Consider the following 115,343-nt stretch of genomic DNA (forward strand, 5'->3'; position numbering starts at 1 on the left):
GATAGCATTCTATGAAGTTTTCTGGTGCCCAGTCGCTTTTGTGAAGCTCTGATTTGCTCCACTTTGTCAAGAACAATGGCCATTTCCAGCCCCAATTGATGATCATTATTTTTTCGCTTATAAAAAGCTTGTCTGGTTTTACCAAACAGTCCGCAAACATTACCCAAATCCTTGTCAGGATAATGTTCTTTTACTCTGCAGACGGCTTGGTACCAGGCTTTTTTTGGATCTCAATATTAAATTGTTCTTCAGCAACTTCAATCATTGTCTGAAAAGCAAATGCCTTTAAATTGGCATGTTCTAGCTTTTTACGGAGTTCTTCATTTTGCTTCTTCAATGCATCAAACTCCTTTTTTTCCTGTTCTGTCATGGCCGTAGATATTATGGGTTTTTCCAAAGTCGTTTGCCTAAGTTCGGAAGAAAAAAGAGAGTACCAATAAGCCACTTGGGTTTTAGTGATCCTATAACGAGCTGCGACCTGGCTCATGCTTTGGTCTCCGGCCATGTAATCGGCCACTACTTTGTCCATGAACGACTGCTCATATTGGAACTGCGGGCCCAGACGTCCCTTGCGTCCCTGATTGTTTGAATTTTGCATGTTTTACACTTTTTAAAGTGTAAACCTATTTCAGGACCTGACAATACCGCTTTGATACCTCTAATCCTACGTTAATCCTACGTTTATAAACGTAGGATTAACGTAGGATTAGAGGTATCAAAGCGGTATCAAAGCGGTAATTGAAGGGCAAAAAATCAGTATTTCCCGCACGTCTTTTTCACTTAGCTTTGTGATTAATCATAACCCTTCCTGCCACTCTTTTTGAGTTATTTTTTGACATCGCTTAGAAAATTTCGCGCTATCAGCGCGTCCAGATATATGTCTATTTCGTTACTGTATGAAGGTGATTCGCAACACCTGTATCACTGAATGGAATGACTGATTTTTTGGCTACAGTAGCCAGAGAACTTTAGCTATTAGTGAGTAAAATTCAATGGTCTGAATGATAGTGCTCTCACTATTCCCACCAGTCTCGATTTCCCGCATTCTGTTTTTAACAGCAATTGCAGGTCTTCCGCCCTTCTGGCCAGGTCATTAAACGTCCATTGAATAGGGGACCCGGTTGGTCTGCCAGCTGGGTCAGTAACCCGGAACAAGCCATCTACCTGAGAGGGATCGCCGGTCAGGAAGGCAGACAGCGTGGGCTTGGTGCCAAAAGGTTGTGGCGCTATCTGTAGGAAAGATGCATGAGGAACACCTGCAGGATCATTAATGAGGTTTCCTACGGAGGTCCTGGCTTCCCCGGCGTGACAGCCGCTGCAGGTATTGATCGAGAGGATATGACGTACCGTATCGTTGGTGATAAAGCCAGATCCTGCAACATTCGAGGCGTCCCAGAAATGAACGGGTGCGGGCATTTGTGACTTGCCTCCCAGGAAGTTTACACCAGAAGCAGCTTCAATTTCCGGCACCTGGTAGGTTTGTGCGAGTATAGCGGCCGTGCTGTCGTTGGCATATTTTGCCAGTATTTGCTGGTCGGCAGCTGTAGCCCCAGATAACCTGTTGAATTTCAATGCAGGTTCCTGTTTGACGGTCACTTCGTCGAAGATGCCTTTCTTGTTGATCATAAACTCTCTCAGTTCCCAGGGACGGGCAAGTGCAATTTCGTTCGTTCTAAGCTGATTTAAGCTACTTCCGTTAGGTTTGGATGGACTGGTCCCCGCGGCCGTAAACTGGTCTGTAATCTTCTGTAAAGCGTCATTATAAGCAGCCGTACCTGGTACCAGTGCCTTCAGGTCCCACCATTGTTGTGCAAATTCATGCAGCTCTTTACAGGTACTTTTAGGAATGCCATATTCCAGGATGGTAGTAAAACGCAGAAGGGTACAATTGGGAGTTAACACGCAGAATACAAAACGGCCTTCTCCCGCATTACTGATCTTATAACCGCTGTTGCCACGCAGGTCAAGACGGTTGACTATCGCCAGCAGGCGGAAAGGCGCCAGCGACAGATCGAAATTGAATGTTTTCCAGTTGCCGGTGTTGATGATGGCGCCCGGATTACTTGCCTGTAACCAGGGAAGGATCACTATATTGAAGATATTGGTACGGGCAGGTACGTTATCCGCATTGATAGTCTGCGCCGCCATCCATTTTTCCAGCCAGGACTGAAGGAACGTGTTTACGCTGATACCGGAGGCCGGGGTATTGGCCATTTGAGAGATCAGGTAACTGAAAGTCCAGACACCTTTAGGATTACCTTTCTTTGTACAGGGGTTAAAAGTACGGGTCGGATCTTCAATAACACCCAGGTCCGTGATCATGAGGGAGCGCTCTCTTAACTCCGGATCAGGGATCAGCTTGAAGAGGTCGGGGTTGATGTCAGCACCCTTGTCAAAGTCCAGGTTTCTGACGTTACTTTCTCTCACCTGGTTGTCGATCACTGTAGCAGACCTTCCGCTCCATCTGAACAGGTGTTCTTTCTTGTTCAGCTTATCCACGTTAGCATTCTGGATAGCGATCAGGTCTTCTTTGAGTGCAGAGAGATCTTCGTTGATGGCAACAGAAAAGATCCCATCGTCTGCTTTCTCATCGCCCTCACTGCCATCATCCCGGAGTGTGAGTGTTTCGTCGTTTACAACAATGGAATGAACGTTATCCCTGATCACGGCACGTGGAAAGGTGGCGGTAAGGAGGACATTGTTGCCATTGACCGTTTCTTTAAGTGCTTTTACCTTAATGCTGGTGGCAATGGGAGGGTTGCGTTCAAATGCTGTGTTGACAGTTGCTGTGCTGGCCGCAGTCTGCGCGGGCATCTTTTTCTTACTTTCCCCGCATGCATGGAGGAAAAGAGAGGCGAGGATTAAACCTGCCGGTAACAGTCTGGTTGACATGCCTTGTTTGATTTTGGGGTTTATAAAATATATCGTGTTATATCGCTGAAAATGTTGTGGACATCATTGGTAAGGCATTGTGGTATGAGGCCAGTATAAATTGAGTTTACATGATAAAGATAGGAGGTATCAGGTGTAGAAACACCGCAGTCGCAGCTGCCTTGAAATAGAAAAGCCGGACCTGGACAGGTCCGGCTTGTTATTGCTGCTTTTTTTATAGCGGTATAGATGGCTATACGAGAATTGTTACTGCTTGTCCCACCATACAGGGGTGGTTAAAGCATTAGTACCTTGTCTTTTAATGGCTTCCTGGTAATTAGTCGGGTTAGAGGCAAGCTCTGAGGAAGGATACAGCATTCTGCGTGGTATCTTTCCACCGGTGGCGTTTCCTACATAGTTCACCGGTGTCAGTTGCGGATAACCGCTTCTGCGCCAGTTTGCCCATGCTTCATACCAGTCCAGCACACAGGCTGCCCAATATTGCGTATTGATCTGGTCGTAACCTTTAGCATCATCATATGGGTGAGCTGTCAGGTAGGCCTGCACTTCAGTGCCACTGATCGAAGCAGTGGAATTGTATTGCGCGAGTTGTTCCATGGCAGCTTTCACGCCATTGTTATAGTGAGTGGCGGCATCAGCACCAACGCTCCATCCTCTCTTCGCTGCTTCTGCCAGCAGAAGTTCCACCTGTGCATAGGTTACCAGGAAAGTAGGTCCGTTGAGCTTCAGTAATACGTTTTTATTCAGCACAGAATATTTTTTCGTGTCGTTGGGATAACCGGGAGCCTTGCTGATATCTGTAGCACCTCCATTGGTGTCATAACCATTCGGCATACCCAGTTGATCTGCCGGTATTTCACTGTTGCTGGCGGGTACCACGGCAATGTATTGCAGGCGCGGATCATTGTTGTTCTTCAGGAAATCCATGAAGGTTTTGCTGATACATACTTCACCTACGTTATTGATGGCATTCCACTCACCGGAAAGGATGTTGCTTACCCTGTTCACGGTGGTCCTGCCGCCTGATGCATCGTGTAGAATAAAGGCATTGTCTGCATTGGAGGCGATCAGACCGCCGGCATATGCTTTTTCTACCCATGTTTTGGCAACTGCATCATCCCTTTTTGACAGACGCATACCTAAACGCAACATCAGGGAATAAGCCAGTTTCTTCCAGCTGGCCACTACCTGCGCCGCAGGAACAGCACCGCCTTTGTTGTAGATCAGGTCTCCCTGACCAGGAACAGCTTTGCCGGCATCCAGTGCCTTCGCTGCTTCATCCAGTTCCTTCAGCATATCCATGTAGATCTCCTGCTGTGCATCATATTTCGGAGTGAAGTTGCGGTCGCTGTAACCCTTACCTGCTTCAGAGTAAGGAACGTCTCCGTAAATGTCTGTCAGACGATGGAAGATCATTACTTTGGCGATACGGGCGATGTTATACTGGTTAGACAGGTATGCATTGTCTTTGGTTACCCTTATCACGTCAGTGATGTACTTGATCTGATCAGGATAGGCGCGTTCAAAATAAGCGGCGGCCCAGCCATCATTCTGTATGTATTTATCACCTGCATACCAGCTCACGTTAGCCAGCTGCTGCATCATCATGGAACAGTAGATGATGTTCACACGCCATGTGTCATAGCTGAAGTCACTGTTGCCTGTATATTCCAGAAGAGCACGGGTGAAGTTGAATTCAGGAACGCCACTGGATTCGCCGGATTTGCTCTTGTCTGTATTCAGATCTTCGAAGTCCTTTGTACATGCCGGCATCATCAGCATCGCGGGCAGGCATAGTACGAGTAATAATTTATGAAGAGATTTCATGATACCAGTTTTTAGAATTTAACATTCAGGTTAACACCGAAGGAACGGGTAGTAGGCAGACCTGCATACTCCAGTCCCTGCGCATTGCTGTTGCTGTAGTTGGACTCAGGATCGATGTTGGGCGTAGATTTCTTGATGTAGAAAAGATTACGGCCTACCAGTGATACGCTGATACCATTCAGCCTGTTACCCAATGCTTTTTTGGTGAAATCATAAGTCAGGCTCAGGGAGCGGAACTTGATGAAATCTGATTTATAAACATGCAGTGCAGAGACAGTAAACAGCTTGCCGTAATAGTCATCTGCGGCAACCGTAGTGGTTTTCGCTTCGCCTGTTTCTGAAACACCTGTTACTACCACACCACTTTCACGTCCTTCAAGTGTTTCTTTCTGTAAGCCATACTTATAGGCATTAGCATTGGTACCTGAATAAATCTTACCGCCAGCTTTGAAGTCGATCAGGAAGTTCAGATGGAACCTGCCATAAGAGATGTCGTTGCTCCATCCACCGGTATAAGGCGCTACGCCGGTACCCTGTGCAATCAGCGCATCTGTGTGTTGTGGCAGGCCCGATGCATCGACAACCAGTTCTCCTTTACTGTTACGTTTGAAATCATACACCATGATCTGGGAGTAAGGCAACCCTACTACATGATTGATGAAACCTTGCTCTGTACGGGACTCACCACCTTCCACCAACATGGAGTTCTGTCCTTCTGCCAGTGCGATCACTTTATTCTTGTTATGTGCAAAGTTGAAAGCAGTGGTCCATGCAAAGTGAGCTGTTTTCACAGGCGTACCACCTACCATCAGCTCTATACCTTTGTTCTCCAGTTTACCTACATTCACCAGTGCGCTGTTGTAACCGGATCCTGCAGATACTGTAGCTGTTACGATATCGTTGGATGCCTGTTTATTATACCAGCTGAAGTCACCGAATAAGCGATTGTTGAACAGTTTCAGTTCCGTACCGATCTCCAGTTCTGTTACTTTCAGTGGTTTCAGTGCCTTGTTAGGGATCTTATTGTCGATATCACCTATTGGCACGCCGTTAATGCTGTTTCCCATTGTGCTGTAGTAAAGAGCAGTTTTATACTCTTCAGCATCACCGCCTACTTCGGCATAACCAGCCCTGATCTTACCGAAACTCAGCCAGTTGCTTTTCAGATTTTCTGAGAACACATAGGAACCGCTCACAGAAGGATAATTGTATGAATTGTTCTGCTTCGGCAGTGTGCTGCTCCAATCATTACGGTCAGTCACAGTCAGGTATAAAGTGCTGTTCCAGGATAGTTCCAATGAACCATAGACAGATTGCACTTCTTTATTATACTCTGTGATCTTACTGTCTTTGGTAGCTGCAGTAGTTGGATTGTAAACGAATGGGAAAGAGAAGTTGGAAGCAGTTACATCGTTCACTTTATCTTTTTTCTTCAACAGGTTGGCGCCGGCGGTGAAGTTAAGATTCAGTTTGCTGGCAAGCTCCCGGTTGATACCCAGTAACGCGTCTATGTTCGTTTCATTGAACTGACGGTTGCGTTCCACATCCAGGCGACCCTTTTCAAAGTAAGCAGTGCCGGTTGGTGTGATAGAAGTTCCATTGAAACCAAAGTAGTCATTGGCTACGCGGGCCTGGATGAACAACCATGGCAAAGGCGTATAACGCAGGCTTGTTACGCCCAGTACGCGATCTTTCTTTGTGTTGTTGATGAAGCGGTTGGCAGCAAAGAATGGGTTCGTACTGTACTTATCAGCGCTGTACCTTAGTTCGTTCATCTGTGCGTCGTAACCCGGAGCGAGGGTGGCGGCAGCCACGTTGGCAGGCAGGAAGGCGATAGCATAGTTACCGTTACCGGGAGCATCACTCAGGTTGGTACGGTTGTTAGTTACTTCCTTCGCATAGATAACGTTTGTCTGTCCGCTGAATTTATCTGATAATTTATAATTGAGATCAATGTTTACGTTGTCGCGGATGTATTCTGTATTAGGATATACACCGTTGCTGCGCAGATCACCCAGTGCAATACGGTAAGTTGTTTTATCACTACCGCCTGCTACTGATAGTGTATTGCTGAATGTGGATCCTGTTTTGTAGAAATCCTTGAGGTGATTACCCTGTTTGGAATAAGGGCGGGATACACCATCGAACTGAATGGTAGGTGATCCATCCAGTTTACTGCCCCAGCTTGACAGACCTGCGTTCATAGCAGCATCTACTGTAGTAGGTTTCGCGCCTTTGATCCCCTGTCCGTATACCTCCTGGAAGTCCAGGAAATCATTTACCTTATCAATGGTGACGTTGCTGTTCAGCTCTACCTGCATCTGCCCTGCTTTACCTGACTTGGTGGTGATGAGGATCACACCGTTAACACCACGTTGTCCGTAGAGGGCAGAAGCAGCAGCACCTTTAAGGATGGTCATATCTTCGATATCGTCCGGGTTAATGCTGGAGATACCATCACCAAAATCTGTACCGCCATATTTACCGGCAGATCCGAGGTTGGAGTTGTTCATGGGAATACCATTCACCACATACAATGGCTGATTGGCGCCGCTCAGGGAAGAGTTACCCCTGATAGTTACACGGGAGGAACCGCCGGGACCCGTAGATGGAGGTGCGCTGTTCACACCGGCCACGCGGCCTTCCAGGGCGTTGGCTACACTGATCTCCCTGGCTTTGGTCATGTCTGCACCCTGTACTTTTGATACAGCATAACCATTACTGCGGGCTTCTTTACGTATGCCCAGTGCCGTTACCACTACTTCATTGATATTAGCTACATCGTCCTGAAGAGTTACATCGATGGATGACTGATCTCCTGCTACCACTTCCTGGGTAAGGAAACCGATGAATCTGAATACCAGAATGTCTGAAGGGGATTTAACAGTAATAACAAACTTGCCATCTGTGCCGGTTGTGGTACCTACATTGCTGTTTTTGATTAATACGTTAACACCAGGAATGGGATTGCCGCTTTTGTCCCTAACGACTCCCCTGACCTGTTTCTGCTGCCTCATACTGGATAAAGGCGTGGGAGCAGCAAAGGCCATCTGCGTGCCGTCGGCAAGCATAAGACCCAACATTACTCCTGCAGTAATGCATGCTTTGTTAAAGCGTAGTTTACTTGTCATAGATACTCCTTTTGGATGATTAGAATAGTTTAAACCCATGGTGACATAGCAAGGGCAGCTGGGTGCGGATGCATCCATTGCGATCTTTCTCAGAAGCCATCTATACTATGTCTACGTGATACTTATTCCCTTTTAGTTGATGAACGGCATAACAATGCATACCGGTGCGCTCTTCACGCACGTGAAATGTTGCGATTCGTTTTAGTTGATATTTATACTGACATGTTCAATACGTGTTACGCAGCCGTGTCCCTTTGTGTCTCAACAAGTACCATGAGCGCGTAAAAAGGTGTCGTATGGAAAATAAAATAGTACCATGTACTACGAAAAAAAAATTATGGCTTGTCCCACCACAATCTTGTACCGCCATTATCTTCCCCTTTCAGGGTTGTGATGGCTCTTTGTACACCGGCCAGATTAGTAGCGTATTCGAATTGAATAAAGGGAATGCGGCGGATGAATGTGGAAGAAGGTATCTTACCGCCACTGTTGTTGACTACAACGGGGAATAGTTTAGGGTACCCGGTACGGCGGAACTCAGACCAGGCTTCCTGTCCGTCGGGATACATAGCAATCCATTTCTGTGTAATAATGCGTTCCAGCTTTTCATGTGCCGATGCATTGTGTACCCACTTAATAGTACACTTGCTCAGATACGGACTACCAGAAGGAACATTGTTTATTGGATTGATTGGATCACTATAGGGTCTTGGAGTCGATGTATCATTATTGATATAACTATTGTAGGCAGCTGTAAGATTATACTGTTGAAAGGAAGTATAGACTCCTTTTTCATAATTATCTTCTGCGTCGCCGGCGCCTTTCCATGAATAGAGTGCCGCTTCTGCTTTAAGGAACCATGCTTCTGCCGCTGTACACAGCTGAATACGTGATGGTTGCAGGGCCAGCTTTGAAAAACCGGAATACGCATCTTTACTGGTGATAGTAATGCCGTTCCTGATACCACGGTAAAGGTCATTCCTGTCGTCTGACGGAATGAAGTAACGGGCGATGCGGGGATCATGATAACCACAAAGGATGGATTCCATAGAGGCCCCCATCCTGATATCATTCCATGAATTGCAGATCACATTCAGTGGATGTGTGAGCGGCGCAATATTGATCGTAAAGTCTTCTGACGGATTGCTAAGGATACCATATTCCTGGTTTAGTGCAGCTTCTGCTTCTTTCCTGCCTCTTGCAGGAGAAACATTGGATATGCGTAAAGCCAGTCGTAAACGTAAGGTATTTGCCAGTTTTATCCATTTTATATAGTCGCCATTGTAGGAGAGATCAAAGTTTTTAAATCTGTCAGATGGCGCTGTCGGTACATAATTACTTAGCGTGGTAACAGCTGAATCAAGATCTTTGAAAAATGCATCGTAGGCTGCTTCCTGTGAATCATAATCAATACTGCGGTCGGCATTGATAATGGCATAGCGCGTATAAATAATGGGACCATAAATATCGCTTACCCTGTGCATGGCCAATACCCTGATGATCTGTGCCCAGGCATAGAAGTCGGGATATTTTCCCCTGCATTTATCCATGACAAATTTGCAATTGGGCATCACATTGCCATAAGCTGTCAGCCAGGCGTCGTCATTCCAGTTATCGAGGAGATCGTAGGTAACATTGTTACGATTGTCCTGGAAGGGGCTGGGCGTCATCATATAACCGGAAAACACGTCACCCATCAGGTTCTGCTGCAGCTGTGTAACCGATACATCACTGCTCACATAGATGTTCAGCATAGATTGTACCAGCGGATCGCCGATCAGCTTGAAGTTTCCCTGCAGGTCGTTATCATACACATCGTAGGGATTGGTGTTGATACTCTCAAAGTTGCGGGTACAGGCTACCGGAAGAGACAACCCTGAGAGTAAAACAATGATTACGTTAATTACAGATCTTCCTTTATTCATTATTCATAAGCTCTTTTTACAAGACGAGTTTAATATTAGCGCCTATGCTTCTTAACGCCGATACGCCGAATACGTCTATTCCCTGCAGTCCGTTACCACTACTCATGGATACTTCAGGATCAAATGGGGCATCCAGTTTGAAAAAGCAGAGATTCCTGCCAATGAGCCCTACCTGCATCGTGTGGATCCATTTGCTCTTTAACGGTAATTTACAGGTAAGTGATATTTCCCTGAGCCGGATATTTGTGGCATCGTACATATACATTTCCCCGATGCCGGCCCTGCTGCCGATAGTGGCAAAATACTTACGTTCATCGTATGTGCCTGTAAGCGGAGTCCCGTTTTCATATACCGCATTGATTGTCACGCCTCCTGCATCTCTGGCTTTGGCGCTGGCCTCACTAACGCCATAGCTGTCCAGCACAGAGTTGGTCACACTCATGACCTTACCGCCGAAGCGACCATCTACCAGGAAGCTGAGTGCGTAATTTTTGTACGTGACGGAGTTATTCCAGCCTAACATAAAACGTGGATTGGGATTACCTACTTTCTTTAGTACGTTCCGTGTTACCAGATTGCCCTGATTATCAATAACAAGCTGTCCTTTTTCATTCCTGTATAATTCCTTATTGGTATAAATATCTCCCCAGGAGCCTCCTTCCTTGATAAAAGACCCGTACATGTTGGTCAGGAAGTCAGTGAGAATGTAATAGTTATCTGGTCCTGCCCCGGGGATGCTGTTGTTGCTGAGTTTTACTACTTTATTACTATTGATCGTCAGATTGAAATTAGTATTCCATCTCCATTGTGTTTTCTGGACAGGTACGATATTCAGTGTTGCTTCCCATCCTTTGTTCTGGATATTACCCAGGTTCAGATAATAGAACAGGTATCCGGAACCGGAAGGCGCCCGCACTTCCATGTATTGCTGATAGTTATTGTTCTTGTACCAGGTAACGTCGATGCCAACACGGTCTTTCAGGAAGCGGAACTCGAGGCCTGTTTCCAGTGAGCGGTTGTCTTCCGGCTTCAGGTAGATGCCGGGATAAGGCGTCCGGGTATTGAAATTGACGCGGGGAACGCCCGCTGTGGTCATAATAAGGAACCGGGCTGGCCTGGAAGCATAAGGTGCAATGTCATTACCGGCTTTGGCATATGACACACGGACCTTTGCAAAGCTGATAGCAGCTGGTAAATTGAACCATTCACTCAGTACGGAACTGATACCCGCAGAATAATAGAAATATCCTTTGTCTTTGATGGGGGTAAACGCAAAAGTGCTGGACCAGTCGTTACGCCCTGTCAGGTCAAGGAATAAGCGCTGTTTCCAGTTCAGCTGTGCACTGCCGAAAAGCGCCTGTAACTGCTTTTTGTCAATACTTTTTTGTGCGTCCAGTGCCTTGGCAGAGATATTCTCTATAGAAAATACATTCGGCACAATGAGGCCGTCAGCCGCCGTAGGATTGGTGCTGGTCAATGTTCTGTCATGTGCTTTTACATCGGTAATGCTGACACCGAGCATTGCCTGTACTTTTATCTGGGGACACAGTTGCCTGCTACCGGTCAGCATCATATCTGCATAGAGCTGTGTGTTGGTTTCCACTTCGCGTGTATACCGGCCATTTGGCGGACTTAACACCTGTTGTGTGCCTGCATAGGCAGACATCTCATACCGGTCAGCACTTTTATCAATATTACCCCTTGCCTGCAGCCATAACCAGCTGGCCAGTTTATATTTCAGGGAGAGAGAGGCCATCCCCCGATACCGGGCATCTCTGCGCTGGTCACGGTATTGCACCCAGTAAGGATTCTGCTGATCGTCTAATCCTGTCCAGTCGCGGTCCCTGCGGATATTCCACCAGTTCTGTAATGACAGGTTACTGGCAGGATCATGATATTCAAATTGCTTGTAAGTGTTGAAATCCAGTCCCCGGGGCATGTTATACAATCCCGTGAGGGCGTTATAATACAGACCGGAGGACGGGCGGTTCAGCACATCCTGTATCACGTAGGAAATATTGGCATCTATGGTCAGTTTCTTCTTCAGCATATTGCCGGTGATACGTGTATTGAAGGTATGCCGCTGGAAATGATTGGCAGGAAGAATCCCCCTGCTCATGGTGTTGGCATACGAGAGATAGTATTGCGTGTTCTCTGCTCCGCCGCTGTAGGAAAGGCCGTTGGTAGAAGTAAGGCCGGTACGGAAGAAATCCCTGATATGGTCACGTACCTGAATCTTATCGCCCCAGCTGTCTGCGGAACCAGGCTGCAGTTTGTCCTTATCATCCTTATAAGGCCTGGTGGTTTGTCCGTAGCGAAATTGCAGTTTCGGCAACAGCATGGGCGCGTCTATCATCAGGTCGGAGGCCACGTTGATCCGTCCTTTACCGGCATTGCCTTTTTTAGTCGTGATCATAATCACGCCATTAGCTGCCTGGCTACCGTATAAAGCCGCGGAGGAAGCACTTTTCAGTACACTGATGCTTGCAATATCATCGGGATTGATGTTGGAGATACCATCGCCACCATCCCTGCCACCAGTGCCTACAATGCCGGATGACTGGCCCCAGATATCTGTAGGTTGTGAAGGCGTGAAATTGGCCATAGGCACGCCGTCAATGATGTACAGCGGCTGGTTTTCACGGGTGGATTTATTTCCCCGCAGTATCACCCTGGCAGATCCTCCAATGCCTGAAGCGCTTCTGTTGATCATTACACCAGCTACTTTGCCTGAAAGGCTGTTGATCACGTTAGCGTCTTTTACAGTGGAGATATCGTCGTTAACGAGGTAACCGGTGGAGTAGGGGAGTTCTTTGTTGCTCTTGGGGATACCTAATGCAGTGACTACCTGTTCATTCAGTCCGGATACGCTTTCCGTCAACGTTACATCCAGGGAATGTTGTTCCCCCGGAATGATCTCTTTAATGAGGAAACCTACAGAGCGGAAAATGAGTATATCGTCGGGCGTTACCAGGATAGCGTAATAGCCTTCATCATCGGTATTCACACCTTTGTGTGTGCCTTTGACGAGGATAGTAGCACCGGGCAGTGGACGGCCACGGGTATCCTGCACACGGCCTGTTATCTGCAACAGGTTGTCGGCGCCGCTGGTCTCCATGTTCCCGCTGATGCTTTCTATTGCAGCAGGTGATACAATGATTTTATCCTGTTTTATAAGGAAAGAAAGTCCTGTACGGATGGAGAGTTTATCAAGTACTTCCCTGATGGGGAGGTCTTTGCAATGCAGGGAGATCTTTTTATTAAGATCAATAGCTGTTTTATCGTAGTGGAAATTAAGATGGCTTTGTTTCGCTATTTCGGCCATGACATCAGACAGGCTTCTGTTACCAGCGGCAATGGTGATGCATCCGCTGCAGGGTGATGGCTGCTGTTGGGCATGCAGCATCCTGCTACCCGTCAATGAAGGCATTAACAGGAAGCCGGCAATAATACATACTTTACAGAAGTATGATTTTCCCCTCATATAGCCTCATTTACATTTACGTTCAAAAGCAGCTTCAATGAAAAAGTGTCTGTCTGTTGACAGCCAAAAGATAATCCAGCATTATTCTTTGTTCTTTAGTATCACGGTGTCCTTTCCAATGGTGTAGGAAAGTGATTCTGTCAGGCATATGGTCTCAATAACGTTTGCCAGGGTTTCCTCTCTGAAGTTTCCGGTATAGGTCCAGTCTTTTTTATCGCTTTGGTTGATGATTGTCACGCCGTATCTGTTCTCAATACCTCTGCGTACCTGTTCATAGGAAGCATCCTTGAATATCAGGTAGCCTTTCTGCCAGCCTGTAACTACTTCGGTATCGAAAGCGGTTTTTACAAGCTGCAGGGAGCGAAGGTCATAGCTGGCCTGTTCGCTTGGCTGTAAGATAACTGATGGCTGTGATCCGGTGGTCACTTTTACCTTGCCGGTGAGCAGGGCAACAGTGATCCGTTGTTCATGTGTGTAAGCGCGTATATTAAAAGTTGTGCCTAATGCGACTGTAGTGACATTGCCGGCGTGTACGGCGAAGGAGTTCTCTGCACCCGGAGCTGCTTCAAACCAGGCTTCTCCTTCCTCCAGGTAAATATCGCGGTGATTGCCGCTGAAGTGTTGTGGATAGCGGATCCTGCTGGCGGCATTCAATATTATCCTGCTGCCGTCTTCCAGTACGATGTTTTCCCTGCTGCCTTTGGGTGTATTGACCGTAACAACGCCATCATTGACGGTGCTGGTAGGTTTGGCCAGATTGCCGGCAAGCGGCTGCTGTCCCGGAAGATCGGGTGTAGCCGGCTGGTGCCGTTGCTGGAAGAACCATGCACCGGCAGCTACCAGTACGGTAATAGCGGCCGCTGCGTAGTACCACGAGCGGCGCATGAGGCGTCTGGGCGCCGGTTGTATCTGTTTCATGAGCGCACGCTGTACTGCGTTGAGGTCTGCCTGAACCTCGTGCTCACTTTTAGGCGATGTATATTGATCGCCAATGCTGTCAAACCACTCTTCGATGATAGCTGCTTCTTCCGGGGTGCATTGGCCTTCGTTATAACGCTCAAGTAATTTCCTTATCGTTTCTTGCTCCACTGATTGCAAATTTGAAATGTCCCAATGATAAAGCTATGTCGTACCAGTGAGGTACAGGTACCATTAATTGGCGAAAAATGAGTACATGGCCTGTGTGGTGAGCAGGAACAGCACGAGATCTGTCCTGGCATGGTTCGCACGTAATATCTTAAGGGCTTTAGTTATCTGGTTTTTAACTGTTTGCTGGGAAAGTCCGAGCCGGAGGGCGATCTGCTCAACTGTCTGATGCTCAACGCGGCTTAGCATAAAGATCTCCTTCATTCTTTCCGGCAGGTGATTGATGGTCTCAAAAACGTCCTGTGTCCTGGTTTTGCTGTCTACCAGCTCTGCAATACCACCGGGTTGTACATCAAAGTGCTCTATCAGCTGTTGCAGGTACTTCCGGTAAGTGGAATTCTTGCGGTAAATGTCTATAATCTTATGCCTGGCGGATTGGTACAGGTAAGATTTGAGGGATTCATTTACGTTGATAGACTGCCTTCTTTCCCACAGTGAGGTGAAGAGGTCCTGGAGGACGTCTTTACCGGCATCAGCACCGTCTATCTTGCTGAGAATGAAAAGGTATAAAGGGTGACTGTAACGCTCGTAGATAACGTTAAAAGCATTTACACTGTCTTCTTGCAGCAGCGATAGTAATTCTTGATCAGTATAATTACTATACATGGATTACAGAAATAGAGTTTGGTTGACAAATGGTTTATTATCAGTAAATAATCCCATTTATGCTGGCATCTTTCATCATCAGCCGAAAGAAAATTAATACATTTTGATCAATTACCAAACTATTTACAATACGGGTGCGCAGCCACAGTGCTTACATGGCTGAAGATCAGTACATAGCCCCGCCAATTCAATGACAGGGCTATTTATTGCTTAAATAAGCGTAGTTATCACGCTTCTTTCAGTCTTAATTCGTTTTTATATTCCTTGGGAGTTTTACCTACGATCTCTTTAAAGAATCGATTGAAGTTAGAAAGGTTCTTAAAGCCGCAGGAGTAAGCTATTTCCGCAATAGACCAGTCTTCTTCCGTCAGTCGTTTGCAGGCATGACCAATACGTACTTCATTAAGGAATTGTACAAATGATTTCTTTGTACGGTTCTTAAAAAAGCGGCAGAAAGACTGGGGAGAAAGATTGGTGATGCTGGCTACATCCTGGAGGGAAATCTCCTTGGAGAAGTTGCCCATTACATATTTGAACACCTCATCGATCTTGTGGTTATCCTTTGCATTGAAAGCATGCGAATATCCTGTACTGGCCAGGTATTGCACGTCTTTTGTTTCTGCCAGTACCTTCAGGATACTTAGCAGGGAAATGATCCTTTCCAGTCCATCTTTCTTAGGCAGGGACAATATCTGTTCTTTCAGAATGTCGTAGGTTGGTCCGAGGATCTTCATGCCTCGCTGCGCCCTGTGGAAAAGATCTGTCAATGATTTTGTTTCCGGTAGTCCGTAGAACTTATCCCCGAAAATATCTTTCGGAAAGTAGATCACAACTGACCGGGCTTTTAACTGGTCATTGTTTTTATGGTAACTTTCATCATTGTACCATACGTGGGGAATATGCGGCCCCAGAAAAACCATGTCGCCAACATCAAAACTCTCGATGCTGTCTCCCACAATTCTTTTACCATTGCTTTCCATTACAAATACAAGCTCACACTCCGGATGAAAGTGAAACGGTGTATTAAAATAAGGATCACATCGCTCTATTATGGTGATCTGATTGTCGGCAAATGCCCCCACTTTAATAAGAATGGGTTTCATGTAATTATAATTTAAACTTCCCTTTAACCCTGTGTGACTCTCGAAACAGTGTGTATGCAAACTATCCTGGTATACGGTTCCTGCTGCATTTCGATGCAGCAATTATTGCAGCTATTGCAAATCCCCCTGACAGAACTTTTTCTTATAAAATGCCAAATTAGAGAATTTTGGTTAAAAAAACATCATTTATTCGTAATAATCAAGCCCGGAAAACAGAAGGAGAATATTATTATATTTGGCTATGTGCAGTTAAGGTTCTAATTTTCTAATGAATATCAAACCAAATCTGAATTTCGTGAAAGGAATATCCATTAAAGATATTGCCCAAGAGGCAGGTGTTTCTCCTACAACAGTTTCTTTTGTATTAAATGGTAAAGGAAAAGAAAAAAGGATCAGCGAACAGGTCAGCAAGAGGATACTCAAAATAGCCGGTAAGTTGAAATATAAGCCAAACCAGCTCGCAAGAGGCTTACGTACCGGCAAAACCAAGACAATCGGACTAATCGTAGAAGATATTGCAAACAGTTTTTTTGCCAATGTGGCCAAAGTTGTAGAGGATGAAGCGGACAAATTTGGTTATAAAGTGCTTTTCGGAAGTACAGAAGATAACGAGGAGAAAGCAAAGGGATTGCTGGAAGTATTGCGTTACCGCCAGGTAGACGGGTATATCATCACACCAACAGTAAATCTTGACAAGGAAATCGTATCTCTTCAGAAGCCGGTAGTGCTGATGGACCGCTATTTTCCCAATATCGCAGATTCCAATTATGTAGTGGTAGATAACTTCCAGGGCGCCTATGTGGCTGTCAGCCACCTGGTGGAACAGGGATATAAAAAGATCGGTATTATCACTACTACTTCCTCACAGATACAAATGCAGCAACGTCTGGATGGTTTTGTTGATGCGCTCAAGAAACACGGTCTGCCGGCAGGTAAGAACGTTATCAAACGCCTGCCGTTTGATCTTGATAGGGCAGGATTCATCCAGGAGATCACACAATACCTGCAGGCCAATAAAGACCTTGATGCACTCTTCTTCGCTACGAACTACCTTGGCATCTGTGGTATTGAAAGTATCCGCGCTATCGGTTTACATATTGGCACCGATATAGGGATGGTAAGTTTTGATGATCATGATATTTTCCGTCTGCATAGCCCTTCTATTACCTGTGTAGCACAGCCAGTGGAGGAAATAGGGCGGAGGCTTATTCATTTGCTGATAGCAGAACTGGAACATAATAGTTCCACTACACCTCAACAGATAGTACTTTCTCTTGAACTGCGTAAAAGGGAATCATCTATGCCATCGGTATCACATGCGAATGCATAAAAAAAGGATGGTAGATAATTATAGCAGGAAATCCCGTGTAAGTCACTTGTAGTCAGTAATACAACGAAGATGTTATAATTCAGTGAAGGGCGTTTGATAAACGTTGAGATTGTTAAATTATTGCGAAAATTATTTGCACGGGATTAAAAGTTTATCTAAGTTTGAGACAAGTACAATCATAGTCATAGGGGAACAATAGAGTAAAATCAGAGCATTCAATTTTTTTTTGAGTAAAAGGCTAAAACGTTTAAGAACTGTAGCCTTCGGTGTAAATGAGTATTAAGACAGTAATTAAATTTCAGGCATTGTGAAGGACGTAACGAACGAACACGTGATGAGGGATAACAGGAATAATGAATTCAACCAAATTTTAGATCGTAGGAGGCAAGAAAAAGAGTAGCAGATTTTTCACGGTTTCTAATTTTTTAACAAAAGAAGATTAAGCAGCTTCTTCAAGGTATTTCGTTGTCCAAACGATTTCGACCGTGAACGGACGTTGCTCAAAACGTAACTTTTTCCACATATTAATCTCAATCAATGATCGGATTTACACAATAACGTATTTCGAAACAGTATACCTATGTCTATGACGACATAATCTGAACGTTTTCGGCGATGATCATAAGTTAATGATGCCATGATAGATGGCAACCAGGGAAACTATGCCTGTTAACCAGGCTCACGACGACAATAGCTAAACTTTATACCTAAACTACCACTAGTATCAATCAAAAAGAATAAACAATGAAGAGATCGCTTTTTTTATTTGCGGTTCTTTCTGTTTTATGCATCCAGTTTGCCTGGGCGCAACAGAAGGTAACAGTAACCGGCGTTGTTAAAGATCCGAAGGGCTACCCGATCCCCGGCGTTAGTGTTTCAGAGAAAGGAACTACCAATGGCGGTGTGACAGACATGAATGGAAGTTATAAGCTGAATGTCAACCCTTCCGGCACGCTTGTATTTTCGTTCATAGGCTATTTGAAAAAGGAAGCGCCTGTTGGTAACAGCGGTAACCTGAATATCTCTCTGGAAGAAGACCAGAAAGGATTACAGGAAGTTGTGGTAACAGCGTTGAACGTAAAGAGATCCACCAAAGCGCTGGGTTACTCAATGACAGAAGTAAAAGGTGAGGACGTAGCCCTCTCCGGTCAGGTAAACCCTGTTACATCACTGCAAGGTAAAGTAGCAGGTGTAAACATCTCCTTAGGTGGCGGTGGACCACAGTCCAGTGCACGTATCCTGATCAGGGGTAACAACTCACTCAGTGCAAATAACCAGCCGCTCTTTGTAGTGGATGGTGTGTATTTTGAGAATGGTATCACCGGTGGTGACCAGTGGGGTAACTCTCAGGACTTCGGTAACTATATGAAGAACCTGAACCCAGACGACTTCGAAAGCGTTTCTGTACTGAAAGGTGGTGCTGCTACTGCATTGTATGGCTCCCGTGGCCAGAATGGTGTGATCATCATTACTACCAAGAAAGGTCTTTCACGTAAAGGTTTAGGCGTGACTGTTACACATGCAGAGATGTATGATAAAGCATACAAATCAATCGACTTCCAGAACGTATATGGTGTTGGTAACGTAGCAGGAGATTTTCCGAAGGATAACAACGGCGATCCTTACGCTGACGAAAACAACTGGGCAGGTCTGAGCTTTGGTCCTAAAATGCTGGGCCAGCGCGTAAAAGACTGGCAGGGTAACTGGACTACTTTCTCTCCGCATCCAAACAACCTGCTGGACCTCTATCGCACAGGTAAGTACTACAATACTAACGCAGCAGTAGAAGGTGGTAACGATAAAACAACTTTCCGTTTATCTTACTCAAACAACTATACAAATGGTATTGCGCCAAACAACAATTTCAAGCGTAATAACTTTAACCTGCGTGCAACACACAAACTGTCTTCAAGAGTATCTGCAGACGTATCTGCTAACTATGGCAAGACAAACGTAGAAAACCCTGCTATCAACGGTGGTAACGAAAACCTCGTATTCAGCAGTGTGTACAAAATGTCACGTAACTACGATACCAAATACTGGAAAGACAGATATATTGATCCTAAAGGAGGCGTACTGCAGAATGATCCTTATGGCATGTCCGGTACTTTCTTCGCCCTGAATAAATACAATACCACACAGGATGAAGATAACTTCCAGGGTCGTTTAGGTCTGAAAGTAGACATCCTCAGCTGGTTAAACCTGGCACTGAATGGCGATGTGCAGACCAACGTTCAGCAGTATGAGCGTAAAGAACTGGGTCAGGGCGAAGGTTTCACCGGTGGTTATTATAACCTGACTTCCACTACCCAGAACCAGCGTAAACTGCAGGCTATATTATCAGGACACCGTAAACTGGCCAGCAGCCTGGAAATGGACCTGTCCGTTGGTGCTGAGACTTACAGATGGGGTTATGGTAAATACAACAAGGCAGAAACACGCGGTGGTCTGAAAGCGCCAGGTCAGTTCTACATCAGCAACTCTGTACAGGACCCACTAGCTACTGCAAGAATCGTCAAAGGTGTTAGAACAGACGCTATCTTCGCTTTTGCGAACTTCTCCTATAAAGATCAGTTATACCTTGACCTGACAGGTAGGAATGACTGGAACTCTACCCTGATGTATTCTGATGGTCATGGTGTGAACAATTACTTCTATCCATCAGCGAGCCTTTCCTGGTTGTTCTCTGAAACTTTCCACCTGCCAGCGTTCTTCACTTTCGGTAAACTGAGAGCTTCCTATGCTGGTACCGGTGCTGGTACTGCTGCTTATCAGACAGGTATAGGAACTTACTCTTTCATTAGTAACTACATTAGTGCTAGTGGTGGAAGTATCCCACGTTATGGCTTTGATGGTAACACATTGGGTAATAACGATCTGAAAAATGAATATACCCGCAACTATGAAGTAGGTGCTGATATCCGTTTCCTGGATAACAGACTGGGTGTTGATATCGCTGCCTACAGAAAAAATACCTTCAACCAGATCATACCTATCGGCATGCCGCAGGAAAGTGGTGTGACCAGTCGTCTGATCAACGCAGGTAACGTACAGAACACAGGTATTGAAGTATTGCTGAACACTGTTCCTGTTAAGACTAAGAACTTTGACTGGAACTCTACTCTCTCTTTCACCCGCAACAAGAACATCGTAAAAGAAATTGCAGAAGGTGTAAATGCAATGGAACTGCCTAACGGTTATTCTCAGGGGAGCGATGTACTGGTAATTGCCCGTAAAGGTGCAGAGTATGGTGTAATGCAGACTAAATATGCGTACACATATTACAACGATCCGGCAAAACCTGCTGCTAATGGTAAGAAAGTACTGAATTCTGTCGGTCGCTTTATGCGTTCCAGCGATGCAGGTCTTGGTTATGTTGATATCGGTACTATCCAGCCTAAATTCCTGACTTCCTGGACCAACGGTTTCAGATATAAAAACTTTAATCTGAATGTGCTGTTAGATGCTAAAGTAGGTGGTAAATACTCTTCTGCTACTTACAACTATGCTTATGCAGATGGTACACTGAAAAATACACTGCCAGGACGTGATAAAGAAAGTGGTGGTCTCGCATGGACTGATGCTGCCGGTACAGCGTATAATGATGGTATGATCCCGGACGGTGTGTTTGCAAAAGGTGTATCTCTGACCCCGATCAATGGTGGTGCGGCAGTTGATGCAAGTGGTATGACCTACCAGCAGGCTTACGAGCAGGGCCTGGTAAGACCAAAACATGCATGGGAATATTATTATCGCCTCGGTTCATGGGGACAGGGTATCCGTGAAAATGCCATCTTCACAAATTCATGGGTAGCAGTGCGTGAGGTAACTGTAGGTTACAATGTTCCTTCTTCTGTTTACTCTAAACTGAAGCTGAACAACCTGCGTATAAACCTGGTGGGAAGAAACCTCTTTTATATCTACAACAGCCTGCCAGCTGGTCTGAACCCGGAAGGTCTGTACAACAACTCATCTGCTTCAGCAGCTGACTATGGTGGTATTCCTTTCGTAAGAAGCATGGGCTTCAACCTGCAGGCTTCCTTCTAATAAGAGAGACAAATAATTCAAGAAGAAAAAAGAAAACAGATGACAACTATATATAGCAAGTTTAAAAAGTATGGCATTTATGCGATGATGCTGAGCACATTCGCAGCTTGTCAGAAAAGCAAGTTTGCAGAAATCAATACAGATCCCGAGAAACTGCCTACAGTGACCCCTGAAGGGCAATTCGTGAATGCTGTTGTACAGATACACAGTGGTGACTTCGAATACTATTACGACTTCTACCGCACTATCATGCCGTTCACAGAAATGACAACATTGAACGGAGGTAACACTGCAAACTTCATTAGCGATAATACCGGTAACGCTAACAACCGTTATGGATATTATTACACCAGGGTAGGTAATAACCTGGTGAACGTAGTGAAGCTGATTGAGGCTATGCCTGCAGAGGATCAGGCGAAGAGAGCGCACGAAAAGGCGATCGCAAAGCTGATGAATATTTACTACGCATGGTATGTATCTGACATCAACGGTAGCATTCCTTACTCAGAGGCTTTCCAGGCACGTTACGGTGGTACTATTACTCCTAAATACGATACACAGGCAGCACTGTATGACCTGTGGGATACAGAGCTGAAAGCAATTGCAGCTACACTGGCTGACAATTCTGTAGCGCAGACTACTTACGGATCAAATGATCCCTACTATGGAGGTGTATCTGCAAAATGGCTGAAATGTGCTAATTCCCTGCGTCTGAAGATAGCTTCACGTCTGTCTAAAGTAGCGCCCGAAAAACTGAAGAGCATTGCTACTGAAGTACTGGCTGCAGGTGGTTTGTTTGAAGATAATTCAGATGATCTGGAACTGGTCGCAGGTGATAAATTCACAGAGGGTGGTAACTGGAATCCGCTTGGTTTCCATTCATCCAAATCCCTGGTAGATTTCATGCTGGCGAATGCAGATCCACGTCTGAGGGTCTTCTATCAGAAGAATGATTATTCAGCGGAAAACTTTAATCTTGCTGTGGCGCAGGGTGCATTACCTGCTGGCTCGGTACAGCCGACCAACCGTTATGTAGGTGCGTTTTCCAGCCCTGACGCCGTGAGTGCTAATCCTGGTTATTTCAGGACAAGAAAGATCATAAATGCGAAGGGGCTCGAGCAAAATCTGGATACTGTTTCCCTCATCCAGTACCGTCTGTTCCAGCCTGAATATACATACGACAATTTGCCGGGTACTGGTCACGTTACTTTCCCGCTCTTGTCTTATGCTGACATCTGCTTTCTGCGTGCCGAGCTTGCTGCGAAAGGTATAGCTGGTTCTGATGCGGAAGGCTGGTACTACAAAGGGGTAGAAGCTTCCATCAGGAACTATGATGCAATGGCGGCTACTGCTAAACTGCCTGACTATGTTCCGGTAACAGATGCTGAGATCGCAAACTATAAGAACAGTCCAGGTGTGAAGTATGTTGCTGGTAATGGAGAAGCGCTGATCGCTTCTCAGGCATTCCTGAACTATTACAAGAATCCGAACGAAGCATGGGCTATCCTTAAAAGGTTAGGTATGCCTAACGCTTCTACACCATTGGCGCTTGAAGTAATGAAAGCAAGTGGTGTTGTACAGGTGATCCCAAGAAGGGCGTCTCTGAACGTTGCGGATGAAACCAATCTGAACATTGCCAACAACAAGGCTGCATTAGCAGAAATGGCCCAGAATCCGGATTTCGGAGAAGGTCCTTCTGATATCTTCGGCCGTGTTTGGTGGGATAAGAAATAGAAAAGTGAAAATAATAAAGAGCCCTATCATTTGATGGGGCTCTTTTTATGTAAACCAAATATATTATCCTGAATGATATGTTGTTGGCAGACTGAGTAGAGTAGTTGGATATAAAAAAGTGACCTTCTTTATACGATATTTTTATTTATTTGTATATCTTACAGTCGTAAGTAGACAGAAAAGAAACAACAGCTGGTTTGCGATGTAACATACAGGCAAATCAGAAAGAAGAAGCAAGAGATTTTATCAACCGAAACGTGTTAGAAGTTATGAAGAAACTAAGGTAGACACACCACTGCCTTAATATCAACCAGATCGGATATAACTGTTATGATAAACTAAATTCGTTATGTCGAGACTATTTTTTTGTGCCCTGTTGTCGGGGATCTTGTCGGTACATACGTTGAGCGCACAATTGATTGCCAGCGCCAATGTGATGTCTGCCGGCCGTTTAAAAGATTATAAAGGAAAAACATTTACTGTAAAACCTGCAGGCAAGCCTGTGGTATATATCTTTCTTTCACCTGAATGTCCTTTGTGTAAGAACTATGCACCTGTGTTACAGGAGATGCAGCGTAAGTATAAGGATGTGCAGTTCTATGGTATCATCAGTGGCCGTACATTCACACAAAGTGAAGTAGCCGAATATGCAAAAGATTACAACATCACTTTCCCGATATTAATGGACACCGATAAAAAGGTGGCTACTTATCTTAATGCAACAGTAACCCCGGAAGCCCTGCTCATTGGCAACAACGGAAAAGAGTATTACAGGGGCCTGATAGATGATTGGGTAACAGGACTGGGTACCAAAAGGGTGAAAGCTACGAGGAAGTATCTGGAGCAGGCGATTAACAATTTTTTGACAGGAAATGAACTGGTATCGCAAACAACGCCAATTGGTTGTCTGATCAGTAATTATTGAGTTTTATATTAAGTGGCGCGTATGCGATACAGCATTGCAGTATCTGTAGTATTCTTTTTTATCTTCAATATATCACGTGTAACAGCACAGCGTATTACATGGAGTGAGCATATCGCTCCGCTGATACATCGTAACTGTACACCTTGTCACCAGAATGGAGATGCTGCGCCATTTCCATTAGTGACCTATGAAGATGTTGCTAAAAGAGCTGCATTTGTGAAGAAAGTAACGCAGAGCAGGTATATGCCACCATGGAAACCTGATACGCATTATTCTACTTTTGCAAACGAGCGGAAACTGACAGACGAAGAGATTGCGATGCTCGCGGAATGGGCTGATGGTGGTATGCCGAAAGGAAAGAAGACTGCAGTAAAAGATGAAGAGCTGGTTGTTGCAGGTACACATACACATCATAACCGCAAGCCAGACCTGGTGCTGAAGATGAACAAGCCCTTTCATGTGAAAGGAGATAACCTGGAAAGATTTATTGTATACAAGATACCGTTTGAGCTGCCTGATTCTGCTAATGTGGAAGCCATCCAGTTCACAACAACAAATCATAAGATCATACACCACGCCAATTATGAAGTGGATGCAGTGCCCGATCTGGATATTTACAATACAGACGACTACATCAACCTCACCGAAGATAACCGCTTCAAGTACGATCAGTATGTACCTTTCAGGAAACACATGATCTACTACGGTGGATGGATACCTGGTTCTTTCGGAGAATCTTATCCTGAAAACATCGGTTGGGTAATGCCGAAGAGAGGAGTGATACTGCTGACCATGCACTATGCACCGGTGGCAAAGGAAGAGGATAACGTGAGTGGCGTGGAAATTTATTTTACAAAGACACCTGTAAAACGTCAGATAAGGGCGATAAGCCTGGGTTCCGGCGGCGTTGGTGAAAAAGAGATTGACCCTTTCTTTTACATCCCGGCCAATGCTGTCAAGACCTTCAAAGTAAAAGTGACTACTCCTGAAGATCAGTCTTTGTTGTATGTGTGGCCACACATGCATTACATAGGTAAAGTCTTTAAGGCTTACGGTGTAACACCAGAAAAAGACACAATCAAACTGGTACGTATTCCTGACTGGAACTTCAACTGGCAGGAGATATACTGGTTCCCGACATTGAAAAAAATCCCTAAAGGTACTATCCTCACCATAGAGGGTACTTACGACAACACTGCTAACAACCCGAATAACCCAGCTAACCCACCGCAATTAGTTTACTCTAACGGAGACATGAAATCGACTGATGAAATGTTAACCTTGGTTATGGTTTATTTACCTTATGAGAATGGCGATGAAAGCGTCATTTTGAAGAAAAACGAAAGATTTTGAAAGAAGACACATGGTAGTATTTTGTTGATTAAACATGTAATCTTCTCATTTTTAATGCATTGTTAACAAAAAGGCAAAAAACTGTTAAATGTTTTTTGTTCTTCATTTTATTTTTTATAGTTTGGCATCCACGAACAAAAAGTAAAATTTTGTTTAATGTGTGAAAGAGATTTGCGTAATTACGGGACATGCATTAGAGTAAACAAGCGTAAGGAGTAACTATTAATACAAGAAAAGAGTAACTATTTAATAAAATTTTGTGCGGACTGGATGAAGACGCCTATGCCTTTAATTGTTTTTTAAAGAAAAACGGAAATCGAGAAAGACGATTCAAACGGGCTATGCTTAGCGGTATACTATAACCTGCTTTTACATCTGAGTTTAAAACTTTGAAAGTCCCCTATTTCGTTGCCGACCAGGCGACCAGGGATATCTATGTCACTTTGAGACTAAACAACAAATAATAATTAAAACCTAAAGAAAGCTATGCGAAGATCATTTCTTGTGTGTACATTGCTTTTCTTATGCTGCTGCCTGACCGCACTGGCACAAAATAAGATAGTAGTTACCGGAGCTGTCAAAGACGCCAAGGGTACACCTCTCCCTGGTGTAACCGTTAAAGAAAAGGGTGCTTCCAATGGTGCCATGTCCAATCCGGACGGAAGTTTCAAGCTGTCAGTTCCAGCAGAAGCTACATTGGTAATTTCATATGTAGGATTTGTCGCTCAGGAAATTCCGGTAGGAGGTAAGACGAGCTTTGACGTGACTCTTCAGGAAGATAACAAAAACCTGAACGAAGTGGTGGTAACTGCAATGGGTATCAAAAGAGAAACCCGTGCATTAGGTTATGCGGTAAGTACAGTTAGTTCTAAAGAATTAACACAGACTGCGAGCCCTACCATCGGATCTGCATTGTATGGTAAAGCAGCAGGTGTGAAGATCATCACTGCTCCTGGTGGTGCTTCCAGCGCTGTTACTATCCAGGTGAGAGGTGTGTCTTCCATCGGTCAGAACACACAGCCTTTATATGTAATTGACGGTGTGCCTATCAGAAACTTCAGCAACCCTTCTACCAACTCCTTCGGTACTGCCAATGGAAGAATTGAAGGTAACGGTGCTGCTGATATCAACCCACAGGACATTGAAACCCTGACAATTCTGAAAGGTGCAAGTGCAACTGCACTGTATGGTTCTGAAGCAACTAACGGTGTTGTTGTGATCACTACCAAGAAAGGTGCTAAAGGCAGAGGTATGGGTGTAGAATTTAACTATTCTTACAACCAGGAAAAAATAGCAAATTCTCCGGATTATCAGAATGAGTATGGCCCAGGTTACAATCCTGCTCTTAACTTGTCTGCTACTCAAAACTTTGGTAAAAGCGCTGAAGGTTGGTTTACTGAGGCAGACGGTGCTGTACACCCTTACTACAGGGCATATGGCCAGTTCGGTCCTAAATTTGACGGCCGTGAAGTAACTTACTGGGATGGTTCCAAAAGGAAATACGTAGCTAATCCTGATAACTACAAAGATTTTTATCAGACTGGGTACAACTCTGTTGCAAACGTAGCAATCTCTAATGCAAACGATAAAGGTAGCTACCGTTTCTCTTATACACGTACAGATTACAAGAGCATCATGCCAGGAAGTAATCTGTATAAAAACAACTTTAGCTTCAACGGTACGCTGAAACTGAATGAGAAAGTAAGTGTAGACCTCATCTCTACTTACAACAACTACTTCAACCATAACCGTCCAAACGCTACCAGCAACGTATTCAACTCTTACGGTGGTTTCTTTAGCCGTTTCGATGATATGAGTGTTTATAAAAACAAATATCAGACAAGAAATGGTTACAAATATGTGTTGTATAACAATACCAGCTATGATCAGCAGGATAAAATCCTGTATAATATCAGAGCTTCTCAGTTAATGGATTACCTGTGGGATAACCTGCGTAACAGCTACGATGAAACGCAGAACCGTTTCATCAATAGCGCTACCCTGAACATTTCAGTGCTGGACAACCTGAAAGTAAGAGGTAGAGTGGGTGGTGACTTCACCAACCTGGCAGCATCTGACATGAGGTACAATGAAAAACCAGCTACACTGGGTTACACAGGTCTTTATGCAACTGAAGCCAGAAACAACAACGTGTTCTACGGAGATGCGATGGCAATTTATAATCCTAAGTTGACCAAAGACCTGGATATGACTGTTACCGGTGGTTTCACTGCACGTAAGACTACTTACAAATATAACAGAGTAGCTACTGAAGGCGGTCTGGTAACTGAAAACTGGTTCAATATTGGTAACTCTGCCCAGCAGATCAAAGGTCAGTCTGAGCGTGCAACACAATATGATGTTGCTGGCTTCGGTATCCTGAACTTCGCGTATAAAGGCTTCCTGTATGTAGAAGGTACCGGCCGTTATGAGTCTACCTCTACACTGCCTGTTGCTGTAAACAGCTACTTCTATCCATCTTTCAATGCTGGTTTCGTACTGTCTGACGTAGTGAAAATGCCAAAAGCTGTTAGTTACGCTAAGGTGAGAGGTTCTTACGGTTTCGTGGGTAACCACCCTAATCTGTATCAGTCCAATGTACTGTACAATCAGGTGGGGGTTACATACAACCAGGGGAACGTACTCTACCAACAGCCTAATGGTACCCAGTTTGGTAACGGTAAGCTGAAATCAGAGAAGAAAAGAGAAGCTGAAATCGGTTTGGATTTAAGATTGATAGACAACAAGGTTAGCGTAGACTTCAGTTACTACAACAACAAAGTAAGTGATCAGATCCTCTACAGATCTATTGCAGGTTCTAACGGTGCTACCTCTATGCTGGTGAATGCTGGTGACATGTCTAACTATGGTTATGAAGCAGCGATCAGCGCTACTCCTATCGACCATAAAGACTTCCGCTGGAATACCCGTTTCAACTTTGCAGTTAACAGAAACAGACTGGATAAACTTACTGAAGGTCAGACTAGCCTGATCAGCAGAAGCCTGGATGGTGGTTATGCAATCATCCGTTCTGAAGTAGGAGATGCATTGGGTAACATCTATGTACACCCTAATACCACAGATGGTAAAGGTAACAAGGTAGTAGGTGATGACGGTCTGTATACAGTTGATAAAGGTTCGTATATTAAAGTTGGTAACCTGATGCCTAAAATTGTAGGTGGTTTCTCCAACACTGTTACTTATAAGAACTTTGCACTGGACTTCACACTGGATTACCGTTTCGGTGGCAACCTGATCTCTACTCCTACATATTACCAGATCGGTGCAGGTATGTTTAAATCTACACTGCAGTACAGAGATGCAGCTCATGGCGGTCTCGCTTATCATGTAGTGGGTGATGAAGCATCTCAGGATGTTACTAAATATACCTATGTAGCAGATCCTAATGGCCCACGTCATGATGGTCTGATCCTGCCTGGCGTAAAAGCTGATGGTAGTAAAAACGACAGGGTTATCTCTGCCGCTGACTATTACCTGAACAACTATAACTGGGAAACTGAAGGAGACTACTCCGCTGCTGTGTTAAAAAACAGTTATATCAAAGTACGTGAAATCGCGTTGACTTATTCTCTGCCACAGGTGTTTGCTAACAAGCTGCACTTCCAGGGCCTGCAATTTTCTCTCATAGGACGTAACCTGTTCTATGTTTATAAATCTCTGCCTTATGGTGTAGATCCTGAAGTTGCTGTTGGTTCTTCCTGGCTGGATCAGGGTATCGATGGTGGTACCGCAGGTCCTACAAGGAGCTTGGGTGCGAGCCTCCGTGCACGTTTCTAATATGGTGTAATTGTAAAAACGGATAAATAGAAATTAAATGAAAAGAATCTTCTTAAATATAACCCTCCTCTGTACGCTGGCAGGCATGTTCAGTTCCTGTTCAAAGAAGATAGAGGAGTCTTACCAGAATCCTGAGAAAATCTCTGATGGTTCCTTAAGTAAACTCTTAACAGGTATGTATCTGAACAAGAGGATACACCCTTCTTACTGGGATTACTATACCTTCATTATGCCAACGCTGTCTCTGTATACGCAGACTGTAGCAACCGGCCCTGGTAACCAGATGTACGTTGCGAACCCTGACTATGGTGAAAACCGTTGGGTGGATTTCTATGCAGGTTTTAAAGGTGACGATAACGACCTTAACTATAACGGTCCTGGTATACTCAGCAACTACCGTGAGATGCAGCTGACACTGGGTAAAATGTCAGCTGAACAGCAGCAGAAGAACCTGGTTTATCTGAAATGTGCTGAAGTACTGGTGTACGATCAGGCTGCACAGATGATTGATCTCTGGGGAGATATTCCTTTCTCTGAAGCTGGTGGTCTGAATACTCCCACCCGTTACATCCAGGATCCAGCATACGATGATGCTAAAACACTGTATTCTACTATCATCACTAATCTGAAAGCGCTGAACACTTACTTCGATACGGTAACGGTAGCAAGTGAGGTTAAATCTGAACTTACAGGTTCTGATATTCTGTTAAAAGGTGACCTGGTTGCATGGCAACGTTATGCAAACTCTCTGCGTCTGCGCCTGTTAATGCGTATTTCCAATGTAGATGAGGCAACTGCAAAAACAGAAGTAACTGCAATGCTGAGCGATGCGAATGCTTATCCATTAGTTACATCTAATGCACAGAACGTGCTGTTCAGAGAAAGCCCTACCGCTGTAAGAAGTGACCTGGCCGATGTATTCCGTGATTACTCTTTCGCGCCTGAATATCTGCTGAACACCGTAATGGTGAATAACGCAGACCCACGCGTAGAAGTGTTATGGGATGCTGATGATGAGAATGGTTTCAAAGGCTTCCCTTATAATGGTAGCGTTGGTGATATTGAAGACCAGAGACGTTTATATGCTGTATACGACACCGCTACTTTCATGTACAATGATAACATCCCTGGTGTGATCATGACAGCATCAGAAGTTAGCTTCCTGAAAGCTGAAGCAAATGAAAGATGGACTTTAGGTGATGCTGCTGCTGAATATACCAATGGTATCAAACAATCCATCGAGTTCTACTATGGTATTAATCAGTCAGCTATTAAGAAGCAGGGTGTTACCTTCACCCGTGCAGCACTGGCGTCTCCAGCCGGCACTGCTATTGATGCTTACCTGGCTAAACCAGCTATCGCTTATGCCGGTACTCAAACTGAAAAACTGCAGAAGATCTGGCTTCAGAAATGGGAACACTTCTTCGTATTGCAGACTAACCAGTCATGGGCTGAAGTTAGAAGAACAGACTATCCGGCGCTGCAGTTTGCAACTGTAAGCAATGCTACAGCTCCGAAACCTCCTGTACGTCTGTTGTATCCTAGCACTGAGAAACTTTACAATGCTGAAAACTATAGTAAAGTATCCGCGAAAGATACCCGCGACACCAAAATTTTCTGGGACGTTAAATAATCCCGGTTAAAATATCTCCTGATAAGGGCTGGCCATAGTGCCGGCCCTTATCATTTTATGACCGTTCCTTCCCGCCGATGATCACAATCAGGGGGAATTTTTATAATATATGGAATCAGTTTTTTACTTTAGTAAGGGAAATGAAGTATTATATCAACCATTGTCTATAGGTGATCATCTTTACAGATGACCTCGCGTTACCAATATTATCGCTATACTACTTCAGACAATTACCTGTTATTTAATTACAGCCATCAGTACTTTACTGATTTTATTCATCAGAGGATGTTCTCAAAAGGTATTATATCGCTTTGCTGCTATCTGGTGCTTTCTTTCTTTATATGCCACGTTTCTGCACAGCAGATCACCTGGTCGCAACACATTGCACCTATTATCCACCGAAACTGCACGCCCTGCCACAGGCAAGGGGAGGCAGCACCCTTTTCACTGCTCACGTATGAAGAAGTGGCCAAAAGAGCTTCCTTTATCAAACGGGTAACGGAAAGTCATTACATGCCACCATGGAAGCCAGATCCGCATTATGTAAAGTTCGCCAATGAGAGGAAATTGACAGAAGAAGAGATCAGGCTAATTGGTGAATGGGCGGAACACGGAATGCCGAGAGGAGAGAGTACAGACAAAGAAGCAACACCTTCTTATGTAAGCGGAACCCTGTTCAACCGCCAGCCGGACCTGGTGCTGAAAATGAAGTCATCCTATGTACTGAAGGGAGATAATGTGGAACGGTTCATCGTCTATAAAATGCCTTTTGAATTACCGGATTCTGTTGCTGTAGAAGCCATAGAGTTTACTTCAAATAACAGGAAAGTGATCCATCATGCGAACTATGAAATAGACGATGTGCCGGATGCAGACCTGTATAATACAGCAGACTATGTTGACAATACAGAGTCACATCTTGACTACTATCAGCAATATGTGAGTTACCGCAAGAAGATGAAATACTTCGGCGGATGGATCCCCGGCAGCAGTTATGAGTCTTACCCTGATGATATGGGCTGGATAATGCCTAAGCGGGGCGTAGTGTTGTTAACAGTGCATTATGCACCTGTAGGAAAAGATGAAGAAGTGATCAGTGGTGTACAGTTCTTTTTCAAAAAGAAACCGGTAAAGCGGCAGATAAAAGCGACTACATATGGTTCCGGTGGATTAGGGGAGAAGGATATCGAACCTTTCTTTTATATCCCTGCTAATGTTGAGAAGAGTTTTAAAGTAAATGTGAAGATAACAGAAACACAGTCGCTGATGTATGTATGGCCGCATATGCACCTGCTGGGTAAAACATTCAAAGCATATGCTGTGACGCCGGAGAAAGATACCATACGATTAGTGTCTATCCCACAATGGGATTTCAACTGGCAGGAAATATACTGGTTCCCTAAGCTGATAAAGATCCCGAAAGGAACAGTGCTCACTATCGAGGGCACATATGATAATACAGTGAACAACGCCTCCAATCCTTCTTTCCCGCCTCAGCTGGTATATGGCGCCATGCGAACGAAAGATGAAATGATGACGATGATCTTGATGACGATACCTTATGAAAATGGGGATGAGGAACGGGAGATAAAACGAAAGTAAGTAAAGAGGGCTCGCTTTAAGCGAGCCCTCTTTTTATATCAGATTCTTTATTTCATTCAGTTTCAGCAATGCCTCTACCGGCGTTAGCCTGTTAATATCCACATCTCCCAACATATCCCTGATCTGCTTAAAGGTATCACTATGCGCATCAAAGATGCTGAGCTGTACCTTCTGTGTTGGGCCTGCAATATCTTTCACGTGTTTATCCAGCGGAGCATCGATGTGTTTCTCCTCCAGGTGTGCCAGTACTTCATTGGCGCGTTGTATCAATTGTGGCGGCATACCGGCCATACGGGCCACATGAATACCGAAACTATGACGACTACCACCTGGCGCCAGTTTGCGGAGGAAGATCACTTTGTTGCCGGATTCCTTATTGGTGATATGGAAGTTTTTGATACGGCTATGCTTGTTCTCCAGTTCATTCAGTTCATGATAGTGTGTAGCGAACAATGTTTTAGGCCTGTGCTGCGTCATATCATGCAGGTATTCCACGATGCTCCAGGCAATGGAGATACCATCGTAAGTACTGGTACCACGACCTATTTCATCAAGGATAACGAGGCTGCGTGGCGTGATATTGTTGATGATGCTGGCCGTTTCATTCATTTCAACCATGAAGGTAGATTCACCACCACTCAGGTTATCGGAAGCGCCAACACGGGTGAATATCTTGTCTGTCAATCCTATTTCTGCCGCAGCTGCGGGTACGAAGCTACCCATGTGCGCCATCAGCGTGATCAACGCCGTCTGACGCAGCAGAGCGGATTTACCACTCATGTTAGGTCCCGTCAGGATGATGATCTGTTGCGCTTCTTTATCCAGCAATATGTCATTGGCCACATAACTTTCACCGGGAGGTAAGCCGCGTTCAATCACAGGGTGTCTGCCTTCACGGATGTCCAGGTGATAGCCTTCAGTAACATTCGGACGACGGTATTTATAGTGAATGGCGTTGTGCGCAAAACTCAGCAGACAGTCTATGCGCGCCAGCAGTTGTGCATTCTGCTGGATGGCGTGAATGTAAGGTTGCAATGCCTGTAGCAGTTCATCAAATAGCTGTGCTTCCAGCGCGAGGATCTTTTCTTCCGCGCCGACTATCTTTTCTTCATACTCCTTCAGTTCCGGCGTGATATAACGCTCGGCATTAGCCAGCGTCTGTTTGCGGATCCAGGTGTCTGGTACTTTGTTCTTATGCGCATTCGTTACTTCCAGGTAGTAGCCGAACACATTGTTGAAAGCCACTTTCAGGCTTGGAATGCCGGTAGCGTCTGATTCTGCCTGTTGAATGCGTAGCAGGTATTCCTTGCCGGAATGGGCAATGTTACGGAGATCGTCCAGGTCAGGATGAACGCCCTTTTGAATGACACCTCCCTTGCTGACGAGCACCGGCGGTGTTTCCATTACCTGCTCGAGTATACGACAGAGGATATCAGGACAGTGGTTCAGCTTTTCGCTGAGTTGTGTGAGGTAAGGATGGCCTGTTTCTGCCAATAGTTTCTTAACGCCTTCCACCTGCTGCAGTGCTTTGGCCAGGGACATTACTTCCCTCGGATTGATCTTCCGCAGCGGTATTTTGGATACGAGACGTTCCAGGTCGCCGGTCTGTTTCAGATGCGCCAACAGGTCCCTGGAAAGGTCTGACTGTTTAATAAAGAACTCCGTCACATCCAGTCGCTCGTTGATCTGGTTGATGTCCCGCAAGGGGAGTATCAGCCAGCGTTTCAGCAGCCTGGCGCCCATAGGAGTTACGGTGCTGTCCAGGGTAGCCAGCAGGGTATGGCCGTTTTCTACACTGCTGCCCAGCAGTTCCAGGTTACGGATCGTGAACCGGTCCATCCAGAGGAAGTCGTCCTGTTCTATCCGTTGCATGCCGGTGATGTGCTGCAGGTGCGGATGTTCGGTATCGCGCAGGTAGTGTAGCGCGGCGCCTGCGGCAATAATGGCGTCGGAAAGACTCTCCACACCAAAGCCTTTGAGACTGTGCGTTTCAAACTGTTTTAGCAGGATCTCCTGTGCATAGTTAGCCGTGAAGATCCACTCTTCCAGTGTATATGTATAGAATTTGGAACCGAATTGTTCCTTGAAATGTTTCTGTTGCTGACGGGCATAGAGGACTTCCGCAGGTTTGAAGCTCTGGAGGAGTTTATCCACATATTCCAGGCTACCTTGGGCAATGTAGAATTCCCCCGTGGAAATATCCAGGAAGGATACCCCTGTATTGTCTTTACCGAAATGTACTGCCGCCAGGAAGTTGTTGCTGGCGTTTTCGAGGATCTTGTCATTGACGGCCACACCGGGAGTTACCATTTCAGTCACCCCGCGTTTAACAATACCTTTTACTGTTTTGGGATCTTCCAGCTGGTCGCATACCGCTACACGGTAACCTGCTTTTACGAGCTTATGGAGATAAGTGTCCAGGGAATGATGTGGAAAACCTGCCAGGTCCTGCTGGGAGGCAGAACCATTTGCTCTTTTGGTGAGCACAATCCCCAATACTTTGGATGCAATGATCGCATCCTCATTAAAAGTTTCATAAAAATCTCCCACACGGAACAGCAGCACGGCATCCGGGTAACGGGCTTTAATAGCCTTATGCTGTTGCATGAGAGGGGTTTCTACTGATTTGCTTTTTGCCATTCGGCAAATATATAATAATGTCGGGACGTGTTGAAAGACAGATGTACACATACCGGTACACTATTCATTTTGTCGTACTTTTGCAAAATGCGAAAATTAAGCATGGATGAACTTGGCCGCAAAACGGTGGACCAGTTCAAGGCGGCAGATAAGACACCTTTGGTGCTGGTACTGGACAATGTACGCAGCATGCATAATGTAGGATCGGTATTCCGTACGGCAGATGGTTTCCTTTTACAGGGCATCGTTTTATGCGGATATACCCCCGTTCCCCCTCACCGTGATATTCAGAAAACTGCTTTAGGCGCCACAGAAACTGTTGAATGGCAGTACTTTCCCACTACAGTGGAGGCAGTAACGGCCCTCCGGGAGGCAGGGTATACGATTATGGCAATAGAGCAGGCGGTGAACAGTGTGATGCTGGATACCTTCGAGCCGGCAGCCGGCAAACCATTGGCGCTGGTATTCGGTAACGAGGTAACAGGTGTAGATGCGGATGTAATGAAACTGGTAGATGGCTGTATCGAAATACCGCAGTCAGGCATGAAACATTCATTAAATATCTCTGTGAGTACTGGTATTGTGGTTTGGGATATATTTGCAAAACTGAAAAAACAGGCAAAATGATTGTCACGATCAATAAATATCTTTCGCTGGTAAAATTCGCCCACACGATATTCGCCATGCCTTTCGCGCTGACAGGCTTTTTTATTGCTACCACCAAGACCGATCATACGTTCAGCTGGCAGTCTTTCGTACTGGTAATATTGTGTATGGTATTTGCCCGTAGTGCGGCGATGGCGTTTAACCGTTACCTGGATGCGGATATTGACAGAAAAAATCCCCGTACGGTGAACAGGGAGATCCCACGCGGTGTGATCACAGAGAAGAATGCGCTGACCTTTGTCATTGTGAATTGCCTGCTCTTCATCAGCTGCACCTGGTTTATCAACCTCTTATGTTTTATCCTGTCGCCCGTAGCCTTGCTGGTGGTGCTGGGATATAGCTATACCAAACGTTTCACGGCTTTGTGTCACCTGGTACTGGGATTGGGTTTATCCCTGGCGCCGGTAGGAGCTTACCTGGCGGTTACAGGTCACTTCGCGGTATTGCCGGTATTGTTATCCTGTTTGGTACTGTGCTGGGTGTCTGGTTTCGACATTATTTATTCTTTACAGGATGAAGATTTCGACCGTTCACTGTCCCTGAACTCTATTCCTGCCTGGCTGGGAAAAGCAGGCGCACTGCATTTCTCTGAAGTGCTGCACCTGGTAGCAGGTGTGCTGGCAATCATTATTGGTATTTATGGTGGCTTCCACTGGTTATATGCGATCGGTGCACTGGTATTTATTGTCATGCTGATCTCCCAGCACCTGCTGGTAAAACCCAATGATCTCAGCCGTGTCAACATAGCCTTTATGACTACAAATGGTATTGCCAGCGTGGTATTTGCCGTATTCGCCATTGCCGATATGTTTATCATCGGATAATTTGTTCATATGGCGCGCATCCTTGCAATAGACTACGGAAAAAAGAGAACAGGCCTTGCAGTAACAGACCCGCTGCAGATGATTGCCTCAGGTCTTACTACTGTGGCTACCCACGACCTGATCCCTTATCTCAAGAAATACCTGGCCGCTGAGGCGGTAGAATTGATATTGATAGGGGACCCAAAGAACCTTGACGGGGAAGCTACTGATGCTACCGCCCTTGTAGCAGAGTGTGTACGCATCCTCCAGAAGAATTTTCCTCAGATCCCGGTGAAGAAAGTGGACGAACGTTTCACCTCGAAAATTGCCTTCCGGTCCATGATAGACAGTGGCCTGAAAAAGAAGGACCGCCAGAATAAGGGACTGGTGGATGAGATCAGCGCTACGATCATCCTGCAGGAATATTTGCAGTATAAATAATTGAATTGTCAGGACTTAGCTATTTGTGGCGATGATTAATCTCCGCATTTCAATTCATGATGCCTATTTCCCGATTGATACTTACCTTTGCATTTTTGAAAATTTTTAGAAATGATTCTACCTATAGTTGCTTACGGTCATCCGGTACTACGGAAAATGTGTGAAGATATTACTCCTGATTACCCTCAGTTAGAGCAACTTATTGCCAATATGTGGGAAACCATGTATGGTTCCAGTGGAGTGGGACTGGCAGCGCCACAGATCAACAGGCCGATCCGTCTTTTTGTAGTAGATAGTGAGCAGATCATCAACAGTCTGGAAGAGGATGAGAAGAGCGAATATCCTGGCGATAATGGCGTGAAACAGGTATTTATCAATGCGCATATTGTAAGCACCGGCGGTGAGGAATGGCCTTACAACGAAGGATGCCTTAGTATCCCTAAGATCCGGGAAGATGTATATCGTCCGGAAACCGTGACCATCCGTTATGTAGATGAAAAATTCCAGCCACAGGAAAAGACTTTCACAGGCATTACTGCCCGCGTTATATTTCATGAGTACGACCATATTGATGGTAAACTATTCATCGATCACCTGAAGCCATTAAAGAGAAGGATGCTGAAAGGCAAACTGGACGATATCACCAAGGGTAAGATCAACGTAGATTACAAAATGATATTTCACAAATAAAATAAGTGAAAATTTTGTAATGTTAAAAATCCCTATTACTTTAGTGCCTGCAAACTAATACAATACATTGGGAGCAGCAGTCACATATACAGAATCCGAGTTGGTACTTGGCCTGAAGGCGAGGAACGAAAAACATTTCGGGTACTTATATGACCATTATTCCCCGGCTTTATACGGTATTGCCCTTAAAGTGGTCAATGACGAATCTGTTGCCGGTGATGTGCTGCAGGAAATCTTTCTCAAGATCTGGCGCAGCATTGAGCGCTATGACTCCGATAAAGGCCGCCTTTTCACCTGGATGGTGAATATTGCGCGGAATACTGCCATAGATACTCTCCGCTCAAAAGCCCATAAAATGGGGCAAAAAGCTACTGAATTAGGGAGCAACGGACTTGCATCAGACCAGCTGGCTATCCACCCTTCTGTGGACCATCTTGGCCTGGTAAAGGTGGTGGAACAGCTTAGCAAGGAACAACGTGTTATTATAGACCTGGCTTATTATAAAGGGTGCACGCAGGACGAAATTGCGAAGATATTGGATATCCCTTTGGGAACGGTGAAGACCAGGATGCGTAATGCGATCATACAATTGCGGAATATTTTAAAACAGATGTAAGCAAGTGGATGTTCAACGTTACATATCGTCCGGTATAATTGAGAATCACATCACGGGGTTACTTTCAGAATCAGAATCGCGTGAGGTGCTCAGTGCCATTCAGCAGCACCCCGAAGTAAAGGCAGCTGCCGATGCGCTGCAGGTGGACATGGAACGCTATATACAGTTATGGGCGGCCAAACCTCCCGCCGGTATCAAGCGCCAGTTAATGGACCGCCTGCACAAAAACGAAGCTGAAGACCCCATTACCGCTGAACCCGAAACCTTCACAGCAAATACCAACGACGATACATTCTCAGAAGATACAGGATCAGGTCTGGGCCTGAATTTATCCCAGCTCCAGATCTGGCAATACAGTGCCGCTGCGGCGATTGTACTGCTGCTGGGCAGTGTTGTAATGAACATTGTTACCTATGGCAACTCCGGTAACTATCAACAGCAGGTTGTTTCCCTCCAGGCTGATCAGGCCTCACTGCTGGCAGAGAGGGATGCGCTGAAAGAACAACTGGATTTTGCCCAGAAAGAAAACGGCGTCATGAAAGACCCTTCCTTCAAATGGGTACGTATGCCGGGTGTTGGTAAACATAGCGGTATCGTGGCCACCATCTGCTGGAATCCGCAATCTAAAGAAACATTTATTTTGGCGCAGGCATTGCCTGAACCTCCCGCCGACAAACAATATCAACTTTGGGCTATCGTAAATGGCAAACCCATCGATGCCGGCGTATTTGAGCTGGGCAGTAAAGCCCATACCGTACAGAAGGTAAAAGCGGTAGATAATGCCCAGGTTTTTGCCGTGACCCTTGAGAAGAAAGGTGGAAGCCCATCACCTACGTTGGAACAGATGTTTGTAGCCGGAAAAGTAGCTGGCTGATATCCCTTTAATTACCCTTCCTCACACTAGAGCGCTCATTATCAATTATTCCGTAATAATTGCTATCTTTCCTTTAATATTGCATTCCCATTAACCATATATCAGGACTTATTAGGATTGTAACAAAAAAGTTGTACCGGTAACAGTTGCAATCATACTGTAGCACCTGCAGCTAAATTGTGGAGCACACTGAAATGTATTTTTAACAAAATTTTTAACTGTTTTGGAATCCGCGTTTACATATACGGAATCTGAGCTGGTGCAGGGCCTCAAAGCCAAAGACCAGAAGGTGTTCGGCTACCTTTATGACCGTTATTCCCCCGCTTTGTACGGTGTAGCGCTGAAGGTGCTCAACGATGAAAGTAATGCGAATGACGTGCTGCAGGAAGTGTTCCTTAAAATTTGGCGTAATATCGACAGGTACGACGAAAGCAAGGGGCGTCTGTTTACCTGGATGCTTAATATTACCCGCAATTCCGCAATTGATACACTCCGCTCGAAGGCACATAAAATGGATCAGAAAATCCAAGACATTGGAGATGACGTACATTTATATACAGGTAATTTAACTGTACTCCCATCCGTTGACCATCTTGGACTTTCAAAAGTCCTTGAAAAATTAACCAAGGAACAACGAATCATCATCGACTTAGCGTACTATAAAGGGTGCACCCAGGAAGAGATATCCAAGGTGCTGGAGATTCCGTTGGGTACCGTAAAAACAAGGATGAGGAATGCAATTATTCAATTAAGGAATTTGTTAAAACTAGTATAAGAGTGGACGCATCACGTTTCATATCGTCCGGATTGATTGAAGCTTATGTAAGTGGACTAGCTACCTCCAATGAAGTTCAGGAGCTGGAACGCGGTATGAAGCAATATCCGGAAGTAGCAGCTGCAGTAGACGACTGCCAGCTGGATATGGAACAGTATGTTACGCTGCAAGCCAAAACACCGCCAACAGATCTCAAGCAACGCATTTTTCATATCATCATCAACGAAGAAGCTGCACGTGAAAGCGGCGCCTTCAGCGAAGAACAGGCTACCGACGAATTTCCCGAAACAAAAACATATGTAAACAGTGCCTGGCGCTGGATAGCAGCAGCTGCAATCATCCTCTTGCTCGGCAGCCTGTGGTATAACTATGTATTCTATGGACAGGCCAACGATTACAAAGGCCGCTATGAAGCATTACTCTCTACACATAATACGCTGGCAACACAGTCCGACGGTTACAAGACCCGCATTCAACAGATGGAACAATCCATCGACCTTATGAAGAATCCCGCTATGAAGGCGGTAAAGATGCCGGGCACCAAACCTTTTCCTTCTGCATTAGCCACTGTTTACTGGAACCAGCAGTCAAAGGAAGTGTTCGTCATGGTGAATAATCTTCCGGAACCAGCGGCCGACAAACAGTATCAGCTTTGGGCCATCGTGGATGGTAAACCAGTCGATATGGGCGTATTTGAAATGAGCAATCCGCACGAACTCTTCCAGAAGATGAAGTCTATAGACAACGCAGAAATGTTTGCCATTACCCTTGAGAAGAAAGGCGGAAGCGCCGTTCCTACACTTGACCAGATGTATGTGGCAGGAAAAGCCAGCTGAAATGCGTAAAATATATAATTTCGCAGGATGCGAAAACTCTGGATTTATACTATCACACTGTTTGTCTTTCAGCATACCTATGCACAGGATACCGCCAGATACAAAGGGATGACCATTAACCTGGATGAAGTGACCGTTGAAGCTAAACGTATCGGCTTTGATGTCAATAGCTTCATTAAAAGAGTGGAAGATGATACCACTTTTTACCGCGCCTTTAAGAACCTCCGTCTGCTGGGGTATACCGCCGACAATGATATCCGTATCTACAATAAACACAATGAAATTGAGGCTTCTCTCAAAAGCCAGACATTGCAAACCATGCAGGGCAGATGCCGTAGTATGAAAGTGCTTAGCCAGGATGTTACAGGCGATTTCTTCGACAAAAAAGGACAGTACAACTATTACACCGCCGAATTATATGGTAATCTCTTTTTTACCCAGGGCACCGTATGTGTGGACGCCAGTGGGGAAGAACCGGAAAGAGCGAAAGGAAGTATGGCCAGGCATAAAAACCAGCTGAAACAACTCATTTTCAATCCCGGTAAGCCTGTCAGGGGTGTCCCTATCGTAGGAGGTAAAGTGGCTATCTTTGATCCGGAAGTACAGCGATTGTACGACTTCTCTATTACGTCTGAGAATTATGGCAGCGTGCCCTGTTATGTATTTACTGCAAAGGCGAAACCCGGTCTCAATAGCCTCGACAGGGGAGACGTTGTGGTCAATGAGCTGATCACTTATTTTAATAAGGAGAATTTTGAAATAGTAGGCCGCATCTATTCCCTCTCTTACAAAACAATGGTCTTCGACTTCGATGTAAAGATGAATGTGCAGATGACCAAACAACAAGGCCTGCTCATCCCTGCGCTGGTCACTTACGACGGTACCTGGGATGTTCCATTCAAGAAGAGAGAAACTGCGAAGTTTATCGCGAAGTTCCACAGCTTCACGGAATAAGCCGGACAAAAAACTATTCATACCAGTAATAAAAAAAGAGAGGCTTCACACTGAAGCCTCTCTTTTTTTATGTAAGATTTTTAGTAGATCACTGTTACTGAACCTGTCTTCTTCACTTTCTCTCCCGTCGCAACTATCTTATAATCCATTACCCATACATATGTTCCAACCGGTACTCTTCCTTTGTCCCAGGTGCCTTTCCATCCGACTCCCGGGTCTGTCGTGTAATAGATTCGTTGGCCCCATCGGTTAAAGAGCACCAGCTCAAAGTCGGAAATAGCACATCGGAATTTCGGTCGGAAGTAGTCATTCAAACCGTCCGCATTGGGTGTGAAGGCCGTCGGTAAATACACCTGGCAACCACATTCCTGGAAGGTGATATCCACCTCGTCTATCGACTGTCCGCAGCTATTCGTCGCCACGATGGCATAATGTCCTGCCTGCGTGACCGGGAAGAGCGGCAGTGAAGAGCTGTCCTGCCATTTATATTGCATACCGGCTCCGTCAGGGTGGAGGTTGTAAACCTCGCCTATACATAACAGGGTGTCCGGTCCTAAATTTGTTCGTAATGTATCTTCAAACTGTACATGGATGGTATCGCTATCTATGCAACGTCCCACTTTCGCCTCCACCCAATAATACCCTGTTTGCCGTACATAGTAGGTGGCCTGTTTGGAAGTATCCTGCCAGCGGTAGGAGGCAGTTCCGAAGTCGGCTTTCAACACCAGCGTTTCACCTTTACAGACCACTGTATCGTTACCAAGATCCAGATTTTCATCCGGTTTGTAACGGATCAGGATTGTATCGAGGACCTCGCAGGTGTTGTTGATATTCACAAAGACCCAAAGGTCCCATCGACTTCGTATCGTGGTCGTGGGGGTAGTAGCCCTGTTACTCCAGCGGTAGGCAGTAGCTCCGGGTGTGGTTGCATCAAGCGTGATGGATTCTCCCGGACATAAGATGGTATCTCTTCCCAGAGAGAACGGATGCTGCTGGCCGGCAAACGCGATATAGATTGTATCACGGTAGATACCACAACCTTTTGCATCGGCGACAACAATGTATGGCGTTGATGGCATTGCTACATCACTGTGTACAATGATGTTAGGAGTGGTATCGCCGGTGTTCCAGAGATAGGTACAGTTCTGGGCAGTAGCATCCAGTTCCAGTGTTTCACCTAAACAGAGTATCAGGCTGCTGTCGCCCAGGTCGAGTTGCGGCACAGGTGTATAGAACACGTTGACTGAATCTGCTATCGGACAACCATTGATCTTCACTTTGTAGGTACCCATCGTATCTACCAGGATACTTTGATTAGTAGATCCGTCCTGCCACTCATAGGTCGCTCCGGCCACTGTGGGCGCTGTGAGTGTAATGGTAGTACTGTCACAGATGGTCTGGTCTGTAGGTCCAAAATCATAAATAACAGGAGCTACGATTGTCAGGTTGGTAGAGGTGGTTTCAGGAACGCCTGCTCTGTAGGCAATCAGTTGCACTGTGTAGGTGGCAAGAGTATTGTAAAGGTGTGCGCCTTTTATCCTCCGGGAAGTATCCGCAGCACCTGAGGCAGGATCTCCAAAGTACCAACGTACAGAATCAATCCCTGCAAGGTCCGCCTGAGCAATTTCAAATCTAACACTATCATTCTGGCAGGTTGTTGAATACGTAAATTGTGTCTGTGCCTGGGCGCTATAGGCTCCCAGCATGGTTGTTATAACCGCGATTAATAATAGATATAGGCTTCTCATGGAGGGACATGGGTAAGGTGCTAAATTAATCGAAAAATTGATATGTTTTTATTTTTTAATGAGATTTAATCCTCGAGAGGTCTGGCACTTACATATCGCCTCCATTTTTCCAGCACGGCCTTAAAATCTTCGGGTAACGGACTCTCAAAGTGCATAGGTTTCCTGGTACGTGGATGTATGAAACCCAATGTTTTCGCATGCAGGGCATGGCGAGGCATGATTTCGAAGCAGTTTTCCACAAACTGCTTGTATTTGGCAAAGACGGTCCCCTTCAGGATGCGGTCTCCCCCGTAAGTATCGTCGTTGAATAGGGAATGCCCGATGTGCTGCATGTGTACCCTGATCTGGTGGGTACGTCCTGTTTCCAGCCGGCATTCAATGAGTGTCACATAGTTATAACGTTCCAGCACCTTGTAATGGGTGATGGCTTCCTTACCATATTCTCCATCCGGATAGGCATCCATGATCTTGCGGAAACGCTGGTGACGTCCTACGTGGGCCTCGATGGTTCCCTCATCTTCTTCAAAATCACCCCATACGAGGGCCATATAACGGCGTTGAACGGTATGGTCGAAGAACTGTTTGGCCAGGTCATTCATTGCCTTGTCCGACTTGGCAACAACGAGTAATCCACTTGTATTCTTGTCAATACGGTGTACCAGTCCGAAGCGGGGAATAGCTGGTTCGGGTACCGGTGTGGTGGTACGATCGCCCAGATACCAGGCCAGTCCGTTCACCAGGGTCCCGGTATAATTACCGCAGCCTGGATGGACTACCATTCCTGGTAACTTGTTGATTATCATTAAATCTTCATCCTCATAAACGATGTCCAGCGGGATCTCCTCAGGAATCACTTCCGTATTCTCCGGGTTTTTATTGGAAAAAACCACAATACGGTCGTGCGCCTTCACCTTATAGTTGGACTTCACCGGTTTATCATTGACGATGACCATGCCATTGTCACAGGCCTGCTGGATTTTGTTACGGGTAGCCCCTTCCACCCGGTTCATCAGGAACTTGTCCACCCGTAGTGGTTCCTGTCCCTTGTCCGCCACAATATTTACCCGTTCGTACAGCTCCTCGCTGCCTTCACCATTTTCCAGTTCATCTTCAAGCTCAATCAGTTCTTCCGCCATGAGGATTCAAAATTTTTGCAAAGGTAAGGATTGCTGGTCGCATGTCCACAGGTTGGGACAGGATATGGTTTGTCCCGGTCCTGATTCCGTCTTTTTTTAGCTCTGAATCCGTTCTATGTAGCATTCGTTTTCTATATCTCCATATCGCTATACCGTCATCTGGATATCACTTTACCGGCATATGTATATCCCTTCGATATAGAGATGTCGGTGAAATGATATGGAAATGCCGGTAAAGTGATATGGACGATTCGAAGAAAGATGCTACAATGAAGCATTCCTGATGGGCATTTTTGACGAATCGTTTGGCCCAGGGAGAAAGACGATATATTTCAAGAGATAGGCTATGGGAGGGAATTTTAACTGGTGATGTTAGAATCTGGGTTGTTTCCACAGTTGGAATACGCTGTTCCTGGCGGAGCGCAGCAGGGGCGAAGTCAGCGTAACCGTGATGAACTAATTCCGTACTTTTGTGCCTGCAATATGAACAAGAAGATCCACACGAACGACCTGGGAATCATTGATTATCAGAAGGCCTGGGATTACCAGGAGCAGCTTTTACAGGAGAATGTACGTATCAAGCAGGCATTGGCAAAAGGGGAGATACCGCCTGGTCAGGCAAAGGAAACGACCCATTACCTGTTGTTCTGCGGGCACCCGCATATTTACACCCTGGGGAAGAGCGGCCATATGGAGAACCTGTTGCTGGATGATCATCAGCTGCAGGACAAAGGTATCAGCTTTGCAAACACTAACCGGGGGGGAGACATCACCTATCATGGGCCTGGCCAGGTAGTAGGATATCCCATCCTGGACCTGGAACATTTCTTTACCGATATTGGCAAATACCTGCGTTTCCTGGAGGAAGTGATCATCCGTACGCTGGCAGATTATGGCGTTAAGGGCGATCGCTCACCGGGTGAAACCGGCGTATGGCTGGACCCTCATGATCCCGCCCGTGCCCGTAAGATCTGCGCTATGGGCGTACGCTGCAGCCGCTGGGTAACCATGCACGGCTTTGCCCTGAATGTAAACACCGATCTGAACTATTTTGGCAATATTGTACCCTGTGGCATCTCGGACAAGAAGGTAGCTTCCCTGCATGAAGAGTTAGGGCGCGAAGTGCCTGAAGCCGAGGTAAAGGCCAAAATAAGCAAATACTTCGCAGAAGTGTTTGAAGCTGAAATGATTATGGACTGAGGGTAAAAACAAAGGACAGAGAATGTATCTGCATTCCTGCCCTTAGTATAAAGAAGTAAATTGTTTGCAATCAATTAATTACGGCTGATATCAGCAGATCAGTTCCGGTAATTCAGCGGAATGAACAGGTTCCATTTCTCATAAGGTTTACCATTCTGTAAAATCTCGAAGTTGAACCAGCCTGCGTGCAGGAAGATGGCTTTCTCGAGTATCAGGAATGGCTCTTTTACCTCATCGATCTCAAACAGGAAGGACCCGTCGGGTTCGAAGAATTTTACACTGTATTTTTTATCAGGAGCATCCGGTAGTTTAATGTTTACATTCCCATCAGCGGTGGTGTAAACATAGTTGGATGGATGCCATACTATTTTTTCTTCTTTAGGAGGTGCATTTTTCTCTTTTGTAGTTGAATTAGGATTAGTATTCACACCAGCCTCTTTAGCGGCTGCAATCGCCTCTTTTACATCAGCCAGCTGTAATTTCTTGCTGCCGTCAATAGTACTATCCGGAATAGCCAATACGATATTCGAGTAAAGGTAGCGCCCGTTATTGAACTGAACGAACAGGCGGTAGTAGTTGGAACCAGGCAAAGGTTTGACGTCCTGGTAATTAATCCTGAGTTCGTTCGGATTACTCACAAGACCAATTGTACTAAAGTTCAGCACACTATCCAGGGAGCGCTGTACCCCGATAAATTTTACATCCCTGAAACCAGACAGGAGCTCAAGCTGGATCTTGCCTGTTTTAATCAGTGCAGAGAAGTTTGGAAATACTGGTGGCGTTGTGGTAGTCTGTGCCTTGACTGAAAATCCTGACGTTATAAAGACTGCAAAAAATACTGCGAATAGAATAGTACGCGACAACTGCTTCATAGATGCTAATTCCTGTAACCATACTTCCCAATGCCTTCAGTTTTCACAAAAAACACTGGTTTTCCTCTTAAGTTGGCAAAAATAATGAATAGACGACTGAAAATAGTGAACGGCGTAAATATAAACAATTCCACTATATGGAGATAGTGTACCAAAGTGCTATTAACAAAGCTTTTAACAAATGAAAGAAGAGCCCGGAAGCAAAATGATGCCTATCCATACTATCCAAACACTATCCCAACGTCTGCCAGTTTCAACATACGTTGTTTTACCTGTTCATGTATACCGGCAATCATGCGTCCTCTGTTCGCCAATACATACTATCCCAATACTATCCTGAACTTATTATTCCTCAGCTGCAGGAACATCTAAACTGCGTGATAAGCTTCCTCCCTTATTCTGGACAAACACCTGATTGAACTGTGCTGATCTCGGGATGCTGAACAGCATAACTCTCTTCTGCGGCGCCGGTGCTCCGAAAACAGGGCCTTCGTCTGCAAGCAGATAAAAGGGAATGGTAAGCTTACAGTTCTCTGTGTAAGCACTATCTATGGTGAGCTTTGTACTTATGTCAATCCATTCATTAGGATAACTGGGGTTGGGCGTTCTGTTATCGACAAGAATGGCGACCAGCCAGTTATCTTTGAAATTTAAGGACGGAGGAGTACTGTCAGCCGGAATGGGAGGCCTCATAAGATACTGATCGAATTCTTCCTTCGTATTGAACGACTCAATATTCAGCAGCAGCGTGAGTTCTTTTCCTGGTTTCAGCTCATATCCTTTAACGGTATCCAGTGTGAAACTATGCTTGCTGGAATCTGTACATACAACAGGCGTTCTGGTCTTTGCTTTCTTCTGCTGGCCGGAACCGCATGCATACAGACTGAATACTGAAAATAATAAGGGTAAAAGGGATCTGCGAAATAATATCATAGGTCGGGATGCAGTTTGTGAAAGCAAGATACGCAGAATATAAAATACACAGAATACCGATATCAGGTAGCAGCACTGTTTACAGGAATAGGATTACCCTGCAAACCTCCAGTATGAATGAGCAATACATTACTACCAGCAGGATACACACCATCCAGCACATCCTGTCTGAAACCCATCAATAATTTCCCCGTATACACTATATCCAGGGGGATCTGTGTCTCCTCATAAAACTGCCGGATGAACTCCGTTAATGCAGGAGTCACCTTTGCATATCCACCACCATGATGCTGATGCAGCAATTGCCAGTGGGGCAGGGGAGCAGAAGCCAATAATAATTGTATCTCTTGTTCCAGGTAAGCGGCACCTTTGAGCACCACATAACCACGTATTTCCTGTTGCAGCGCCGCACTGTTGATAAGGCCAGCCAGCGTAGTACCTGTACCTACCGCACATGCAATATGTGTAAAGGAAGGATCATTCACCAGTGAAAGGATCTCTTCGCATCCCTTTGCTCCCAGCGCATTATTACCACCTTCAGGCACCACATAAGCATCCCGATAAAGTGCTTGCCAGTCAGTCTCATTCTTAAGACGGTAAGCCTCTCTACTAATAAAACGTAACTCCATTCCCTTTAATGAAGCCTCCTGCAACGTATGACTTAACACCGGCGGTTGTTCTCCCCTGATAACACCGGTACAGGCAATGCCAGCAAGTTTACATGCAGCAGCAGTAGCAGCAATATGATTAGAATAAGCGCCTCCAAAAGTAAGTATCCGTGTCTTCCGCTCTGTAAAAGCCGCCTCAAGATTATAACGCAGTTTAAACCACTTATTGCCCGACACCTCGGGATGCAGCAGATCCAGACGCAGCACTGAAGCCCGTATGTTATCCGGCAGCCATGAAGGAGAAATGGTTTGCAGTATAATGTTGTTATAGTCGAATTGTATGTTCATTTAAAGGCAAAAAAACTAGAAAACGAAAACCAGAAACCGGACCCCTCGCCACCACTCAAAACTCAGGAAGAGCAACGGTTTTAGGTGGAGACCTAAGGGCCTTAGCCCTTGGAGCCTGATACGATCAGAAATCACTGCCCCGTATACAACACCTCCGCCGGATTCAGCTTCTCCCGATCTCTATAAATCCCCGCATCCAACCAAGCTCCGCTCCCAACATTAAAGTACTGTACTCTGATCTTGTGCAATCCTTTCCGCAAAGGTAAGAACCCGCTCCTGTCCTGCAGGTCATGCTGCCCATCATTATCCACCACAACCTGATCATCCACATAAAACACCGCCCCATCATCACTATTCAGATGAAACTCATACAAATCATCCGCAGGTATTTTAACATACCCGTTAAAGGTAACACCACCATTCTTCAACGACAAAGGACGGATATCTATAGCCGGTAACACCCCGGAACTATCGCCGGTAACCGGCAACTGACGGGCATTTACAAACGTATCACTAACACGTGAAAACTGTACCCCTTTCTTCCCCGGCTTAACAGTCAACGCAGGCAGATAAGGCTTACGTACATAAGTAGCACTATACAGAGGACTGATACGTCCCGAAGGCAACACTACAATACACTGCACAAGCGAACTACCATTCTCGGGAACAGCAAGCATAAAGGGCTGTGTATATACTTTGCTCTGTTTACCTGGTTGCGTGCCATCAGTAGTATAGTAGATAAAACTACCCTTCACAGGAGGTTTCAAAGTTACCGTCACAGTAGGAGTAGTCACTACCTTACTCTCGAGTCCCACTGGCTCCGGAATACGGAAATTAACGCCTGCACTATTGAGTCGCGCCAGTTCCAGCGGTAATTTACGCATGAAACGAAGGTAGTTCTTCTTACCTGGCTGTGACCATGCAATTTCCGACAAAGCCAATGCCCGCGGCCATGTCATGTAGTCCAGCATCTGCTGATCAGGAATAAACTCTGTCCATATATTGGCCTGCACACCTTTGATGTACTGCCGTTCAGCAGGCGTCAAGGAACCCGGTAAAGGCTCGTAGTTATAGACAGTTTTAAGCGGAAGATACGCAGCTGCATTGAGTGGTTCAGTAGCAGGCTGGCCCTGTGTATAATCGAAGTATAGATAAGTATTCGGCGTCATGATCACATCATGTTGTTGTCTGGCAGCAGCAATACCACCTTCTTCACCACGCCAGCTCATAACAGTAGCATTAGGGGCAAGACCGCCTTCCAGTATCTCATCCCATCCGATGATACTCCTACCTTTGCTGTTCACAAATTTCTCCATACGGTTGATGAAATAACTCTGCAATGCATGTTCATCTTTCAATCCCAGCTTCTTAATCAGCTGCTGCACTTCAGCAGATTCTTTCCAACGATCCTTGAGACATTCATCACCACCGATGTGAATGTACTTAGAAGGAAAGAGATCCATTACTTCTGTCAGTACATCCTGCAGGAAAGTAAACACTGAATCATTCGCAGGATTTAATACATCTTTCGAAATGCCCCATGTAGTACGTACTTCATAAGGACCACCGGTATTACCAAACTGTGGATAAGCCGCCAGTACCGCCTGAGAATGTCCCGGCATTTCTATTTCAGGAATGATAGTGATATTTCTTTCAGCTGCATATTTTACAATATCGCGCACTTCATCCTGTGTATAATAGCCGCCGTAAGGCTTACCATCATAAGTAGTACTGCGACGGTGATGCCCTACGATCGTTTCTTTTCTGACAGCGGCAATTTCCTGCAGGCGCGGATACTTTTTGATCTCAATACGCCAGCCCTGGTCTTCTGTAAGATGCCAGTGGAAGCGGTTGAATTTATACTGCACCAGCATGTCAATGAACTGCTTGACAGCAGCAGGAGGGAAGAAGTGCCGGCCCACATCCAGCATCATCCCACGATAGGCAAACCGGGGATGATCCTGGATCCTGACACCGGGTAAATGAATCGCGGCATGAGCTGATGGAATCCCTTTATTCAAAGGGAATAACTGCATTAAGGTTTGCAAACCATACAACAATCCACCGGCATCGCCCTGCAGATAAACGCGGCCGGTATTCACTTCCAGTATATAACCATCTGTTTTACCAGTACTGGCTTCCACCAGTACGATCAGCGGGTATGTGGCCTCTACAGGCTCTTTTGAATACCCGTTTGCAGGCAGTTTAAAATTATAATTGCGTTGCAGAAAATCATTCAGAAAACCAGCTACTTTACCCGCTGCCTGACTGCTGTAATGTATTTCCGCTCTTTCATTCAGTACAAAGCTTCCGGGCATGGAGTTGAGCAACACCGGTTCAGGAATGATGGTGACATCGCCTGTTTTCAGCTGTGCCATTCCGTTAAGGAAGCAGAGTGCCATGAGCGTCGACAAGAATAATTTTTTCATATGGATAGTGATTAGTATGATTATTCCTTATTCATTCGTCAGAAATCCACCTTTCCCGCGATATAACTTCACAGGGCCATCCAGTTCTACTGCAAGTACGGTCATGTATTTATCCTGTACGGCAGCGGGAACGTCAATGTACACCAGTCCGGGTACTGCGCTCCAGGATATTTTACCTACAATTTTGTGTGTAAGCGCTTGTCCGTTACCCACTACGCTGATCTTCTGAATATTGTTGATCAGTCCTTTAACCATTACCTGTCCGCTTACATTACCGGGCAGGAAGAGGTATAAGGTACTGGAATCTTTTGATAAAGTGGTAGGCCCGTAGAAGTGTCCTGCCGGGATACCCGCTACGGTATTGAAGACAGCAGGCGCGTGTTTTTTATTCCATGCTCCTAGTTCTTTCAGTACCGTCACTTCCTCTGCAGGAATTGTTCCATCTTCTGCCGGACCGATATCCAACAGCATATTACCGCCATTGCTGATAGCATCTGCAAAGATGGTAATGACTTCATAAGGCGTCTTGTAATTGGTGTCGTCGGGGTGATAGCCCCAGTTGTTGTTGATGGTCATACAAAGCTCCCACCATTTGAAGTTAGGACGGGAAACAGGGAAGTTCTGTTCCGGTGTATCATAGTCGCCATATCCCTGTAAACGGCCATTGATGATAGTCAGGGGATTATGGTCTGTAAGCATCTTTCTCATTTTTACAGCCTCCCATTCTTCGGCACTATGTTCCCAGTCGCCATCAAACCACCACAGATCAGGATTATACTGCTGCATTACTTCTTTTAGTTGTCCTTCGTAGTAGTTCAGGAAGCGTTGCCAGCGGGCAGGATCTTTTTGAGCATTATAGCGGCTGCTATCTTTGAGGAATTGCGGATAATCTGCATAACTCCAGTCGATCAGGGAAAAATAAGCGCCGGCTTTAATCCCTTGTTGCCGTAATGCCGTATATAGTGGGGTGAGTACATCGCGTTTGGCAGGCGTGCTGTTTGCCATATCCAGCTTACTTAGTTTAGTATCCCATAAAGCCACGCCATCGTGATGCTTGGTAGTGACAACGGCATAGCGGGCGCCGGATTCTTTGATCAGGGCGGCCCATTCTTCGGGATGGTAATGCCGGGCGGTAAAGCCTTTCAGCTGTTGCATGTAGTCGGCATAGGTTATCTTTTTGTTGTAAAATGACCAGGATTCATCTACACCTTTAACGGAATAGATACCCCAGTGAATGAAAATGCCCAGTTTTGCGTCGGCAAACCATTGCATCTTGTCCTGAATAGCTGCTGGCTGAATGTGTTGCTGGGCGTTGGCGGATTGGAATAGTGAAAGAGTCAGTACTGCTGACGATAGGAATCGTTTCATTTCTCGTTTACATGAATTAATTACATAATAAGCTGGTTTCCTCCGGTTGGTACGGGATTTGTTGTCATGTGGCCCATCAGGCGTAACAGTATGATAACAAAAAGAAGACGTGAAAATAGTTTTAATCATTAAATTTATCGCCAGGAAATTCATCCAAAATATGAAAACACAAAAAACAAGTCTATAAATGCAACCAACTTTATTGATCCTAGCTGCAGGAATGGCTAGCCGTTATGGCAGTCTGAAACAAATACAGCAGTTCGGCCCCAGCGGTGAAACAATTGTTGATTACTCCATCTATGATGCTATCCGTGCTGGTTTCGGCAAGGTAGTATTCATTATCCGCAAGGATTTTGAAAAAGAATTCAAAGAGATCTTTGAACCAAAACTGAAGGGACGCATAGCTACGGATTATGTTTACCAGGAAATGGATGCATTTCTGAATGGTTATCCTATGCCGGCAGACCGCGCCAAACCATGGGGGACAGCACACGCGGTATTATGCGCGAAAGACGCTATCAAAGAACCTTTCGCTGTAATTAATGCGGATGATTTCTATGGTCGTGATTCTTTTGAAAAAGCAGCCGCTTTCCTGAAAGATGCTGCAAAACCTGATGTGTACAGCGTTATCGGGTACCAGCTGAGCAAAACTATCAGTGAGCATGGTTCCGTATCCCGCGGTGTATGCGCTGCTGACAGCGAGAGCAATCTGGCTGCCATCAACGAAAGAACTAAGGTTTACAAAGACGGCGATCAGATCGTGTATGAAGATGCTGACGGCGGCAAACATCCAATGCCTGCTGACACCCCGGTTTCCATGAACTTCTGGGGCTTCCATCCTTCAGTATTTGATCTGAGCCAGGGCCTGTTCAAAGACTTCTTAAAGAAAGATGGCGACAAGCCGAAGTCAGAATTCTTCATCCCTATCGTAGTGGATCATTTCATTAAGAACAAACTGGGCGTGGTAAACGTCATTCCTACAGGAGCACAGTGGTTCGGTGTAACCTATAAGGAAGACGCCCCGGGCGTACAGGAAAGTCTCACTGCACTCGTACAGAGTGGGGAATATCCTGACAATCTTTGGAAATAGAGCCTGAAGAATTGTAATATTTTTACTATTTGTGTGGATTTTGGCTAAAGAAACTGCCTTTTATTTAAATATCTTCAAAAAGCGCTGGTTTGTTTGCGAAATGACTAAATCTTTTGGATTGTATTGTTTTTTAGTTTAACGACCAATACATTTGTAGAAGCAAAATAAAAAAGGTACCTCCATGTGGGTAAATAAAGACAACAATAAGATCAATCACATCGTAGCTCAGCTGAATTGGGCTATCACGCTAGTCGTGGTTGTCGTTGTCATTATTAGCCACCAATATGGAGGATAGGTAATCGTGCACAATCACTAAAAATAACAACGCCTTCCTCCACACGAGGAAGGCGTTTTTTTACGCCCATAAATGAATAATGAATCCAAAATCGATTTCTAATATCTGAATTATGTATAGCTATTACAACGAGAACACCATTCTTTACGTTAACGGGGAGTATAAGAAAGCCACCGCGGCCACTATCGACCTTTACGGTCAGTCATTGCATTACGGGTATGCAGTATTTGAGGGTATCCGTGCATACAAAACAGCTGAAGGAAAAGTGAAGATATTCAAAGCGAAAGAACACTTTGACAGATTCAAACGTTCCTGCGAACTGATACACATGCCCTATCCGTTCAACAATGATGAGCTGATCGCCGCATGCTACAAGGTGCTGGAAATGAACAATATGGAAGAGGCGTACATTCGTCCGCTCGCTTTCTGCCCTCCGAACATGACCCTGAAAGCAGCATCTGAAACCCATGTATTGATCTGCGCATGGGAGTGGGGTGCTTATTTAGGTGAAAAACTGCTGCGTGTGATGACCTCATCTTACCAGCGTCCAAATCCAAAAGCATTTAAGATCGAATCAAAGACTGCCGGTCTTTATGTAAACTCGATCCTGGCTTCGCAGGAAGCAAAGGAAAACGGTTACGACGAAGCACTGCTGCTGGACATGAACGGCAATGTAGCTGAAGGTCCGGGTGCCAACCTGTTCTTCGAAAAAGACGGTAAGATCTTCACACCGCCGCCAGGCAACATCCTGCCAGGTATTACCCGTGCTACAGTAATTGAACTGTGTCATGAACTGGGTATTCCGCTGGAAGAGAAGCTTTTCACTGTAGATGAACTGAAAACTGCTGATTGCGTATTCTATTGCGGTACTGCAGCAGAAGTAGTAGGATGGGATTCTCTTGATGGCCAGGGCTTTAAGAAACCATGGGCTACATCTCTGGGTAAACTGCTACAACAGGCTTACAAAGCCAGAGTGCTCGAAAAAGAATTCGATCGCGCCGCTGTTCCAGTCGCATAAGCCACTGGTTCAGTGTACAGATATTCATGAAAACTCGTGCTGATTCAGGTATTAAGCTCTATATCACCATACCTGGGAATGATACATTATTATTTGAAACTGATAGTATTGTATCCCACTCAATCAGATAGCTACGCAAAGCATCCCGCTTTGTACCAAAAACAAAGCGGGATGCTCTTTATAAACACTTCGTACAGGCCTCCTGTTTTCCTCCCGCAAGGCATTTTTAATAAGTTGGAATTTGGATTTTTAGGGGTACGTTATCCAGTACCATAGCGGGTTTGGACATAAAACGAAGAGATTTGAATACCGGCTAACCGGACAGTAATTGGTTTGGAACTTGGCTTTTATCACTGCTATTTTGTACTACTTTAAATAGCAACCGGAAATAACAAACAGATGGAATTGAATAAATATAGCAAGACGCTCACCCAGGACCCTACACAGCCAGCCGCACAGGCGCAGCTGTATGGAATAGGTTTAACGGAAGAAGACCTGAAAAAAGCGCAGGTAGGCGTGGCCAGTATGGGCTATGACGGTAACACCTGTAACATGCACCTCAATGACCTCGCTCAGCAGGTCAAAAAAGGCGTCTGGGCTAATGACCTCGTCGGACTCACTTTCCATACCATCGGCGTCAGCGACGGTATGAGTAATGGTACACCAGGTATGCGTTATTCACTGGTCAGCCGCGATCTGATTGCTGATTCCATCGAAACTGTTTGTGGTGCACAATATTATGATGCACTGATCACCGTACCAGGCTGCGATAAGAACATGCCTGGCTCCCTGATGGCAATGGGCCGCCTGAACCGTCCTTCCATCATGGTTTACGGTGGTACTATCGCTCCCGGTAAATATAAAGGACAGGATCTCAACATCATCTCCGCTTTTGAAGCACTGGGCCAGAAGATGGCAGGTCAGCTGAATGAAGAGGATTTCAAAGGAATTGTACAGCATTCCTGCCCCGGCGCTGGCGCCTGTGGCGGTATGTATACGGCTAATACCATGTCATCAGCTATTGAGGCACTGGGTATGAGCCTTCCCTATAGTTCTTCCAGCCCTGCACTGAGCAAGGAAAAACAACAGGAATGTCTGGAAGCAGGTAAATATATCCGCCTGTTGCTGGAAAAAGATATTAAGCCTACCGATATCATGACCTTTGAGGCATTTGAAAATGCCGCTACGGTTGTGATGGCGCTGGGTGGTAGTACCAATGCGGTATTACACTTCATCGCCATAGCAAAATCAGTAGGTGTGAAATTCACTTTGCAGGATTTCCAGCGTATCAGTGACAAAACGCCGCTGATTGCTGACCTGAAACCAAGTGGTAAGTACCTGATGGAAGACCTGCACAACATTGGTGGTGTTCCCCTGGTAATGAAATATTTGCTGAAACAAGGTTACCTGCACGGACATTGCCTGACCGTAACCGGCAAGACCCTGGCAGAGAACCTGGAAAGTGTTCCTGATCTGGATTTCGAATCACAGGACATTATCGTTCCTACAGAGAAGCCTTTGAAAGCTACCGGTCACATACAGATGCTGTATGGCAACCTGGCAGAACAGGGCTCTGTAGCAAAAATAACCGGTAAGGAAGGCCTTAGCTTCCGCGGACCTGCACGTGTGTTTGACGGTGAGTTTGAACTGATAGCAGGTATCCAGAGCGGCCGTGTGCAGAAAGGAGATGTGGTGGTAATCAGGCAGGTAGGCCCTAAAGGCGCTCCTGGTATGCCAGAAATGCTGAAGCCAACATCCGCTATCATGGGTGTGGGACTTGGTAAGAGCGTGGCGCTGATCACAGACGGACGTTTTTCCGGTGGTACACACGGTTTTGTGGTAGGTCATATCACACCGGAAGCCTATGAAGGTGGTACCATCGCGCTGGTAAAAGACAATGATATTATCGAAATAGATGCCGAAAAGAATACGATCAATGTGGAAGTGAGTGCGGAAGAACTGGCAGCCCGTAAGGCGCAGTGGGTAAGACCTGCATTGAAAGCATCCAACGGTATATTATTAAAATACGCAAAACTCGTTTCAAATGCAACAGAAGGATGTGTTACCGATGAAGCCTGAGCCGGCTGAGAAGCGGGCAGCAACAACTGCTCCCCTTAATATCACTGGTTCTGAGGCAGTGATCCGCTCGCTGATTGCAGAAGGTGTAGAAACCATTTTCGGCTATCCGGGAGGCGCTATTATGCCCATTTATGATGCCCTGTACGATTTTCAGGATAAAGTCCATCATATATTGGTCCGTCACGAACAAGGTGCTACGCATGCCGCGCAAGGCTATGCACGCACTTCCGGCAGAACCGGAGTGGTCTTCGCTACTTCCGGTCCCGGTGCTACCAACCTGGTAACCGGGCTGGCAGATGCTTATATGGACTCTACACCGATGGTCTGCATCACCGGCCAGGTGGCAGCACACCTGCTGGGTACCGATGCTTTCCAGGAAACAGATGTAATTGGTATCACTATGCCGATTACAAAATGGAACATCCAGGTAACACGTCCGGAAGATATTCCGGGTGCTATCGCCAAAGCATTCTACATTGCAGGTAGCGGTCGTCCGGGACCTGTACTGGTAGATATTACCAGGAATGCACAGGTAGCAAAGTTCGATTATGAATACAAGAAATGTGATTATATCCGCAGCTACCGTCCTGTACCGGAACTGGATCAGGATGCAGTAAAAGCGGCAGCTGAACTGATCAACAGCGCAAAGAAGCCATATATCTTCTGTGGTCATGGCGTATTGTTGTCAGGCGCTGAAAAAGAACTGATCGCATTTGCAGAAAAGGCAGGCATACCAATCGCCTCTACCTTGCTTGGCCTCTCCGCAGTGCCTGTAGATCATCCGCTGTATGTAGGTTATCTGGGTATGCACGGTAACTATGCACCTAACATCATGACCAATGAATGTGATGTGCTGATTGCTGTGGGTATGCGTTTCGACGATCGTATCACCGGTGATGTTTCTCAGTTTGTGAAGCAGGCAAAGGTGATCCATATCGAAATTGATGCAGCTGAGATCAACAAGATCATCAAAGCAGATGTAGCGGTACATGCAGATGCTAAAACAGCACTGTCGGCTTTGATAGAGCTGGTGAAACCAGGTAAGCATGATGAGTGGTTAAAGGGTTTCCGTGAGGCAGATAAGAAAGAGGAAGAGAAGGTGTCCCAGAAAGAACTGTATCCAGCTGAAGGCGGTTTGAAAATGGCCGAAGTAGTACGTCTGATATCAGAAAGAACAGAAGGTAAAGCTGTACTGGTAACAGATGTAGGACAGCACCAGATGATCGCATCCCGTTATTATCGCTTTAAAGATCCTAACACCAATATCACTTCCGGTGGTATGGGCACCATGGGTTTTGCATTGCCGGCAGCGATGGGCGCGAAAGTAGGTACGCCTGAAAAAGAAGTAGTAGCAATAATCGGTGATGGTTGTTTCCAGATGACATTACAGGAACTGGGAACTATCTATCAGTCTGAAATAGGTGTTAAGATTGTGATCCTGAATAACAACTTCCTTGGCATGGTACGTCAATGGCAACAGTTGTTCTTTGACAAACGTTATTCTTCTACAGAGATGATCAACCCTGACTTTGTACAGATTGCAAAAGGGTTCTATGTTCCTGGCAGAAAAGTAACTGACCGTGCAGATATCGTAGCTGCTGTAGATGAGATGATCTCTCACAAAGGCGCTTATCTGCTGGAGGTTGTAGTAGAGAAAGAAGACAACGTATTCCCAATGGTGCCTTCCGGCCAGCCAATAGCAAATATCAGGCTTGAGTAGCAGGAAGAAGGAATTCAGCAATCATTAACACGAACACTATGCAAAAAGAGTATACAATAACGGTATATACGGAAGACAGGATCGGTATCACGAACCGTATCACCGTTATCTTCACACGCAGAGGTATTAACATCACCAGCCTGACAACGGCTGAAACAGAGATCCCTGGCGTATATAAATTCATCATCACCGTAATATCTGAAAAGGAAAAACTGGTGAAGATCGTTGGTCAGATAGAAAGACTGATAGAAATTCACCGTGCCTTTGTACATGAAGAAGATGAGGTGGTATACCAGGAACTGGCGCTGTACAAGATATCTACAAAAGCTTTGAAGAATGGTAATATTGAGCAGCTGATCCGTGATAACAACGCACGTATCCTGACGCTTACCGAAGAGTATTTTGTGATAGAGAAAACCGGTCATCAGCAGGAGCTGATAGCGCTGCAGGCGCAGCTGGCTCCTTATGGTCTGATCGAATATTCAAAGAGTGGACGCGTGGCTGTTATCAAATGGAGCCGTCGTTTCCATGATCATCTGAAAGAGTTGGAAAGACGTCGTCCTGACAACCTGAAACAGGCAGAGTACAGAGATCATACAGAAGTATCAGCAGAAGAAGAAAGTATCTAGTTTAAATCATTCAATAAAATAAACAAACACTATCAAAACATGGCAACCATCAATTTTGGCGGGGTACTGGAAGACGTAGTAACCAGAGAAGAATTCCCCATGGAAAAAGCTAGAGAAGTGCTGAAGAACGAAGTGATAGCTATCATTGGTTACGGCGTACAGGGTCCCGGCCAGGCACTGAACCTGAAAGATAACGGCTTTAACGTGATCGTAGGACAGCGTAAAGGATCTAAAACATGGGATAAAGCTATCGCTGATGGCTGGGTACCAGGTCAGACACTGTTCGAAATCGAAGAAGCTGCTCAGAAAGGTACTATCATCCAGTTCCTGTTGAGTGATGCCGGTCAGATCGCACTGTGGCCTACACTGAAACCACACCTGACTAAAGGCAAGGCTTTATATTTCTCCCATGGTTTTGGTATTACTTATAAAGACCAGACTGGTATTATTCCTCCTGCTGATGTGGATGTGATCCTGGTAGCTCCTAAAGGTTCCGGTACATCTCTGCGCAGACTGTTCCTGGCTGGTCAGGGTCTGAACTCCAGCTTCGCTATATTCCAGGATGCAACCGGTAAAGCACGCGATCGCGTTATCGCGCTGGGTATCGGTGTTGGTTCCGGTTACCTGTTCGAAACAGATTTCAAGAAAGAAGTTACATCTGACTTAACAGGTGAGCGTGGTACCCTGATGGGTGCTATCCAGGGTATCTTCGCTGCTCAGTACGAAGTACTGCGCAAGAATGGTCACTCTCCATCTGAAGCATTCAACGAAACTGTTGAAGAACTGACTCAGTCTCTGATGCCACTCGTTGCTGAAAATGGTATGGACTGGATGTATGCTAACTGTTCTACTACCGCTCAGCGTGGTGCGTTAGACTGGTGGAAGAAATTCAAAGAGGCTAGCCAGCCAGTATTTGAAGAACTGTATGCAAGCGTTGCTGCTGGTAAAGAAGCTGCACGTTCTATTGCATCCAACAGTACTCCTGACTACCGCGAGAAACTGGAAGAAGAACTGAAAGAACTGCGTGAAAGCGAAATGTGGCAGGCAGGTGCGGCTGTAAGAAAGCTGCGTCCTAACGCTTAATTCAATATTTGATCAGTAATGAAGGATCAGGAATTGGGCATTTTGCGTCGATTCCTGATTCTTTAATTTCTGGTCCTTAATTTTTTTAAAACAATGTCCCAGGTACTAACAAGTGTGAACCCGCTGAACATCCTTGATGCTGCGGTGAAGTTGAAACCTGTGGTGAACCGTACTCCGCTTACATACAGCGCTACGCTCTCCCGCAGGTATAATGCAGATGTCTATCTCAAAAGAGAAGACATGCAGATTGTAAGGTCTTATAAATTGCGTGGTGCATACAACCTGATTAGCAGCCTGGATAAAGACACACTGGCAAAAGGCGTGACCTGCGCCAGCGCTGGTAACCATGCACAGGGCTTTGCTTATGCATGTCGTCAGCTGGATATCAAAGGCGTTTGTTTTATGCCCATCATCACCCCAAAACAGAAGGTGAACCAGGTGAGAATGTTCGGTGGCGATAACATCGAAATAAAACTGGTGGGCGATACTTTTGATGATTGTGCGGCGGAAGCCCAGGCTTTTACACAGGAGCACAAGATGACTTTTATTCCTCCTTTTGATGATCCGAAGATCATCGAAGGACAAGGTACCGTGGCAGTGGAGATCCTGGAAGACCAGGCGAAGATTGATTATGTGTTCGTGCCTATTGGTGGCGGCGGACTGGCAGCAGGCCTGGGTACTTATTTCAAAACTTATAGTCCACAGACGCAGATCATTGGTGTGGAACCGGAAGGTGCTCCATCTATGACACGTGCACTGGAGGCAGGTAGCCCTGTTACACTCGACGAAATAGAACGTTTCGTAGATGGTGCTGCCGTAAAAAGAGTAGGTGCGCTTACATTCAGCATCTGCAAAGATATTCTGAATAAAATGCAACTGGTACCGGAAGGAAAGGTTTGCTCTACTATATTACGACTGTATAATGAGGATGCGATCGTGGTAGAACCTGCCGGCGCATTGTCTATCGCAGCGCTTGATTACTACGCGAAAGAGATAGAAGGAAAGAAGGTAGTATGTGTGGTGAGTGGCAGTAACAACGATATCGATCGTATGCAGGAGATCAAGGAACGCTCACTGTTATACGAAGGATTGAAGCATTACTTCATCATCCGCTTTGTACAACGTCCGGGTGCTTTGAAAGAGTTTGTGAATCATGTACTGGGTCCTGATGATGATATCACGCGTTTCGAATTTATCCAGAAGCACAATAAGGAAATGGGCCCTGCACTGATTGGTGTGGAGCTGAAGAGGAGAGAAGACTATGATATCCTGCTGGCTAATTTCCGGAAGTATAACATTCACTTTACAGAACTGAATAAAGACGATAACCTCTTCGGTTATCTCGTATAAAGCATTGATCTTTCTCATTTTGAGGAAGGATGCTATGTTTTTGAGAAAGGGCATTATGTTTTGGTTATAAAACATGATGCCCTTTCTGCATATATGTGCAATTACCTTTTTTTATCATAATTTAAAGCCAAAATATGCATGTATGAGTAATTTTATGCAGGCGGCTGTTTTGCCTGACTTTGGGCCGGCCACTGCTTTCAGGATCGAGAAAGTAGCGATACCACTGCCGGCGGCAGGACAGGTACTTGTTAAAGTTAAAGCTATCGGATTAAACCCTGTTGATTTCAAAACCCGGTCTGGTAAAGGATATGCGTCTTATCAGACATTACCTGCTATCCTTGGATGGGATATAGCCGGAGAAGTTGTAAGTGTAGGAGAAGGTGTGAGTAAGTTCATTACCGGCGACCGCATATTCGGTATGAGTAATTTCCCCAATCCCGGCAACGCATACGCAGAGTATGCTGTAGTGCAGGAAGAAGAGTTTGCCATTATTCCTAAGAATATTTCATATGAAATAGCTGCAGGTACCCCACTGGCTGGCCTTACCGCCTGGGAAGCCCTGTTTGATCATGCAGGCGTAACCTGGGGACAGCGGGTGTTTATACAGGGCGCAGCCGGTGGTGTAGGACATATAGCAGTACAACTGGCCAAGTGGAAGCGTTGTTTTGTGGCAGCTACTGCATCGGCGGCCAATCATCCTTTCCTTACAGAATTAGGAGTAGATCAGCTGGTTGACTATAAAACCCAACGTTTTGAAGATATAGTAGAGAAGGTAGATGTAGTGATAGATGGTATGGGCGGTGAAATAGCGCTCCGCTCTCTGGATGTGTTAAATCCCGGCGGCGTACTGGTATCATTGCCAAGTATGTATAAAGATGATCCGGCTGTTATTGCCCGGGCAAAGGAAAAAGGTGTGGAAGTAAAGTGGATGTCTGTGAGGCCTTCCGGGGAACGGATGGAGCAACTGGCTTTCCTGCTTAGTAATAACCGCCTGAAAGTGGAAGTGGATGAAACTTTCCCGCTGACGGAAATCGTCCGTGCGCACCAGCGGCTGGAAGAAGGCCATGGAAAAGGGAAAATAGTGCTGACGGTGTAGTCAGGAGGGAAAAGAGATTGAAATATAATAAATGTCAGCTTGACATCAATAAAAAGAGTACATTTACAATACATTATTCTATTCCGGCGTTTGAAAACAGGCTGATGACCAAATCACAATGGTATGCTTAGCTACTGGGAAAAACAGAGCCTTTTACAATACGACTATATCATTGCCGGCAGTGGTATAGTAGGGCTTTCCACAGCTATCAGTCTGAAAGACAAGCTGCCTGCAGCGCGGGTACTGGTGCTGGAAAGCGATATTCTGCCTACGGGCGCCAGTACAAAGAATGCAGGTTTTGCCTGTATAGGTAGTCTGACAGAGCTGTTGTCTGATTTCAATAACATGCCCCGGGAAGAAGTGCTGGCACTTTTACAGATGCGGCGCAATGGTCTGCAGTTATTGCGCCGGCGTATCGGAGATGAGGCTATGCAGTACCGGGAAGCCGGTAGTTATGAACTGATAGGCATGCAGGAAGAACATGCCCTCGCGCAACTGGACAGTGTGAACAATGTTTTAAGACCGTTGCTCGGGGGAGATGCCTTTACAATTGCCAGTGATAAAATTGGAGGATTCGGTTTTAACAGGGCATTTGTAAGAGCGCTGATCTGCAATAATTATGAAGGAGAGCTGCATACCGGCAGGATGATGCGTAGTCTGATAGACATCGCTATCTCAAAAGGGGTCGAAATCAAGACCGGTTGCAGGGTAAGCCACCTTGAAGATCTGCATACGGGCGTAAGGGTCACAGTCCCGGCAGCAGGAGGAGAGGAGGTCGGGTTTATGGCCAGAAGGGTAGCTGTCTGCACCAATGCATTTGCCCGGCAATTATTGCCGGAGCTGGACGTGCGGCCTGGCAGAGGACAGGTATTACTGACAGACGTGATCCCCGGCCTGCGTTTTAAGGGCGTCTTTCATATGGAGGAAGGATATTATTACTTCCGGGAACTGGACGGAAGGGTGTTGTTTGGCGGGGGGCGCAATCTCGACTTTGAGAAAGAAACCACAACAAGCTTTGATCTTAATCCGGAGATACAACAGCAATTGGAAAACCGGTTGCACAATATTATCTTACCAGGACAATCCGTTATGATAACTGACCGCTGGACCGGTATCATGGCTTTTGGTCGGACCCGCCAGCCACTGATCCGTTACCATACACACAACATCGTGCTCGGCGTCCGCATGGGCGGTATGGGCGTCGCAATAGGATCCGCTGTAGGAGAGCAACTCTCCGCATTCCTGACTGAATAAACAATGAAAAACAAAAAAATATGTCCAACACGTAGTGAAAATTTTTAAACGTAAATTTTACGTTTAATTAAAATGTTGCTATATTGATTCCTAATTTATTTATTACCACGTTTTTTTTATGCAAAAGAGCTTACAATTCCTCGATTATGTTGTTTTCTTAGTGTATTTCGTGATTGTTGCCGGTTACGGTCTCTATATCTACAAAAAGAAAAAACGGCAGACAACTGATTCCAAAGATTTCTTCCTGGCGGAAGGTTCCCTTACCTGGTGGGCTATCGGCGCCTCTCTGATCGCATCCAATATATCTGCGGAGCAGTTTATCGGGATGGCAGGCTCCGGGTTCAATATTGGTCTGGCTATCTCTACTTATGAGTGGATGGCGGCTGCGACCCTTATTATTGTGGCGGTATTCTTCCTGCCCATCTACCTGAAGAATAAGATCTATACCATGCCACAGTTCCTGCTGACGCGGTATAACAAAACAGTGAGCACCATCATGGCTGTTTTCTGGCTTTTGCTTTACGTGGTAGTGAATCTGACATCTATCCTTTACCTGGGCGCACTGGCGGTGAATACCATTTCCGGTATTAACTTCTATGTATGTATGAGCCTCATTGCGTTGTTCGCCATCTTCATCACCCTGGGTGGTATGAAGGTGATCGGTTATACAGACGTAATCCAGGTGTTCTTCCTGATACTGGGTGGTCTGGTAACTACTTACCTGGCATTAAGCCTGGTGTCTGAGCACTTTGGTCAGACAGGTGTGCTGAAAGGCTTCTCCCTGATGACAGAACATGCCAGTGACCATTTCCATATGATCCTGAAGAAAGACAACCCGCATTATCTTGATCTACCCGGTCTGACGGTGCTTGTAGGGGGTATGTGGATCGTGAACCTGAACTACTGGGGTTGTAACCAATATATTACACAGCGCGCACTGGGTGCTGATCTAAAAACTGCACGCAGTGGTCTGCTCTTCGCGGGTTTCCTGAAACTGCTGATGCCTGTGATCGTGGTATTGCCTGGTATCGCAGCTTATGTACTGCACTCACAGGGTATGTTCCAGCAGGAGATGATCAAAGCTGGTGAACTGAATCCTGACAACGCTTATCCTGTGCTGATGAACCTTCTGCCTGCAGGTATGAAAGGGCTGGCATTTGCCGCACTGACTGCTGCAGTAGTCGCTTCCCTGGCAGGTAAGGCAAACAGTATCTCTACTATCTTCTCTCTGGATATTTACAAAGAGATCTTCGATAGAAATGCAGACGAGAAAAAGATTGTAAACGTAGGCCGCGTTGTGGTAATAGTTGCCATGATCCTGGCGATCATTATCTCTCCGTTCCTGGGTATCGATAAAAAAGGTGGTTTCCAGTTCATTCAGGAATACACTGGTTTCGTATCACCTGGTATATTCGCTATGTTCATACTGGGCTTCTTCTGGAAGAGGACCACAGCCAATGCAGCGCTGTTTGCAATGATCGGTGGTTTTGCTATGTCTCTCATTCTGAAGTTCCTGCCATTATGGATGGATCTTTCTTCCCTGTATGACATGGGGCTGGCTGTTGCGAATTCAAAAGGTGTGTATGAAATTCCGTTCCTCGACCGTATGGGTATCGTATTCGGAGTATGTGTGGTAGGTATGATCATTATCTCCCTGCTGGGTCCTGCACCAGGTAAAGTAACAGCTGCCGGTACAAGCGGATCTCATGCACTGGAAGTGGATTCTTCTATGTTCAAACCATCTTTAGCATTCACTGTTATTGCATTGATCATCTGCGGTATCCTGACTGCGCTGTATACCATTTTCTGGTAACAATAATGCTCCGTCAGGAGCAACGTTGTGTGTAGCCCCGGGTTGATAACCCGGGAGGGAAAACGGAAACAAATTAACCATAGAAACAGACGAATCGTTACATGAAATACACGATAGGATATGATATCGGTTCCTCCTCAGTGAAAGCGGCATTGCTGGATGTAGAAACGGGGAAATGCCTGGCTACGGCTATCAGTCCTGCACAGGAAATGCCTATGCATGCACCTGTAGCAGGGTGGGCAGAACAGGATCCCGAGATGTGGTGGCAGGAGGTACAGAACGCTACAAAAAAATTACAGCAACAGCATCCCTTTGACGGGCATGCTGTTGCCGGTATTGGTATTGCTTACCAGATGCATGGACTGGTATGCGTGGATAAAGACCAGCAGGTATTACGTCCTTCCATTATCTGGTGTGACAGCCGGGCCGTGGAAATAGGAAACGAAGCTTTTAATGCGCTGGGCCAGAACTGGTCACTGCAATACCTGCTCAATTCTCCCGGTAACTTTACCGCTTCCAAGCTACGCTGGGTACAGCAGTATGAACCGGAGATCTATGCACGCATTCACAAGATCATGCTGCCGGGCGACTTTATCGCCATGCGGCTGACAGGTGAGGCTGCAACGACTATTTCAGGTCTTTCGGAAGGGATCTTCTGGGACTTCAGTGGTCGCCAGGTATCTCCTGTACTATTGAAGCATTACAATATTGATGAAAGCCTGTTGTCAGATGTGGTACCTACCTTCGGTTTACAGGGGAAGGTGACCGAAAAGGCAGCTGCGCTCTTAGGCATTGCCGCCGGTACGCCTGTAACCTACCGTGCAGGTGATCAGCCCAACAATGCTTTCTCACTCAACGTACTGAAACCGGGTGAAGCTGCTACTACAGCAGGTACTTCAGGTGTTGTTTATGCAGTGCATGATCATATCGCATTCGACCAGCAAAGTCGTGTGAATACTTTCGTACATGTCAATGATACGGCGGACGCACAACGTAACGGAGTGCTGATGTGTCTGAACGGAACCGGCATCCTCAATAGCTGGTTAAGACAGGTAACCGGAAAGCCTGATTACAGTGAAATGAATACACTGGCTGCTCAGGCGCCTGCCGGAGCCCGTGGCCTGCATATTTATCCTTTTGGTAACGGAGCGGAACGTATCCTTGCCAACAGGGAAACAGGCGCTGTAGTCAATGGACTGAACTTCAATATTCACAGCCGCGAGCATTTGCTGCGCGCGGGACAGGAAGGGATCGTATTCGCCCTGAAATATGGTATGGATATCATGAAGGACATGGGCCTGCAGATCCATCGCGTAAGAGCGGGACAGGCCAATATGTTCCTCAGTCCTCTTTTCCGGGAAGTATTCGCTAACACAGCTAATGTGGTGATCGAATTGTATAACACAGACGGGGCCCAGGGAGCTGCCAGGGCTGCCGGTATAGGAGCAGGCCTGTATAATGAACAGGAAGCTTTCCGCGGTATGGAATGCCTGGCTACTATAGAACCTGATGCCGCGCTCCAGCAACAATATGCCAGCATCTACAGCCAGTGGCTGGAAGGATTACAGCACATTATTAAGTAACTGCAACACACAGTTACACGCACATACACACGTTTTGGATTCAAAAAAAGAAAGAAAATGAGTATCACTTTAGGGAATCAGGAGTACTTCAAAGGCATCGGGAAGATAGCCTACGAAGGTCCTCAGTCAACTAATCCGTTTGCCTACAAATGGTATGACGAGAACAGAAAGATCGGTGGTAAGACCATGAAAGAACTGTTCCGTTTTGCGGTGTCCTATTGGCACACCTTCTGCGGTACCGGCGGAGATCCGTTCGGTCCGGGCACCAAGGCTTTTCCCTGGTTAACTGCCACTGATGCAGTACAGAGCGCAAAAGACAAAATGGATGCAGCTTTCGAATTCATCACCAAACTGGGCGTACCTTACTACTGCTTCCACGATGTGGACCTGGTAGATGAAGGTGCTACCATCAGTGAGTACGAAAGTCGTATGCAAAAGATTGTGGATTATGCAAAGGAAAAACAGAAAGCCAGCGGTGTGAAACTGCTGTGGGGTACTGCCAATGTATTCAGCAATCCACGTTACATGAACGGGGCTTCTACCAATCCTGACTTTGCTGTGGTAGCTTATGCAGGTACACAGGTAAAGAATTCCCTGGATGCAACTATTGCACTGGGTGGTGAAAACTACGTATTCTGGGGCGGTCGTGAAGGATATATGACCCTGCTGAATACCAACATGAAGCGCGAACAGGAGCACCTGGCCCGCTTCCTGACAATGGCTAAAGATTATGCACGCAAACAGGGCTTCAAAGGTACATTCTTCATTGAACCTAAACCTTGTGAGCCTACAAAACACCAGTACGATTATGATGCTGCAACTGTAATAGGTTTCCTGCGTCATTACGGACTGGATAAAGATTTTAAACTGAACCTGGAAGTGAACCACGCTACACTGGCAGGTCATACCTTCCAGCACGAACTGCAGGTAGCTGCAGATGCCGGTATGCTGGGTAGCATTGACGCTAACCGTGGTGATGCGCAGAATGGATGGGATACTGACCAGTTCCCGATGAACCTGAACGACATGGTTGAGTTCATGCTGGTGATCCTGGAAGCGGGTGGTTTCAGCGGTGGTGGTGTGAACTTCGATGCGAAGACACGCCGTAACTCAACCGACCTGGAAGACATCTTCCATGCACATATCGGTGGTATTGATTCCTTCGCCCGTGCTGCTATCATTGCAGAGAAAGTGCTGGAACAATCTCCGTATAAGCAATTCCGTAAAGACCGTTACGCTTCATTCGACAGTGGTAAGGGTAAGGAATTCGAAGATGGTAAACTGACGCTGGAAGACCTGCGTAGCTTCGCTGTTGGTAACGGCGAGCCTAAGCTGATCAGCGGCAAGCAGGAGTGGCTGGAGAATATCATCAACCAGTACATCTGATCATAGATTCCTTTGTGGAATTGAAAATAACGAAGCTGTCCGCCGTAAGGCGCGACAGCTTTCTTTTTTCTGTACCTTGTGTGACCATAAACTGATTGCCATGTTTTCCACACATACCTTTCACCAGGACGGTTTCGATATTGTTGCACTGAAAGACGACGACAATGGTACGCAGGTGGAGATCATTCCTGCGCATAGCGCGATGTTGCACGCTTTCCGCATTCCATATAAAGAAACGCAGCTGAATATCATTGACAACTACGCCAGCCTGGAAGACTACCGGACTAATATGGCAACGTATTTCAAGAGCGCTAAACTCAGTCCTTTTGCCTGCCGTATACCCGGTGGAACTTATGAGTGGGAGGGAAAGCAATATAACATACAGAAAGGCATTGCGCCGGGTAGCTATATTCATGGATTACTCTATGATGTGGCATTTACGGTGGAAAACATGGATGCCGATGAAAAGTCGGCAACAGTGACATTGCGCTATCAGTATGACGGTGCTGACGAGGGATATCCGTTTCCTTATGATTGTGAAGTGCAATATAGCCTGCAGCCAGACTCACATCTGCAGATGACGACTACTATCAGCAACCGTTCCTCCGGATCCATACCTGTGATGGACGGATGGCATCCCTACTTTACAACAGGCACGCCTATAGATGACATGGAGCTGCAGTTCGCGTCGGAACAAATAGTGGAATTTAATGCGCAGCTGGTACCTACAGGTAAGACACTGCCCTACGACAGGTTCCTGGAATCTTCCCCCCTGGAGGGCATCCCTCTGGACAATTCTTTCCTATTGAACTTTAATCAGCATGCGTCGACATGTACCTTAAGAGACCCGAAAAAACATATTGCTATTACATTTTATCCCGACAGTACTTATCCCGTTCTGCAGATCTATACCCCTCCACACCGTAACAGTATTGCCATTGAAAATCTGACCGGGGCGCCCAACGCCTTCAATAACGGAATAGGGCTGGTATCCGTTGCGGCCGGCGAAAGCAAGGCTTTCAGGACCGCCATTTCGGCGGTTAGCTGGTAACATTCTGGCATCCCTTGGCATAGTCTTTGGAACTTTACCAGTATTGTTCACCCAAAAAAGATATGTTATGGATACTTTAGAAATCAAGGGCAAATGGAATGAGATAAAGGGGAAGATCAAGCAACAGTATGCAGACCTTACAGATGATGACCTTTTGTATGAAGAAGGACAGGAAGACCGCTTAATAGGAAACTTGCAGCAGAAGTTAGGCAAAACACGAGATGAAGTTATTAAACTCTTAAAATCCGCGTAACATGGGAAGTCTATTGTATATTATTGCTGTTATACTCATTATCGGCTGGTTGCTGGGCTTTTTTGTATATTCTGCAGGTGGAGTGATCCATATTCTTCTCGTACTTGCAATTGTAGCCATCCTCCTTCAGATCATCAGGGGATCCAGGTGAGCCTCTTAATTTAAATATCATGCAAATCCTCTCATAAACGGGAGGATTTTTTCGTTATTTTTTTAGGATATTCACCGTAGATTAATCCATCAGATAATGAAAAGAATCATCACAGGGCTATTGGTGCTTTGTTGTTGCAGCTTGTTGGGGATAGTAAAAGCCCAGGCGCAGGTAACACTGACAGGAACCATTATGGACAAGGAGAACAAGTTGGTTTTACCTTATGCCAGTATCCTCAACAAAAGCACAGGCCGCAGAACTTACTCTGACAAAGGTGGTTTTTATAAGATAACAGCCAACCCCAAAGATGTGGTCGTATTTTCATTTCTGGGGTATAGATCTGACAGCGTGGTGGTAACGCAGTCTAGCGGAACGGAAACCAGGAATATTTCCCTTACGGTAGAGACCAGGCAGTTACGTAGTGTAGAAATTGGTACGCAATACACGCCTTACCAGATTGACTCCCTGTCGCGAAGACAGCAGTTCGGTTATATCCTCGATAAACGGGATATGCCGCTGGCAGGAGGAAGTACTCCTGTAGGAGCTGGTATTGTGTTCAGTCCTTTTACAAGGTATTCCCGGTCTGAGAAGCAAAAAAGGGAGTTTAAGAAGATCTTCGCCAAAGCTGAAGAGGAAAGATATATCGACTCCCGGTATACACCGCAGTTCGTCAGTAAGGTGACCAGTCTGAAAGGCGATTCGCTGATGTTATTCATGAGGGAGAATTATCCTGATTACAATACAATGAGGGTGATGCAGCAGGAAGACCTGATCTATTGGATAACGGATAAATACCGGGCCTGGAAGAAGAAATAAGACAAGAATAGCTATAAAAGCAGCGGCCACCCTGTTGCCAGAGTGGCCGCATTGCATGCAGAGGCCAATAGAAAATATCTTTTAGTTATACACTTTCACCATATAGACGAATTCTTCCAGTTTCTTCACCTGATCCACACGAGTTAATCCTCCCAGCCTGTTCTTATGGTTCCATTCCTTTTTAGGCAGCTTATCTTTAGGCATTTCTTCCAGCAGGCGTTTCAGGTGTGCTGATTTAACTGCAAAAGCAATACCATCGGAAGTAGTTTGTTTGCCGGTTACAATACCCACCACATCACCTTTGCTATCCATAAGGGGGGCGCCACTGTTGCCGGGATTAACCGGGATGGACACCTGATAGGCAGCGCTGTCGCCATTAAAACCGGTCTGGGCACTGATATAACCTTCGCCGTAAACAATCTCATCCCGTGGATAACCCAGGGTGAATACTGCTTCACCACGTGACGCGTATTGAGGCTTCAGGGTGTAGGGGAGTGGCTGCCCTTTAAAAGTACTATCGGTGATCTTGAGGATGGCCAGATCGCTGGAAATGTCCTCAAATACACTGGCAGCTTTAAATGCTTCCCCTTTTGTATTCTGGATATAAATGGAGTCCGCACCTGCTATTACGTGGTAGTTGGTTACCACATAACCATTGTTGGAGATGGCAAATCCGGTACCACCATAAGTGCCGGGGTTGGCGGGTGCTTTCTTTTTACTGTTGATGTCGTTGATGAGGGCGTTCTGGGAGCGTTGAATGTTATTCAGTACACGTCTTACATCCTCATACTGGGCGGTTGTATTCTGTCTGGTAGCATTCTGCATGAGCGCTATGGTAGACAGGGAGGTGACCAGGGCTATACAAGCCGCTGCCGCCATATTGGTGATCAGTCTTCTGCTGATAGTAAAAACCTTCTTCTGAGCAGGGATCTGCGATGGAGGTAGGACTTCATCAATAGCCATGGAAGCGTGGATCTTATCCATCTTTTCCTGGAATGCTACCCGCTGTCCGTATTGTTCCAGCTGCTGCATGAGCTGCTGGTGCAGCAGCACCTGCTCATTGACTGCCGGGTTGGACTGGCGCAGCGCTTCGAAAGCAGTTCTTTCCTGCTCGCTCATTTCGCCCTCCAGGTAGCGTTCTATATCACGTATTAATGTAAAGTCGTTCATTGCCTGTAACCGCTTTTACAGATCTGTCAGGTCTTACACCTGTCAGGTCCTAAGATTTATATTGTTCAAAAAATAGTTTCTTCAATCGCATCAGGCACTTGTACTTCTGATTTTTGGCATTTTCTGAGTTGGTATATCCAAATTTCTCAGCAATGTCCTGCATAGACAGTTTCCTGATATAATAGTCCTCCAGGATCGTTTTACAAGGCTCTCCCATATTCCCCATGGTCTTTTCCATTACCCTGAACTGCTGGTCCTTCTCCTCATGTTCCGCCATGGTATTGTCATCTTCTGCCGGTAATACTTCTTCCAGTTCGTCCGGAAGGGCCAGTTGCCAGTTGCCGGTCTGCAATTTCTTTAACCACAAATGACGGCACACCGCATAGAGGAAAGTTTTCAGCTTGCTGTACAGATCAAATTCCCCTTTCTGCGCTTTCTCATACAAGATGATCATGGCTTCCTGGAAAAGATCTTTAGCATCATCTTCAGACCCATTGTACTGTAAAACCATTCTTAATATAGAAGGATAATTCTCCGTATAGATGGTTGCCAGCGCCCTGTCGTCATTCCTGGTTAATCCCAGCAGTAATTCCCGATCCCGTTCTATGTTCTGATTATGCTTCACTTATTAATACTATTAAATGGCTTTGGTAACCCAAAGTAGCAGAAAAAAAATCCAAATCCCAAATCGGTCCCGGCGTCTATTTCCCTATAGATGCAGGAATGAGCTGATTTCATATATGGTTAGGCCTCTATATATGAAAATATCCTGCCGGAAACCCCAAAAGGGGGTAAAACAGGTCAGAAAAAATTTTTTTAAAAATCTGGGTTACCTTTTTTCAAACCCGGTATAAAGGATAGATAATATTTCAAAACCTAAAACATAAGTCAAAATGAAAAACGCTCTGAAAATTGGTTTCTTAGCATTAGCTCTTGGTGTATTCGCAGCTTCTTGCGGTGGTGGTTCTTCAACTCCGGCAGAAGATACAACTGCTGCTTCTCAGACTATCGATTCAGCTGCTGCAACTGTTGATTCAGCTGCTGCTACCGTTGATTCAGCTGCTGCTGTTGTTGACTCAGCTAAAGCTGCTGTTGACTCTACCAAAAAATAATTACGTTGGTAAGCAAATAAAGGCTTTTATATGACCGCTCCGTTCTAAACGGGGCGGTTTTTTTTTGTTAAGCCTGCCTGTTTTGATAGGATACTGAAAAAAATATCAGAAATTGGCTATTAAATTAGATAGATTGTAATTATTGACAAGAGTGCTTGGAAAATTCAAATCCTGATGTATTTTTGTCAGGCAATCAAGCAAAATATGATACAGCAAACAACCTTTGGTTACTTTTATGGTTTCTACTTTTTCTGGTACCAGGAATAGGGGGGTCGTTTGTAGTACTTAAATATAAAGAAACTAGCAAAGGGCCTCCCAGACGGGAGGCCTTCTTAATTTTGATAATATTAGCTTTATGTTACAGCGTTTCAGCCTTTATTTCTTTTACTTTTTCTTTTATTTCTTTTACGTCGTAAAGGCCGGGACTCTTTTGTAATAACTGCACTCCAACATAATTGCAAATAAAAAGGGTCCCGGCTCCACCGGGGCCCTTTTTCATTTTATACGGTAGTTGCTGTAGCAACTACAAATCAAAAAAACAAACATTAAAAAATGCGTGTCGCAATCCAGGGTTTTGAAGGATGTTTTCATCAGATAGCAGCAGAAGGATACTATGGTAAAGGTATAGAGATCGAATGCTGCGCATCCTTTCCGGAACTTGTTAAAAAGGTAGTTAAACAGAAAGATGCAGATGCCGGGGTAATGGCTATTGAAAATTCCATTGCCGGAAGCATTCTTCCAAACTATACGCTGCTAAAGAATTCAGGGCTGCATGTGATCGGTGAAGTATACCTTCATATTAAACAACACCTGATGGTGCTACCCGGACAAACACTGGAAGACATACGCGAAGTGCATTCACACCATATGGCATTACTTCAGTGTACAGAGTTCCTCGAGAAAAACCCCCATATGAAACTGGTAGAGACAGAGGATACAGCCCTCAGCGCAAAACATGTAGCACAGAAGAAGCTGAAGAGCACCGCAGCGATTGCCGGTAAACTGGCGGCAGACATATATGGTCTGGAGATCATCGCACCGAATATCCATACCATCAAAAATAACTATACCCGCTTCCTGGTGATTTCTCCTAACGGAGTAACACCTACGCCGGATGCCAATAAAGCATCTGTTTACTTCCAGACCTCACACGATCGCGGAAGCCTGGCTAAGGTGCTGACACAGGTAGCACAGGCAGGGATCAACCTGAGTAAGATCCAGTCGTTCCCGATGCCTGCCAAAGAGTGGAACTATTACTTCCATGCGGACTTCGAATTTGAGAACCTGAGCCACTTTGAAAAGAGCATCAGCAAGATTGAACCGCTCACCGAGGACATCAAGGTATTGGGCATTTATAAAAAAGGAAACACACATTAATCACAACATACATCAGGACGCGGAAAACAACGTATTATGAACTTACAGGTAGCAAAAAGGCTGCAGCAAACGGAAGAGTACTACTTCTCCAAAAAGCTCAGGGAAATAGATGAAATGAACAAGGCAGGTGCCAAAGTGATCAATCTTGGCATTGGTAGTCCGGATCTGCCTCCGCACCCTTCCGTAACTGCCACGCTGCATGAATATGCTCAGCGGCCTGATACCCATGCTTACCAGGGCTATAAAGGTATTCCGGCACTCCGTAAGGCAATGGCCGACTGGTACCAGCGTTTCTATGGCGTTGTCCTGGATCCTGAAAAGGAAGTGCTGCCGCTGATAGGTTCCAAAGAAGGTATCATGCACATCTGCATGACCTACCTGCAGGAAGGAGATGAAGCCCTGGTGCCAAATCCGGGTTATCCTACCTACCGTTCTGCTGTAAACCTGAGTGGCGCTACCGTTGTGGATTATGACCTTGAGGAAAAGAACGGATGGCTGCCCGATCTGGATGCATTGGCCAAACGCGACCTGAGTAAAGTGAAGCTGATGTGGGTGAATTATCCGCATATGCCAACCGGCGCCCGCTTCAATGAGGAGTTTGCCTGTAAACTGGTAGCTTTTGCACAACAACATAATATCTTAATTTGTCACGATAATCCATATAGCTTCATTCTGAACAAACAGCCGCAAAGCCTGTTACAGACGCCCGGCGCCAGGGAAGTGGTACTGGAACTGAACTCTCTCAGCAAATCTTCCAATATGGCCGGCTGGCGTGTGGGAATGCTGGTAGGTAAGCAGGAATGGATCAATGAAGTGCTGCGCTTCAAGAGCAATATGGACTCTGGTATGTTCCAGCCCCTTCAGATGGCTGCTGTAAAAGCACTGGAACTCGGTCCTGAATGGTATGCGGAACTGAACGGTATCTATGAAGGCCGCCGTAAGAAAGTATTTGAGTTGCTGGAACTGCTCAACTGTACCTTCGATAAGAACCAGGTAGGATTGTTCGTATGGGCGAAGATCCCGGCTACTGCAAAAGACGGCTTCTCGCTGACAGACGAGATCCTGCAGCAAGCACAGGTCTTCATCACTCCGGGTGGCATCTTCGGCAGCAATGGCAACGGGTATATCAGGGTAAGTCTATGTAAGGATGAAAAAGTATTTGAAGAAGTGCTGGATAGGATCAAAACAAAATTTAAGCAATAACAGTCATGATCGCAACTATAGTAGGAACAGGATTAATAGGTGGATCGCTGGCCATCAGCCTTAAAGAAAAAGGCGTGGCCAACTGGATAATAGGTGTGGACCAGAACCCCGACAACCTGAAGAAAGCACAGGAACTGAAGATCATTGACGAAGGAGCTACCCTGCAGGATGCAATGCAACGCTCACAGCTCATTATACTGGCTATCCCGGTGGATGCGCTGTTACAGATCCTGCCCGCAGTATTGGATAACGCTGGACCTGAACATGTGATCATGGACGTAGGTTCTACAAAGCAACAGATATTACAACTCGTTGCCGGTCATCCCAACAGGGGGCGCTTTGTAGCGGCTCACCCGATGGCCGGCACGGAGTACTCCGGGCCTGAAGCCGCCATAAAGAATCTCTTCACGCAAAAAACTATGGTATTATGCGATGTGAAGAACAGTGCGGAAGATGCCCTGGAGATCATTGAAAATATGGTAGACAAACTGCAGATGCGCCTCGTATATATGAATGCGGAAGAGCACGACCTGCATACAGCCTACGTATCCCACATCTCGCATATCACGTCTTTTGCCCTGGCGCTGACAGTACTGGAGAAAGAAAAGGAACAGGGCCGCATATTTGAACTGGCAAGCGGTGGTTTTGAATCTACCGTAAGGCTGGCGAAAAGCTCACCTGATATGTGGGTGCCGATCTTCAAGCATAACCGCCATAACGTACTGGATGTACTGGATGAACATATCCACCAGTTACAGCAGATGAAGCAGTTGCTGGAGAAAGAAGACTACGAAACATTCTATAAACTGATCCAGAAATCAAATAAGATCAGGAAAATATTAAAATAGGCCGGTTGCGTATAGTGACTCATTTGCCAGGAAACTGAAAATGGCTCACTAGCCGATAGTCGGACAAGAACAAGAAAACAAACAATCACTGGATTATGGACGACTATCGTCTATGGTCTGAAAAGCATCAAATGATGGAACAGATTCTCGCAAAAACAAAATTCTCCGATCCGGCTTCTGATAAGAAACCGTTGATCATTTCCGGTCCCTGCAGCGCAGAAACCGAAGAGCAGGTATTGGACACAGCCCTGAGACTGGCTAAAACCGGTAAAGTAGACGTACTGCGTGCTGGTATCTGGAAGCCACGTACCCGTCCGGGATCCTTTGAAGGTATCGGTGTTACCGGTTTACCATGGTTACAGAAAGCGAAAGAACTGACTGGTCTTCCGCTGGCAGTAGAAGTAGCTACCGCTAAACAGGTGGAAGAAGCCCTGCAGCATGGTGTGGATATCCTCTGGATCGGAGCGCGTACTACTGTGAACCCATTCTCCGTACAGGAAGTTGCTGATGCGCTGAAAGGTGTGGATACAACTGTACTGATCAAGAACCCGATCAATCCTGATCTCGAATTGTGGATCGGTGCTGTAGAGCGTGTACGTAACTCCGGCATCACCAAAGTAGGTCTGATCCACCGTGGATTCTCCAGCTACGGCAATACTGAATACCGTAACGCGCCGATGTGGCACCTGCCTATCGAAATGAAGCGCCGTATGCCTGAACTGCCTATGATCTGCGATCCCAGCCATATCAGCGGTCGTCGCGATATCCTGCAGGAAGTTGCACAGGAAGCAGTTGACCTGGATTACGATGGTCTGATGCTGGAATCACACATCGATCCTGATAAAGCATGGAGCGATGCTAAACAGCAGGTTACTCCTGAAAGACTGGCAGAAATTTTGGAAGGTATCACCTGGCGTCATGAGCGCACTGATAAGAAAGAATTCAACTCTGCATTGGATAAACTTCGTGGTCAGATCAACCAGATCGATGATGAGATCATGCTGTTGCTGGGCAACCGTATGAAGATCGCTGAGAAGATCGGTATCTACAAAAAAGAGAACAATGTAACCATCCTGCAGACCAACCGCTGGAACGAAATTCTGCAGCGCGGTATTGCTAAAGGTGAGAAACTGGGCCTGACAAAAGATTTCATCCTGAAATACTTTGATGCAGTGCACCTGGAATCCATCAACAGGCAGAACAGAGTGATGAACGAAGACAAATAGACTTAATACAAAATATGAGAACGTTATCTTACCAGTTCCAGCATAGTAATACGAAATATTATCTGGGAGAAAGCCTGTCACAGCTGGGCAATTATGCTGATCCATCCAGGACCGTACTGGTGGTGGATGAGAATGTGGATAAACACCATGGGCATAAATTGCCAGGCTGGAGAAAGCTGGTCATCCCCGATGGAGAAGAGAACAAAAGCGGTGAAGTCCTTGAGCAGATCATCAATGGTCTGATCGAACTGGAAGCAGACCGTAAAACCATGCTGATAGGCATTGGCGGTGGTATGACCACTGACCTTACAGGGTATGCAGCCAGCATTTACATGCGGGGTATGCCGGTTGGTTTTGTTCCTACTACTTTGCTGGCACAGGTGGATGCGTCTATTGGTGGCAAGAACGGTATCAACCATGGTAAACATAAGAACATGCTGGGAACTATCCGTCAGCCGGAGTTCATTCTGTTCGATTATTCGCTGCCACTGACAATGCCGGCAGAGGAATGGCATAACGGCTTCGCGGAGATCATCAAGTATGCGTGCATTCTGGATGCCAGCCTGTTCACCTACCTGGAAGAGAACCGGGATAAAGCCATGCAGCGCGATGTAGCCGTACTGGAATACCTGGTAGAACGTTCTGTGGAACTGAAAACCAAAGTAGTATTAGAAGATGAATTTGAAACTGGTTCCCGCCGCTGGCTTAACTTTGGCCACACACTCGGGCATGCAGTGGAAAAGATTGAAAACATCGCGCATGGTAAAGCTGTTGCTATAGGTATGGTAGCAGCCTCCAAGATCTCAGAAAAGCTTAAAGGATTGCCTGTGGAACAGACCAACAGGCTGATCCGCCTCATTAACGATTACCAGTTGCCGGTTACGCTGACCTCCAACAAGGAAGAAGTGTTCAATATCTTCAAGCTGGACAAGAAGCGGGAGAAAGATGCGATTCACTTTGTGCTGCTAGAAGAAATAGGCAGGGCTACCACGCAGCCTGTTCCTATCACAGCACTGAAGCAGATGCTGGATGAACTATAAACTAACTAATTTATGCAAGTAACAATATCACCCGGCGCTATCAGTGGTACAGTGACCGCCAATCCTTCCAAAAGTGCGATGCAACGCGCTGTTGCAGCAGCACTGCTGAGCAATGGTACCAGTATTATCCGTAATCCTGGCTTGAGTAATGACTGCCTGGCTGCACTTGATGTAGCAGCGAAACTGGGCGCCGTTATCAAACGTAATGAGGACCATATTGAAATTACAAGCAAAGGAGTATTTCCTCCTGCTGAAAATAAAGAGATCAATTGCGGGGAATCCGGTCTTGGTATCCGCATGTTCACACCCATAGCTTCCCTGTCAGACCAGGCTATCGTTATCAACGGACACGGTAGTCTCACTACCCGCCCGATGGATTTCTTCGAGCAGGTATTACCTCAGCTGGATGTAAAAATCACAACCCGCGAAGGGAAACTGCCTTTGAATATACAAGGGCCGCTGAAAGCAAAGAACATTACCATAGATGGATCATTGAGCTCCCAGTTCCTCACCGGTTTGCTGATGGCATACGGTGCAGTAGCAGAAGATGTAACCATCACCGTAAAAGATTTGAAAAGTAAACCTTACATCGCACTCACTTTGCAACTGATGGAACAGTTCGGCGTACAGGTAAAAGAAGAACAGTTTGAAAAATTCCACTTTGGTAAACGCCAGTCCTATAAAGCTGGTGAATATACTGTGGAAGGAGACTGGAGTGGTGCTGCATTTCTGCTGGTAGCTGCAGCTGTAGCAGGTAAAGCAGAAGTACACCATTTGAATACACAATCTGCACAGTCAGATAAAGCCATCCTGGAAGCCCTTGAAAAAGCGGGCGCCGGACTGCTGCCTGGTGTCTTCACCGTGATTGTACACAAGAATAAATTGCAGGCATTTGACTTTGATGCAACCGACTGTCCTGACCTGTTTCCTCCGCTGGTAGCCCTGGCCGCTAATTGTGAAGGCACCACGAAGATTATTGGTGTGAACAGGCTGGCGCACAAGGAAAGTGACCGTGGCAAAACACTACAGGAAGAATTTGGCAAGATGGGTATTGCCATTGAGCTGCATGGTGATGAAATGCTGGTACACGGTGGTACAGGCATTAAAGGAGCCGTTGTTAAATCTCACAATGACCATCGTATAGCCATGGCTTGTGCAGTAGCTGCACTGACAGCAGATGCACCGGTGGTGATTGAAGATGCAGAAGCCATTAACAAATCATACCCTGAGTTCTATGAGCATTTGGAAAAGATCGGTGGTATAGTAAAAAAGCAGGGATCCGCAAGCCTGACGCATTAACAGAAGCAGCGCTGACTAATGAATTCATTAGGTCAGGCTGAAAAAAATATTCAAACAGCATGAACAGCTTTGGTAGATTATTCCGGGTGAACGTTTTTGGAGAATCGCACGGCGCCAGTGTAGGCGTGAATATAGACGGTATTCCTGCCGGTATTCCGCTTACCCAGGAAGACTTCCTGCCCGACCTGGAAAGGCGTAAGGCAGGTGCGAAAGGTACCACACCCCGTAAGGAAGAAGATCTGCCTTACATTAAATCCGGTGTGTTTAACGACCGTACCACCGGTGCTCCTATTACGATATTATTTGAGAACAACAATACCCGCAGTACCGATTACGAGAAGCTCCGTGAGTTTCCCCGTCCCGGTCACGCGGACTTCGTAGCTACCCATAAGTACGGTGGCTTTGAAGACTATCGCGGTGGTGGTCACTTCAGTGGTCGTCTGACCCTGAACCTCGTGGCTGCCGGTGTGATCGCTAAAAAGATCTTGGGTTCTGGCATCTCTGTAAAGGCAACGCTGATTGAAGTAGGCGGCCTGCCTGATGCAGAAAAGGGACTGGAAGCAGCGATCGCCGCTAAAGACTCTGTTGGAGGTATCGTGGAATGTGTGGTAGAAGGCCTGCCAATCGGTCTCGGAGAGCCTTTCTTTGATTCTGTGGAATCGACCATTGCACACGCCGTATTCTCCATTCCAGCCATCAAGGGGATTGAATTCGGTGCTGGTTTTGCCGCTGCCCGTATGAAAGGAATAGAGCACAATGACGCCATCCTGGATGCAAGTGGCAAGACAGCTACTAACAATGCTGGTGGGGTAGTAGGTGGTATTACCAATGGCAATCCCCTGGTATTCCGGGTAGCCGTAAAGCCTACTTCCAGCACTCCTAAAGAACAACACACACTGAACATAAAAAGTGGTGAAGTGGAAAACTTCAGCGTAAAAGGACGTCACGACCTGTGCATTGCACTGAGAGTTCCTGTAGTCCTGGAAGCCGTAGCAGCTATGGCGCTGGCAGATTTTATGCTGCTGGAACAGCGAAGCGGCAGGGTATTCAAGTAATACGGTAATCTCCGCGTCAATAGACTCCGTCAGGAGTCTTAGTGTTTGTAGCCCGGGGTGATAACCCCGGGGACGAAATATGGGGTGCAACCCCGGGAACGAAATGCGGGGTGATAACCCCGGCGGCCAAAATACGGGTGCAACCCCTGGGACGAAATATGGGGTGACAACCGATATCAAAAAATCCAAACAACATCAATAAAAAAGGCGAATGAGCATCTCATTCGCCTTTTTCTTTATCTCTTCTGAGGAATTACTTCTCGATCGCAATCAGTTCCACTTCAAACACCAGCGCGCTGTTAGGACCGATTTTCGGGCCTGCCTGACGGTCGCCGTAAGCCAGTTCAGAAGGAATGAACAGCTTCCATTTGGAACCTACCGGCATCAGCTGCAATGCTTCTGTCCAGCCCTTGATAACGCCGCTAACAGGGAAGGAGATCGGCTGACCTCTCTCTACGGAGCTATCGAATACAGTACCGTCTATTAAAGTACCGTGGTAGTGGGTTTTTACCTTGTCATTGATGGTTGGTTTTGGACCGGTACCTTCAGTGATGATCTGATACTGTAAACCGCTTGGCAGTGTTACCACGCCTGGTTTGGTTTTATTCTCCGCCAGGAATTGTTCGCCGGCAGCCTTATTCTTTTGCATTTTCTCGGCTTTTATCTGTTGTAAATAATCACTAACACTCATATTACCTTGTTCTTTTGTTATCAATGGTGTGCTGCCACTAACGGCTTCTTTAAGCGCCTTAGCCAGTATATCAGTTTTTATGCTGTCAAGGCCCTGCATTTTCAACATATTGCCAAATTCCAGGCCAATAGCATAGCTAACGGTATCCAGTTTGGTTTGTAATAGCGGTGCCGGCGCTACAGCAACCGGAACTTCCTCTCCTTTTTTGGATTTTTTCTTCTTTTGTGCGTAACCAGGAAGGGTAGCCACGCCCAAAACTCCAAGTAATAGGGCTTTTCTGATCATATAATGGTTTATTGAACTGTACAAAATACCCTTGCAGAACACCGCCGGGGATAGCCTGCAAGTTAGCAACTATTTGATTACTGGCAACTCTATATGAGAAGCGTGCTGTGCATCATGGTAAATGCGGATGTCTGCCTTCCGGAAATCTTTGTCGTCGCAGGTATAAATATCTGTAAATACCTGTGGATTCCTGTCCACCAGCGGGAACCAGCTGCTTTGTATCTGTACCATGATCTTATGTCCTTTTTTGAAGGTATGGGCTATGTCCGGCAGGCTGAAATTCACATCAGTAGGTGTATTAGGCTTGAAGGCCTCTGGCTTTTCGTAGCTGTTACGGTATTTGCCCCTCATGATCTCGCCACGTACCAGCATCTGGTAGCCTCCCATCGGATAGGTAGCAGTAGGAACCCTGCGGTGTTCGCTGGGCGCATCCTGCTCATATTTAAAGTCGTTTGGAAACACATCGATCAGTTTTACAACGAAATCCGCGTCAGTGCTGCTGACGCTTACTACCAGTTTCGCTAATAGCGGACCGGCCACAGTAAGGTCTTCTGTCAGCGTGGGTGTTTCGAATACGGCTACATCCGGACGTCTGGCAGCAAAGCGCTGGTCGTCTGTCATGTAGTTGATAGTGCGTTCAAAGTGGACATCTTCTGTATATGGCACTGGTTTGGCAGGATCGCTTACATATGCTGTAAAGCTGCCGGTAGAGAGAGGTTTGCTGAAATCCAGTTTACCATTGGCCTGCAGGTACAGAGACTTTTGCTGGATATTCGCCAGTGGCCATTGTGCTAACTTACGCCATTGGTTTTCTCCTGTAAAGAAGATAGTGGCTTCCGCAATGCTGTCTGCAGATCCTTTCCCTTTCAGGTAATAGTTGAAGAAAGGATATTCTATATTTTCCTGGTACCATTGAGAGGTAGGGCTGCCAAATTGAATATTACCCTGGGAGGAGCCACCCTTTGTTCTGGCCCACTGTCCATGATACCAGGGGCCCATTACAATACGGTTGTTGGTTTTGCCGCTTTGCTTTTCGATCGCTTTGTAGGTGTTCCATGCACCGAAGCAGTCTTCTGCATCGAACAAACCACCCACCTCCAGCATAGCTGGTTGTACGTTTGTAAGGTATTGTCTTACGCTACGGGCTTTCCACCAGTTATCCTGGTTCGGATGTGACATGAGATCTTTCCAGAAAGCGATGCTGTCGCCCATTAAGCGGGTAAAGTTCTTTACAGCGCCTGTGTGCAGGTAGAAGTCGTAGTTGTCTGTATTGTGGTATTCGAAACTGGTAGGACCTACAGTCGTAGGTTTAGGCCTCGGTTTACCAAAGCTGGTATAAAAAGCAAAGGCATCCATGATAAAGAAAGCGCCATTATGGTGGAAATCATCTCCGGCAAACCAGTCGGTTACCGGCGCCTGAGGACTTACCGCTTTTAATGCAGGGTGACCGCTCAATGCTGCCATGGTAGAATAAAATCCAGGGTAGGAGATACCCAATACACCCACATTGCCATTGTTGTTCTCCAGGTTCTTCACCAGCCAGTCGATCGTATCGTAGGTATCGCTGGATTCATCAATGTCCTGTTTGGTCTTTTTAGCAGGATTATAAGGACGTACATCCACGAATGTACCCTCGCTCATCCAGCGCCCTCTCACATCCTGCATAACGAAAATATAGCCTTCATGCAGATAGGTATTATAGTGACTGCCCCAGAGCGGCAGGAATTTATCTTCTCCATATGGCGCACAGGAATAGGGCGTGCGGGACATAAGAATAGGATGTTTCTCTGATTTGTCTTTTGGCATATAGATGGTGGTGAACAATTTCACTCCATCACGCATGGGGATGTACACCTCTTTTTTTGTGTAGTTTTCACGCATCCATAAAGAGTCCTGATTGATACCCTTCACACAGGAAGTATGAAAGATGAGCGCTGTTATTACCAGCATTAGTAACTTTCTCATAAGCGATTTAATGATTTTGTTTTAGGTCTGAACAGTTTGTCAGTATTGTTAAGACAACAGGCTTTCCCTGTCTTTTTTGGGCAATGATTTTACTACGAGGTCATAGGAATCTTTGATCCACTCATAGAGTAAACGGTTTGGAATATTGGCATGTACGTCTATCGTATTCCAATGTTTTTTGTTCATATGATAACCCGGTGTTACACCATCGTACCGCTCCCGCAGTTCAATGGCTATTTCAGGGTCGCACTTCAGGTTGAATGTCTCAAAACTATCAACATGCGTGAGTGTAAACATCTTGCCTTTTACCTTGTATACAAGGATCTCTTCACCAAAGGGAAACTCCTCGGTAACGCCTGGTAGTGACAAACAATATTCTCTGAATTGTTCAATATTCATAACAGTATTATGTGAAGCAGAACTGAATAGGATAAAGGTAAAAAAAAGAAGGCCAACCTCATAGAAGATTGGCCCTGTTATAAATAAAGGTTGATTAGTTGCTACCAGCAGATATGGTTGGTTAATGATGAATTTAGAGCTTGGTGATGGCGAGGATCACGCGGGAATAACGCCCGTATACGATCTCTACCTGCTGACCAGCTTTGAAGTCATCTAACCTGCCACGCATCCAGTAAAACAGTCTGTTTCTTTTCTTTACACCTTCCTGCTGCACAATGAAGCTCGTCTGCATATCATTGTTGCCCTGGTAGATCATTTCCAATGGCACCTGTATCTGTCCTTTCTGTAATTTGGTAAGATCCTTTTTGATCGTGTAGTAACGTACATCCGTTACCTTGATCAGTGCGAAGACCAGCACCAGTACAAAAGACATCAGCCAAACCCAGAACCATGCGTTCTTATAGGAAAATAAGGACTGATTGATCTCTTCTTCACTAAGACGTTTACTGAGGAAAAATTGAGGTACAAAGGCGGCGATTACCACTAAGAGCAGGCCAATTCCTATGAATTTGTAAATCTGCTTTGTGTTCTTTTTTAACGCATCCTGAAGAAGAAATATCTCTTCGGTGGACATAAATTCGTAGTCCTGCATAATAATAATGGTTTTTCTTATATCTAATTTATATAAAATATTATTAAAATACTTATAATAATAACGTGAATACCGTCAACTTAGTATTAGTTAGGCTTAAAGAGTTGTAAATCAGGAAAACTTTTTTTATATGAATTGTCTGATATTACATACAAAAGACAATCGGCCGGGCACAGAATTGTGTGGCAACGCACAAAAACGAGGAGCAACTTCCTGGATATCGCAAAAAAAAGAAGCGGCCCGGGCCCGGAGAAAAATACCGGAGGCAGGCCGCTTAAATGAGGTTTAACTTTTCGAAACTTTAGTAGGCTTTCTCTTCCGCACTATCTTCCAGGTATTCTTTGTAGACTTCTGTTGCCTTGGCTGAGAGCTGCTTCTTATCCTTTGCAACTTCTTCTTCGATCCAATGGACCAGCACTGGTTGAAAATTAAGTTTCGAACGGTCAGGCGGATGGGGACCATTCAGTATATATTGCCAGTCTTCACTTTCATCGGTTTTATAACGGTACAATATGATCCATTCGGCCGCTTGTTTACCCTCCTGTACCTTTATGCGGGTAACCGGTTCGATTGCAGTAACTTCATAGTCGTCGCTCATGTAATAAGCTACATAGCTACTTCCGAGAAGATCCTGTGTAAGCAGGTGACGAATATGTGTTAACAGGTTATTGTCTTTTGCTGTCTTGATGAATGAGTATGCCTCCGATTGATCAGCAAGAATGCTGTTGAGTATTTTATCATCAACCCGGATGCCGCGGCTCATTAATCCACGTGCACCTAAGGCGCGTACTGATATAACAGTATCAGTCAGTAATTGTCTGAAGCTTGCCGCTGTCAGCGCAGGTGCAGATGGTATTGTAAGTATCTCGCCTGTACCAAGTAACTGGCTCTCCAGCACCCAGTCGTCATCTTCGTCTACTTTCCTTTCCTGCCATCTTTTTATCTGTTGTTCAAATAGCTGTGTTATGCCTGGTAACAATCGCCTGAGCTCATACTGTTCGAACTGTGGAGATAACCATAATGAATCACCACTGGTGTAGGAGGCGAAAGCCTCCAGGAAACTCTTTGATCGTGCGGCAGTAGCAACCATCGCTGGCATGTATTGTTTGTACAGGCTGTCTTCTCTGAATGAATAAGAAAAAATATTGCTGCCACTCTCATTATTTTCCGGTATTTCAGGCGCCAGGCGCAGGAAGGACCGAATGGCAGAATCTGAAGAAAGGCCTGTTAGCAACCGCAGAATGCTTCTACGCTGTTTTACATCTGTTGTACCTGCAAAAAGCATTTCCGCTGTATTGATAACGTTATCATCACTCATGTTCTTCAGTGATAACAGTAACTGCAGTTTTGCATTGTCACTTCCTGTGTCCGCAGGAAACGGTCTGGTCAGCGCACTTAGAATAAGCGCTTTATCAGTACTATCTACATCCATACCGGACCCGAAAAGATATTTATTAGCCTTGTTGAATATCGCCGTATCACTGCTTTGCAGATCTCTTAACAGCATAGGCAACTTCTTTTGTGCTAATTTGAATGTATCTGCTTTTCCTTTACTACCGGGATGAAAGGCTGCCAGGAACTGCTGTGCATATCCATTCGCCGCCAATTCTTCAGGCACAACTGCAGTCAGTCGATAAATAGTATGACCAGCTACGATCGCTTTCCGGTGCCATCGCAGACCTGTATTACGTCCTTTCATCTCTGTTTCATATACCGGAAGACCTTCCAGGATAGACTGCCTTTGGCTGGTGATGATAAAGTTGGTATCAACAGGATGTATAAAGGTTTTCAGAAGGCTATCAGGTTCATTGTGGAAGTAATGTGAATACTTTCTTACTTCCGCCATATACATGGAATAAGAAGTGCTATCCATCGCTGAATAGGAATAGATATTCAAACGGGATGACTCACGGTAATCATCAACGATCCCTCCGGTAAACAGCCCCGGACCAGTTATTGTAAAACTGCTGTCTGCCGGTGTAAATGCCACTGTGGGAGCCTTCGCCAGTAATGGCAGTCTGTGAAAACCATCAAAGAAACGTAGCCTGTAACTGCTATCTGTTTGATTGCCGTAATAGTTACATAAAAGGCTGTATGCAAGGTTACCCCGTGGAATAAAGTGAAGCCGGGAAATAACGCCGTTTGAACGCTGGTAGATCAGCTTGTATAATGGTAATCCTTCCCGTTCGGTTACGGTCGAATCGATCAACTGTAAAGTGCTGTCTTCCCCTAGCAAAAGTGTCTGTATAGTTTGCAGCAGTTTTTTGTCGTTAACTCTGTAATGATCACTTTGCATTTTGTCGATCCGCACTATGTAAGAGATGTTATTCGCGTCATCCAGCCCCGTGTATGCTTCCACCGGAGCTACCTGTTCCCTGTTGCCCGATTGTACGTGATTGGCATCCGAAGGGATAATGGCGGTGAAGCCTAAATCCGGGCGACGTAGCGTATCATATGTCGTGGCCGGGCGTGTAATATCATAAAAGCGGACAGATTTGAAAAACTCACTTCTGGAACTGCTGTCTGTGTCCTGCGAGCTGTGCATAAATATAAAAGCCCTGTTGTTACGTATAAACAGGCGCATGTAGAGCGGCATGCCTTTTTGCGACATTACGGCTTCTGTACCGGTTACATTGCGATAGGTGATGGGATAGGATTTCTTTATCTCTGCATTACCCTGCTGCGCCATGTTGGCAATCATAGTATTCACCAGCTCCCGGTCGTCAATACCCAGCTGGGTAATATCCACGCAAAAAGCAAATCCTGCCTGTATGTTATTGGCGCCGATATACATTTTCCGGTTTATGTTGGGAATCGGATAAGCAATCGGATTGCCGGGAAATGCAACGCTGTAACCATCAGCGATCCTGTTTAAGGTAAAGCCGTTAATACTGTCAAGCCGCTGGCGCTCTTTCCGCGCTGCTCCGGTGAACGTAGCTTTTACCGGCGTAGTGATGTATCCTTTTGCACGAAGTAACGATAGTATGCCCTTTTCACCGGGTAAATGAGCCACACCGACAGCGGCGAAAACACTGCCCTTGCTGATTAACGCTGAGAGATTAGCTGCCATTTCCCTGTTACGTGACACCAGATCAGGGATGTCGTCAAGCTCTTCGGAGAGGTTGACAAGATTTGATATCTTTTGCAGATCAGCACTATAATACAGGTTAACAAGTGAATCCAGGAAAGATACCCGTGCATTGAAGCGATCAGTTTTTTCCTTTGCATCACTATTGCCGGAACTATGATAGCCAAGATTTTGCAGGAATATTTCTTTCTGCACTTCCGATACGTTGGCACTCATAAGGGGCAACTGATTCTCAATCTTTTCCAGGCTATATATTGGTTTGTTGAGGAGTGTCGCTTTCTGGTGCAGCCATCCGTCCAGGAATATGCTTTCCGGTTTCGAATCAGGGCCTGCACTCTTTTTAAGTGCCTCTTCCTCATCGAAGAGCAACTGTTCCAGGAACCATAAACGCTTTACATATAGTTGCGCTATCGGCGCGCCTGTTTTCTCTGTAACCAGGCTGTCTACATACCTGTACTCATTTGCAGTGAACAGGAGACGCATATAATTGACAGTATCCAGCAAGGGACCTCCCGGCGCCAGCATATACGCCATCATTGAATCCATATCCACTTCCATAGCAAAAGAGGAGGCACTACGTAGTGCAACCAATACAGAATCACTGAATTCAAACACCCTTTCGTCCGTCAGATGCATAGTGCCAAACAAATAGGAGGGGGAAGTCATACCAGGACCATCAATGCGCCAGAGAAGTTCGTAATTTGATCTGTTAACGCGCTGGGCATGCAACACCGTAGGTATCAGCAGGATTAACAGCATAGCAAATAGCGTACGGGGAAAACGTCGGACGCCCTTTTTCCGACGATCGTTATAGGTATAGAACATATTAGTAAAATTACTAAAATTACCATTCCCGGTACGAAAAAGGGGCGATATCTTTCGACACCACCCCTCGTATTTTATGCCTGCATGACACAGGACTTTCTTTTTCAGTGCTCTAATTCCTTATTATGCCTCTGCTTCTGCATAAGCGCTCACAGGCTCACAGGTGCAGATCAGGTTACGATCTCCGTGGGTGTTATTCACACGGCTGATAGAAGGCCAGAATTTATTGAGTTTTACATATTCTAACGGATATGCTGCCTGCTGGCGGCTGTAAGGACGTGTCCACTCATCGGCAGTTACTACAAACTGTGTATGTGGCGCATGTTTCAGCACGTTTTGCTGTTTGTCGGCAATGCCGTTTTCGATAGCGGCAATTTCCTCGCGGATAGACAGCATCGCATCGCAGAAGCGGTCCAGTTCACTTTTATCTTCACTTTCTGTAGGCTCGATCATGATAGTGCCAGGTACAGGGAAGCTCATGGTTGGTGCGTGGAAGCCATAATCCATCAGGCGTTTTGCTACGTCTTCCGCTTCTACACCGGCAGAAGCTTTGAACGGACGCAGGTCAACGATGAATTCATGCGCACAGGTACCATTAACGCCATTGTACAGGATATCATATGCTTTTTCCAGACGCGCCTTCATGTAGTTAGCATTCAGGATAGCGTACTGGGATGCCTTTTTCAGGCCTTCAGCGCCCAGCAGGCGGATATATGCATAAGAGATCAGCAGGATGCTGGCAGAGCCATATGGCGCTGCAGATACTGCGTGAGCATGTGCTTTAGTGTCAAGGCTTACATGACCAGGCAGGAATGGAGCCAGGTGTTTTGCCACGCAGATCGGGCCCATGCCAGGACCACCGCCACCGTGAGGAATAGCGAAGGTCTTGTGGAGGTTCAGGTGACAAACGTCAGCACCGATCAGACCAGGAGCAGTCAGACCTACCTGGGCATTCATATTGGCGCCATCCATATATACCTGTCCGCCGTGTTCGTGAACGGCATTACAAATGTCTTTTACGCTTTCTTCATATACACCGTATGTAGAAGGGTAGGTGATCATGATACCTGCCAGGTTTGCTGCATACTGTGCCGCTTTAGCTTTCAGGTCGGCTACATCGATGTAACCGTTTTCCAGTGCTTTCACTACTACCACCTTGAAGCCGGCCATTACTGCTGATGCAGGGTTGGTACCGTGTGCAGAAATTGGGATCAGCATCACATTACGGTGACCTTCACCTCTGCTTTCATGCCATGCACGTATTACCAGCAGACCAGCATACTCGCCCTGGGCGCCGCTGTTAGGCTGAAGACTGCAGGCGTCAAAAGCAGTGATCTTACACAGGTAGTCGCTCAGTTCATCCACGATCTGCTGATAACCGCCGGTCTGGGATTTAGGTGCAAACGGGTGCATCTTGCTCCAGTGGTTCCAGCTCAATGGGATCATTTCTGTAGCTGCATTCAGTTTCATGGTACAGCTACCCAGTGATATCATGGAGGTGTTCAGAGACAGATCCTTGTTTTCCAGCAGCTTCAGGTAACGCATCATTTCAGACTCACTGTGATGTGTGTTGAACACCGGGTGCTGCAGGTAAGGAGAGGTCCTTTCCAGGCCCGCAGGAATGCTGGTAGCTTTCAGCTCAGCACTGTTGCTGGTTAATTTGCCGGCTTCAAAGATGCCGAGTATATCGTTCACATCCTGGATGGTAACGGTTTCATCGAGGGAGATGATCACGCGGCCGCTTTCAGGATAGAAGAAGTTGATGCCGATTGCCTCTGCTTTATTTTTAATCGCAGCGCTGTTGCTTACACGTACTTCGATGGTATCGAAGAAGAAGTTAGCACCCAGTTCCATGCCTTTTGCTCTCAGCTTTTCAGCCAGTGCATTAGCCAGGATAGCCACACGGGTAGCGATGTTTTGCAGGCCTTTAGGACCATGATAAACAGCGTACATAGCAGCCATATTGGCCAACAGTGCCTGTGCAGTACAGATATTGGAAGTAGCTTTTTCACGTTTGATGTGCTGCTCGCGGGTCTGCAGCGCCATACGCAATGCACGGTTACCCTGTGCATCAATGCTTACACCGATGATACGGCCAGGGATGGCACGTTTAAAATCATCCTTTACAGCAAAGAATGCAGCGTGCGGACCACCAAAACCTAATGGTACACCAAAACGCTGCGCAGAACCTAAAGCTGCATCAGCACCCAGTTCACCCGGAGCCGTCAGCAGTGTCAGCGCCAGCAGGTCAGTTGCCATTGCCACATAAGCACCTGCTGCATGTACTTTATCAACGAAGCTGCGGTAGTCTTCCACACTGCCGATGCTATTTGGATATTGCACCAGCGCACCGAAGTAAGTTTCGTCTATTGCAGCAGTATTGTAATGGCCCACTACCACTTCAATGTTCAGTGGCGTAGCGCGGGTGTATATAACGTCGATTGTCTGCGGGAAGGTGTTGACATCAACAAAGAACTTAGGACGACTCAGATTATCATGATCTTTATTCAGTGCGCTGAAGAACATTGCCATGGCTTCAGCAGCAGCGCTGGCTTCATCCAGCAGGGAAGCATTCGCAATGGGAAGACCTGTCAGATCGCTTACCATTGTCTGGAAGTTCAGCAGGCTTTCCAGGCGGCCCTGTGCAATCTCAGCCTGGTAAGGAGTGTACTGGGTGTACCATCCCGGATTTTCAAACACATTACGTAAAATCACACTTGGAGTGATGGTATCGTAATAACCCTGCCCTATATAATTGCGGAATACATGATTCTTTAATGATACATCTTTCAGATGGCGCAGGTAATCACTTTCACTGATTGCTGCCGGAACCGCCAGCGGATGCTGCATACGGATAGCTCCCGGTACTGTTTTGCTTACCAGCTCTTCCAGGGAAGATACTCCGGTAGTATCCAGCATCTGGTTGGTTTCAGCTTCATTAGGCCCAATGTGCCGGCCTACAAATTCATTCTGTTGTATATCAAAAAGATTCATGATGTAAAGCAGGTATGTTAGAAAAGAATGTGCAAAGCTATAACGTTTTTTAGCAATGGCCAAACCAGCGCGGTCGTTGGAGAAATTGCGGTGATAAATGCCGTAATGAAACGATGGCAATTGTCATAAGCTTGTAATGTGTTGTTGCAGCTGGTAGTGTTGTATCCCATTCCTATCTTTGCAGTCTAATGGACGATTTACTTATAAACTGGGAACAGAAGGCCCAGGAGCAGCAAAAGGCTAACAAGCAGTTCCTGCAGAAGCTGCAAACGAAAAGGGGAAGAGGCGTGGAGAAGTTATTGCCAGACCTGCACGACGAGGCTTTCAGTCATATTGATTGCCTGAAATGTGCCGGTTGCTGTAAAACGATCAGCCCCCGGTTCAAGATGCCCGATATTAAACGCATCGCCAAATACATGGGCATGAAGGAATCCGCCTTTATTGACCAGTACCTGCGCATGGATGAAGATGGGGATTATGTGGTGAAGTTCAGTCCCTGTCCCTTCCTCGACGCCGATAACTATTGTAGCATCTACGATGCCCGTCCGGGCGACTGCCAGAATTATCCCTATACAGACAGCTTCGATTTTATCAAGCGGCCCAACATCACGTACCTGAACAGTACGATCTGTCCTGCGGTATTTTACGTGCTGGAAAGGCTGAAAAAGATCACAAAACTATAGCCGGTCAGGGCTTCAGGTCCAGCTTACGCATGGCGGGAGAGATAATGTAGGTAGTGATTACCACTCCCAGGGTTACGCAACCGCCAAATACCACTGATGGCACCAATCCCATCAGGCGGGCGGTAAGGCCGCTCTCAAAGGCGCCCAGCTCGTTGGAGGAACCAACAAACATGGAGCTCACCGCTGCTACCCGTCCCCGCATGTCATCGGGTGTTTTGAGCTGCAGGATAGTCTGGCGGATGATCACGCTGATACCATCCAGTACGCCGCTGATCAGCAGGGCGATGAAAGAAAGGGCAAAACTGGTGGACACCCCGAATACGATGATACACAATCCGAAACCGAAAACAGCCGCTAGCAGCTTAAGCCCGGGATGATTGACCAGGGGCCTGTAAGCCAGAACGAACATAGTGGTCAGCGAACCAATAGCTACTGCCGCCCGCAGGAAACCGAATTCCAGCGAACCTACATGCAACACATCTGTTGCGAAGATGGGCAACATAGACACAGCTCCTCCAAACAATACTGCAAACATGTCCAGCGCCATGGCATTCAATACCACTTTGGTCTTCCACACAAAACGCATCCCCTTCGTCAGCCCGTCAAAGAAACTCTCTCCCTGTGGCTTATAGTGAATAGGCTTGGGCTTTATTTTGATCAGACTATACAAAGGCGCAAAGAAAACGCCCACTACGATCAGCATAGACCAGTGAATACCAAACAGATAGATGAATAGACCGCCCAGCGCCGGACCCGCCATCCCACCGATCTGCCAGGCACTGCTACTCCAGGTAGAGCCATTGGCATACAGATTCCGGGGCACAATCAACGCCATCATGGAGAAGTTGGCAGGACTCAGAAAGGCTCTTGCCACACCACCCAGGAATACCAGGAAGTAAATCATATTCAATACCCATTGTGTAGAAATGCCGGCTACCGCTTTGTCCCAGGTCAGCAGGAACAACCCCAGACCCATAAGGATATAGGCAATTACACATGCGATTAATAAACCACGTTTCTCCCGCTTGTCCACAATATGTCCGGCAAAGGGAGCTACCAGCACCGCTGGGATCACTTCTGCGAGCCCGATAAGGCCCAGTGCAAAAGGATCATGTGTCAGTGCATTCACTTTCCACTCTATGATGGTGAACTGCATTGCTAATGCAAACACCATGGCAAAACGGATAACGAGATAATAGTTGAATTCTGGAATACGTAGCGATGCGTAAGGGTCGTTCTTGATAGTAGTCTCCTGATTCTCCACTGTGCAGTTTTTATGGCCGTCGCAAAAATAGAGAATTTGCCCCATTACCCGGTCCTTCAATCTGATAAGTGGTAATATAAAATCCCGCTAAGATGTTTACTTTTATGTATAAAGTCCCCTCCGGAATTTGGTCTGGTTTTAGCATCTGTAAAGCGGTAAAATGTGGCAACCTGTTAAATGCGAGTTAATTGCATGCAATGCTGCATCACACTGTTTCTCAATCTTTTGTTAAAAGCAAATTGCCCTTCTGGTTGAATGGGCTATTTTATGCTATATTTGATGACGTTCAATTTTGGATTCTATGAGAAGAATGAAAGTGATTATACCAGTTGCATTGCTTATGATCTCAATGGGGGTTTTAGCTTTCAGCAAACTGCATAAAGAAGACCCTCCAGGCAGATACGAAGTGATCATGGGCCTGGTTGGGCAGATACTAACCCAGGGGCACTATCAACCTAAGGAGATTAACGACGCTTACTCTAAAGAAGTTTTTGATAAATACCTGAAGAGCCTGGACAGTGAAAAGAAGTTTTTCCTGAAAAGTGATATCAAAGGGCTGGAGGCCGTATCCACCCACATCGACGATGAGCTGCAGGGCGCTCCGCTCGACTGCTTCAATGCCATCAACGCCATCATCAAACAACGTGTTTCCGAAGCTGCCTCCATCTACCCGGAACTGCTCTCCAAACCGTTTGACTTTACCAAAGATGAAAAGGTAGTGCTGGATCCCGACAAGATCGATTACCCCGATAATCTTGAAGAACGTAAAGAAGCCTGGAGAAAAGTACTGAAATACCGTACATTGGAAAAGCTGACGGAACTGCAGGACTCCCGCGACAAGCTGAAAGATAAGCCTAACGAGAAGGAAAAGATTAAAACTGACGCAGAACTGGAAGCTGAAGCCAGGGCGAAAGTTAAAACTGTATACGACCGTTATTTCGATCGTCTGAAGAACAGACAGGATGATAACGAGCGTTTCAGCATGTTCATAAATGCTATTACTACCACCATGGACCCGCATACTGATTTCTTCCCGCCAGCTGAAAAGAGGGCTTTTGAAGAGCAGATGGCCGGTAAGTTCTTCGGTATCGGCGCTCAGCTGAAAGAAGAAGATGGTAAGATCAAGATCGCCAGTATCGTAACAGGTAGCGCCAGCTGGAAAGATGGTCGCCTGAAAGCGAATGATGCCATTCTGAAGGTTGCACAGGGCGATAAAGAACCAGTGGATATCACCGGTTACGCTGTAGAAGATGCCGTGAAACTGATCCGCGGTAACAAGGGTTCTGTTGTAAAACTGACGGTGAAGAGTGTGGATGGTACCGTGAAAGTGATCGATATCACCCGCGATGAAGTAGTACTGGATGACACCTTTGCAAAATCAGCTATTATCAATGGTCAACATAAACTTGGTTACATCTACCTGCCTGAATTCTATGCAGACTTCAACGACAGGAACGGCGCCCGTTGCGCAGAAGACGTAGCTAAAGAGATCACCAAACTGAAAGCAGAAAATGTAGAGGGTATCATCCTCGATCTGCGCTTCAATGGTGGTGGTTCCCTGCAGGATGTTGTACAGATGGCCGGCCTGTTCATTCCGGAAGGTCCTATCGTACAGGTGAAATCACGCAGTGGCGATCCAATGGTGCTCCGCGACCGCGATAAGAGCGTACAGTACGGTGGCCCGCTGGCAATTATGGTCAACGAGTACAGTGCTTCCGCTTCCGAGATCATGGCAGCAGCTATGCAGGATTACAAACGTGCAGTGATCATTGGTAGCAATACCTTCGGTAAAGGAACTGTACAGCGTATGCTGAACCTGGACGACTTCTACTCTAATAAAGAAATAGGTGCACTGGGTGCTATTAAACTGACCCAGCAGAAGTTCTACCGTGCAAATGGTGGTTCTACCCAGCTGAAAGGTGTAGCTTCCGATATCCAGCTGCCTGACCCATATTATGAAGTAGCAGAGCGTAAAGACAATGATGCGCTGGCATGGGATGAAATTCCAAAAGCATCCTTCACGCCATGGTACGAACCGGTTCCGGTAGATGCACTGAAAAGGAACAGCGAGAAAAGGGTAGCAGCCAGTGAGGCATTCAAAATGATGAATGACAATATCTCAACGCTGAAAAAGATGGAAAGCCAGGAAGCCTATTCACTAAATCAACAGACATATAGAGCAGAGCAGAAGACTAACAACGCTGCCCTGAAACGTTATGATTCAGTAAATGACAAGGTGAAGGAACTGAATATCAGCAGCCTGAAAACAGACCTGGACAGACTGTCCGCTGATTCTGCGAAACTGGCCCGTAACAGGGACTGGCTGAAATTCAGACAGAAAGATATCTACCTGGATGAAGCTGTAAATGTCATGAATGACCTGATCGCATTGTCTTACCCTAAATTACAGGGTAAACCAGCTAACAAATAATCATACACTTCAAGTATAAATGAAAAGGCGGCCTGTTTTAAACAGACCGCCTTTTTTATTAGTTATCAGCGAGTAGCTTATTGTTCCAGTTTATCTCCCAGTAGCTTTATCAGGGTCCTCAACTCATCCCTTTTATACTCTTCCTTCTCATCTTGAAAGCACTTCAGCAACTCTTCCAGCAGGAACTGTATAATTCTCCTGGTCGACTGTGGCTGATAGTAGGAGGGCGTGATAGGAATGGACATCCGTTTCAGATATCCTTCTACATCCTGGTGTGAATAGATCTGTCCCTGAATAGGATCTATGAAGAAAAGGATCCGATTGTCTTCTGGCCTGGGCGTTTCGGTAAAGTCATAGAACGTATCGAAATAACCCAGTATGAACTGCCGGGGGATATTTACAGCATATACCGGAAGGTCCAGCATAGCGCAGAGGCTCTGGTATACGATACCGTTAGTCAGCGGATTACCCTTGCGGGATTCTATCACCTGGTTGATGAAGAACTGGTTCTTACGTACATAGGCTACTTCTTCCCCTTTCAGTCCGAAGTAATTATAGATCATGCTGTTCAGCACATTGATCTGTTCCAGCGGAGTAAGATAGTTGTTCAATTCCAGCCAGATATTCCGTTTGATCCTTTCAATTTCAGCTACCACATTACCGGGCTGCATATCCGGGAACTGGTATTGAGCTACCAGTATGGAGCCCTGCAGCAGATCAGGCGATTCTGTCTTGCTCCATGAATGAAGGGCTACCTGTAAATCTTTATAATGCACGCGGTGTATCAGCTGCTCAATCCTTTCCTGGATGGATTCATCCACCGTGTTTTCCCATAAGTGCTCGAGGTTGGGAATGATCTCTTTTCCAAACAGTAATATCTTGTTGGCAACAGTATCATACACCTCCTGGTCCGGATCATCCAAAAGGTGGAACAAGGCATTTATTTCTTTGGTCTCGTGCATAAAATGAATGTACAGGTGTCCATTTATTCCGCCTTCTTCTTCCTCGGTGGCGCCTTCTTCTTTGGAGGATTTGCTTTGACATCTTCGATGATGGCTTTAGCTTCTTCCAGTGTTATGTCAGCGGCGGTATCAATCTTTTCTTTCGGTATCTTATAATTCCTCAGTCCCTGTTTTATATACGGTCCGTAGGGGCCTTTCAGTATCTGAATCTTCTCTTTTTCGAAGATTTTTATTGTACGTTCATCCTTTGCGGCTCTCTTTTCCACTATCAGCGGTGCTATTTCATCCAGCTCCACTGTGTAGGGGTCCATTTCCTTTTTCAGGGAATAGAATTTCTTGTCATGTGCTGCATAAGGTCCGAACCGCCCAATGTTCACCAGTACATCTTCGTCTTCAAACTTACCCAGGTTACGTGGGAGTTTGAACAGTTCCATTGCTTCCTCTAAAGTAATAGTTTCTATACTTTGAGTAGACTTCATTTTTGCGAACTTCGGCTTCTCTTCGTCTTCTGCTTTACCGATCTGGATCATCGGACCATAGCGGCCCATACGTGCCACGATTGGTTTGCCTGTTTCTGCATCGGTGCCCAGCTGGCGTTCGCCTTTCACTCTTTCCGCCTTTTCCAGTGTGTTTTCCACATCTTTATGGAAAGGAGTGTAGAAGTCATTCAGCATCTTATTCCAGATCTTCTTACCATGGGCCACCTCGTCAAATTCTCCTTCGATCTTCGCTGTAAAACCGTAATCCATCACGGAACCAAAGTACTGGTTCAGGAAGTCCGTTACGATCATACCCAGATCCGTCGGGAACAGTTTTGACTTTTCAGCGCCTGTATTTTCTGTATCAGTAACCTTTGTGATCTTGTCAGCTTTCAGGCTCATGATACGGAAATCTCTTTTTATTCCTTCCTTATCACGTTTCTCAACATAGCCACGTTTCTGAACGGTAGTGATGGTAGGAGCGTAGGTGGATGGACGTCCGATACCCAGTTCCTCCAGTTTCTTTACCAGGCTGGCCTCTGTATAACGGGGGGCAGGACGGGTAAAACGCTCAGTAGCCTTCATTTCTTTCAGGTCAAGCGCCTGTTTTACCGCTAATGGTGGTAAAGAGCCGTCATCTTCGTCCTCGTCGCTCACATCTTCATCGTCTTTGCCTTCCATGTATACTTTCAGGAATCCGTCAAATTTCAACACTTCACCACTGGCTGTCAGCTCATCATGGTTGGTGGAGATGTCTATTTTGGCAATGGTCTTTTCCAGTTCTGCATCACTCATCTGGCTGGCGATAGTACGTTTCCAGATCAGTTCATACAGCTTTTTGGTATCGCTGTCATCAACAGACGCATTTTCCATATAGGTAGGGCGGATGGCCTCGTGCGCTTCCTGTGCTGATTCATTTTTGTTCTTGAACTTACGGTGCTGATGATATTTCTGTCCGTAGTTGGTCACAATGGCGTTCTGGATATCTGCGAGGGCTGTATCTGACAGGTTCACAGAGTCAGTACGCATATAAGTGATCTTACCGCTTTCATACAGCTTCTGTGCCAGCAACATCGTTTTGGAAACGCTGTAGCCCAGCTTGCGGCTGGCTTCCTGCTGGAGGGTAGAAGTGGTGAATGGGGCCGCCGGCGATTTCTTACCAGGTTTTACCTGTATGTCCTTCACCGTATAAGCCGCGCCAACACACTGCTGAAGGAACTTTTCAGCATCTTCGGCAGTCTTGAAACGGGTAGGTCCTTCAGCCTTAAAAGTAATATTTTTGCCCTGAAGATCTTTAGCAGTAAAGAAGGCTTCTACCTTAAAACTGCTAACGGCGTTGAATGTATTGATTTCACGCTCCCGCTCTACGATCAGTCTTACCGCTACAGATTGCACACGGCCGGCAGATAATGAATTACGCATGCTCATCTTACGCCAGAGCACGGGGGATAATTCAAAACCTACAATTCTGTCGAGTATACGCCTGGCCTGCTGGGCATTAACCAGGTTCATATCTAATAGGCGGGGTTGTTGTACGGCTTTTTCGATGGCTGGCTTGGTAATTTCATGGAAAACGATACGTTTGGTAACCTCGGGATCAAGACCCAATACCTCACATAAATGCCACGATATGGCCTCACCCTCACGGTCCTCATCCGTTGCTAACCAAACTTCCTCAGTTTCCTTCGCAAGCTTCTTTAATTCTTTAACTATCTTCTCTTTATCCTCAGGTATAGTATACTTAGGTTTAAAGTTGTTGGGGATGTCGATACCCATATCATCCTTCTCCAGATCACGGATGTGACCAAAGCAGGATTTTACCTCGAAGTCTTTGCCCAGTATCTTTTCGATGGTCTTGGCTTTCGCCGGAGACTCAACAATTACTAGATTTTTTGCCATGAATGCCGTCTTTATGAGCTACTAGATACGTAAAATTCCGTATAAAAAATACAAATACGAATTTTGCAAGTATATAAAAGTAGCTTGAGAATAAAAAATAAGACTGTTTTAACGCATTGAAGGTAAATGTAATATTTTTGATAAAATCATTAAAAATGAGTCGTTAACAGTTTAATAGTTAAATTGCTGGATAAGAACGTTGCTAAACGCGAAGTAACCTGACCATATAAAGATATGAGTGCAATACCTCCGCATGCTATTTCTTGAAAACCGGTACACCATAATATATATTAACCTTACACAGAATGGATATAGTAATTATTGGCGCAGGGAACGTAGCGCATTGTTTTGGTCATTTACTGAAACTGCATGGTCACCAGATTCTGCAGGTAATCAGCCGTAAAAAGGAAAATGCTGTTGAGCTGGCAGAATCATTACATTCTTCCGGTACAGACGATCTGCTGGATATTAATATGGAGGCAGACCTTTACCTGATGGCCGTAAGTGACGCCGCTATCCCTGAGCTGAACGACGAGCTGAGACTGGGAAAACGTTTTGTAGTGCATACTGCCGGAGCAGTGCCCCTCGATGCCATTAAAAAGATCTCCCTCAATACGGGCGTGATCTATCCCTTGCAATCCCTCCGGAAAGAAGTCCGGAATTATCCTGCCATCCCCTTGCTGCTGGAAGCTGCTAACGATGAGGTGATGCGAAGGGTAAAACCGGTAGCGCAGAGCATCAGTCCTGATATTCAGGAAGTTAACTCACATCAACGCCTTCAGTTACACCTGGCGGCGGTACTGTGTAATAACTTTACCAACCACCTGATAGCCAGAGCGAAGCGTTACTGTGAGAAGGAAGGACTGGACTTTACATTATTACAGCCTATTATAAAGGAAACCTTCGACCGCCTGGAGAAATTTCCGCCTGAAACTGTTCAGACCGGCCCGGCAGTACGCAATGATGAGACGACCATGTCCAGCCATCGTGCCCTGCTGGAAAATGAAGAATACCTGAAACTGATCTACCAGGTCATGTCAGATAGCATTTATGATTTCCACCGCAGCTGACATATAAAAATCTGTGGTACTTTTGCCAAATTCAATCAGGAACCAAAGAACCAGTGAGCGGAATTTTATACAGGATCCCGAAGGCCGGTTCTTCGTCTCCTGACTCCTAATTTATTCTCAATGAACATATTATCTCTTTTTAAACCTATCTCCACTTTTGTATTTGATGTTGATGGCGTGCTGACAGACGGCACTGTGCAGTTGTTGCCCAATGGAGAGCAGTCCCGGAAAATGAATATCAGGGACGGCTATGCATTACAACTGGCGGTGAAGAAAGGTTACCGCGTCGTAATCATTTCCGGGGGAAAATCCGAAAGTGTAGTCAGCCGCTTACAAGGCCTGGGTATAAAAGATATCTATACAGGCGTTTTAGACAAACAGGAGAAACTGCAGGACTATGTATTTGAAAACGACCTGCGCTGGGAAGAGATCATATTTATGGGAGATGATATCCCTGATTACCGGGCGATGCAACTGGTAGGTTTGCCGGTATGTCCCGCAGATGCTGCTCCCGAAATCAAGAGCATCAGCCGGTATGTATCCCCTGTTACAGGCGGCAATGGTTGTGTGCGGGAGATCATTGAGAAAGTCCTGAAACTGAACAATCACTGGATGATGGATGAGGAGATCGCCAGCCGTTAACGGGTGCGGCTATGTTATATATAACTGGAATTACTTTTACCGCAATTATTGAACTATGAAATTGCTGATTGCCTTTTTAAGGCTGATCCGATATCCGAATCTGATCTATATAGCGCTAACCCAGTTCCTGCTGCAATATTGTGTAGTAGCGCCTGTGTTGGAATATAACGGAGAAGGACCCTCCCTCTCCTGGCCTTCTTTTTTCCTGTTGTCTCTTTCTACTGTATTGATCGCAGCTGCAGGAAATATTATCAATGACTATTTCGACATCAATATAGATATTATCAACAAACCTGAAAAGATGGTGCTTGATAAGATCATTAACCGCCGCTGGGCAATGGCCTGGCACACCATATTTAATATGGCGGGCGTGTCGATCGGTTTTATTGTAGCCTGGCAGATCGGCCATATATATCTGGGGTTCACCCAGGTGATCTGTTCTCTGATCCTCTGGTTCTATTCCACTTCCTTCAAACGCCAGATCCTGATCGGCAATGTGCTGATCTCCCTGCTGACGGCCCTGGCAGTAGTGGTAGTGGGCTTTTATGAAAAGCAGATATATGAAAGCTTCGAAGCGATTATGTCGCCAACAGGCAGAAAACTGATCCAGGTGATCGGTGTATACGCCCTGTTCGCTTTTGTCATCTCCCTGGTGCGCGAGATAGTAAAAGACCTGGAAGATATGATCGGCGACGCTAAGGATGGCTGCCGCACTATCCCCATTGTATGGGGAGTAGAGCCCGCTAAACGTATCTGTTATATGCTGTTATTGGCCCTACAGATCCTGATCGTGCTGGTAGAAATAAGAATAGGATTTATCGGATGGTGGCCGGCTATTATCTACCTGGTACTGTTTGTACAGGCGCCCGCTTATTATATTTATAACCTGTTGAAAAAGGCGCATTTGCCGGAACATTATCACAGGGTAAGTTCATTGGTGAAATGGCTGATGCTGACCGGCATCCTGTCTATGATCTTCTTTAAAATATTCCTCTGATGTATACCGGAAAACGTGTGATCCTGGCTTCGCAGTCGCCACGCAGAAAACAACTGCTGGAACAGGCAGGTATTCCTTTTGAAGTGAAAGTGGTGGATACCGCTGAAACCTTTCCTGCTGATATGGCTATCCCGGAAGTACCTGTACATATTGCCCGGCAGAAATCTGCCGCTGTAGCGGCATTGTGCACAGCAGATGATATCATCATCACAGCAGATACTGTTGTTGTTTTAGATGATACTATTATAGGCAAACCTAAAGACAGAGAGGATGCTATTCGCATCTTGTCAGCCCTGAGTGGCCGGATACACAGGGTTATCACAGGTGTGGTGATCAAACAGGAACGGGAGGAATTGTCTTTCTCCAAGGAAACCGCTGTACATTTCAAACCGCTCACTGCTGAACAGATCACTTACTATGTAGATAACTACAAGCCCTACGATAAAGCTGGTGCTTACGCCATCCAGGAATGGATAGGAGCGGTGGGTATAGATCGTATTGATGGTTGCTTCTATAATGTAATGGGACTTCCGGTAAGCAATGTTGTGGAAGCACTTGAATCTATTGCTACTAAAAGCAACTAATTCGGAGATGACGTATAATTAGACATGCGTCATCTCAATTATATTGATTTACTTTTTCTTTTTCTCCTTCTCTTTTTCTGTATTTTGTTTCACCCTGTACTCCACGATCCTTGTGATCAATGCCAATGGCATAGGCTGATCCAGCGGAAACTGTACAGACCCCTTTCCCTGTTTATATACAGACAGTTCCTTTTCAAATGCTTTGATACCTGTTGGCGCAGGGTAGAAACCTATGTGACTTTTAAACGCTGCAAAGTGCACCAGGTTGCCTTTCAGTACGAACGTCGGTATGGCATATTTGATGGCCTCTGTAGCCTCGGGGGCGGCTTTACGGATAGTAGCGCGCACTTCCTGTAATCGGGCCTGTACATCTTCAGGAAATTCAGCAATGTAGGTATCAATGTTTGGAGCAGCGTTTTTCATGAGATGGGGTTTTATGCAAATATACAAACCACCACTATAGAGAGGAGCTTTAGACTTCTAAAACTAAAAATAAGAGAGGATATATCCAAAATAATGAACGGATTCAGGATCGTCTAAATGATTACCTGAATCCGTCGGATACCGGATAAAAAAGAGCCTGCATCATACTTGATACAGGCTCTCCATGTATATGGTTGATTAATGAAGACTTAGCGTCCGAGTTCTTCTTCCAGCACCAACAGGTTCACATCCTTGTTCTTCAACCAGGAAGCCGATTTCATTTTCTCCAGGTTGATAACACCTACCACATAGCTGTAAGTAGCAGACTCGTATTTCTCAGAGATATTGTAGAAGTCAGCAAGATGTACCTGATCGGCTGTGCGGTAACGCAGATATACTTTCAGTTGTACATCATTGGTAAAAGCAGGCTGATTGGATTGTTTGATTTTTTTATACTCGTACCGGTAGTTATACAGTAATGCAGAGATGTCTGACAACACTGCACTACCCGTAGCGGTACCACCTGCACCCTTACCTACAAAGAACTGTTTATCGGTGAATGCACTCTCCAGCAGGATACCATTGTATTCGTTGTATACATCATACAATAGGTTATGTTCCCTGATCAGATGTGGCAGTACATATGCATTCACATGACCATTCTGCCTGCGGCAATTGCCTATCAGCTTAATAGTACAGTTACGTTGTTTTGCAAATTGTATATCAAAATCATTCAGATGATGGATACCATAGTTGAACACTTCTTCCGGTTTTACGAAAGTGCCGAAGGCATGTAATAAAAGGATCACGATCTTGAACTTAGGATCATATCCTTCAATATCCAGGGTAGGGTCAGTTTCTGCGAAACCCTTGTCCTGCGCCTGTTGCAGCGCTGTTTCAAAGCTCAGGTTCTCTTCAAATATCTTGGTGAGGATGTAATTGGTAGAACCGTTGCAGATACCTTCCACAGCATTCAGCAGGTCATTGTCATAGTATTCTTCCAGGTTACGGATGATAGGAATACTTGCGCAGCTGGATGCTTCATAGAGAAAAGGTACTTTGTTTTCTACCTGCAGCTGGTATAATGCAGGCAGGTTTTCAGCGATCATGCGTTTGCTGGCACTCACTACTGCCTTGCCATTACGCAGTGCTGTACTTACAATCTCGAATGCAGCTTCTGTGTCATTGATCAATTCCACCACTACATCAATGGTAGGATCATTAAGGATTTCATTTTTGTCAGTAGTAAAGTAGCTGGCGTCAATAGGACGCGATTTGTTAGGATCTTTGATACATATCTTTTTGATACGGGCATTGATACCTTTTGTTCTGTTGAGTACCTCGTATAACCCTTGTCCCACACAACCAAATCCGAAAATACCTAAATTGATGATCTTGTTTTCCATGTTCTATACTTAGTGCTTATATACTTCCTTTAATGCAGCAGCTTGATAAAAAGCAAGCCGCATTACTTTTAATGAATAATATGATTGTTACTGTAATACTGTGATCTGTTTTCCTGCAGGCAGATTGAGTTTGTCCAATGCCTGTTTCAGATCATTGATCAGGTCTTCAGCATCCTCGATACCTACAGACAGGCGGATACAGGAATCCTGCAGTCCGGTTTTTTTCCTGAATTCTTCCGGGATGTTACGGTGAGTCATTGTAGCTGGATGATCCAGCATACTTTTTACTCCTCCAAAACTCTCTGCGAGTTTAAACAGTTTAGTGCTGTTCACCACGCGGATTGCATTCTTTATGTTATCGCTTTTTAGAGAGAAGCTGACAAGTGCGCCGTATTGTTTCTGCTGTTTACGTGCGATATGATGGTTCTTATGCGTGCTTAGTCCCGGGTAAAATACCTTATCCACTGCGGGATGTGTAGACAACCAGGTAGCAACAGCCATGGCATTGCTACATTGTTTATCCAGGCGCAGGCAGAGGGTTTCAATACCTCTGATAGTCAGCCATGCCTCAAACGGGCTGAGTATACTGCCGGAAATATTCTGGTTAAAGCGCAGTTGATCTGCCAGTGTTTTTGAATTCACTACTACCAGTCCGGCAATAACATCTGTATGACCTGCCAGGTATTTGGTAGCGCTGTGTATCACTATATCAGCGCCCAATGGCATCGGTTGCTGTATCAATGGTGTACAGAGTGTATTGTCCACCACCAGCAAAACATTATGCTGTTTAGCTATTTTGCTGATAGATTTGATATCAGATACGCGTAACGTAGGATTGGTGGGAGATTCCAGCCATATCATCTTCGTATTGGGAGTGATAGCCGCCAGTACTTTGTCGGTATTGCTGGTATCCACGAAGTTTGCTTTGATGCCAAAGCGTTCAAACATATGCTGGAACATCTGGAAAATACCGCCATAGGTATCTTCCACGGCCATGATCTCGTCGCCGCTTTTCAACAGTTTCATCACAGCATCAATAGCCGCCATACCACTGGCGAAAGCAAAACCCGCATGTCCTTCTTCCAGGCTGCAGATGATGTTTTCCAGCACTTTGCGTGTAGGATTATTGGCACGGGAAAATTCAAATCCCTTGTTGATCCCCGGAGATTCCTGCACGAAAGTGGAGGTCTGGTAGATGGGAACGGAAATGGCGCCCGTCAATTCATCCACCGGGATGCTATGCAATAATTGAGTAGCTATTTTCAATCTTCAAAGCAATTATACTGTTTATTATACCCTGGTTGGCATATGCACAATCAGACGATTCATTCAATGACTTCCAGATATAGGGGCATAAAAAAAGCCCTTCCGTAGTTGGAAGAGCCTTCAGGTATTTTATTACGATGAATATCAATCTCTGCCAACTTATCTTCCCTCGGTTATCGTATAACCGGGGCCGGAATTAGCACCTTTCCCTGTATTACAGGTTGGTTGCTAAGGCATCGCAGGGCCAAGTCCCTCCGCCTTTCTGGATAAGTCATGTGTAAGAACTGGGTGCAAAGTTAAAGGTACTTTGATGAAATTTCCAAAAAGGAATATTTTTTCATCTCTTAGATTTAAGAAAAAATGTAATATAAAGCTGAATTGGCTATATCTTTAGGGATTGTGGACGCTGATAGAAATCATCGCAGGCCTGAACCAGAACTTTTAATTCAGTTTCAATAGGATATTGTATGAATAGGGACCAAAGGAAGACTATCTTTTATCTCTTCTGTTTAATCTGTATCGTTCCTATGTTTTTTGCCGGAGCATTGCTGCTTGGAAAATGGATAGATAAAAAAAAGATCGAAAGAATAAAGGCTGATCCTGCCAGTGCAGTTGGATTTATTTATAAGTCAAAAACGACAGGAAAAGGGGAAAAGGTTTGGTCGGAATATTTTGTTAACGGTAAAAGATACGAGGTTAAAGGGTTACCTCCCGGTGGAGCAAACGTACAAGTAGATATGTTTTTCCGAGTAATATATGAACGAAAACATCCCGACAACAGTATCATTGACTTTGCAATCCCTTTGTTTAGTGAAGAAGATATTACGAAGCAAACAACTGGTACTGTGGATTTAGTAAATCCTGCTACTGTGAGGTTCTTGTATAAAGTTAACGGAGAATCTTATAGTTGCATACAGGTGCTGCCTGAAGGAAGAACCGTAAAAAATGGAGAAACCTTTCCTGTAGAATACCTGGAACAAGATCCATGGATGGCAATTTTAAAACTGTAAAAAAAGCCATTGTATAAGTGAACGTTATTTTTTGCACCTACTTATTTTTTCACTAATTTGTTTTCCCTTTGAGTAATTTTTAATAACTCTGTTAACCAACCATTTATGACCATTGTGAATGTTGATCCTCTTTTGGCAGAAGAGCTATTTCAACACATCTGGCAGTTTCGCTTATTCACCCAATCTGCTCTTACAACACTGGAGGGCGAGCCTTTACACATAGAGCATCCCGGTCAGCATAACCGGCATGCCGGACCTGATTTTACTGCCGCAAGGATCCGCATCGGGGAAACACTTTGGGTGGGAAATGTGGAACTGCATCTGAAAACGTCTGACTGGTTCCGACATGGACATCAGCATGACCTGCAATACCGGAATGTGATCCTGCATGTGGTTTTTGAACACGACATGAAAGGAGGGACGACAAATGGTATCCCTATCCTGGAGCTGCAACCTGCTGTTCCGAAGTTGCTGTTACAGCGGTATGAATCCTTGCGGCAATCTGCAGCCTTTGTACCCTGTGCCGCTCAGGTCACCGATGTTCCGTCACTGATCTGGACATGCTGGAAAGACCGTTTGCTGGTAGAGCGGCTGGAGCAGAAAGCGGATACATTCAAAGGCTGGCTGCTGCAAACACAGTATGACTGGGAAGAGGTCTGCTTCCGGGCCATTGCCAGAGCTGCAGGCATGCCTGTGAATGGAGAGGCATTCCTGCATTTAGCCCAGTCATTGCCTTACAGGTTGCTGGCACGCCAGCAGCATGACCTGACCTACCTCGAGGCATTGTTGTTCGGGCAGGCGGGAATGCTGGATGATACAGCCACTGACCCTTATATAAGAGGGCTCCAGCGGGAGTATCACTACCTGCAGCATAAGTACCATTTCACACCGCTGGCGGCAGGGCATTGGAAATGGCTGCGGATGCGTCCCGCTTCTTTTCCGTCTATGAAGATCGCTTTTCTCGCAGCGCTGCTGCACAAAGTCCCGCACCTCTTCTCCCGGATGCTGGATGCACCGGATGCCGCCTGTCTGGAAAAATTGTTACAAGTCCGGCCTTCAGATTACTGGCAGACACATTACAAATTTGGCAAACCTGTTAGCCGGACGCAGATGCCAGGTACACGGGCAATCCACAATATCCTGATCAATACGTTATTACCCCTTTTATACCTGTATGGCAGAGAAAAGGGCGATACCCGTTATCAGGAGAAAGCCATTGCCTTTCTGCGCCAGCTTCGCGCAGAGGAAAATCACGTGATGACCGGTTGGAATGCATTGAATATCAAGGCTGATTCTGCCGGGCAGAGTCAGGCATTATTGCAGCTGAAACAATACTATTGTGATGAAAAACATTGTCTGAAGTGCGCTGTCGGGGCAAGGTTACTTCGGTCGGATATTGCCTGAACCGGGGGGATTGAATTTCCTGCAGGTCCACCTTTAAGGCATGTCAAAGGCATAGTAAAGCCATGGTAAAGGCATGGTAAAGGCATGGATAAGGCGTACTTGTGTTTCCCGCAGGTCCACCTTTAAGGCATGTCAAAGGCATAGTAAAGCCATGGTAAAGGCATGGATAAGACGTACTTGCGTTTTTCGCAGGTCCACCTTTAAGGCATGTCAAAGGCATAGCAAAGCCATGGTAAAGGCATGTATAAGGCGTACTTGTGTTTCCCGCAGGTCCACCTTTGAGGCATGTCAAAGGCATAGTAAAGCTATGGTAAAGGCATGTATAAAGCGTACTTGCGTTTCTCGCAGGTCCACCTTTAAGGCATGGTAAAGCCATGGTAAAGGCATGTATAAAGCGTACTCGAGTTTCCCGCAGATTATCCAGTACCGAATACATACCGAATGCATAAGGACCCGATTACCTTTACCTGAGATTCGATAGAGATGGCTCCGAGATGGCTTAAACGAATCATCTCTTAATCTGGATTGGGTTGAGCCATGGGGATATATCCGCTGGCGGGGCCTATTCCGTCCATCGGGGCCCATTAGGTTTCCCGGGGGGCACCCCGGCCTACAAACACTGAGACTCCTGCCGGAGTCCTATTATGTTTTGTTAATAACGTGTTGCTATAAGCACAGATGCCTTTACTGTGCCTTTGCGGTGGGCCTCTGGTCTTGTCCAGTATTTGTAGCCTTGGGTTTCAACCCCGGAAATACAGCCCTTTCCCCCTCACGAAAGCTTCTGTAACCATTTCCTGGTTACGGCGTTATATATACATGGGCGTGGGTTTACAGACAAAAACAAATTTACACATGACAGAAAAAACGTGTAGGTTTGTAACGGTAGGCATACCAATATAATGCCCCCTACGTTTATATAGCATAGCCCGGCGGCTATACTCCTTAACTAAACAAATCTATACAGGTGAAAAGACTATACTCATCCTTGCTTCTTCTGGTCATGGCGGGTAGTTTGTATGCCCAGGATTCAAATACGGACGGACTTTCCAAAAAAGAACAGCGGGAACAACGCAAATTGAAGCGCATTTCATTGTTCAAACAAATGGAAGAAGGAGAGAACCTGTATCAGCGAGAATTCTCATTAGGTGCCAGAATAAATACAGATGGCTGGACCGGCCTGTTTGAACTAGGATACCGTAAGAGCAGGACCAAAGTGAATTATTTTCAGATTGAATTCGGTGAGAAAAAGAATCCCAAGGAGGATAAAAAGGCCGGACAACCCAAAGGCGTTGACCCTTACGGATTTATCTATTCAGAGAAACCCTACATATACGGTAAGCAAAATAACTTCTACCAGGTTAAGCTGGGCGTAGGACAGCAAAGGCTGATCGGTGGTAAAGCCAACAAGAATGGCGTACTCGTGAACGCGATCTATTATGGTGGCCTGTCTGTCGGTATGCTGAAACCTTATTACCTCAATATCGTAGATCCTAATACCGAACAGGGCGTACAGGTCAAATATGGTCAGAACCCTTTATATAACCAGGCATTCCTGGACAGGGCGTCTATTATAGGAGGAGCCGGATTCGGTAAAGGCTGGGGAGAACTCAGCATCGTTCCCGGTGTACATGCAAAAACAGGCCTGCGGTTCGACTGGGCCCGTTTCAATGAGGTGGTAAGTGCCCTGGAAGTAGGTGTGAACGCAGAATACTACACCAAGGATATCAATATTATGATAGACCAGGGGGCCAAAAAATTCTTCTTCAATGCATACATAGCACTTCAGTTTGGAAAGCGTTGGGATAAGAAATAGTTGAGAAGTATTAAATTTGTGTCCTAAAGAAAGGATCAGAGATGGAAGAAACACCGATTACAACCGCAACGCCATGCAGCACAGCGCCTGCTGCCGCTGCTCCGAGAACTAAGAAACCGGACTGGCTGAGGGTTAAGTTGCCAATAGGAGAGAGTTATAAGCAGGTACGTAACCTGGTTGATACACATAAGTTGCATACGATCTGTGAGAGCGGTAATTGCCCTAATATGGGCGAATGCTGGGGAGCTGGCACCGCCACTTTTATGATTCTGGGGAATATCTGTACCCGCAGCTGTGGCTTCTGCGCAGTAGCTACCGGCAGGCCCGAAGCTGTGGATTGGGATGAGCCTCAACGGGTTGCGGAAGCAATCTACCTCATGAAAGTGAAACACGCCGTGATCACTTCGGTGGACAGAGATGAGCTGAAAGATGGTGGTTCCATCATCTGGGCCAATACAATTAAAGCAGTCAGGTCACTGAATCCGGATACAACAATGGAAACATTGATCCCTGACTTCAGGGGGCAGTGGGAAAACCTCCAGCGCATCATTGAAGTGGCGCCGGAAGTAGTATCCCACAACCTCGAAACAGTGGAACGCCTCACCAAGCAGGTGCGTATCCAGGCTAAATATCACCGTAGCCTGGAGGTGATCCGTCGCCTGAAAGACGGAGGCATGCGTACCAAAAGCGGTATCATGCTCGGTCTTGGTGAAACTAAAGAGGAAGTGGTACAGGCAATGCAGGACCTGTACGATAATGGATGTGACGTGGTGACACTCGGACAATATCTTCAACCTACCCCAAAACATCTGCCGGTTGTCCGTTTTGTTCATCCAGACGAGTTCGCAGAATTGCGTGAAATAGGATATAATATGGGCCTGGATTATGTTGAATCAGGACCATTAGTGAGATCTTCCTACCATGCAGAAAAACATATTCATAGTGGACGTGCGGTGAAATAGAAGTTAAACTGTTGTTTAAATTTACATCAGTGGTAACATGTTTCTGATTGCGAGTCACTATCTTTGCCGTGCAATTACGGGAAAGGTATAGCTATAATTCCCTTTAACAGGAATTATAGCTATACCGTCTGTCGGCTTTTATCCCAAAAATTGTAATCTACCGTTAACAACCTGAACCTACCTGTTTGCAGTTTGTGCATATGCTAAACTGTGCCCGTCGTTTGCCGAGATTCACTTTAGCATCCGAATCCAAAATAGAACATTATATATACCGGGCAATATCGTCGTTGTCCTTCGATTGGTGTAAAGAAGAATCTGATTGTCAAAACCTTTTATGAAAAGAGTATTTTATCTGACCGCCGTACTAAGTGCTGTGCTATATAATGCACCCTCTTATGCGCAAAAGGTCTCCGATTCATTGCTTCCTCAGGCAACCTTGCAGGCTTGCATTCAGTATGCGCTTAACCATCAGCCAGTTGTAAAACAGGCAAGACTGGATGAAGACATCACTGAATATACCATTAAAGGTAAACTTGCTGACTGGTATCCTCAGGTTGGGCTGGACTACAATCTGTACCATTATTTAAAGGTACCGACTTCCTATTTCAACGGTAACTATGCCCAGATTGGTGTAGCCAATACCTCTGCCGCACTGTTCCAGTGGAACCAGAACCTGTTTAACCGCGACCTCCTGCTGGCTGGCAGAACCGCCCGCGACGTACGTAAACAGGCAAAGCAAAACACAGAAAGCTACCGGATCGATGTGGTGGCCAATGTAACCAAGGCTTATTTCGACCTCCTGCTTACCCAGAAACAGATTGATGTCCTGAATGAAGACATCACCCGCCTGGAACGTAGCCTGAAAGATGCCTATAACCAATACCAGGGTGGGCTGGTGGATAAGACCGACTACAAACGGGCTACCATCTCTCTCAACAATACCCGTGCGCAGAAAAAAACAGGGGAAGAGCAGCTGAAAGCGCGTGAAGCTTATCTGCGCCAATTGATGGGATATCCTGTCTCCGGCTCATTGCCACTGGTGTATGATACTGCCCAGATGGCACAAAGTGTACAACTGGACACTACTGTTGCCGTGGCTTATGACAACAGGATAGAAATGCAGTTGCTGCAAACACAAAAGGTTTTGCAGGAAGCGGAACTGAAATATAACAAGTGGAGTTTCCTCCCGACAGTGTCTGCTTTTGCAAACTACAGTTTCAACTACCTGCACCCTGATTTCCCGAAATTATACAGCAACAACCTGCCAAGTTCCCAGATAGGGTTGAAAGTATCCCTACCTATCTTCCAGGGCTCTAAACGTATCTACAATATCCGTCAGTCGGAGTTGCAGGTAAAACGTATAGACCTGGATGTGGAAAACCTGCGTAATCAGATCAATACGGAGTATACACAGGCGATGGCTACTTATAAGGCTAATTTCAACCAGTTTATGGTGATGAAGGAGAACGTGGACCTGGCCCAGGAAGTATACAACCTCATCGAACTGCAGTACCGGGAAGGTGTGAAAACATACCTTGAGGTGATCACTGCTCAGACTGACCTCCGTTCAGCGCAACTCAATTATTATAACGCGATGTACACTGTACTGTCGAGCAAGATAGATCTGCAGCGTGCACTGGGAACAATATCAACTAACTACTAATAAGGAAACTGGCCGGGCCGCAAGCCTGGTCATTGAAAGGACAAATATTTTCAGATGAAAACAAAGCAACACATTCTCCTCATTGGCGCTACAGGCTTATTTTACCTGGCTTCCTGTAAAGGCCCGGCTCAGAAAGCAGCCATGGTACTGCCCCCAACACCGGTAAGCGTTGTTCCTGCCGCTATGGGCACCGCTGTCTATTACGATAAATATCCCGCTACCGTAGTGGCATTGAACCAGGTAGAACTGCGTGCACAGGTATCAGGGTATATTACCGGCATTTTCTTCAAAGAAGGTGAAGTGGTACAGAAGGGAAAAGCGCTCTATGAAATAGACCGTCGTAAGTATGAAGCTGCTTACCGCCAGGCAGAAGCAAGCATCGCCCAGGCAAAAGCTAATCTTACCAAAGCACAGAAAGATGCAGACCGTTACCATAAACTGGCAGAGCAGGATGCGATTGCCCGCCAGACTTTGGATAACGCAGATGCAGCACTGGATGTAAGCCGTAGCCAGCTGGCTGCAGCTGAAGCATCCTTACTGGCAGCACGTACAGATCTCGATTACTCCATCATAAAAGCACCTTTCACCGGCCGTATAGGTATTTCACAGGTGAAATTGGGTGCACAGGTAGGTGCAGGAAACACATTGCTGAATACAATGTCTTCCGAAAACCCTATCGCAGTTGATTTCGTGGTAAATGAAAATGATATCCCACGCTTCTCTGCCCTGCAGGGTAAGGCTGTAGCCGCTGGCGATTCTACTTTCCGCCTACAGCTGCCTAACGGAAAACCATACGATGAACCAGGCCGTCTGACTGTAATCGACCGTGGTGTGGATAACCTGACAGCGACCATTAAGGTGCGTATTGAATTTAACAACCCTAAGGGCGAGCTGAAAGAAGGTATGAGCGGTGTCATGAACGTACTGAACGATCAGTCGGGCGACCGCGTGATCATTCCTTACAAATCAGTGGTGGAACAGATGGGCGAATTCTTTGTATTCGTTGCGAAAGATACTGTTGCTGAACAGCGTAAAATACACCTCGGTCCTCGTATGAGAGACAGGATCGTGGTAATGGACGGCGTACAGCAGGGTGAACTGATCGTAACAGAAGGTCTGAACCGTTTGCGTGATGGTGGTAAGATTGATACCACTACCGTGAAAAAAGCTCCGGATGCAGCCGCAGCCAAGAAATAGATAACAGTTTGAGTTTGAATCAATAGAAGAAGAAACATGATTGCAAATACTTTTATACGCAGACCGGTTACCGCAATAGTAATATCTATTGTGCTGGTGCTGGTAGGGTTGCTGGCCATGACCACCCTCCCGATCGGTCAGTACCCGGAAATTTCTCCTCCCACTGTACAGGTAACCGGTACCTATATCGGCGCCGATGCGCAGACCGTTGAGCAGACCACTGCCACTCCTGTGGAAGTGCAGGTAAACGGTACGCCCGGTATGACCTATATGACCAGTAACAGTACCAACAGTGGAGCCATGAGCTTGACTGTTAACTTTGAAGTAGGTACAGATATCAATATCGCGGCGCTGGACGTACAGAACCGTGTAGGTATCGCACAACCAACCCTGCCTCAGGAGGTACAGCGTCTGGGTCTTACCGTAAGAAAGCGTAACCCCAGTATCCTCATGCTGGTGGCTTTATACTCTCCTAAGGGAACACACGATGTAACATTCCTCGATAACTATACCAACGTATACATCAAAGATGCGTTGCTGCGTGCGAAAGGTGTGGGTGATATCTTCACCCGTGCCGACGATTTCAGTATGCGTATATGGCTGAAACCTGACAAGCTGGCCCAGATGGGGGTAACAGCAGAGGAAGTAAGAGCGGCTATCACCGAGCAGAATGCGCAGATCTCCGCAGGTACAGTAGGTGCTCCTCCACAGAAAACCGGACAAACATATGAGTATACCATTTTCGTAAAAGGCCGTCTCGTTACAGCTGAGGAATTTGGTAACATCATTATCAAAACCCGTCCGGAAGATGGTGCAGTA

At 45.9% G+C, this 115,343-nt stretch carries 86 protein-coding genes and 1 riboswitch (1 of these 87 running past the window's edge); of the genes, 55 read left to right on the top strand and 31 right to left on the bottom strand.

The window, feature by feature from the left end; all coding sequences use genetic code 11:
* Positions 1 to 190: 190 nt before the first annotated feature.
* The 9 genes from BLR32_RS12455 to BLR32_RS12495 form a co-directional block, all read right to left on the bottom strand.
* Positions 191 to 598 carry a hypothetical protein gene (locus BLR32_RS12455; protein WP_089832199.1) on the bottom strand — a complete coding sequence of 136 codons (408 nt, stop codon included), beginning with the start codon at positions 596 to 598 and terminating at the stop codon, positions 191 to 193.
* 377 nt (positions 599 to 975) lie between these two features.
* A complete protein-coding gene (locus BLR32_RS12460) occupies positions 976 to 2,892 on the bottom strand; it encodes a choice-of-anchor X domain-containing protein (protein WP_089832201.1) in 1,917 nt (638 codons plus the stop codon).
* Between the two features lie 246 nt (positions 2,893 to 3,138).
* Positions 3,139 to 4,719 (bottom strand): SusD/RagB family nutrient-binding outer membrane lipoprotein, encoded by a 1,581-nt coding sequence (locus tag BLR32_RS12465; protein ID WP_089832203.1) that lies wholly within the window; start codon positions 4,717 to 4,719, stop codon positions 3,139 to 3,141.
* Between the two features lie 11 nt (positions 4,720 to 4,730).
* A complete protein-coding gene (locus BLR32_RS12470; RefSeq protein ID WP_176842255.1) occupies positions 4,731 to 7,850 on the bottom strand; it encodes a SusC/RagA family TonB-linked outer membrane protein in 3,120 nt (1,039 codons plus the stop codon).
* A gap of 335 nt (positions 7,851 to 8,185) precedes the next feature.
* The gene (locus tag BLR32_RS12475) at positions 8,186 to 9,775 is read right to left on the bottom strand and encodes a SusD/RagB family nutrient-binding outer membrane lipoprotein (protein WP_089832207.1); all 1,590 of its coding nucleotides are present in this window, start codon (positions 9,773 to 9,775) and stop codon (positions 8,186 to 8,188) included.
* Between the two features lie 16 nt (positions 9,776 to 9,791).
* Positions 9,792 to 13,259 (bottom strand): SusC/RagA family TonB-linked outer membrane protein, encoded by a 3,468-nt coding sequence (locus tag BLR32_RS12480; RefSeq protein ID WP_089832209.1) that lies wholly within the window; start codon positions 13,257 to 13,259, stop codon positions 9,792 to 9,794.
* An 81-nt stretch (positions 13,260 to 13,340) separates the two neighbouring features.
* Positions 13,341 to 14,348: a FecR family protein gene (locus BLR32_RS12485; protein WP_089832211.1), complete on the bottom strand. Its 1,008-nt coding sequence runs from the start codon at positions 14,346 to 14,348 to the stop codon at positions 13,341 to 13,343.
* Positions 14,349 to 14,411: 63 nt separating this feature from the next.
* Positions 14,412 to 15,011: an RNA polymerase sigma factor gene (locus BLR32_RS12490; protein ID WP_089832213.1), complete on the bottom strand. Its 600-nt coding sequence runs from the start codon at positions 15,009 to 15,011 to the stop codon at positions 14,412 to 14,414.
* Between the two features lie 227 nt (positions 15,012 to 15,238).
* Positions 15,239 to 16,114, bottom strand: a complete 876-nt coding sequence (locus tag BLR32_RS12495) for an AraC family transcriptional regulator (RefSeq protein WP_089832215.1) — start codon at positions 16,112 to 16,114, stop codon at positions 15,239 to 15,241.
* Positions 16,115 to 16,409: 295 nt separating this feature from the next.
* Here BLR32_RS12495 and BLR32_RS12500 point away from each other — a divergent pair, with 295 nt between their 5' ends.
* From BLR32_RS12500 to BLR32_RS12535, 8 genes are all read left to right on the top strand, one after another.
* Positions 16,410 to 17,444, top strand: coding sequence for a LacI family DNA-binding transcriptional regulator (locus BLR32_RS12500; RefSeq protein ID WP_176842256.1), 1,035 nt, complete (start codon positions 16,410 to 16,412; stop codon positions 17,442 to 17,444).
* Between the two features lie 744 nt (positions 17,445 to 18,188).
* On the top strand, positions 18,189 to 21,491 hold the full coding sequence (locus tag BLR32_RS12505) for a SusC/RagA family TonB-linked outer membrane protein (protein WP_089832219.1): 3,303 nt from the start codon (positions 18,189 to 18,191) through the stop codon (positions 21,489 to 21,491).
* Between the two features lie 39 nt (positions 21,492 to 21,530).
* Positions 21,531 to 23,225, top strand: a complete 1,695-nt coding sequence (locus BLR32_RS12510) for a SusD/RagB family nutrient-binding outer membrane lipoprotein (protein WP_089832221.1) — start codon at positions 21,531 to 21,533, stop codon at positions 23,223 to 23,225.
* Positions 23,226 to 23,574: 349 nt separating this feature from the next.
* Positions 23,575 to 24,150: a redoxin domain-containing protein gene (locus BLR32_RS12515; protein WP_089832223.1), complete on the top strand. Its 576-nt coding sequence runs from the start codon at positions 23,575 to 23,577 to the stop codon at positions 24,148 to 24,150.
* Between the two features lie 21 nt (positions 24,151 to 24,171).
* Positions 24,172 to 25,503 carry a cytochrome c gene (locus tag BLR32_RS12520; protein ID WP_089832225.1) on the top strand — a complete coding sequence of 444 codons (1,332 nt, stop codon included), beginning with the start codon at positions 24,172 to 24,174 and terminating at the stop codon, positions 25,501 to 25,503.
* A 486-nt stretch (positions 25,504 to 25,989) separates the two neighbouring features.
* Positions 25,990 to 29,301 carry a SusC/RagA family TonB-linked outer membrane protein gene (locus BLR32_RS12525; RefSeq protein WP_089832227.1) on the top strand — a complete coding sequence of 1,104 codons (3,312 nt, stop codon included), beginning with the start codon at positions 25,990 to 25,992 and terminating at the stop codon, positions 29,299 to 29,301.
* A 37-nt stretch (positions 29,302 to 29,338) separates the two neighbouring features.
* The gene (locus tag BLR32_RS12530) at positions 29,339 to 30,934 is read left to right on the top strand and encodes a SusD/RagB family nutrient-binding outer membrane lipoprotein (RefSeq protein WP_089832229.1); all 1,596 of its coding nucleotides are present in this window, start codon (positions 29,339 to 29,341) and stop codon (positions 30,932 to 30,934) included.
* A gap of 186 nt (positions 30,935 to 31,120) precedes the next feature.
* Positions 31,121 to 32,536 carry a monooxygenase gene (locus BLR32_RS12535; protein ID WP_245705416.1) on the top strand — a complete coding sequence of 472 codons (1,416 nt, stop codon included), beginning with the start codon at positions 31,121 to 31,123 and terminating at the stop codon, positions 32,534 to 32,536.
* Positions 32,537 to 32,569: 33 nt separating this feature from the next.
* Here BLR32_RS12535 and mutS read toward each other — a convergent pair whose 3' ends face one another.
* A complete protein-coding gene (mutS, locus tag BLR32_RS12540) occupies positions 32,570 to 35,176 on the bottom strand; it encodes a DNA mismatch repair protein MutS (protein ID WP_089832231.1) in 2,607 nt (868 codons plus the stop codon).
* An 87-nt stretch (positions 35,177 to 35,263) separates the two neighbouring features.
* Here mutS and BLR32_RS12545 point away from each other — a divergent pair, with 87 nt between their 5' ends.
* The 9 genes from BLR32_RS12545 to BLR32_RS12585 all read left to right on the top strand — a co-directional run bounded on the left by BLR32_RS12545 (position 35,264) and on the right by BLR32_RS12585 (position 41,831).
* Positions 35,264 to 35,803 (top strand): RNA methyltransferase, encoded by a 540-nt coding sequence (locus BLR32_RS12545; RefSeq protein ID WP_176842257.1) that lies wholly within the window; start codon positions 35,264 to 35,266, stop codon positions 35,801 to 35,803.
* On the top strand, positions 35,800 to 36,666 hold the full coding sequence (locus tag BLR32_RS12550; RefSeq protein WP_089832235.1) for a UbiA-like polyprenyltransferase: 867 nt from the start codon (positions 35,800 to 35,802) through the stop codon (positions 36,664 to 36,666). The genes BLR32_RS12545 and BLR32_RS12550 overlap by 4 nt, the downstream gene beginning before the upstream one ends.
* A gap of 9 nt (positions 36,667 to 36,675) precedes the next feature.
* On the top strand, positions 36,676 to 37,086 hold the full coding sequence (gene ruvX / locus BLR32_RS12555; RefSeq protein ID WP_089832237.1) for a Holliday junction resolvase RuvX: 411 nt from the start codon (positions 36,676 to 36,678) through the stop codon (positions 37,084 to 37,086).
* A gap of 111 nt (positions 37,087 to 37,197) precedes the next feature.
* Complete coding sequence (gene def / locus BLR32_RS12560) at positions 37,198 to 37,776, top strand: peptide deformylase (protein WP_089832239.1); 579 nt, start codon at positions 37,198 to 37,200, stop codon at positions 37,774 to 37,776.
* Positions 37,777 to 37,843: 67 nt separating this feature from the next.
* The gene (locus BLR32_RS12565; protein WP_089832241.1) at positions 37,844 to 38,392 is read left to right on the top strand and encodes an RNA polymerase sigma factor; all 549 of its coding nucleotides are present in this window, start codon (positions 37,844 to 37,846) and stop codon (positions 38,390 to 38,392) included.
* A gap of 85 nt (positions 38,393 to 38,477) precedes the next feature.
* Positions 38,478 to 39,266 (top strand): anti-sigma factor, encoded by a 789-nt coding sequence (locus tag BLR32_RS12570; protein WP_089832243.1) that lies wholly within the window; start codon positions 38,478 to 38,480, stop codon positions 39,264 to 39,266.
* Positions 39,267 to 39,489: 223 nt separating this feature from the next.
* Positions 39,490 to 40,041: an RNA polymerase sigma factor gene (locus tag BLR32_RS12575; protein ID WP_089832245.1), complete on the top strand. Its 552-nt coding sequence runs from the start codon at positions 39,490 to 39,492 to the stop codon at positions 40,039 to 40,041.
* A 2-nt stretch (positions 40,042 to 40,043) separates the two neighbouring features.
* Positions 40,044 to 40,877 carry an anti-sigma factor gene (locus BLR32_RS12580; RefSeq protein WP_089832247.1) on the top strand — a complete coding sequence of 278 codons (834 nt, stop codon included), beginning with the start codon at positions 40,044 to 40,046 and terminating at the stop codon, positions 40,875 to 40,877.
* A gap of 27 nt (positions 40,878 to 40,904) precedes the next feature.
* Entirely contained in the window at positions 40,905 to 41,831 is a 927-nt protein-coding gene (locus BLR32_RS12585) for a hypothetical protein (protein WP_089832250.1), read from the top strand.
* Between the two features lie 80 nt (positions 41,832 to 41,911).
* On the opposite strand, the gene BLR32_RS12590 is transcribed toward BLR32_RS12585, so the two are convergent.
* Both BLR32_RS12590 and BLR32_RS12595 read right to left on the bottom strand, forming a co-directional pair.
* Positions 41,912 to 43,579 (bottom strand): T9SS type B sorting domain-containing protein, encoded by a 1,668-nt coding sequence (locus BLR32_RS12590; protein ID WP_089832252.1) that lies wholly within the window; start codon positions 43,577 to 43,579, stop codon positions 41,912 to 41,914.
* A 65-nt stretch (positions 43,580 to 43,644) separates the two neighbouring features.
* Positions 43,645 to 44,715 carry an RluA family pseudouridine synthase gene (locus tag BLR32_RS12595; protein WP_218124190.1) on the bottom strand — a complete coding sequence of 357 codons (1,071 nt, stop codon included), beginning with the start codon at positions 44,713 to 44,715 and terminating at the stop codon, positions 43,645 to 43,647.
* A 483-nt stretch (positions 44,716 to 45,198) separates the two neighbouring features.
* On the opposite strand from BLR32_RS12595, the gene lipB reads away from it, so the two are divergent.
* On the top strand, positions 45,199 to 45,915 hold the full coding sequence (gene lipB, locus BLR32_RS12600; protein WP_089832257.1) for a lipoyl(octanoyl) transferase LipB: 717 nt from the start codon (positions 45,199 to 45,201) through the stop codon (positions 45,913 to 45,915).
* Positions 45,916 to 46,013: 98 nt separating this feature from the next.
* On the opposite strand, the gene BLR32_RS12605 is transcribed toward lipB, so the two are convergent.
* The 5 genes from BLR32_RS12605 to BLR32_RS12625 all read right to left on the bottom strand — a co-directional run bounded on the left by BLR32_RS12605 (position 46,014) and on the right by BLR32_RS12625 (position 52,473).
* Positions 46,014 to 46,787 (bottom strand): hypothetical protein, encoded by a 774-nt coding sequence (locus BLR32_RS12605; protein ID WP_089832259.1) that lies wholly within the window; start codon positions 46,785 to 46,787, stop codon positions 46,014 to 46,016.
* Positions 46,788 to 47,132: 345 nt separating this feature from the next.
* The gene (locus BLR32_RS12610; RefSeq protein ID WP_089832260.1) at positions 47,133 to 47,720 is read right to left on the bottom strand and encodes a hypothetical protein; all 588 of its coding nucleotides are present in this window, start codon (positions 47,718 to 47,720) and stop codon (positions 47,133 to 47,135) included.
* A gap of 62 nt (positions 47,721 to 47,782) precedes the next feature.
* Positions 47,783 to 48,676 (bottom strand): 1-aminocyclopropane-1-carboxylate deaminase/D-cysteine desulfhydrase, encoded by an 894-nt coding sequence (locus BLR32_RS12615; protein WP_089832262.1) that lies wholly within the window; start codon positions 48,674 to 48,676, stop codon positions 47,783 to 47,785.
* A gap of 131 nt (positions 48,677 to 48,807) precedes the next feature.
* On the bottom strand, positions 48,808 to 51,105 hold the full coding sequence (locus BLR32_RS12620) for a family 20 glycosylhydrolase (protein WP_089832264.1): 2,298 nt from the start codon (positions 51,103 to 51,105) through the stop codon (positions 48,808 to 48,810).
* Positions 51,106 to 51,132: 27 nt separating this feature from the next.
* Positions 51,133 to 52,473: an alpha-L-fucosidase gene (locus tag BLR32_RS12625; RefSeq protein ID WP_089834144.1), complete on the bottom strand. Its 1,341-nt coding sequence runs from the start codon at positions 52,471 to 52,473 to the stop codon at positions 51,133 to 51,135.
* A 187-nt stretch (positions 52,474 to 52,660) separates the two neighbouring features.
* On the opposite strand from BLR32_RS12625, the gene BLR32_RS12630 reads away from it, so the two are divergent.
* The 16 genes from BLR32_RS12630 (at position 52,661) to BLR32_RS12700 (ending at position 71,140) form a co-directional block, all read left to right on the top strand.
* On the top strand, positions 52,661 to 53,563 hold the full coding sequence (locus BLR32_RS12630; protein ID WP_089832266.1) for a sugar phosphate nucleotidyltransferase: 903 nt from the start codon (positions 52,661 to 52,663) through the stop codon (positions 53,561 to 53,563).
* A 407-nt stretch (positions 53,564 to 53,970) separates the two neighbouring features.
* The gene (locus BLR32_RS12635; RefSeq protein WP_089832267.1) at positions 53,971 to 54,876 is read left to right on the top strand and encodes a branched-chain amino acid transaminase; all 906 of its coding nucleotides are present in this window, start codon (positions 53,971 to 53,973) and stop codon (positions 54,874 to 54,876) included.
* A gap of 399 nt (positions 54,877 to 55,275) precedes the next feature.
* The gene (gene ilvD, locus BLR32_RS12640) at positions 55,276 to 56,955 is read left to right on the top strand and encodes a dihydroxy-acid dehydratase (RefSeq protein ID WP_089832269.1); all 1,680 of its coding nucleotides are present in this window, start codon (positions 55,276 to 55,278) and stop codon (positions 56,953 to 56,955) included.
* A complete protein-coding gene (ilvB, locus tag BLR32_RS12645; RefSeq protein ID WP_317042834.1) occupies positions 56,921 to 58,675 on the top strand; it encodes a biosynthetic-type acetolactate synthase large subunit in 1,755 nt (584 codons plus the stop codon). Before ilvD ends, ilvB begins: the two co-directional genes overlap by 35 nt.
* A 38-nt stretch (positions 58,676 to 58,713) precedes the next feature.
* Positions 58,714 to 59,304 (top strand): acetolactate synthase small subunit, encoded by a 591-nt coding sequence (gene ilvN / locus BLR32_RS12650; RefSeq protein WP_089832275.1) that lies wholly within the window; start codon positions 58,714 to 58,716, stop codon positions 59,302 to 59,304.
* Between the two features lie 39 nt (positions 59,305 to 59,343).
* Complete coding sequence (gene ilvC, locus BLR32_RS12655; protein ID WP_089832277.1) at positions 59,344 to 60,387, top strand: ketol-acid reductoisomerase; 1,044 nt, start codon at positions 59,344 to 59,346, stop codon at positions 60,385 to 60,387.
* Positions 60,388 to 60,480: 93 nt separating this feature from the next.
* The gene (gene ilvA / locus BLR32_RS12660) at positions 60,481 to 61,737 is read left to right on the top strand and encodes a threonine ammonia-lyase (protein ID WP_089832279.1); all 1,257 of its coding nucleotides are present in this window, start codon (positions 60,481 to 60,483) and stop codon (positions 61,735 to 61,737) included.
* 142 nt (positions 61,738 to 61,879) lie between these two features.
* Positions 61,880 to 62,833, top strand: a complete 954-nt coding sequence (locus BLR32_RS12665; RefSeq protein ID WP_176842258.1) for an NADP-dependent oxidoreductase — start codon at positions 61,880 to 61,882, stop codon at positions 62,831 to 62,833.
* 123 nt (positions 62,834 to 62,956) lie between these two features.
* Complete coding sequence (locus tag BLR32_RS12670) at positions 62,957 to 64,087, top strand: NAD(P)/FAD-dependent oxidoreductase (protein WP_089832283.1); 1,131 nt, start codon at positions 62,957 to 62,959, stop codon at positions 64,085 to 64,087.
* A gap of 118 nt (positions 64,088 to 64,205) precedes the next feature.
* Positions 64,206 to 65,900, top strand: a complete 1,695-nt coding sequence (locus tag BLR32_RS12675; RefSeq protein WP_089832285.1) for a sodium/sugar symporter — start codon at positions 64,206 to 64,208, stop codon at positions 65,898 to 65,900.
* Between the two features lie 101 nt (positions 65,901 to 66,001).
* Positions 66,002 to 67,483: a xylulokinase gene (locus tag BLR32_RS12680; protein ID WP_089832287.1), complete on the top strand. Its 1,482-nt coding sequence runs from the start codon at positions 66,002 to 66,004 to the stop codon at positions 67,481 to 67,483.
* Between the two features lie 57 nt (positions 67,484 to 67,540).
* Entirely contained in the window at positions 67,541 to 68,869 is a 1,329-nt protein-coding gene (gene xylA / locus BLR32_RS12685; RefSeq protein WP_089832289.1) for a xylose isomerase, read from the top strand.
* A gap of 100 nt (positions 68,870 to 68,969) precedes the next feature.
* A complete protein-coding gene (locus tag BLR32_RS12690) occupies positions 68,970 to 69,920 on the top strand; it encodes an aldose 1-epimerase (protein WP_089832291.1) in 951 nt (316 codons plus the stop codon).
* A gap of 67 nt (positions 69,921 to 69,987) precedes the next feature.
* Positions 69,988 to 70,173: a CsbD family protein gene (locus BLR32_RS12695; RefSeq protein WP_089832293.1), complete on the top strand. Its 186-nt coding sequence runs from the start codon at positions 69,988 to 69,990 to the stop codon at positions 70,171 to 70,173.
* 1 nt (position 70,174) lies between these two features.
* Positions 70,175 to 70,324: a lmo0937 family membrane protein gene (locus tag BLR32_RS33775; RefSeq protein ID WP_143011457.1), complete on the top strand. Its 150-nt coding sequence runs from the start codon at positions 70,175 to 70,177 to the stop codon at positions 70,322 to 70,324.
* A gap of 96 nt (positions 70,325 to 70,420) precedes the next feature.
* Positions 70,421 to 71,140, top strand: coding sequence for a carboxypeptidase-like regulatory domain-containing protein (locus tag BLR32_RS12700; protein ID WP_089832295.1), 720 nt, complete (start codon positions 70,421 to 70,423; stop codon positions 71,138 to 71,140).
* A gap of 81 nt (positions 71,141 to 71,221) precedes the next feature.
* On the opposite strand, the gene BLR32_RS12705 is transcribed toward BLR32_RS12700, so the two are convergent.
* Both BLR32_RS12705 and BLR32_RS12710 read right to left on the bottom strand, forming a co-directional pair.
* Positions 71,222 to 72,310, bottom strand: a complete 1,089-nt coding sequence (locus tag BLR32_RS12705) for a S1C family serine protease (protein ID WP_089832296.1) — start codon at positions 72,308 to 72,310, stop codon at positions 71,222 to 71,224.
* Positions 72,311 to 72,359: 49 nt separating this feature from the next.
* Complete coding sequence (locus BLR32_RS12710) at positions 72,360 to 72,935, bottom strand: RNA polymerase sigma factor (protein ID WP_089832297.1); 576 nt, start codon at positions 72,933 to 72,935, stop codon at positions 72,360 to 72,362.
* Between the two features lie 268 nt (positions 72,936 to 73,203).
* Between BLR32_RS12710 and BLR32_RS12715 the strand changes: the two genes are divergently transcribed.
* The 8 genes from BLR32_RS12715 to BLR32_RS12750 all read left to right on the top strand — a co-directional run bounded on the left by BLR32_RS12715 (position 73,204) and on the right by BLR32_RS12750 (position 81,470).
* Positions 73,204 to 73,422, top strand: a complete 219-nt coding sequence (locus BLR32_RS12715) for a hypothetical protein (protein ID WP_089832299.1) — start codon at positions 73,204 to 73,206, stop codon at positions 73,420 to 73,422.
* A gap of 552 nt (positions 73,423 to 73,974) precedes the next feature.
* Positions 73,975 to 74,799, top strand: coding sequence for a prephenate dehydratase (locus tag BLR32_RS12720; RefSeq protein ID WP_089832301.1), 825 nt, complete (start codon positions 73,975 to 73,977; stop codon positions 74,797 to 74,799).
* A gap of 36 nt (positions 74,800 to 74,835) precedes the next feature.
* On the top strand, positions 74,836 to 76,002 hold the full coding sequence (locus BLR32_RS12725) for a pyridoxal phosphate-dependent aminotransferase (RefSeq protein WP_089832302.1): 1,167 nt from the start codon (positions 74,836 to 74,838) through the stop codon (positions 76,000 to 76,002).
* A 5-nt stretch (positions 76,003 to 76,007) separates the two neighbouring features.
* Positions 76,008 to 76,850 (top strand): prephenate dehydrogenase, encoded by an 843-nt coding sequence (locus tag BLR32_RS12730; RefSeq protein ID WP_089832304.1) that lies wholly within the window; start codon positions 76,008 to 76,010, stop codon positions 76,848 to 76,850.
* 95 nt (positions 76,851 to 76,945) lie between these two features.
* Entirely contained in the window at positions 76,946 to 78,076 is a 1,131-nt protein-coding gene (locus BLR32_RS12735; protein WP_245705417.1) for a chorismate mutase, read from the top strand.
* Between the two features lie 14 nt (positions 78,077 to 78,090).
* On the top strand, positions 78,091 to 79,116 hold the full coding sequence (gene aroB, locus BLR32_RS12740; RefSeq protein ID WP_089832306.1) for a 3-dehydroquinate synthase: 1,026 nt from the start codon (positions 78,091 to 78,093) through the stop codon (positions 79,114 to 79,116).
* A 12-nt stretch (positions 79,117 to 79,128) separates the two neighbouring features.
* Positions 79,129 to 80,415, top strand: coding sequence for a 3-phosphoshikimate 1-carboxyvinyltransferase (gene aroA, locus BLR32_RS12745; protein ID WP_089832308.1), 1,287 nt, complete (start codon positions 79,129 to 79,131; stop codon positions 80,413 to 80,415).
* Positions 80,416 to 80,474: 59 nt separating this feature from the next.
* Positions 80,475 to 81,470, top strand: coding sequence for a chorismate synthase (locus BLR32_RS12750; protein WP_089832310.1), 996 nt, complete (start codon positions 80,475 to 80,477; stop codon positions 81,468 to 81,470).
* Between the two features lie 253 nt (positions 81,471 to 81,723).
* On the opposite strand, the gene BLR32_RS12755 is transcribed toward BLR32_RS12750, so the two are convergent.
* The 6 genes from BLR32_RS12755 to gcvP form a co-directional block, all read right to left on the bottom strand.
* Positions 81,724 to 82,446 carry a BamJ family beta-barrel-assembly machinery protein gene (locus BLR32_RS12755; RefSeq protein ID WP_089832312.1) on the bottom strand — a complete coding sequence of 241 codons (723 nt, stop codon included), beginning with the start codon at positions 82,444 to 82,446 and terminating at the stop codon, positions 81,724 to 81,726.
* A gap of 69 nt (positions 82,447 to 82,515) precedes the next feature.
* Positions 82,516 to 84,411 (bottom strand): CocE/NonD family hydrolase, encoded by a 1,896-nt coding sequence (locus tag BLR32_RS12760; RefSeq protein WP_089832314.1) that lies wholly within the window; start codon positions 84,409 to 84,411, stop codon positions 82,516 to 82,518.
* 48 nt (positions 84,412 to 84,459) lie between these two features.
* A complete protein-coding gene (locus BLR32_RS12765; RefSeq protein ID WP_089832316.1) occupies positions 84,460 to 84,810 on the bottom strand; it encodes an MmcQ/YjbR family DNA-binding protein in 351 nt (116 codons plus the stop codon).
* Between the two features lie 133 nt (positions 84,811 to 84,943).
* On the bottom strand, positions 84,944 to 85,462 hold the full coding sequence (locus BLR32_RS12770) for a hypothetical protein (RefSeq protein ID WP_089832318.1): 519 nt from the start codon (positions 85,460 to 85,462) through the stop codon (positions 84,944 to 84,946).
* Positions 85,463 to 85,763: 301 nt separating this feature from the next.
* On the bottom strand, positions 85,764 to 89,309 hold the full coding sequence (locus BLR32_RS12775) for a TraB/GumN family protein (protein ID WP_176842259.1): 3,546 nt from the start codon (positions 89,307 to 89,309) through the stop codon (positions 85,764 to 85,766).
* Positions 89,310 to 89,498: 189 nt separating this feature from the next.
* Positions 89,499 to 92,369 carry an aminomethyl-transferring glycine dehydrogenase gene (gene gcvP, locus BLR32_RS12780; protein WP_089832322.1) on the bottom strand — a complete coding sequence of 957 codons (2,871 nt, stop codon included), beginning with the start codon at positions 92,367 to 92,369 and terminating at the stop codon, positions 89,499 to 89,501.
* Positions 92,370 to 92,557: 188 nt separating this feature from the next.
* Here gcvP and BLR32_RS12785 point away from each other — a divergent pair, with 188 nt between their 5' ends.
* Positions 92,558 to 93,052, top strand: coding sequence for a YkgJ family cysteine cluster protein (locus tag BLR32_RS12785; protein ID WP_089832323.1), 495 nt, complete (start codon positions 92,558 to 92,560; stop codon positions 93,050 to 93,052).
* A 4-nt stretch (positions 93,053 to 93,056) separates the two neighbouring features.
* On the opposite strand, the gene BLR32_RS12790 is transcribed toward BLR32_RS12785, so the two are convergent.
* On the bottom strand, positions 93,057 to 94,316 hold the full coding sequence (locus tag BLR32_RS12790) for an MFS transporter (RefSeq protein WP_089832325.1): 1,260 nt from the start codon (positions 94,314 to 94,316) through the stop codon (positions 93,057 to 93,059).
* Positions 94,317 to 94,617: 301 nt separating this feature from the next.
* On the opposite strand from BLR32_RS12790, the gene BLR32_RS12795 reads away from it, so the two are divergent.
* Positions 94,618 to 96,747 (top strand): carboxy terminal-processing peptidase, encoded by a 2,130-nt coding sequence (locus tag BLR32_RS12795; protein ID WP_089832327.1) that lies wholly within the window; start codon positions 94,618 to 94,620, stop codon positions 96,745 to 96,747.
* 77 nt (positions 96,748 to 96,824) lie between these two features.
* Here the strand turns inward: BLR32_RS12795 and BLR32_RS12800 are convergent, their stop codons facing one another.
* Positions 96,825 to 97,709 (bottom strand): transglutaminase-like domain-containing protein, encoded by an 885-nt coding sequence (locus BLR32_RS12800; RefSeq protein WP_089832330.1) that lies wholly within the window; start codon positions 97,707 to 97,709, stop codon positions 96,825 to 96,827.
* A gap of 23 nt (positions 97,710 to 97,732) precedes the next feature.
* The gene (gene topA / locus BLR32_RS12805) at positions 97,733 to 100,087 is read right to left on the bottom strand and encodes a type I DNA topoisomerase (RefSeq protein WP_089832332.1); all 2,355 of its coding nucleotides are present in this window, start codon (positions 100,085 to 100,087) and stop codon (positions 97,733 to 97,735) included.
* A gap of 305 nt (positions 100,088 to 100,392) precedes the next feature.
* Here topA and BLR32_RS12810 point away from each other — a divergent pair, with 305 nt between their 5' ends.
* From BLR32_RS12810 to BLR32_RS12825, 4 genes are all read left to right on the top strand, one after another.
* Positions 100,393 to 101,157, top strand: a complete 765-nt coding sequence (locus BLR32_RS12810) for a Rossmann-like and DUF2520 domain-containing protein (protein WP_089832334.1) — start codon at positions 100,393 to 100,395, stop codon at positions 101,155 to 101,157.
* A gap of 120 nt (positions 101,158 to 101,277) precedes the next feature.
* A complete protein-coding gene (locus tag BLR32_RS12815) occupies positions 101,278 to 101,799 on the top strand; it encodes a KdsC family phosphatase (protein ID WP_089832336.1) in 522 nt (173 codons plus the stop codon).
* Positions 101,800 to 101,854: 55 nt separating this feature from the next.
* Positions 101,855 to 102,796, top strand: a complete 942-nt coding sequence (locus BLR32_RS12820) for a geranylgeranylglycerol-phosphate geranylgeranyltransferase (RefSeq protein ID WP_089832338.1) — start codon at positions 101,855 to 101,857, stop codon at positions 102,794 to 102,796.
* Positions 102,796 to 103,380: a Maf family protein gene (locus tag BLR32_RS12825; RefSeq protein ID WP_089832340.1), complete on the top strand. Its 585-nt coding sequence runs from the start codon at positions 102,796 to 102,798 to the stop codon at positions 103,378 to 103,380. The genes BLR32_RS12820 and BLR32_RS12825 overlap by 1 nt, the downstream gene beginning before the upstream one ends.
* Before the next feature lie 48 nt (positions 103,381 to 103,428).
* Here the strand turns inward: BLR32_RS12825 and BLR32_RS12830 are convergent, their stop codons facing one another.
* The 3 genes from BLR32_RS12830 to BLR32_RS12840 form a co-directional block, all read right to left on the bottom strand.
* Complete coding sequence (locus BLR32_RS12830) at positions 103,429 to 103,803, bottom strand: iron chaperone (protein ID WP_089832342.1); 375 nt, start codon at positions 103,801 to 103,803, stop codon at positions 103,429 to 103,431.
* 209 nt (positions 103,804 to 104,012) lie between these two features.
* Positions 104,013 to 105,209 carry a homoserine dehydrogenase gene (locus tag BLR32_RS12835; RefSeq protein WP_089832344.1) on the bottom strand — a complete coding sequence of 399 codons (1,197 nt, stop codon included), beginning with the start codon at positions 105,207 to 105,209 and terminating at the stop codon, positions 104,013 to 104,015.
* An 87-nt stretch (positions 105,210 to 105,296) separates the two neighbouring features.
* Positions 105,297 to 106,475: a trans-sulfuration enzyme family protein gene (locus tag BLR32_RS12840; protein WP_089832346.1), complete on the bottom strand. Its 1,179-nt coding sequence runs from the start codon at positions 106,473 to 106,475 to the stop codon at positions 105,297 to 105,299.
* A 156-nt stretch (positions 106,476 to 106,631) separates the two neighbouring features.
* Positions 106,632 to 106,748, bottom strand: a riboswitch (SAM riboswitch).
* Between the two features lie 254 nt (positions 106,749 to 107,002).
* On the opposite strand from BLR32_RS12840, the gene BLR32_RS12845 reads away from it, so the two are divergent.
* From BLR32_RS12845 to BLR32_RS12875, 7 genes are all read left to right on the top strand, one after another.
* On the top strand, positions 107,003 to 107,485 hold the full coding sequence (locus BLR32_RS12845) for a hypothetical protein (RefSeq protein ID WP_089832348.1): 483 nt from the start codon (positions 107,003 to 107,005) through the stop codon (positions 107,483 to 107,485).
* Positions 107,486 to 107,590: 105 nt separating this feature from the next.
* Complete coding sequence (locus tag BLR32_RS12850; protein ID WP_089832350.1) at positions 107,591 to 108,889, top strand: DUF2851 family protein; 1,299 nt, start codon at positions 107,591 to 107,593, stop codon at positions 108,887 to 108,889.
* Between the two features lie 964 nt (positions 108,890 to 109,853).
* Positions 109,854 to 110,702, top strand: coding sequence for a hypothetical protein (locus tag BLR32_RS12855; protein ID WP_143011458.1), 849 nt, complete (start codon positions 109,854 to 109,856; stop codon positions 110,700 to 110,702).
* A 41-nt stretch (positions 110,703 to 110,743) separates the two neighbouring features.
* Positions 110,744 to 111,664 (top strand): lipoyl synthase, encoded by a 921-nt coding sequence (lipA, locus tag BLR32_RS12860; protein ID WP_245705418.1) that lies wholly within the window; start codon positions 110,744 to 110,746, stop codon positions 111,662 to 111,664.
* A 334-nt stretch (positions 111,665 to 111,998) separates the two neighbouring features.
* Positions 111,999 to 113,327: a TolC family protein gene (locus BLR32_RS12865; protein WP_089832354.1), complete on the top strand. Its 1,329-nt coding sequence runs from the start codon at positions 111,999 to 112,001 to the stop codon at positions 113,325 to 113,327.
* 54 nt (positions 113,328 to 113,381) lie between these two features.
* Positions 113,382 to 114,524 (top strand): efflux RND transporter periplasmic adaptor subunit, encoded by a 1,143-nt coding sequence (locus BLR32_RS12870; protein ID WP_089832356.1) that lies wholly within the window; start codon positions 113,382 to 113,384, stop codon positions 114,522 to 114,524.
* A 36-nt stretch (positions 114,525 to 114,560) separates the two neighbouring features.
* Positions 114,561 to 115,343, top strand: partial view of an efflux RND transporter permease subunit gene (locus BLR32_RS12875; protein ID WP_089832359.1) — the beginning only. It continues 2,391 nt past the right edge of the window; 783 of the gene's 3,174 nt are visible here — the first part of the coding sequence; the start codon lies at positions 114,561 to 114,563; its stop codon lies beyond the right edge, outside the window.

The sequence above is a fragment of the Chitinophaga filiformis genome (assembly GCF_900102545.1).
Lineage (GTDB): Bacteria > Bacteroidota > Bacteroidia > Chitinophagales > Chitinophagaceae > Chitinophaga > Chitinophaga filiformis.

Bases quoted from the DNA above. Each gene is read 5' to 3' on its own strand.
- BLR32_RS12455 (WP_089832199.1), bottom strand. From the start codon at position 598: ATGCAAAATTCAAACAATCAGGGACGCAAGGGACGTCTGGGCCCGCAG.
- BLR32_RS12460 (WP_089832201.1), bottom strand. From the start codon at position 2,892: ATGTCAACCAGACTGTTACCGGCAGGTTTAATCCTCGCCTCTCTTTTC.
- BLR32_RS12465 (WP_089832203.1), bottom strand. From the start codon at position 4,719: ATGAAATCTCTTCATAAATTATTACTCGTACTATGCCTGCCCGCGATG.
- BLR32_RS12470 (WP_176842255.1), bottom strand. From the start codon at position 7,850: ATGACAAGTAAACTACGCTTTAACAAAGCATGCATTACTGCAGGAGTA.
- BLR32_RS12475 (WP_089832207.1), bottom strand. From the start codon at position 9,775: ATGAATAAAGGAAGATCTGTAATTAACGTAATCATTGTTTTACTCTCA.
- BLR32_RS12480 (WP_089832209.1), bottom strand. From the start codon at position 13,259: ATGAGGGGAAAATCATACTTCTGTAAAGTATGTATTATTGCCGGCTTC.
- BLR32_RS12490 (WP_089832213.1), bottom strand. From the start codon at position 15,011: ATGTATAGTAATTATACTGATCAAGAATTACTATCGCTGCTGCAAGAA.
- BLR32_RS12495 (WP_089832215.1), bottom strand. From the start codon at position 16,114: ATGAAACCCATTCTTATTAAAGTGGGGGCATTTGCCGACAATCAGATC.
- BLR32_RS12505 (WP_089832219.1), top strand. From the start codon at position 18,189: ATGAAGAGATCGCTTTTTTTATTTGCGGTTCTTTCTGTTTTATGCATC.
- BLR32_RS12510 (WP_089832221.1), top strand. From the start codon at position 21,531: ATGACAACTATATATAGCAAGTTTAAAAAGTATGGCATTTATGCGATG.
- BLR32_RS12515 (WP_089832223.1), top strand. From the start codon at position 23,575: ATGTCGAGACTATTTTTTTGTGCCCTGTTGTCGGGGATCTTGTCGGTA.
- BLR32_RS12520 (WP_089832225.1), top strand. From the start codon at position 24,172: ATGCGATACAGCATTGCAGTATCTGTAGTATTCTTTTTTATCTTCAAT.
- BLR32_RS12525 (WP_089832227.1), top strand. From the start codon at position 25,990: ATGCGAAGATCATTTCTTGTGTGTACATTGCTTTTCTTATGCTGCTGC.
- BLR32_RS12530 (WP_089832229.1), top strand. From the start codon at position 29,339: ATGAAAAGAATCTTCTTAAATATAACCCTCCTCTGTACGCTGGCAGGC.
- BLR32_RS12535 (WP_245705416.1), top strand. From the start codon at position 31,121: ATGACCTCGCGTTACCAATATTATCGCTATACTACTTCAGACAATTAC.
- mutS (WP_089832231.1), bottom strand. From the start codon at position 35,176: ATGGCAAAAAGCAAATCAGTAGAAACCCCTCTCATGCAACAGCATAAG.
- BLR32_RS12545 (WP_176842257.1), top strand. From the start codon at position 35,264: ATGCGAAAATTAAGCATGGATGAACTTGGCCGCAAAACGGTGGACCAG.
- BLR32_RS12550 (WP_089832235.1), top strand. From the start codon at position 35,800: ATGATTGTCACGATCAATAAATATCTTTCGCTGGTAAAATTCGCCCAC.
- ruvX (WP_089832237.1), top strand. From the start codon at position 36,676: ATGGCGCGCATCCTTGCAATAGACTACGGAAAAAAGAGAACAGGCCTT.
- def (WP_089832239.1), top strand. From the start codon at position 37,198: ATGATTCTACCTATAGTTGCTTACGGTCATCCGGTACTACGGAAAATG.
- BLR32_RS12585 (WP_089832250.1), top strand. From the start codon at position 40,905: ATGCGAAAACTCTGGATTTATACTATCACACTGTTTGTCTTTCAGCAT.
- BLR32_RS12590 (WP_089832252.1), bottom strand. From the start codon at position 43,579: ATGAGAAGCCTATATCTATTATTAATCGCGGTTATAACAACCATGCTG.
- BLR32_RS12595 (WP_218124190.1), bottom strand. From the start codon at position 44,715: ATGGCGGAAGAACTGATTGAGCTTGAAGATGAACTGGAAAATGGTGAA.
- lipB (WP_089832257.1), top strand. From the start codon at position 45,199: ATGAACAAGAAGATCCACACGAACGACCTGGGAATCATTGATTATCAG.
- BLR32_RS12605 (WP_089832259.1), bottom strand. From the start codon at position 46,787: ATGAAGCAGTTGTCGCGTACTATTCTATTCGCAGTATTTTTTGCAGTC.
- BLR32_RS12610 (WP_089832260.1), bottom strand. From the start codon at position 47,720: ATGATATTATTTCGCAGATCCCTTTTACCCTTATTATTTTCAGTATTC.
- BLR32_RS12615 (WP_089832262.1), bottom strand. From the start codon at position 48,676: ATGAACATACAATTCGACTATAACAACATTATACTGCAAACCATTTCT.
- BLR32_RS12620 (WP_089832264.1), bottom strand. From the start codon at position 51,105: ATGAAAAAATTATTCTTGTCGACGCTCATGGCACTCTGCTTCCTTAAC.
- BLR32_RS12625 (WP_089834144.1), bottom strand. From the start codon at position 52,473: ATGAAACGATTCCTATCGTCAGCAGTACTGACTCTTTCACTATTCCAA.
- BLR32_RS12630 (WP_089832266.1), top strand. From the start codon at position 52,661: ATGCAACCAACTTTATTGATCCTAGCTGCAGGAATGGCTAGCCGTTAT.
- BLR32_RS12635 (WP_089832267.1), top strand. From the start codon at position 53,971: ATGTATAGCTATTACAACGAGAACACCATTCTTTACGTTAACGGGGAG.
- ilvD (WP_089832269.1), top strand. From the start codon at position 55,276: ATGGAATTGAATAAATATAGCAAGACGCTCACCCAGGACCCTACACAG.
- ilvB (WP_317042834.1), top strand. From the start codon at position 56,921: ATGCAACAGAAGGATGTGTTACCGATGAAGCCTGAGCCGGCTGAGAAG.
- ilvN (WP_089832275.1), top strand. From the start codon at position 58,714: ATGCAAAAAGAGTATACAATAACGGTATATACGGAAGACAGGATCGGT.
- ilvC (WP_089832277.1), top strand. From the start codon at position 59,344: ATGGCAACCATCAATTTTGGCGGGGTACTGGAAGACGTAGTAACCAGA.
- ilvA (WP_089832279.1), top strand. From the start codon at position 60,481: ATGTCCCAGGTACTAACAAGTGTGAACCCGCTGAACATCCTTGATGCT.
- BLR32_RS12665 (WP_176842258.1), top strand. From the start codon at position 61,880: ATGAGTAATTTTATGCAGGCGGCTGTTTTGCCTGACTTTGGGCCGGCC.
- BLR32_RS12670 (WP_089832283.1), top strand. From the start codon at position 62,957: ATGCTTAGCTACTGGGAAAAACAGAGCCTTTTACAATACGACTATATC.
- BLR32_RS12675 (WP_089832285.1), top strand. From the start codon at position 64,206: ATGCAAAAGAGCTTACAATTCCTCGATTATGTTGTTTTCTTAGTGTAT.
- BLR32_RS12680 (WP_089832287.1), top strand. From the start codon at position 66,002: ATGAAATACACGATAGGATATGATATCGGTTCCTCCTCAGTGAAAGCG.
- xylA (WP_089832289.1), top strand. From the start codon at position 67,541: ATGAGTATCACTTTAGGGAATCAGGAGTACTTCAAAGGCATCGGGAAG.
- BLR32_RS12690 (WP_089832291.1), top strand. From the start codon at position 68,970: ATGTTTTCCACACATACCTTTCACCAGGACGGTTTCGATATTGTTGCA.
- BLR32_RS12695 (WP_089832293.1), top strand. From the start codon at position 69,988: ATGGATACTTTAGAAATCAAGGGCAAATGGAATGAGATAAAGGGGAAG.
- BLR32_RS33775 (WP_143011457.1), top strand. From the start codon at position 70,175: ATGGGAAGTCTATTGTATATTATTGCTGTTATACTCATTATCGGCTGG.
- BLR32_RS12700 (WP_089832295.1), top strand. From the start codon at position 70,421: ATGAAAAGAATCATCACAGGGCTATTGGTGCTTTGTTGTTGCAGCTTG.
- BLR32_RS12705 (WP_089832296.1), bottom strand. From the start codon at position 72,310: ATGAACGACTTTACATTAATACGTGATATAGAACGCTACCTGGAGGGC.
- BLR32_RS12715 (WP_089832299.1), top strand. From the start codon at position 73,204: ATGAAAAACGCTCTGAAAATTGGTTTCTTAGCATTAGCTCTTGGTGTA.
- BLR32_RS12720 (WP_089832301.1), top strand. From the start codon at position 73,975: ATGCGTGTCGCAATCCAGGGTTTTGAAGGATGTTTTCATCAGATAGCA.
- BLR32_RS12725 (WP_089832302.1), top strand. From the start codon at position 74,836: ATGAACTTACAGGTAGCAAAAAGGCTGCAGCAAACGGAAGAGTACTAC.
- BLR32_RS12730 (WP_089832304.1), top strand. From the start codon at position 76,008: ATGATCGCAACTATAGTAGGAACAGGATTAATAGGTGGATCGCTGGCC.
- BLR32_RS12735 (WP_245705417.1), top strand. From the start codon at position 76,946: ATGGACGACTATCGTCTATGGTCTGAAAAGCATCAAATGATGGAACAG.
- aroB (WP_089832306.1), top strand. From the start codon at position 78,091: ATGAGAACGTTATCTTACCAGTTCCAGCATAGTAATACGAAATATTAT.
- aroA (WP_089832308.1), top strand. From the start codon at position 79,129: ATGCAAGTAACAATATCACCCGGCGCTATCAGTGGTACAGTGACCGCC.
- BLR32_RS12750 (WP_089832310.1), top strand. From the start codon at position 80,475: ATGAACAGCTTTGGTAGATTATTCCGGGTGAACGTTTTTGGAGAATCG.
- BLR32_RS12755 (WP_089832312.1), bottom strand. From the start codon at position 82,446: ATGATCAGAAAAGCCCTATTACTTGGAGTTTTGGGCGTGGCTACCCTT.
- BLR32_RS12760 (WP_089832314.1), bottom strand. From the start codon at position 84,411: ATGAGAAAGTTACTAATGCTGGTAATAACAGCGCTCATCTTTCATACT.
- BLR32_RS12765 (WP_089832316.1), bottom strand. From the start codon at position 84,810: ATGAATATTGAACAATTCAGAGAATATTGTTTGTCACTACCAGGCGTT.
- BLR32_RS12770 (WP_089832318.1), bottom strand. From the start codon at position 85,462: ATGCAGGACTACGAATTTATGTCCACCGAAGAGATATTTCTTCTTCAG.
- BLR32_RS12775 (WP_176842259.1), bottom strand. From the start codon at position 89,309: ATGCTGTTAATCCTGCTGATACCTACGGTGTTGCATGCCCAGCGCGTT.
- gcvP (WP_089832322.1), bottom strand. From the start codon at position 92,369: ATGAATCTTTTTGATATACAACAGAATGAATTTGTAGGCCGGCACATT.
- BLR32_RS12785 (WP_089832323.1), top strand. From the start codon at position 92,558: ATGGACGATTTACTTATAAACTGGGAACAGAAGGCCCAGGAGCAGCAA.
- BLR32_RS12795 (WP_089832327.1), top strand. From the start codon at position 94,618: ATGAGAAGAATGAAAGTGATTATACCAGTTGCATTGCTTATGATCTCA.
- BLR32_RS12800 (WP_089832330.1), bottom strand. From the start codon at position 97,709: ATGCACGAGACCAAAGAAATAAATGCCTTGTTCCACCTTTTGGATGAT.
- topA (WP_089832332.1), bottom strand. From the start codon at position 100,087: ATGGCAAAAAATCTAGTAATTGTTGAGTCTCCGGCGAAAGCCAAGACC.
- BLR32_RS12810 (WP_089832334.1), top strand. From the start codon at position 100,393: ATGGATATAGTAATTATTGGCGCAGGGAACGTAGCGCATTGTTTTGGT.
- BLR32_RS12815 (WP_089832336.1), top strand. From the start codon at position 101,278: ATGAACATATTATCTCTTTTTAAACCTATCTCCACTTTTGTATTTGAT.
- BLR32_RS12820 (WP_089832338.1), top strand. From the start codon at position 101,855: ATGAAATTGCTGATTGCCTTTTTAAGGCTGATCCGATATCCGAATCTG.
- BLR32_RS12825 (WP_089832340.1), top strand. From the start codon at position 102,796: ATGTATACCGGAAAACGTGTGATCCTGGCTTCGCAGTCGCCACGCAGA.
- BLR32_RS12830 (WP_089832342.1), bottom strand. From the start codon at position 103,803: ATGAAAAACGCTGCTCCAAACATTGATACCTACATTGCTGAATTTCCT.
- BLR32_RS12835 (WP_089832344.1), bottom strand. From the start codon at position 105,209: ATGGAAAACAAGATCATCAATTTAGGTATTTTCGGATTTGGTTGTGTG.
- BLR32_RS12845 (WP_089832348.1), top strand. From the start codon at position 107,003: ATGTTTTTTGCCGGAGCATTGCTGCTTGGAAAATGGATAGATAAAAAA.
- BLR32_RS12850 (WP_089832350.1), top strand. From the start codon at position 107,591: ATGACCATTGTGAATGTTGATCCTCTTTTGGCAGAAGAGCTATTTCAA.
- lipA (WP_245705418.1), top strand. From the start codon at position 110,744: ATGGAAGAAACACCGATTACAACCGCAACGCCATGCAGCACAGCGCCT.
- BLR32_RS12865 (WP_089832354.1), top strand. From the start codon at position 111,999: ATGAAAAGAGTATTTTATCTGACCGCCGTACTAAGTGCTGTGCTATAT.
- BLR32_RS12870 (WP_089832356.1), top strand. From the start codon at position 113,382: ATGAAAACAAAGCAACACATTCTCCTCATTGGCGCTACAGGCTTATTT.